99 protein-coding genes, 1 tRNA gene and 1 pseudogene (2 of these 101 running past the window's edge) are annotated in these 115343 nt (G+C 56.0%); 27 read left to right on the top strand and 74 right to left on the bottom strand.

Annotated elements, in window-relative coordinates; genetic code table 11:
- The 12 genes from ACR0DT_RS17370 to ACR0DT_RS17315 all read right to left on the bottom strand — a co-directional run.
- Positions 1-1076 carry the 5' portion of a thiamine pyrophosphate-binding protein gene (locus ACR0DT_RS17370; protein ID WP_480711963.1) on the bottom strand. 706 nt of this gene lie to the left of the window's left edge, so only the first 1076 of its 1782 coding nucleotides appear in the window; it begins with the start codon at positions 1074-1076; its stop codon lies off the left edge, out of view.
- Complete coding sequence (locus tag ACR0DT_RS17365) at positions 1076-2485, bottom strand: aldehyde dehydrogenase family protein (protein WP_480711962.1); 1410 nt, start codon at positions 2483-2485, stop codon at positions 1076-1078. The genes ACR0DT_RS17370 and ACR0DT_RS17365 overlap by 1 nt, the downstream gene beginning before the upstream one ends.
- A complete protein-coding gene (locus ACR0DT_RS17360; RefSeq protein ID WP_480711961.1) occupies positions 2466-3380 on the bottom strand; it encodes a sugar phosphate isomerase/epimerase family protein in 915 nt (304 codons plus the stop codon). Before ACR0DT_RS17360 ends, ACR0DT_RS17365 begins: the two co-directional genes overlap by 20 nt.
- 154 nt (positions 3381-3534) lie before the next feature.
- On the bottom strand, positions 3535-4725 hold the full coding sequence (locus ACR0DT_RS17355) for a Gfo/Idh/MocA family protein (protein WP_480711960.1): 1191 nt from the start codon (positions 4723-4725) through the stop codon (positions 3535-3537).
- Positions 4718-5392 carry a hypothetical protein gene (locus ACR0DT_RS17350; protein ID WP_480711959.1) on the bottom strand — a complete coding sequence of 225 codons (675 nt, stop codon included), beginning with the start codon at positions 5390-5392 and terminating at the stop codon, positions 4718-4720. The genes ACR0DT_RS17355 and ACR0DT_RS17350 overlap by 8 nt, the downstream gene beginning before the upstream one ends.
- Positions 5382-6569, bottom strand: a complete 1188-nt coding sequence (locus ACR0DT_RS17345) for a Gfo/Idh/MocA family protein (RefSeq protein ID WP_480711958.1) — start codon at positions 6567-6569, stop codon at positions 5382-5384. Before ACR0DT_RS17345 ends, ACR0DT_RS17350 begins: the two co-directional genes overlap by 11 nt.
- Positions 6559-7386: a citryl-CoA lyase gene (locus ACR0DT_RS17340; RefSeq protein ID WP_480711957.1), complete on the bottom strand. Its 828-nt coding sequence runs from the start codon at positions 7384-7386 to the stop codon at positions 6559-6561. The genes ACR0DT_RS17345 and ACR0DT_RS17340 overlap by 11 nt, the downstream gene beginning before the upstream one ends.
- The gene (locus ACR0DT_RS17335) at positions 7383-9275 is read right to left on the bottom strand and encodes a bifunctional sugar phosphate isomerase/epimerase/4-hydroxyphenylpyruvate dioxygenase family protein (protein WP_480711956.1); all 1893 of its coding nucleotides are present in this window, start codon (positions 9273-9275) and stop codon (positions 7383-7385) included. Before ACR0DT_RS17335 ends, ACR0DT_RS17340 begins: the two co-directional genes overlap by 4 nt.
- Complete coding sequence (locus ACR0DT_RS17330) at positions 9275-10570, bottom strand: TRAP transporter large permease (RefSeq protein WP_170328647.1); 1296 nt, start codon at positions 10568-10570, stop codon at positions 9275-9277. Before ACR0DT_RS17330 ends, ACR0DT_RS17335 begins: the two co-directional genes overlap by 1 nt.
- Positions 10567-11142 carry a TRAP transporter small permease gene (locus ACR0DT_RS17325; RefSeq protein WP_480711955.1) on the bottom strand — a complete coding sequence of 192 codons (576 nt, stop codon included), beginning with the start codon at positions 11140-11142 and terminating at the stop codon, positions 10567-10569. The genes ACR0DT_RS17330 and ACR0DT_RS17325 overlap by 4 nt, the downstream gene beginning before the upstream one ends.
- 30 nt (positions 11143-11172) lie before the next feature.
- Complete coding sequence (gene dctP / locus ACR0DT_RS17320) at positions 11173-12183, bottom strand: TRAP transporter substrate-binding protein DctP (protein WP_480711954.1); 1011 nt, start codon at positions 12181-12183, stop codon at positions 11173-11175.
- Positions 12184-12271: 88 nt separating this feature from the next.
- Positions 12272-13573, bottom strand: coding sequence for a Gfo/Idh/MocA family protein (locus tag ACR0DT_RS17315; RefSeq protein WP_480711953.1), 1302 nt, complete (start codon positions 13571-13573; stop codon positions 12272-12274).
- Between ACR0DT_RS17315 and ACR0DT_RS17310 the strand changes: the two genes are divergently transcribed.
- Positions 13572-14225: a GntR family transcriptional regulator gene (locus ACR0DT_RS17310; protein WP_170353340.1), complete on the top strand. Its 654-nt coding sequence runs from the start codon at positions 13572-13574 to the stop codon at positions 14223-14225. The two genes, ACR0DT_RS17315 and ACR0DT_RS17310, sit on opposite strands and share 2 nt — an antisense overlap.
- A 248-nt stretch (positions 14226-14473) precedes the next feature.
- Here the strand turns inward: ACR0DT_RS17310 and ACR0DT_RS17305 are convergent, their stop codons facing one another.
- The 3 genes from ACR0DT_RS17305 to ACR0DT_RS17295 all read right to left on the bottom strand — a co-directional run bounded on the left by ACR0DT_RS17305 (position 14474) and on the right by ACR0DT_RS17295 (position 16248).
- Complete coding sequence (locus ACR0DT_RS17305; protein ID WP_480711952.1) at positions 14474-14704, bottom strand: TetR/AcrR family transcriptional regulator; 231 nt, start codon at positions 14702-14704, stop codon at positions 14474-14476.
- A gap of 62 nt (positions 14705-14766) precedes the next feature.
- Positions 14767-15303, bottom strand: a complete 537-nt coding sequence (locus tag ACR0DT_RS17300; protein WP_480711951.1) for a dihydrofolate reductase family protein — start codon at positions 15301-15303, stop codon at positions 14767-14769.
- Between the two features lie 72 nt (positions 15304-15375).
- Positions 15376-16248 carry a LysR substrate-binding domain-containing protein gene (locus ACR0DT_RS17295; protein ID WP_480711950.1) on the bottom strand — a complete coding sequence of 291 codons (873 nt, stop codon included), beginning with the start codon at positions 16246-16248 and terminating at the stop codon, positions 15376-15378.
- Positions 16249-16355: 107 nt separating this feature from the next.
- Between ACR0DT_RS17295 and ACR0DT_RS17290 the strand changes: the two genes are divergently transcribed.
- Positions 16356-17918 (top strand): trimethylamine methyltransferase family protein, encoded by a 1563-nt coding sequence (locus tag ACR0DT_RS17290; RefSeq protein ID WP_480711949.1) that lies wholly within the window; start codon positions 16356-16358, stop codon positions 17916-17918.
- Positions 17919-17930: 12 nt separating this feature from the next.
- Positions 17931-19022 (top strand): aminomethyl transferase family protein, encoded by a 1092-nt coding sequence (locus tag ACR0DT_RS17285; RefSeq protein WP_480711948.1) that lies wholly within the window; start codon positions 17931-17933, stop codon positions 19020-19022.
- Between the two features lie 308 nt (positions 19023-19330).
- On the opposite strand, the gene ACR0DT_RS17280 is transcribed toward ACR0DT_RS17285, so the two are convergent.
- From ACR0DT_RS17280 to ACR0DT_RS17250, 7 genes are all read right to left on the bottom strand, one after another.
- Complete coding sequence (locus tag ACR0DT_RS17280; protein WP_480711947.1) at positions 19331-20383, bottom strand: alpha/beta fold hydrolase; 1053 nt, start codon at positions 20381-20383, stop codon at positions 19331-19333.
- Positions 20380-20760, bottom strand: a complete 381-nt coding sequence (locus ACR0DT_RS17275) for a hypothetical protein (protein WP_480711946.1) — start codon at positions 20758-20760, stop codon at positions 20380-20382. Before ACR0DT_RS17275 ends, ACR0DT_RS17280 begins: the two co-directional genes overlap by 4 nt.
- A 109-nt stretch (positions 20761-20869) precedes the next feature.
- Positions 20870-21751, bottom strand: a complete 882-nt coding sequence (locus ACR0DT_RS17270; protein WP_480711945.1) for a LysR substrate-binding domain-containing protein — start codon at positions 21749-21751, stop codon at positions 20870-20872.
- Between the two features lie 371 nt (positions 21752-22122).
- Complete coding sequence (locus tag ACR0DT_RS17265; protein ID WP_480711944.1) at positions 22123-22920, bottom strand: transporter family protein; 798 nt, start codon at positions 22918-22920, stop codon at positions 22123-22125.
- Between the two features lie 165 nt (positions 22921-23085).
- A complete protein-coding gene (locus ACR0DT_RS17260; protein WP_480711943.1) occupies positions 23086-24066 on the bottom strand; it encodes a CobW family GTP-binding protein in 981 nt (326 codons plus the stop codon).
- A 4-nt stretch (positions 24067-24070) separates the two neighbouring features.
- Positions 24071-25543, bottom strand: coding sequence for a guanitoxin biosynthesis MBL fold metallo-hydrolase GntH (gene gntH, locus ACR0DT_RS17255; RefSeq protein ID WP_480711942.1), 1473 nt, complete (start codon positions 25541-25543; stop codon positions 24071-24073).
- 10 nt (positions 25544-25553) lie between these two features.
- Positions 25554-25787: a hypothetical protein gene (locus ACR0DT_RS17250; RefSeq protein WP_480711941.1), complete on the bottom strand. Its 234-nt coding sequence runs from the start codon at positions 25785-25787 to the stop codon at positions 25554-25556.
- A gap of 99 nt (positions 25788-25886) precedes the next feature.
- Between ACR0DT_RS17250 and ACR0DT_RS17245 the strand changes: the two genes are divergently transcribed.
- Complete coding sequence (locus ACR0DT_RS17245) at positions 25887-27221, top strand: tetratricopeptide repeat protein (protein WP_480711940.1); 1335 nt, start codon at positions 25887-25889, stop codon at positions 27219-27221.
- Between the two features lie 440 nt (positions 27222-27661).
- On the opposite strand, the gene ACR0DT_RS17240 is transcribed toward ACR0DT_RS17245, so the two are convergent.
- On the bottom strand, positions 27662-28294 hold the full coding sequence (locus tag ACR0DT_RS17240; protein ID WP_170774124.1) for a tyrosine-type recombinase/integrase: 633 nt from the start codon (positions 28292-28294) through the stop codon (positions 27662-27664).
- Between the two features lie 251 nt (positions 28295-28545).
- Between ACR0DT_RS17240 and ACR0DT_RS17235 the strand changes: the two genes are divergently transcribed.
- Positions 28546-29013 (top strand): hypothetical protein, encoded by a 468-nt coding sequence (locus ACR0DT_RS17235; protein ID WP_480711939.1) that lies wholly within the window; start codon positions 28546-28548, stop codon positions 29011-29013.
- Positions 29014-29530: 517 nt separating this feature from the next.
- Here ACR0DT_RS17235 and ACR0DT_RS17230 read toward each other — a convergent pair.
- Positions 29531-29606 (bottom strand) — tRNA-Trp (locus ACR0DT_RS17230).
- 144 nt (positions 29607-29750) lie between these two features.
- On the opposite strand from ACR0DT_RS17230, the gene ACR0DT_RS17225 reads away from it, so the two are divergent.
- On the top strand, positions 29751-30458 hold the full coding sequence (locus tag ACR0DT_RS17225) for a lysophospholipid acyltransferase family protein (protein WP_480711938.1): 708 nt from the start codon (positions 29751-29753) through the stop codon (positions 30456-30458).
- On the opposite strand, the gene ACR0DT_RS17220 is transcribed toward ACR0DT_RS17225, so the two are convergent.
- The 5 genes from ACR0DT_RS17220 to ACR0DT_RS17200 all read right to left on the bottom strand — a co-directional run bounded on the left by ACR0DT_RS17220 (position 30455) and on the right by ACR0DT_RS17200 (position 37630).
- The gene (locus tag ACR0DT_RS17220; protein WP_480711937.1) at positions 30455-30700 is read right to left on the bottom strand and encodes a MoaD/ThiS family protein; all 246 of its coding nucleotides are present in this window, start codon (positions 30698-30700) and stop codon (positions 30455-30457) included. The two genes, ACR0DT_RS17225 and ACR0DT_RS17220, sit on opposite strands and share 4 nt — an antisense overlap.
- Positions 30693-32948 carry a xanthine dehydrogenase family protein molybdopterin-binding subunit gene (locus tag ACR0DT_RS17215; RefSeq protein ID WP_480711936.1) on the bottom strand — a complete coding sequence of 752 codons (2256 nt, stop codon included), beginning with the start codon at positions 32946-32948 and terminating at the stop codon, positions 30693-30695. The genes ACR0DT_RS17220 and ACR0DT_RS17215 overlap by 8 nt, the downstream gene beginning before the upstream one ends.
- Positions 32948-33427: a (2Fe-2S)-binding protein gene (locus ACR0DT_RS17210; RefSeq protein ID WP_480711935.1), complete on the bottom strand. Its 480-nt coding sequence runs from the start codon at positions 33425-33427 to the stop codon at positions 32948-32950. The genes ACR0DT_RS17215 and ACR0DT_RS17210 overlap by 1 nt, the downstream gene beginning before the upstream one ends.
- Positions 33424-34290, bottom strand: coding sequence for an FAD binding domain-containing protein (locus ACR0DT_RS17205; RefSeq protein ID WP_480711934.1), 867 nt, complete (start codon positions 34288-34290; stop codon positions 33424-33426). The genes ACR0DT_RS17210 and ACR0DT_RS17205 overlap by 4 nt, the downstream gene beginning before the upstream one ends.
- 127 nt (positions 34291-34417) lie before the next feature.
- Positions 34418-37630: a reductive dehalogenase gene (locus ACR0DT_RS17200; protein WP_480711933.1), complete on the bottom strand. Its 3213-nt coding sequence runs from the start codon at positions 37628-37630 to the stop codon at positions 34418-34420.
- 76 nt (positions 37631-37706) lie between these two features.
- Here ACR0DT_RS17200 and ACR0DT_RS17195 point away from each other — a divergent pair, with 76 nt between their 5' ends.
- Positions 37707-38609 carry a LysR family transcriptional regulator gene (locus tag ACR0DT_RS17195; protein ID WP_480711932.1) on the top strand — a complete coding sequence of 301 codons (903 nt, stop codon included), beginning with the start codon at positions 37707-37709 and terminating at the stop codon, positions 38607-38609.
- A 19-nt stretch (positions 38610-38628) separates the two neighbouring features.
- Here ACR0DT_RS17195 and ACR0DT_RS17190 read toward each other — a convergent pair whose 3' ends face one another.
- From ACR0DT_RS17190 to ACR0DT_RS17180, 3 genes are read right to left on the bottom strand one after another with little or no spacing between them, the layout of a single operon-like run.
- Positions 38629-39900 (bottom strand): NAD(P)/FAD-dependent oxidoreductase, encoded by a 1272-nt coding sequence (locus tag ACR0DT_RS17190; protein ID WP_480711931.1) that lies wholly within the window; start codon positions 39898-39900, stop codon positions 38629-38631.
- 40 nt (positions 39901-39940) lie between these two features.
- Positions 39941-40975: an ACP S-malonyltransferase gene (locus ACR0DT_RS17185; RefSeq protein ID WP_480711930.1), complete on the bottom strand. Its 1035-nt coding sequence runs from the start codon at positions 40973-40975 to the stop codon at positions 39941-39943.
- Positions 40972-43164 (bottom strand): dehydrogenase E1 component subunit alpha/beta, encoded by a 2193-nt coding sequence (locus ACR0DT_RS17180; protein WP_480711929.1) that lies wholly within the window; start codon positions 43162-43164, stop codon positions 40972-40974. The genes ACR0DT_RS17185 and ACR0DT_RS17180 overlap by 4 nt, the downstream gene beginning before the upstream one ends.
- A 238-nt stretch (positions 43165-43402) precedes the next feature.
- Between ACR0DT_RS17180 and ACR0DT_RS17175 the strand changes: the two genes are divergently transcribed.
- Complete coding sequence (locus ACR0DT_RS17175) at positions 43403-44302, top strand: LysR substrate-binding domain-containing protein (protein ID WP_480711928.1); 900 nt, start codon at positions 43403-43405, stop codon at positions 44300-44302.
- Between the two features lie 156 nt (positions 44303-44458).
- Here the strand turns inward: ACR0DT_RS17175 and ACR0DT_RS17170 are convergent, their stop codons facing one another.
- Positions 44459-45616, bottom strand: a complete 1158-nt coding sequence (locus ACR0DT_RS17170; protein ID WP_480711927.1) for an acyl-CoA dehydrogenase family protein — start codon at positions 45614-45616, stop codon at positions 44459-44461.
- Between the two features lie 98 nt (positions 45617-45714).
- Entirely contained in the window at positions 45715-46278 is a 564-nt protein-coding gene (locus tag ACR0DT_RS17165) for a TetR/AcrR family transcriptional regulator (RefSeq protein ID WP_480711926.1), read from the bottom strand.
- Positions 46279-46582: 304 nt separating this feature from the next.
- Here ACR0DT_RS17165 and ACR0DT_RS17160 point away from each other — a divergent pair, with 304 nt between their 5' ends.
- From ACR0DT_RS17160 to ACR0DT_RS17140, 5 genes are all read left to right on the top strand, one after another.
- Complete coding sequence (locus tag ACR0DT_RS17160) at positions 46583-47203, top strand: pyridoxamine 5'-phosphate oxidase family protein (RefSeq protein WP_480711925.1); 621 nt, start codon at positions 46583-46585, stop codon at positions 47201-47203.
- Positions 47204-47323: 120 nt separating this feature from the next.
- Complete coding sequence (locus ACR0DT_RS17155; protein WP_480711924.1) at positions 47324-49801, top strand: heavy metal translocating P-type ATPase; 2478 nt, start codon at positions 47324-47326, stop codon at positions 49799-49801.
- Positions 49798-50187, top strand: a complete 390-nt coding sequence (gene cueR, locus ACR0DT_RS17150) for a Cu(I)-responsive transcriptional regulator (protein ID WP_480711923.1) — start codon at positions 49798-49800, stop codon at positions 50185-50187. Before ACR0DT_RS17155 ends, cueR begins: the two co-directional genes overlap by 4 nt.
- 95 nt (positions 50188-50282) lie before the next feature.
- Entirely contained in the window at positions 50283-51155 is an 873-nt protein-coding gene (locus ACR0DT_RS17145; RefSeq protein ID WP_480711922.1) for an NAD(P)-dependent oxidoreductase, read from the top strand.
- Between the two features lie 81 nt (positions 51156-51236).
- On the top strand, positions 51237-54302 hold the full coding sequence (locus tag ACR0DT_RS17140) for an aminotransferase class III-fold pyridoxal phosphate-dependent enzyme (RefSeq protein WP_480711921.1): 3066 nt from the start codon (positions 51237-51239) through the stop codon (positions 54300-54302).
- Positions 54303-54354: 52 nt separating this feature from the next.
- Here ACR0DT_RS17140 and ACR0DT_RS17135 read toward each other — a convergent pair whose 3' ends face one another.
- Together ACR0DT_RS17135 and hemP are read right to left on the bottom strand one after the other, a co-directional pair.
- Positions 54355-54831, bottom strand: a complete 477-nt coding sequence (locus ACR0DT_RS17135) for a hypothetical protein (RefSeq protein WP_480711920.1) — start codon at positions 54829-54831, stop codon at positions 54355-54357.
- Positions 54828-54995, bottom strand: coding sequence for a hemin uptake protein HemP (gene hemP / locus ACR0DT_RS17130; protein ID WP_082643681.1), 168 nt, complete (start codon positions 54993-54995; stop codon positions 54828-54830). The genes ACR0DT_RS17135 and hemP overlap by 4 nt, the downstream gene beginning before the upstream one ends.
- Positions 54996-55221: 226 nt before the next feature.
- Between hemP and gph the strand changes: the two genes are divergently transcribed.
- Entirely contained in the window at positions 55222-55896 is a 675-nt protein-coding gene (gene gph / locus ACR0DT_RS17125; RefSeq protein ID WP_480711919.1) for a phosphoglycolate phosphatase, read from the top strand.
- 595 nt (positions 55897-56491) lie between these two features.
- On the opposite strand, the gene ACR0DT_RS17120 is transcribed toward gph, so the two are convergent.
- Together ACR0DT_RS17120 and ACR0DT_RS17115 are read right to left on the bottom strand one after the other, a co-directional pair.
- On the bottom strand, positions 56492-57133 hold the full coding sequence (locus ACR0DT_RS17120) for an NAD(P)-dependent oxidoreductase (protein ID WP_480711918.1): 642 nt from the start codon (positions 57131-57133) through the stop codon (positions 56492-56494).
- Positions 57130-58035, bottom strand: a complete 906-nt coding sequence (locus ACR0DT_RS17115; protein ID WP_480711917.1) for an EamA family transporter — start codon at positions 58033-58035, stop codon at positions 57130-57132. The genes ACR0DT_RS17120 and ACR0DT_RS17115 overlap by 4 nt, the downstream gene beginning before the upstream one ends.
- 80 nt (positions 58036-58115) lie before the next feature.
- Here ACR0DT_RS17115 and ACR0DT_RS17110 point away from each other — a divergent pair, with 80 nt between their 5' ends.
- Positions 58116-58598 (top strand): MarR family winged helix-turn-helix transcriptional regulator, encoded by a 483-nt coding sequence (locus ACR0DT_RS17110; protein WP_480711916.1) that lies wholly within the window; start codon positions 58116-58118, stop codon positions 58596-58598.
- Positions 58599-58770: 172 nt separating this feature from the next.
- Here ACR0DT_RS17110 and ACR0DT_RS17105 read toward each other — a convergent pair whose 3' ends face one another.
- Positions 58771-59469, bottom strand: coding sequence for a TetR/AcrR family transcriptional regulator (locus tag ACR0DT_RS17105; RefSeq protein ID WP_480711915.1), 699 nt, complete (start codon positions 59467-59469; stop codon positions 58771-58773).
- A 59-nt stretch (positions 59470-59528) separates the two neighbouring features.
- Here ACR0DT_RS17105 and ACR0DT_RS17100 point away from each other — a divergent pair, with 59 nt between their 5' ends.
- Positions 59529-60923, top strand: a complete 1395-nt coding sequence (locus tag ACR0DT_RS17100) for an aminotransferase (RefSeq protein WP_480711914.1) — start codon at positions 59529-59531, stop codon at positions 60921-60923.
- A 64-nt stretch (positions 60924-60987) separates the two neighbouring features.
- Here ACR0DT_RS17100 and ACR0DT_RS17095 read toward each other — a convergent pair whose 3' ends face one another.
- The 7 genes from ACR0DT_RS17095 to ACR0DT_RS17065 all read right to left on the bottom strand — a co-directional run bounded on the left by ACR0DT_RS17095 (position 60988) and on the right by ACR0DT_RS17065 (position 69793).
- Complete coding sequence (locus tag ACR0DT_RS17095; RefSeq protein WP_480711913.1) at positions 60988-62556, bottom strand: trimethylamine methyltransferase family protein; 1569 nt, start codon at positions 62554-62556, stop codon at positions 60988-60990.
- 25 nt (positions 62557-62581) lie between these two features.
- Entirely contained in the window at positions 62582-63781 is a 1200-nt protein-coding gene (locus tag ACR0DT_RS17090) for an aromatic ring-hydroxylating oxygenase subunit alpha (protein WP_480711912.1), read from the bottom strand.
- Between the two features lie 8 nt (positions 63782-63789).
- On the bottom strand, positions 63790-65856 hold the full coding sequence (locus ACR0DT_RS17085) for an oxidoreductase (protein ID WP_480711911.1): 2067 nt from the start codon (positions 65854-65856) through the stop codon (positions 63790-63792).
- A 94-nt stretch (positions 65857-65950) separates the two neighbouring features.
- Positions 65951-67006 (bottom strand): ABC transporter substrate-binding protein, encoded by a 1056-nt coding sequence (locus ACR0DT_RS17080; RefSeq protein WP_480711910.1) that lies wholly within the window; start codon positions 67004-67006, stop codon positions 65951-65953.
- Positions 67003-68118: an ABC transporter ATP-binding protein gene (locus ACR0DT_RS17075; RefSeq protein ID WP_480711909.1), complete on the bottom strand. Its 1116-nt coding sequence runs from the start codon at positions 68116-68118 to the stop codon at positions 67003-67005. Before ACR0DT_RS17075 ends, ACR0DT_RS17080 begins: the two co-directional genes overlap by 4 nt.
- A 20-nt stretch (positions 68119-68138) precedes the next feature.
- Positions 68139-68933, bottom strand: a complete 795-nt coding sequence (locus ACR0DT_RS17070; protein ID WP_480711908.1) for an ABC transporter permease — start codon at positions 68931-68933, stop codon at positions 68139-68141.
- Complete coding sequence (locus tag ACR0DT_RS17065; RefSeq protein WP_480711907.1) at positions 68930-69793, bottom strand: ABC transporter permease; 864 nt, start codon at positions 69791-69793, stop codon at positions 68930-68932. Before ACR0DT_RS17065 ends, ACR0DT_RS17070 begins: the two co-directional genes overlap by 4 nt.
- A 191-nt stretch (positions 69794-69984) precedes the next feature.
- On the opposite strand from ACR0DT_RS17065, the gene ACR0DT_RS17060 reads away from it, so the two are divergent.
- Positions 69985-70626: a TetR family transcriptional regulator C-terminal domain-containing protein gene (locus ACR0DT_RS17060; RefSeq protein ID WP_480711906.1), complete on the top strand. Its 642-nt coding sequence runs from the start codon at positions 69985-69987 to the stop codon at positions 70624-70626.
- A gap of 259 nt (positions 70627-70885) precedes the next feature.
- Here ACR0DT_RS17060 and ACR0DT_RS17055 read toward each other — a convergent pair whose 3' ends face one another.
- The 8 genes from ACR0DT_RS17055 to ACR0DT_RS17020 form a co-directional block, all read right to left on the bottom strand.
- Positions 70886-71533: a sulfotransferase family 2 domain-containing protein gene (locus ACR0DT_RS17055; RefSeq protein WP_480711905.1), complete on the bottom strand. Its 648-nt coding sequence runs from the start codon at positions 71531-71533 to the stop codon at positions 70886-70888.
- Positions 71534-71698: 165 nt separating this feature from the next.
- On the bottom strand, positions 71699-72304 hold the full coding sequence (locus tag ACR0DT_RS17050; protein ID WP_480711904.1) for an outer membrane beta-barrel protein: 606 nt from the start codon (positions 72302-72304) through the stop codon (positions 71699-71701).
- Positions 72305-72691: 387 nt separating this feature from the next.
- The gene (locus ACR0DT_RS17045) at positions 72692-73678 is read right to left on the bottom strand and encodes a zinc-dependent alcohol dehydrogenase family protein (protein ID WP_480711903.1); all 987 of its coding nucleotides are present in this window, start codon (positions 73676-73678) and stop codon (positions 72692-72694) included.
- Positions 73679-73758: 80 nt separating this feature from the next.
- On the bottom strand, positions 73759-74604 hold the full coding sequence (locus ACR0DT_RS17040; protein WP_480711902.1) for an enoyl-CoA hydratase/isomerase family protein: 846 nt from the start codon (positions 74602-74604) through the stop codon (positions 73759-73761).
- 90 nt (positions 74605-74694) lie between these two features.
- A complete protein-coding gene (locus ACR0DT_RS17035) occupies positions 74695-75483 on the bottom strand; it encodes an SDR family NAD(P)-dependent oxidoreductase (RefSeq protein WP_480711901.1) in 789 nt (262 codons plus the stop codon).
- Positions 75484-75495: 12 nt separating this feature from the next.
- Positions 75496-76461, bottom strand: a complete 966-nt coding sequence (locus tag ACR0DT_RS17030) for a TIGR03571 family LLM class oxidoreductase (RefSeq protein ID WP_480711900.1) — start codon at positions 76459-76461, stop codon at positions 75496-75498.
- Between the two features lie 13 nt (positions 76462-76474).
- A complete protein-coding gene (locus ACR0DT_RS17025) occupies positions 76475-77251 on the bottom strand; it encodes a CmcJ/NvfI family oxidoreductase (RefSeq protein ID WP_480711899.1) in 777 nt (258 codons plus the stop codon).
- Between the two features lie 443 nt (positions 77252-77694).
- Entirely contained in the window at positions 77695-78372 is a 678-nt protein-coding gene (locus ACR0DT_RS17020; protein ID WP_480712009.1) for a M48 family metalloprotease, read from the bottom strand.
- A gap of 150 nt (positions 78373-78522) precedes the next feature.
- Between ACR0DT_RS17020 and ACR0DT_RS17015 the strand changes: the two genes are divergently transcribed.
- The 4 genes from ACR0DT_RS17015 (at position 78523) to ACR0DT_RS17000 (ending at position 85373) form a co-directional block, all read left to right on the top strand.
- Positions 78523-78684 carry a hypothetical protein gene (locus tag ACR0DT_RS17015; RefSeq protein ID WP_480711898.1) on the top strand — a complete coding sequence of 54 codons (162 nt, stop codon included), beginning with the start codon at positions 78523-78525 and terminating at the stop codon, positions 78682-78684.
- A gap of 118 nt (positions 78685-78802) precedes the next feature.
- Complete coding sequence (locus tag ACR0DT_RS17010) at positions 78803-81277, top strand: CoA transferase (protein WP_480711897.1); 2475 nt, start codon at positions 78803-78805, stop codon at positions 81275-81277.
- A gap of 4 nt (positions 81278-81281) precedes the next feature.
- Positions 81282-82916: a N,N-dimethylformamidase beta subunit family domain-containing protein gene (locus tag ACR0DT_RS17005; RefSeq protein ID WP_480711896.1), complete on the top strand. Its 1635-nt coding sequence runs from the start codon at positions 81282-81284 to the stop codon at positions 82914-82916.
- A gap of 531 nt (positions 82917-83447) precedes the next feature.
- Positions 83448-85373, top strand: coding sequence for a DUF3604 domain-containing protein (locus ACR0DT_RS17000; protein ID WP_480711895.1), 1926 nt, complete (start codon positions 83448-83450; stop codon positions 85371-85373).
- A 474-nt stretch (positions 85374-85847) separates the two neighbouring features.
- Here the strand turns inward: ACR0DT_RS17000 and ACR0DT_RS16995 are convergent.
- Both ACR0DT_RS16995 and ACR0DT_RS16990 read right to left on the bottom strand, forming a co-directional pair.
- Positions 85848-86100 (bottom strand): annotated as a pseudogene (locus ACR0DT_RS16995) (DUF6552 family protein).
- Positions 86090-86794 (bottom strand): SDR family oxidoreductase, encoded by a 705-nt coding sequence (locus ACR0DT_RS16990; RefSeq protein ID WP_480711894.1) that lies wholly within the window; start codon positions 86792-86794, stop codon positions 86090-86092. Before ACR0DT_RS16990 ends, ACR0DT_RS16995 begins: the two are co-directional and overlap by 11 nt.
- A gap of 98 nt (positions 86795-86892) precedes the next feature.
- Between ACR0DT_RS16990 and ACR0DT_RS16985 the strand changes: the two genes are divergently transcribed.
- Positions 86893-87786 carry a LysR substrate-binding domain-containing protein gene (locus ACR0DT_RS16985; protein ID WP_480711893.1) on the top strand — a complete coding sequence of 298 codons (894 nt, stop codon included), beginning with the start codon at positions 86893-86895 and terminating at the stop codon, positions 87784-87786.
- Positions 87787-87986: 200 nt separating this feature from the next.
- On the opposite strand, the gene ACR0DT_RS16980 is transcribed toward ACR0DT_RS16985, so the two are convergent.
- The 3 genes from ACR0DT_RS16980 to ACR0DT_RS16970 all read right to left on the bottom strand — a co-directional run bounded on the left by ACR0DT_RS16980 (position 87987) and on the right by ACR0DT_RS16970 (position 90553).
- Positions 87987-88865 carry a peroxiredoxin family protein gene (locus ACR0DT_RS16980; protein WP_480711892.1) on the bottom strand — a complete coding sequence of 293 codons (879 nt, stop codon included), beginning with the start codon at positions 88863-88865 and terminating at the stop codon, positions 87987-87989.
- 114 nt (positions 88866-88979) lie between these two features.
- The gene (locus tag ACR0DT_RS16975; RefSeq protein ID WP_480711891.1) at positions 88980-89642 is read right to left on the bottom strand and encodes a peroxiredoxin-like family protein; all 663 of its coding nucleotides are present in this window, start codon (positions 89640-89642) and stop codon (positions 88980-88982) included.
- Between the two features lie 341 nt (positions 89643-89983).
- Positions 89984-90553: a carboxymuconolactone decarboxylase family protein gene (locus ACR0DT_RS16970; protein ID WP_480711890.1), complete on the bottom strand. Its 570-nt coding sequence runs from the start codon at positions 90551-90553 to the stop codon at positions 89984-89986.
- Between the two features lie 150 nt (positions 90554-90703).
- Between ACR0DT_RS16970 and ACR0DT_RS16965 the strand changes: the two genes are divergently transcribed.
- Together ACR0DT_RS16965 and ACR0DT_RS16960 are read left to right on the top strand one after the other, a co-directional pair.
- Entirely contained in the window at positions 90704-91600 is an 897-nt protein-coding gene (locus ACR0DT_RS16965; RefSeq protein WP_480711889.1) for a LysR family transcriptional regulator, read from the top strand.
- 332 nt (positions 91601-91932) lie between these two features.
- On the top strand, positions 91933-92853 hold the full coding sequence (locus ACR0DT_RS16960; protein WP_480711888.1) for a LysR family transcriptional regulator: 921 nt from the start codon (positions 91933-91935) through the stop codon (positions 92851-92853).
- On the opposite strand, the gene ACR0DT_RS16955 is transcribed toward ACR0DT_RS16960, so the two are convergent.
- From ACR0DT_RS16955 to ACR0DT_RS16915, 9 genes are all read right to left on the bottom strand, one after another.
- On the bottom strand, positions 92850-95267 hold the full coding sequence (locus tag ACR0DT_RS16955; protein ID WP_480711887.1) for a GcvT family protein: 2418 nt from the start codon (positions 95265-95267) through the stop codon (positions 92850-92852). The genes ACR0DT_RS16960 and ACR0DT_RS16955 overlap by 4 nt on opposite strands.
- Complete coding sequence (locus tag ACR0DT_RS16950; protein ID WP_480711886.1) at positions 95268-95972, bottom strand: maleate cis-trans isomerase family protein; 705 nt, start codon at positions 95970-95972, stop codon at positions 95268-95270.
- A complete protein-coding gene (locus ACR0DT_RS16945) occupies positions 95965-96408 on the bottom strand; it encodes an SRPBCC family protein (protein WP_480711885.1) in 444 nt (147 codons plus the stop codon). The genes ACR0DT_RS16950 and ACR0DT_RS16945 overlap by 8 nt, the downstream gene beginning before the upstream one ends.
- 13 nt (positions 96409-96421) lie before the next feature.
- A complete protein-coding gene (locus ACR0DT_RS16940; RefSeq protein WP_480711884.1) occupies positions 96422-97927 on the bottom strand; it encodes a trimethylamine methyltransferase family protein in 1506 nt (501 codons plus the stop codon).
- A 545-nt stretch (positions 97928-98472) separates the two neighbouring features.
- A complete protein-coding gene (locus ACR0DT_RS16935; RefSeq protein WP_480711883.1) occupies positions 98473-99045 on the bottom strand; it encodes a carboxymuconolactone decarboxylase family protein in 573 nt (190 codons plus the stop codon).
- 450 nt (positions 99046-99495) lie between these two features.
- A complete protein-coding gene (locus ACR0DT_RS16930; RefSeq protein WP_480711882.1) occupies positions 99496-100344 on the bottom strand; it encodes an ABC transporter six-transmembrane domain-containing protein in 849 nt (282 codons plus the stop codon).
- Between the two features lie 6 nt (positions 100345-100350).
- Positions 100351-100770 carry a DUF2141 domain-containing protein gene (locus ACR0DT_RS16925; protein ID WP_480711881.1) on the bottom strand — a complete coding sequence of 140 codons (420 nt, stop codon included), beginning with the start codon at positions 100768-100770 and terminating at the stop codon, positions 100351-100353.
- Positions 100767-103895, bottom strand: coding sequence for an efflux RND transporter permease subunit (locus ACR0DT_RS16920; protein WP_480711880.1), 3129 nt, complete (start codon positions 103893-103895; stop codon positions 100767-100769). Before ACR0DT_RS16920 ends, ACR0DT_RS16925 begins: the two co-directional genes overlap by 4 nt.
- A gap of 3 nt (positions 103896-103898) precedes the next feature.
- Complete coding sequence (locus ACR0DT_RS16915; protein WP_480711879.1) at positions 103899-105047, bottom strand: efflux RND transporter periplasmic adaptor subunit; 1149 nt, start codon at positions 105045-105047, stop codon at positions 103899-103901.
- A 101-nt stretch (positions 105048-105148) separates the two neighbouring features.
- On the opposite strand from ACR0DT_RS16915, the gene ACR0DT_RS16910 reads away from it, so the two are divergent.
- Positions 105149-105766, top strand: coding sequence for a TetR/AcrR family transcriptional regulator (locus tag ACR0DT_RS16910; protein ID WP_480711878.1), 618 nt, complete (start codon positions 105149-105151; stop codon positions 105764-105766).
- Between the two features lie 470 nt (positions 105767-106236).
- On the opposite strand, the gene xylA is transcribed toward ACR0DT_RS16910, so the two are convergent.
- From xylA to xylF, 4 genes are all read right to left on the bottom strand, one after another.
- Complete coding sequence (gene xylA / locus ACR0DT_RS16905; RefSeq protein WP_480711877.1) at positions 106237-107544, bottom strand: xylose isomerase; 1308 nt, start codon at positions 107542-107544, stop codon at positions 106237-106239.
- Between the two features lie 9 nt (positions 107545-107553).
- Positions 107554-108357, bottom strand: coding sequence for an ATP-binding cassette domain-containing protein (locus tag ACR0DT_RS16900; RefSeq protein WP_480711876.1), 804 nt, complete (start codon positions 108355-108357; stop codon positions 107554-107556).
- Positions 108357-109655: a sugar ABC transporter permease gene (locus tag ACR0DT_RS16895; RefSeq protein WP_480711875.1), complete on the bottom strand. Its 1299-nt coding sequence runs from the start codon at positions 109653-109655 to the stop codon at positions 108357-108359. The genes ACR0DT_RS16900 and ACR0DT_RS16895 overlap by 1 nt, the downstream gene beginning before the upstream one ends.
- 63 nt (positions 109656-109718) lie before the next feature.
- A complete protein-coding gene (gene xylF, locus ACR0DT_RS16890; protein WP_155150139.1) occupies positions 109719-110738 on the bottom strand; it encodes a D-xylose ABC transporter substrate-binding protein in 1020 nt (339 codons plus the stop codon).
- 151 nt (positions 110739-110889) lie between these two features.
- Here xylF and ACR0DT_RS16885 point away from each other — a divergent pair, with 151 nt between their 5' ends.
- Both ACR0DT_RS16885 and ACR0DT_RS16880 read left to right on the top strand, forming a co-directional pair.
- On the top strand, positions 110890-112107 hold the full coding sequence (locus ACR0DT_RS16885; RefSeq protein WP_480711874.1) for an ROK family protein: 1218 nt from the start codon (positions 110890-110892) through the stop codon (positions 112105-112107).
- Positions 112097-113608, top strand: coding sequence for a CRTAC1 family protein (locus ACR0DT_RS16880; protein ID WP_480711873.1), 1512 nt, complete (start codon positions 112097-112099; stop codon positions 113606-113608). Before ACR0DT_RS16885 ends, ACR0DT_RS16880 begins: the two co-directional genes overlap by 11 nt.
- Here ACR0DT_RS16880 and ACR0DT_RS16875 read toward each other — a convergent pair whose 3' ends face one another.
- Both ACR0DT_RS16875 and ACR0DT_RS16870 read right to left on the bottom strand, forming a co-directional pair.
- The gene (locus ACR0DT_RS16875; RefSeq protein WP_480711872.1) at positions 113609-114910 is read right to left on the bottom strand and encodes a cytochrome-c peroxidase; all 1302 of its coding nucleotides are present in this window, start codon (positions 114908-114910) and stop codon (positions 113609-113611) included. It lies immediately after the preceding gene.
- 1 nt (position 114911) lies between these two features.
- Positions 114912-115343, bottom strand: the end of a protein-coding gene (locus ACR0DT_RS16870) for an aldose epimerase family protein (RefSeq protein ID WP_480711871.1). Its footprint extends 516 nt past the window's final position; 432 of the gene's 948 nt are visible here — the last part of the coding sequence; the start codon falls outside the window, past its right edge; it ends in the stop codon at positions 114912-114914.

Below are 115343 nucleotides of genomic sequence, written 5' to 3'. Positions count from 1 at the left end.
GGGCGCTTGAAGCCGTCCGGATACATCTCGCGGGCGACCCGGTTGAGGACGCACAAAGCGGCCTTGGCGTCAGCAAAGACTCCGATCTCGGTGGGATAGTTCCGACCGATCTCCTGCGGCTCAATGTCGATATGAATGACCTTCGATCCGGGAATGTTGAACGTGTAGCCAGGGTACCAACTTGAACAATCAGCCTCTTTGAACCGAGTGCCCACGGCAAAGATGTAGTCCGCATTCAAGCAGGACTGGTTGACCAATTCGGTGCCCCAAAACCCGGTCATTCCCAGCACAAGCGGATGGTCGTCTCGCAACGCGCCTTTACCCATCAGGGAATGCGCGACTGGAAGGCCCATATGTTCAACAAATTCTCGCAACTCCTCGCTGGCCTGTGCCAGAAGAATACCGCCTCCGACATAAGCGACTGGGCTTTCGGCTTTAGCCAACGCTTCGACAATCTCGCCCGCTGTCTCGTCGTCAATCGACGGTTTCTTGAGAGCGCGCGTGTTGTCGCGAATACGGTCGAAACTGTCCGAGGGGATCACCTCTGAAAAGATGTCCATGGGAACATTGACCAGTACCGGCCCGGGCTGGCCGCTTTCAGCCAGATGGAACGCCTTTTCAAGAATCTCGGCCATTAAATCTGCGCGGTCGACCCGCCAAGCGCGTTTTACGAAGGGTCGATAGATCTCCCACTGGGCGGCGTCGGCATGGAGGTTCACTTCCTGATGTGGATGTTTGCCGTAGTAGTGCGTAGGAATATCGCCCGCGATCACGACCATCGGGATACAGTCCAGTGCGGCGTTGGCGACCCCGGTGGCGCAATTGGTCAGACCCGGGGAGAGATGGGACAACACCACCGATGCCTTGCCCGTCACGCGGGCATAAGCGTCCGCCGCGTGGCTGGCTATTTGTTCGTGCCGTACGGTGACGAAATCGATGGGGCTTTCCGCCAGCGCGGCCAGAACCGCTATATTCGTGTGGCCGCATAGACCGAACACATGTTTGACCTCACGACGCTCAAGGAAATCGACGATGTGCTCAGCAACGGTTTTGCCTTCCAATTTAGCTCCGTCCATCACGCGACCTCCTGTCCGTAGAACTCACCGAACAAGTCCGGCTCCGAGGGGCGATCCTCTGGGATGGGACGGCTGACCCAAGTGTAGTTCATCATGTGTTTCATGGTGACGTTTTCGTTGGTGATGTTGCCGCCCCAGATGCCGCAGCCCAGGCTACTGGTCATAGGCATGCCATTGGTCCAGGCTCCCGCATTGGCCTTGGACTGAGGCTGTCGAACCATCATGCGGCTGACCGGAGCCAGACGCGCCAACCGATCGATGTGATCGTCATTGTGGCTGTAGATGCCGCAGGAATGGCCCTTGCCCCCGGTGTTGTAGATCTGGCTGACCGTTTCCAGCGCGTCATCGAATGTGTCGAAGTGATATAGCGCCATCAACGTGGTCAGTTTTTCCTTGGAGAACTTGTGCTGCGGGCCGATTTGCCCCTGATTTTCAACCATCAGAAACTTGCGATCTTCGGGGATGCTAAAACCGGCGACCTTGGCCGTTTGCTGCGGCGGACAGGCGATGGTCGGAAACGTACGGTTTCCCTTTTCGTCCCACATGGCCGCTTGGAGCATGGCCTTCTCTTCATCCGAACACAGGTAGCCGCCCTCGGCTTGAAGCGCCTTGACCATATCGTCGTAAACTGAGCGCTGGATGATGATGTTGCCGTCGGCCGAGCAGCCCGACCCAAAGTCGGAGGTCTTTGAAATGCGAGTGTTCTGCGCGGCGATGTCCAGATCGGCGGTTTCATCGATGACGATGGACGAATTGCCCGCGCCAACGCCATAGGCCGGGCGCCCAGAACTGTAGGCCGCTTTGACCATCGGCTTGCCACCCGTTGCCAGAGTCAGGTCACAAATCTCCATGAGGTGCTGTGTTAACGGGATCGATGGTTTGCGGATCGACTGGAATAGGTCTTCGGGGGCACCTGCGGCACGGCAGGCTGCGCGCATGACCTCGACCATCTCAAAGGTGGTATGGGCGGTTCGCGGGTGCGGGCTGAAGATGACCGCATTCCGGGCGTTCGCGGCGGACACGCCGGTCACCGGCGGCGTCATCGCTGGGTTAGTCATTGGGATCAGGGATGCGATGACGCCAGCAGGTTTGGCGTATTTCACCAGACCTTTTTCCTCATCAACCTCGACGATCCCGGTCGATGGTGTCCGCAAGACATCACGCAGCACCATGTGAATCTTAAATCGCTTTGCAGGACGCCCTTCGCGATCTCCGATGCCGCTTTCGTCCACGCCTTGCCGGGCCAGACGCGTGAAGGTCTTCTCGTTCCCAGCATACCACGCAATTGCCTGAGACAGTCGGTCCAGCCTGTCCTGATCCCAATCCTCGATCTCGGCCATGGCAGCGCGGGCGCGTGCAAGCATATCGGCCGCCATGTTGCGGTCGTTTTCAGTGAGCTCTTTGCCCATGATGATCCTCTTGGTGTTTTAGAATTGCAGCATCAGGCATACGACGCTGTGATCGCGCCTCGCCAAATGTTCGCTTGGCGTGGCTGAGACAGCGACGCGCGTGTTCTTCATATCCCAACTCGGCAACGCGGCTTTGGTTGGGCAATTCAATGGAATAGTCGACGGGCGGCATCCGTTCGATGATGCCGGTGAAATCGATCCATCCCTCACCGGGATATAACCGCGCATCGCGGGCCAGTTGGATCATGCCCTCTCGCGTATCGGCGATCCCGGGTAGGCAATCGGAGATATGCAGGAAGTGAAACAACTCCGAGGGGACGTGCAGAAGCTCTCCGAGATCAACGCGACTGAGGTGCAAATAAAGCGTATCGACCAGAATACCGCCATTCGGCTGATCAGAAGCGCGGACAATGTCCAGCGCCTCATCCAGCGTGCGCAAGCGAGAGAAGCTTGGAAACTCCAGGTCCACTGTTATCCCATACGGAGCCGCCAGTTCGCAGGTCTCGGAATAGACGTCGATCAGAAAATCACGGTCATCGCGGGTGTTGGTCCACGCGCTCATGATCATGCGTTTGGCGCCCAGTTCTCCGCCGATCTCCAATGATCGCTCAAAACTGCGTGGGTCGACATCTTCGGTGATACGCGCAATCTCAACATCAAGGACATTAAGGCCGGTTGTAGAAAGAGCCGTCTTGGTGGCCTGCACCTGTGCCTTGTCGATTGGAGATTGAGTGAATTCACCGGGCACATGCATCGGAATGAACCGAGGACTGACGGCATCGTAACCGGCCCGCGCGGCGATATAGACCAACTCGGGCGGCGTACAGCCAATCAGCGTCAGATGCGCCAAGGAATAGAGAGAGGGGCTTGCGCCAGCCTCTTCGGGTTTCACCATGAACGACAGCTCCACGTGTCTGCGAATCTCAAATTCATCACACGTAGTAAAAAATATCTGATATTTTTTAAAATATCAACTTTTAATAGCAAGCCGGAAATGAAAACGCCCAGGCAACTGCCCGGGCGTGTTTTACATTTGTGTTGGCAAAGCCTTAGAGAGTGACCCAGTCCCCTCCGGACTGGTGAGAGCGCACTGTGGCATCAATGAATCGGACACCGTCTGCGCCTTGATTGACACTGGGATAGGTCAGCCAATCGGCCGGAATCGCGACGCCATCCCGGCGCGCGGCTACGGCCATGGCAAATTCCGTATAGAGGTTGGCCCAGGCTTCGATAATCCCTTCGGGGAAGCCGCGCGCGGTACGGATCAGACGTTCTGCGCCGGGGCCGATGCCATGCCCGTGACCTCGACTGATGGTACGATCCGGCTCACCGAACCGATTGAACTTCAGCTGTTCCGAATTCTCCAAGTCCCACTCGAGGCCTCCTTCGCTCCCGAATATCCGTAAGCGCAAACCGCCTCGATTTCCGGGGGCAAGGCGTGTCGCCATCAGGGTTCCCGGAACCTCGTTTTGATAGCGGGTGAACATGAATGCTGTGTCTTCCAAAGGCTTTGGCGCGCCGCAGACATGAAACTCGGCCCGTAGGTTGGTCAAGGGCAGGCCCGAGACAAAACTGGCGAGATGCGCGGCATGGGTTCCGATATCGCCGACACAGCTGGTCGGACCAGAAATCTTTGGGTCCAGCCGCCATTTGACATGGGGCGCATCAGCCACATCATCGGGCGTCATCCAGTCTTGCATGAACTCGACGTGGATTTGGTTGATTTTACCGATGCCGCCTTCCGCCACGATTTGTTTGGCCTGACGGATTACTGGAAAACACGACATCGCATAGCCGACAGCAAAGATGTGTCCCGTGCGCGCGGTAATCTCCTCAAGCCCCTCGGCCTCGTCGACTTCGTTGGTCAGGGGCTTGTCGCACATCACGTCAATGCCCGCCTCCAGAAACGCTTTGGCCGCTTCGAAATGAACGTGGTTCGGGGTAGTGATCATTACGGCATCCACACCATCCAGGCGCGCCGCCTCGGTCTTTGCCATCTCGTCGTATGACGCATAGCACCTTTCTGCTGGCAGATACCACTTGGCCCCACGCGCCTTGCTGCGCGCAGCGTCAGAACTGAGCGCGCCTGCGGTGACCTCCCAACGGTCGCTCATCCTCGCTGCCATCGCTTGCGTGACAGAGATACGTCCTCCGCCAACAACGCCCAGCCGCAAACGGCGAGACAACCGGGGGAAAGGGCCGTCAAAGTTCAGGTCGTCGGGTAAAAGTCTCTCAGCCATTCTGAACCTCCATTTCCGGGATCCGTACGCCTTCCGGCAGCATTTCCACAGCCATGAAGATGCTGGGAGTAATCGTCTCGTATTGATGCCAGGGATAGTTGCCTTCAGCGTCATACATCGGCCTGTGCGTCGTGCCGGGGGCCATGAATTCTTCGAGGTAAAGGGTTTCAACGTCCCGTTCGCGGCATTGCTGCATTTTGCCAAAGCCTACGATTTGCGTATGCACTTCGCGAAACCCCGGTACCGGGCAGAAAGGATGATCCTTGTGCAATCCGACATTCAATGGGACCGAACCGGAATGGTACATGGTCAGTCCAACGTTACCCACGAAGACCTTTGGCGACATGTAGTGGCTGACACCGCGCAAACGCTCCTCTTGGCGAACATCAAAAGCAGATGGCCATGTATCTTTCACCCATGCGAACAACTCGTTGTCATCCGCATGGGCGTCGAAATCGTGGACAATGACTGCACGTTCCACGCCGCTAAGCGTGCTGTCTTGCACGATCACAGAGGAAAGCGGTCCAATGGTCTGATCCTCGACAGAGAGATTTCGCCCCCCAAGGTTAAGGACGATGGCGCGACCCTCGATAGAAATTCTGCGCTCGTCAGCCATGTGCTGGACGCGAAAGAATGGCTGAACAAAGTCGAGTGCCTCAATCGGCATGAACCAATTCCTTCCTTTCATCGTTAAGGAAATCGACCGGCAAAAGCTCCGGAGCCGCGCAACGGCTTTCTATCGTCTGATAGGCGCCAAATTTCGGTGCCCGTTCGATCGCGTCCATGACCTCGAAAACGTGGTAGGCAAGCGCTCCACTTGCACGGGGTTGGCGGCCTTCTTGCGCTGCCAGGCCCAGATCCAAAAGGCCGAGCCCGCGGCTGTCTTCATTGAACCCGTGTTTGTTTTCGACCACCTGCCAGTCTTCGCGACCGGTTGGACGAGGCTGATGAGACCAGCGCGAGGTCTCCCGCGTTTTCAGCCAGACATCCCCTTGAAAGATATTGGCACCATGAACCGGGTCAGGATCAGGAATGCTGATGGTGCCGTTTTCACCGTAGATCTCGAACCGCGGAGTTTCGCTGTCCCAGACGTCGAAGCTCATGGTCATCGACCCTATAGCTCCGGATGAGAACTGAAGTAGGCTTAGGGAGTGCGTGTCAACCTCGACATCTATCCATTCGCCGCAGCGAGGGCCGTTTTCGATCATCCTATTGTCGAAAGTGCGCCGAGCCATTCCGGCAACCCGGTCAACGGGACCAAGGCAGCAGATCATGGCGGTCAGGTAGTACGGCCCAAGGTCCAGCAATGGCCCACCACCCGCCTTATAGTAGAAATCCGGGTTGGGATGGTGGCGTTCTGTCCCGTGGGTACCGACATGGGCAAAAACCCCTGTCGGTTTGCCAATGGCACCCTCGTCGATCAAGCGCCGAACGGTCTGCCAGCGACCGCCCAGAAATGTGTCGGGTGCGCAACCGACCAGTAACCCCTTTTCAGAGGCCATGTGCAGGATCGCCTTACCATCCGTTCGGTTCATGACCAGTGGCTTTTCGGAATAGACGTGTTTCCCCGCCTCCAGCGCGCGCAAGCTGATTTCGGCATGCGCCGCCGGAATTGTCAGATTCAGAACGCAGTCAATCGTCGGATCGTCAAACACTTCATCTGGCGTGCAGGCCTGGGCGACACCGTATTGATCCGCTTTGGCGCGGCTTTCCGAAGGATCAAGGCTTGCACAAGCCACGACCTCGACGCTCGAAAATTTGGATAGTGTCTTTAGATAAACATCACTGATACGACCACAGCCAATAAGGCCGACCCGGAAGGATTTCGATGTCTCACGTGTCATCATTCCTGTCTTCGTAGAGGGGTAAGTAATTCGGGGGCATCGGCCCTTTGTTCCGACCCCCTTGGTTCATCTGCTCCCAAGCGTGGGCAAGTATTCCAACCGAGCGGGACAAGCAGAATAGCCCCCGCGACAAGGGCGCAGGAAAGCCAAACTCGCAGAAGATCACAGCTGTCGCGCCATCGATATTCATGGCAATTGGCCGACCGCCTCGTTGACGACCGAGTTCGGCTCGAACCTCTTCTCCGATATCGGCAAACCGGCCAGAAACTGTGCCTTCTGCCGCAGCATCACGAACAAGTTGCATCAATCGTGGTGCGCGTGGGTCCACAGGCCTGTGAAACCTGTGACCAAAGCCCGATACGATCTTGCCGTAGGTCTCGCGCCAACTGTCCAAGCCATCCCGAACAGCGTCATTCAGCGAACCTCCCGCATCCATGCGGACTGCGATATCATAGTACAGCTCTGCACACTGCTCTCCTGCCCCGCCGTGCACGTCGCCCAGCATGTTCACCGCAGTCGCCATCGCATTATTGAGACCTACCCCGCAGGTGGCGGCCATACGCGCAGCCGCGATTGAGGGAGCCTGTGGGCCGTGATCCACACCTGCGACCAAAGCAGCTTCGAACAAGCGCGCTTGTGCGTCGCTGGGCAGATCGCCCCGCACCATCAGCCAGATCATCTGCGGGAAAGATACGTTCCCGATCAGGTCCTCTATAGCGTTGCCGCGAAAAGCGATCTGGCCGGGCTTCATGTCGATGATGGAGGTACGCCACCATTGGCGGATGGCTTTCTCATCACCTGTCAATTGCACAGTCATTGCGTTTGCACCTCTTTTGCCGGCTGGCTTTTGCTTTGCGCAGCGAGGCGAATGGGCGCGTTACGCGCACCGTAACCGGCATAACCCATGCGACGTTCAACAATTTCGAAGAAGAAGCCATTAAAGATGGGGCGGCTGTAGATCTGAAAATACTCAGCACCCGCTGCCCGATCATAAAGGATGTTACCCCGGTGCAGTTGGGCGATCAGATCGTCATCCAATCCGAAAGTCGCTTGCAGATCAGCGTAGTAGTTTTCAGGGATGGACAGGCTGGGAAAGCCGGACTTGAGCAACTGGGCTGAGGTTTCAAAAATATCATCCGACTGGAAAGCGATGTGCTGAACACCTGCGCCAAATCCGTCTTCTAGGAAGGACGCCGCTAGTGTTCGGCGCCCGACGGCCCCGTTCAGGTTCAGGCGTACTTCGCCTTCGGGACTTTCGATAGCCTGACTTTGCACGACGCCCGACGGGTCGGCGACATTCACGATTGGCGACTTGGCCATCTCAAAAGTCGAGATGTAATACAGCAGCCAGCTTTGCATCTCATCATGACGCATCGTCTGTGCCAGATGGTCGATACGGCGCAGACCGGCGGGCTGGGTCGCTTTGGTTTTCGCAACCGGCTCAAACTCGATGTCCCATACCCGATGCAGATCGGATTTCTCATCGATGAAATGAACAACATTGCCGCCAACACCACGAATGGCCGGGATATCCAGTTCCCCGGTCCCCACCGGCTGTGAGAAATTCGGAGCGCCCAACGCGGTCGCCCGCTGAACAGTCTGATCCGCATCTTTGACACGCAACCCCATGTCACAAACGGAGGGGCCGTGGCCCAGGAACGCCGAATGGGCAGAACCTTCCTTCTCGGTATTCACAACGATGTTTATAGCACCCTGCCGCCACAACTCGACGGACTTGCTCACATGCTTTCGCTCCATTCGAAAACACATTGCTGACAGCATGTCTGCCAGCTGCGCGCCACTTGTTTCGTCGGCTGTAAATTCGACAAACTCAAAGCCTGACGCATAGACGCGTTCCGGCAGGTCCGGGATGCCGAAATCGGTTCCCGGCTCGGTCCGGGACACCTCGTCCAAGAGGTTCACCAGCGACCTGTAACTGTCTCGGGCCAGTGTTCGGCCACCGGGTTGAGGAGCTGCTTCGTTGACGCGCGCAATCGACCAAGGCCCCTTGTACCCGGCGCGGGACAACACCCGCACGAAGCCCGCAAGGTTCAGCGACCCAAGCCCCGGCAGAAGCCCAAAGTGCCGTTTGAGCCGACGTATATCCATCTCAAGCCGGGGTGCATCGGACAGTTGCACATGGAACAGCCGCTCTCCAGGAATGTCCCGAAGGCGGGCTGGTTTGGACCCGTCGGCAAGCGAGAAGAAGGAATTCAAGGCCAGCCCCAAATGAGGGCTGTCGATTGCTTCAACGACGCGCAAAGCCTGCTCATCTGAGTGAACAAGATCCAACCATGGCAAGCCCATATAGGCCAGACGCAACCCCATTTCCTTAGCGATCTGGGCCGCTTCGCCAAGATCTGCGATTACCTGTTCTTCGGTCACGGCGACATCGACCTCGAAGGCAGACCCGATAAGCAGCAATTCCGTTCCCAACTCGCTCATCAGGTCGAGTTTGCGTTTCAGTCGATCAAAGGCGCGCTCCCGTCCGGCATCGGGCTGGCCTTCAAGGTTATGGAAGGGTTGTAGCAGGCAAATCTTCAGGCCGAGATCTGATGCAATGTTCCGAATTTGCGATGGCGGTCCGTCAAAAGCGGTCAAATCCGGTTCGTGTAATTCGACACCCCCGAATCCCGCGTCAGCGATGGCGCTCAGTTTTTCGGCCAGATCACCGGGGATCGACGTTGTCGAAACAGAGAGGCTCATTATCCCTGATATCCAAACATGCGGGGCAACCACAGGACCAGATCGGGCATCAGCATCATGATCACGAGGGCGAAGATGAGCACCGCCAAGAAGGCCCAGATTTCCGAGATGATTTCGCGCAGCGGAATGTCCGTCACAGCGTTAATCACAAAGAGTAGAATGCCATAGGGCGGCGTGATCAAACCGATCATCGAGTTCACGACGACCAGCACTCCGAAATGCACCAGATCAATCCCAAGCGCTTCGCAGGTTGGAATGAACAGGGGCACGATCACCAGAATGATCGTGGTTGCGTCCAATACGCATCCCAGCGCAAGGATCAGCAGGTTTACGAGGATCAGGAACACAATCGGGCTGACATCCGAACCCTCCAGCAAGGCCGAAATCGACTGAGGAATTTGCTCCTGAATGACGATGAAGTTCAGAATGAACGCGCCGCCAATGACCACCCCGACGGCGGCGGAAGAGCGCGCGCTATCGACGAACACTTGATAAAGGCCACGGAAGGTCAGTGCGCGGTAGAACAACGCTGCCAGTAGCAGGGCGTAGAATGCAGCCACGGCTGCAGCCTCGGTCGGCGTGGTGACGCCGCCATATATGCCGTACAGCAAGATTGCGGGCATCAGCAGTGCCGGAAACGCGTTGGCGGTTTTAGCCGGCAATTCGCGCAGTGGAACAGGTTCTTCCAATGCAAAGTTCCGCTTTCCGGCCAGATAATAGTTCATCGCCATGAGGACGACGCCCATGATCAGGCCCGGAAGAATACCGGCCAGGAACAGCGACCCGATAGAGGCCTTGGAAACAAGCGCGTACAAAACCATCGGGATCGAGGGCGGAATGATCGGGCCAATCGTCGCCGACGCCGCCGTGATTGCGGCTGCGTAACCTCGGCTGTAGCGGCCATCTTTGGTCATCATTTCAATGATAATCTTGCCGATCCCGGCGGCATCCGCGACAGCCGAACCGGACATACCGGAAAAGATCAGAGACGCTACCACGTTGACGTGCCCGAGACCGCCCTTGAACCGCCCGACCGCAGCGACGCAGAAGTTCAGCAAGCGGTCGGTGATCGACCCCGCGTTCATAATATTTGCGGCGACGATGAACAAAGGTACGGCAAGCAGGATCGTGCTTTTGTAGAAGCCTTGCAGGATCTTCTCGCCCGCGAGGGCGACGTCCAGTCCGGCCGTGCCCAAGTACACTAATGAGGCCAAGAGGATGGAATAGCCGATAGGTGTCCCGATGCCTGCCAGAAGAAAGAGAGCGAGCAGGCAGGAAAGAAGTTCAAAACTCATTTGTTTGCTTCCTCGTCGTCTTCACCGTCGACGCGGGGATGATCGTCAACCACGTTGTACCCAACGACCAGTTCCAGCTCGGTTTTTGGTGGGCCATTGCGCATGACGTCGAAGAACAACCAAGCATACCGCGCAGCCACGACCAGCATAAAAACCGCATAAATTGAAAACACAGTGCGCAGCGGTATCTTCTCACCCGAGAACGGATTGCGCACAGTCGAGGATTTGCGGATTTTCATCCAGTCGATGTAGTCCCACGTTGGCAGGAAACTGTAGAGCATCCCTACCACAATCGCCGCGGCCGCCAGCATCGCAAAGACCTGACGCACGCGCATCGGCACCGAAAGGTAGATGATGTCGAACTTCACGTGATCCCTCTCGCGCACGATGAAGGCGCAGCTAAAAAAGATCACCCAGACCCAGAGGATGCCGATGAGTTCAAGCGTCCAGCCAGCGGGGGTAAAGAAGTACCGCAGAAGAATTTGGAGAAGGAAGATCAGGAAGATTGCCGCCAGCATCCCGCCGGCAATCGCTTCGGTCAGTCGGGAGAACCCCTTTATGAAGCCTTTCATTGCGGTTCTCCCTCCCTTGTGTAGACGAACTTAGTTGCCCAGAGCGTTGATCTGCTCCAGAACGCCGTCCGGCCATGATCCAGCGAATTCGCTTTCTAGATACATTGACTGTACCTGATCGCGGAACGCCGCGAGGTCGGGTTCGTAGACCTCCATGCCCTGTTCTTTGAGGAAGCTGACAAGGTCCTCTTCTTTCTGAAGCTGCTTCTGGCGGCCGGATTCAGCCGCAGCATCCGCAGCTTCTTGAATCTTAGCCTGCTGTTCCGGTGTCAGCCCGTCCCAAACCTCTTTGCCGATGGCAATATAGTTCAAGTCGACCAAATGCGATGTCAGGATGATCTGATTGGTCACTTCGTAGAATTTGGCATCAACCACAGTCGGCAACGGGTTGTCCTGACCGTCAACGGCACCGGTGGACAGAGCTGTGTAAACCTCTGAGAACGCCATTGGTGTCGGGGCGGCACCCAGCGCTTTGCCAAGGAACTGCCACGCATCTGTGCCCGGCATCCGCAGGTTCACACCCTCCAGATCAGCCGGAGTGCTGACGGTCAGTTCATCCTTGGGTTGGCGCAGGTTCACCTGACGACGGCCCAGATACATGACCGACAGCAGTTTGACACCCAGCTCTTCTTCGGCTTTTTGCTTGAAGGCATCCATCAAGGGATCATTGAAGACAGCCACCTGATGCGCGGCGTCCTGGTGGACATAGCCTGCGGTAAAGATCGAAAACTCGGGGAAGAACTGTGCTAGTTCCTGCGCCGAGGTAATCGACATTTCCAGGTTACCCCGGCTTATGGCATCCAGCTCAGTACCCTGAGCGAAAATGGTGCCGTTATAGCTGGGCTCATAACTTGCGAAATCAGCGACCATGGGCGCGAAAACCTCGGCCATAGCGATCGAGCGCTGGTCGGTCTCCGATCCTGATGTGGCGAGGCGAAGTTGCACTTTGTCTTCCGCCAACGCACCGCTTGTTGCGCTAAACAGAACACCGGTTGCAACCAGGGCTGATACAGCAGCCCGGCGGGTAAGTTTGGTAATCACTTTGCTCCTCCCTGAGACATCATGATGCATTATTCCGATTCTGAGTTTTGACCTATTTTGGACATTTTGCAAGATTTTTTACAAAATATCAGATATTTTTCATTACCTGCAATCTCTGCTGCTGCGTTTCCTGAAGGCCTCTTATCCTAACAGTCTCGCCAGCCCTGCAGGAATTCTGAATAGCTTCAATAACTTGAAGCGTTCTAAAACCTTCCCATCCAGACACAATCGGATCTGCTTCGTGCCGAGCTACTTCAACAAAGTGCCTAAGCTGATTGACCAGGGGGTCAGACGCACCCTTCTTCAGCGCGGTTGATGAGATTGGCGTCCACCAGTCCCTTTGCTCACTCTGGTAACTCCACAATCGAAGATCGGGAACGGACAACGAACCATGAGAGCCACCTATCATGTAGCTACTCTCAGTGGTTGAAGGATAGATTGGATATTCCTGAGACGTCATCTCCCAGCTCCATGGAGCAACGATGCTGTCGGACACACTTATGGTCCCTATCGCTCCGCTTTCGAACGTCAACAGAGCACCGGCAACATCTTCGTTGTCGTAGCCCCGCTGCGATGCAGCCGACTGAGCCTGAACGGTCACGACTTCTCCGGCCAAATACCGCAGAAGATCGACGTCGTGGACCAGATTGACTGAGATGGGCCCTGCACCTGGTTTCTTTCGCCAGGGCGCAGCATCAAAATACTCGTCTGGCTTATAGAACCAGCAATTCGCATGGACAGCGCGCACATCGCCAATCTTCCCACCGACAATGGCTTCCTTAGCCGACCGGATCAGAGGATTGTGTCGACGATGATGTCCGACCATCAGTGGCACATTGGCCTTCTCCGCTGCTTGAACAAGCTCAAGTGCAGCGGTGGCTTCCACGGCGATCGGTTTTTCGACAAGAAGGGGACAACCACGTCGAACACACGTGAGGCCTTGTTCAACATGAAGCGTGGTCGGGGTCGCAAGAACAGCTCCGTCCGGCGTCTGATTTGCAAACATTTCCTCGAGGGTTTCGTAACATGCGACCCCATGCTCAACGGCGTAAGCACGACCTTCATCGCTGGGGTCGACCACCGCGACGAGATCAACATGGCGCAACGCTCGTATAGCGTCTGCGTGGCGGCGTCCAACAAGGCCAATGCCGACAATGGCAATGCGAAAGTTCTTAGACACTTTGCTTCCTTCCGGAGGGTCCGGAAAATCCCGAAACCGATGATTGCGATCGGGCTGCTTTGCCCAACTTGGCCACGACCGTATTGCGGTTTTCGCGATTCCGCAATAATGTATGATATTTTTATTTTTACCATACATCAGTTTGGATTGCTGATGTCTCTGAAAAATGCTAATTGAACGAGGAAACTGATAATATCGGGTGAAACGCATGGCGAAACAGCCGTCTACGATAGGTGCAAGCACCTATCAGCGCATCAAGCGGGATATCATCTTCGGGGAGCTGCAACCCGGCTCCAAACTGAAGCTGGACGCCTTAAAGGAACGCTACTCGGCAAGCCTTTCGACACTTCGTGAAACGCTAAACAGGCTCGCCAGCGACGGATTTGTCGAAGCTCCCGAGCAACGGGGTTTCCTGGTCACGCCGGTTTCCCGAGAAGACCTGACCGAGATTTCAGAGCTGCGCGTTCTGTTGGAATGCCACGCGTTGGAATTGTCCATTGCGAATGGCGACACGGACTGGGAAGGCAACCTCGTTGCCGCACACCACAAACTGCACCTGATGGAGCAGCAGCTTCTCAAGGGCGACGAGTCCGAGAAAGAAACCTGGAAACGATATGATTGGGAGTTTCACCAAGCGATGATCGCGGCCTGCAATTCCAAGAACCTTCTGTCTCTGCACTCGATCATCTACGACAAATATCTGCGGTATCAGATGCTCGTGCTGACCTATCGCGGCGAAGAGGCCGTCAAGGAGCACAAGGGCATGTTCGATGCCGCGCTGGCCAGAGACGCCGACACGGCGAAGAGGCTGTTGGAAGATCACATTCGAAATGGCCTCCAGCATACCTTGGAGGCTATGTAGGACATTCCCCTTGCCGCAAAAGCGACGGCCTTCAACGCAGGGCACCGCGGTAAAGGCCAACTTCTATTGATCGAATTCGCCAGTCAGGGTACCGCCACGACAATTTACCTTTAGGCTTACCTCTCGAAGGTCGCGGCACCCGTATTTTACAGAGTGTTAATATGTGGGGTTTGTGTCCAAGACGGACCTCCGCTACCAAACACCCCACTTTAGGTTCTTGGTTCGAGACGAAGGCGCTTACGCGTCCCTTACTCGAAGTAGGCCGCCAGTATGCTGCGGCCCCGTTTGACCGGGGACGTCTCTTCGATGCCGTCCGCGACCCCCCTGAAGGCAAGCTCCACCAGATCGGTCAAAAGCTGTTTCTTGTTGCCGGCGTGATGGGTGACGGCCATTGGGGTGACGCCCAGCTGTTCGGCCAGCACACGAAAAGACAGCCCGTCAACGCCGCCTTTCTGAACGATTGGCAGCACCGTTTTCACTACCGCTTGCTTTGACAATTGTTACGACGCCTTTATCGGTCGTCCAACGGACGCAACCTTGGTCACCGTTTCACCTTGTATTCAAGGTCCACCAGCCCGGACGGGAAGGCGGTCGTGGACACCAGCTCCAGATCGAAGTCCGTATCATTGGCTCCAAAGATGCGAATGCCGTCGCCAAGAAGGATCGGAACAATTGATATTTTCATGTCCTCGATAAGCCCCGCCAGGATAAACGATCGAATTACCGCGCCGCCATCGACATACGCCCGTTTCAACCCGTGTTTCTCCAACAATGTCAGCAGGGATTTGGGCGCAAGTGTCGAAACCTCAACCTTGCCGCGCAGATCCTCCTGAATGTCTTCGTCAGTTATTGTGCGGCTCATCACGATGCAAGGCATAGTGTATGGCCACTCCCCGAATCCCAAAACAGTGCGAAACGATCCCGACCCCATGACGATCACGTCCATCCGGCCCTGAAACTCTGCAAAGCCGTGAAATTCGTTTTGTGTCGCTTGTTTATTCAGCCAGTCAAGCGCGTGGTCGGGTCTTGCAACAATTCCATCGAGGCTCATGGCCATCATGATGTGCCCGGTTGTCATATCGGTGTCTTCGTGATTCTTAATTTAAACGGCGTACAAATATTGAGTCGATGATGTTCGGGCCAAACGTCGTCAGGATTGGTTGGTCAGCCATTCCGAGAATGCGGCCACGGCGTCCGTTGCACCAGTGCCGTTCGGCTGAACCAGAAAGTATCCGTAGTCGGGTAGTTCAATATCAGACAACCGGTAAAGCAGTTGCGCCTCCAGGTCGGCGGACACAAGGTCGTCCATCAAGGCAATCCCCTGCCCGTCGATAACAGCCTGCACTCGAACATTGGGGTCAGGGACGATCAACACATCTTGACGCGTCTGCTGGGGCAGACCTGCGGCGATGAGCCAATCGGACCAGGCATTGCTGTCGTCCCGGTCTCTGAGCAATGTGAGCTGTGATATCGCCACGCCCATTCCCAACGCCTCAACTTTTCGCGCCACAGAAGAGTTCCCGACGGGATAGGGCGGCAATGCCATGAAGGGAGTCACCACGCCTTCCATCCAATCTCCATTCCCCCACCTGATCGCCAGATCAACATGCTGCATTTCTTGCTCAGAAAACTGGATCATCGGCTGAATGCGCAACTGCACATCCGGGTGACGCTGCATAAAGGTCATCAGACGTGGGGACAGCCATCGCGCCGCGAAATAGGTCGACACTCCAACAATCAGGGATCGCGATACGCGCCCCTTCATCTCTAGAATGTCAGCTTCGATTTCCTGATAACGGGTCTGGCAAGCCGCCAGAAGCTTCAACCCTTCATCCGTTAGGGTAACACCGCGTGTCGTGCGGCGGAACAGGGCCATCCCCAGATCAGCTTCAAGCGTCTTGATCTGATAGCTAATCGCACCCTTGGTCATGTTCAGCGCTGCGGCAGCGTCTGAGAAACTGGAATGCCGGGCAATCTCGGCAAACAACCTGAGCAGGTCATGATGATGAAAGTGACTACGCATATCCAAAACGTACAAAAATATTGAACGCATCGGCCAGAAAATTTCGATTTCCAACGGCGTAGCAAAAGCCAATCATTTCAGGGAACAAATGAATCGGAGTTTCGCGTTTGGGTGCTTTGAACGCCACTACAGACACCTCGAAATCGGCAGCGCGCCGCAGACGCTCCCGTCTTGATCGACCGTCATATGTTGACACGGTGTCCGCAGACGCTCCATTCACGACGCGGAAGATACCTACATACGAGTTACTGGCCGATGCAGCACTGGCGCGGATCGAAGATCAGGCGGACTGGATTCTGAGCAAGATCGGGATCGATTTTCGAGGCGACCAAGCAGCGTTAGAGATGTTTGCCGAGTCAGGCGCTCACGTCGAAGGTGAGCGCGTTCGGTTTGACCCGGGGCATGCACGCGACCTTTGCGCAACAGCACCGTCCGAGTTCAAATTGCATAGTCGGGATTCCGCCAGAACCGTGACCCTTGGTGGCGACAATATTGTTCTGATGCCGGGTTACGGGTCTCCCTTTGTTAGCGATCTGAGCAATGGAAGGCGATACGCGACGCTCGAAGACTTCCACAACTTTGTAAAACTTACATACAGTTCCCCTGCCCTGCATCATTCCGGCGGCACGGTGGTCGAACCAACAGATGTGCCCGTGAACAAACGGCATCTGGACATGATTTTTGCCCACCTGACCCTGACCACCAAACCTTTTATGGGGTCCGTCACCGCGCCAGAACGCGCACAGGACAGCATCGACATGGCGCGACTGGTCTTTGGACACGACTTCATGAACCGCAACGCGGTGATGCAGGCCAATATCAACGTCAACTCTCCGCTGGTGTTCGATGACACCATGTCCTCCGCGCTCCGCATCTATGCCAAAGCAAACCAGTGCGTGTGCGTCTCTCCGGCGATTTTCGCTGGGGCCATGGGGCCGCTCTCACCCGCGGCAGTGGCAGCCCAAACGCTGGCCGAAGCCATGGTCGGCATCGCCCTGACACAGCTTGTCCGCCCCGGGTGTCCGGTGGTCATGGGGTCGTTTCATTCCAGCATGAACCTCCGCACGGGTGCGCTGACCTTCGGATCGGCAGAAGCGAACATGGTCACCATGGCGCTGTCGCAACTGGGGCGCAGGCTCCGCGTTCCGGTGCGCTCTGGCGGTGGACAGATCACTGCGTCCAATGCCCCGGACGGACAAGCGATGCAGGACAGTACGGGGGCCATGTGGTCCACCCTTCTGTCCGGCGCGCATCAGGTCTGGCATGCGGCGGGCTGGCTCGAAGGTGGATTGGTCATGTCCTACGAGAAGTTCATCATGGACGTAGATCACTGCGGCGCGATGCTGAAACTGTTGCAGGGTTTTGACACGGACGATGAAGCCTTTGGCCGCGATGCCTATCTCGAAACCGGCCCGGGCGAAAATTTCCTCTCCACCAGCCACACGCTGCGCCACTACAGGACGGCGAATTTTGAACCGCAAATCCCGGATGCCGGCCCTTTCGAGACCTGGACGGAGAACGGCCCGCTCACGTCAGACCAACGCGCCACGACGCGGTGGCGCCAGATGTTGGACGACTATCAACAGCCCGACATGAACCCCAGCACAAAAGCAACGCTTGAAGACTTCGTGTCTGAACGCAAAGCACGGATGCCGGACGAATGGTACTAGAAAGGAAGACCCATGACCGAAGAACTTAGCCGCACATCCGCCCTTGCATCGCGCCACACCGCGCTTGGCTCCGGGTTGGAGGACTGGAACGGCATGGGTACGGCCTGGAACTATAACTCCGATCCCAATGATGAGCACAATGCGGTCCGAGAACGGGCCGGTATGTTCGACATGTCTCCCCTGAAGAAAGTGTTCGTTCGAGGCCTCGATGCCCAGGTGGTGCTGGATCATCTGACCACGCGCGATCTGACCAAAGTCGGACCGGGCAAGGCTGTCTACCTGTGCGTTCTGAACGATGACGGCGGGATCGCCGACGATGCGATCGTGTCGAACAATGGTGGCAACGAATGGATGATCGTGCACGGCTCCGGCGATACCATAGCGCTGCTGGAAGCCTCGGCGGCAGGGCGTGACGTTCAGATCGACTTTACCGACGATCTGCATGACCTTTCAGTGCAGGGGCCTGCTTCTCTGGAGATCCTGAATGCCCACACAGATATCGACCTGACCGAACTGGCTTATTTCGAACACGCGCCTGCGAAACTATTTGGCCATCCCTGCCGCATCTCGCGCACGGGTTACTCCGGCGAACGCGGCTACGAGATTTTCGCGGAAGGGACAGTGATAACGGGTATCTGGGACAAGCTCGTGCAGGAGGACGTCATGCCATGTTCCTTTACTGCTCTGGACAAGGTGCGTATCGAAGCCGGGCTGTTGTTTTACGGCTATGACATGACCGCAGAGAATACCCCACGGGAGGTCGGCCTCGGCTTCACCGCCAGCACAACCAAGGCCGATTATCGCGGAAAAGCGGCCGTCGTGGCGGCAAAAGGGGCCGAAAAAGTAAACAATGTGTGCCTGGATATAAATCACCCCGACATTGTGGCCGGTGGTGAAACGCTGTCACTGGACGGTGAACCTGTCGGCGTAATCAACAGCCCCTGCTACTCACACCGGATGGGTAAATCCCTTGCCCTTGCGCATGTTGTTCCAGGGCTGGCCGTTAGAACGACGCTGGCCGTGTCAGGCGATGGCCTGAACACGCAAGCAACCATCGCAGCTAACCCCATCTACGATCCAAAGAAACTTCGCACCCACGAATAGTGGGGTCGTTGCCAGTTGCTGTAGAGCGCGGCCCAGAGCCGACATTCGCCATCTTCCGGAATTCACTGGTTGGCTTCTCAAGAGCAGCCATTCGAGAAGAGCGCAGCATTTTTTCTATAACTGCTCGGCGCGGCGATGCTGCAATCCTTTGCTTTGCGCCCAATGACCAATTCAGCTCGAAGCTTGAGGGAGTATTCAGCACATTGGACGGTTAAACGGTTTACTCTGTTTTCGCGAAAATCCGCCCCGTCGTTCAATGGCCGTAGTCCGCGGCTACTCAGTCGAAGCGGAGTAACCGCAGATCTCGTTTAACCGATGAAAGACAGCACGTGATCCGTCACTTCACGCGGGGCGTCTTCAGGGCTGTAATGGCCAGCACCCGGCAGGCGCTGAATTTTGCCTTTCGGAAACACCGCCTCGAACAGTGGAAGAAAGTGCTTTGCATGCAGTGTGCGGTCTTCTTCCCCCCAGATCGCGAGTGCTGGTTTCGCACTGATCGCCAGTCGGGCCGCCGCGTCTGGTTCTTCGAACTTATGCGCCCTGGTTGCAAACCCCTTGGCCCATCCAATCGCACCGGCAGCTTCTGCCGGTGTTGGGAATGGCGCCCGATAGGCGTTGAGCCAGGCATCCGTGACGATTGAGGCGTCTTCGAAACCGTTTAGCTTCATTGTGGACAGGATCGTGTAATCAAGCTGGCTCAGAAGCGGTTCCAGAGTACCGTCATTTTGCGCTTTCAGGATCCACTGAAACCAGGGGGCCTCGCCAGCATTCGCAGCCAGCCGGTCAACAAGGTCAACCTGACCGAACGGGGTTGGCCCGTTGACTGAGACGATCCGCTTTATCCGGTCCGGATGGCGGATTGCGAACCCCATACCCACCGGTCCGCCGAAGTCATGCATCACAAGGGTCACGTCGCGCAAGTCGAGGGCAAGAGCGACCGCCTCCAGATTGTCGATATGGTCCTGCAGCCAGTAGGTCCGGTCGCCTGGCGTGGCGCTTTTGCCAAAGCCCATATGGTCAACCGCTACGACCCGATGATGGCGTGACCACGCGGCAATCTGGCGCCGGAAAAGATAGCTCCAGGTGGGTTCGCCATGCAGCAAAAGCAGCGTCTCGGGACCCTCACCGACATCGACATAGTGGGCGGCGTAACCGGCTGCGTCGGTGTACTGTGGAGGAAAAGGCCAAGTGCCGTCAAATGTGGCATTGGCCGGTACTGCAGGTGTCGGGTGGGTCATATTGGGTTCTCCAAAACTCGGGGATGGTCGAAGGCCCGCGCTGAGCGCGCCCACCATGGTCAACTGCAACATGGTGCGGCGTGTGACCTGGCTCTTGTATGCGGATGGATTGCGTATGCTCATAATTGTCCCCCTTTGACGCACATAAGGCATTTGATCTCGGCGTTGAGGCTTCCAGTCCCTTGATCGGCGGTATGCCAGCGACCGTCTAACCGGCGCGCGAATTCTTCGGAGGCCTTGTCAGCGGTTTCTTGGACTGCGCGCTCAATATCGCTCGGCATCAAGCCGATGTCGTGCAAACGAACGCGTTCGAGGCCTTCCAGTGCCTGTCGCGTCTTACGAGTTGTCAGTACGTGAAAGCCGGCAACGACGATACGTTGAAGCAGGCCGAGTTCGACAGGCGCGTCAAACTTGTCTGCCGCAGGCCCGCAATCGACGAGATTTGAAAACAGGTCCTTTTGTCCGTGCGTTGGGCGGTTTTCAGCTCGCGCTTTAGTCATGGGGTCCTCCTTTCAGTTACAAGGAGGAAAGTAATTTGGCGCTTGATTTCTTACCAATTCGAAGAAGGCGTTTTTGTGATCGAATAAATAGATCACTCGGTGGTAAGGCTCAAATTCCGGTTTCCGCGAAAGCCTCGGCGAGCCAGTCAGCAAATAACGACATTGCGCGGGTGAAAGGCCGTCCTTCAGCACTTACCAGCCAATAGCCGAAGTTTTCGTCTACTGCCTCGGGTGTTGCGAGCCAAGTGAGCCTACCTTCACGCACGAGTGTTTCAACAAGTAACTGACGACCGATCGCTACACCTCCGCCATCGATTGCGGCCTGGATCACCACATTATAGTCGCTGAGCTGCATCCGTTTCGCGCCCGCTATATCAATTCCGCGGGGCTCCGCCCAAGACTGCCATTCCTGTTCCTTACGGCTCATGAGTAGCTGTTCGTCAGACAGGTCTGTGAGTGGCAGGGTTCGCTCAGAATGTGCAACGGGGGCAATCTTTTCGACATACAACAGCCGGGCATCCACACCCTTCCACGGACCGGTTCCGAACCTCACGCCCAGATCAGCCTCGTCGCGAGCAAAGCTGACAATCTCGAGTGTCGGGTCCAGTTCAATGTCAATCCCTGGATGCGCATCCGAAAAAGAGGCAAGACGCGACATGAGCCACATTGAGCAGAAGGACGGCAGCGCCGTGACGCGAAGCGTCTCCCGCCCAGCTTCGGCCCGAAGCTCTGCGGTCGCATCCGTGATCGTACGAAATGCGGCATTGATTTCTACGAGATAACGCTCCCCCTCAGGAGTTAGCGAGATGCTGCGGGCATGCCGTGCGAAAAGTGGGGTTCCGAGCATCGTTTCAAGCTGCCGAATGTGATGGCTGACCGTGCTTTGCGAAATCAACAATTCATCCGCGGCCTTTCGAAAACTCAAAAGCCTCGCAACAGCTGAAAAAGCACGAAGCGACAGAAGTGGAGGAAGGTTCGGGCTTGAGCGCAAACAGTTGGCCTCGTATTTCTCGTGGAGAGTACCACAAAGTAGTACAGCGCGTTATGGACAAGTCCGCAAGCCCATGTGAAACTTAGCCGCTATCGCCTACTGCCCATAACGGCCATTCATCTTGTCAGATAGTGGCTTGGTGCAGCTTCACAGAAGCTGCCATTCGCTGCATGGGCGAGATCAAAGCGCTTCCGATGGTAGGTTTTGCGGACTTTGCCACCATTGGCCCGCTTTCACCGGATGACCGCAGACAGCCCAAAGCAGGCTTTCAAATCCCAGCATGGTGACTTCCAATGCGGACAAACTGCCGTTCGCTTCCATCCGCGCAATGCCTGTATCCGACAAGCGATTTTCACTGAGGAAGGGCTCAACTATTTGGGAAACAGCAAGGTAGCTACAAGTCTCATACCCCAACTGTCGGGCCCACTATCGGGGCCGTCTGCCCAATAGCGTACTCCCCCGCCTACGCTGATAAGTTGATCCCCGAGTTGAGTAACTTTGGTGACAACACCGTTGATTGGCACAGACCATTGATCGTTTTCCCAATCGTAGGTGGACTCAGTGTTTAAAGTGAACGTCCACGCGTTCGAATTTGTGTAGGAAATAAATGGCTGTAAGAACGTCTGATTGATGTCTGTATCACCATCAATGTCCCAGATGTGATTTGTCAGGCCACCATATGTCCAAGGACCCTGCTGTTTGAGAGCCACGCCGGTAACTCCAGCACCCCACTCTCCGAGACCTAAGCTGTTATCTGTCGACGTCGGCAGCAGAAAAACGGGTCCAGCCCCCCAGATCCAACCGCCAGCGCTCGGCCTTTTCGGCGAAAGAAAAAGACTTTGGACGGTATCTCCTAGCCCAGTTTCGGATCCGGAACCCGGTAGGCCACGATCTATGGAGGCGATTGGGAGAATTGTTCGGGATATGAGGTTCCAATCGTCCGTAAGATTAAAAGGTACAACCGGCTGTACATTCAATATCCAACGCGAACCGTTTCTGTCGGCACCCAAATTCTGATCATAGTTCAGCTGGAATGGCACACTAATAAGAGCGGCCACTGGGTTAGCAAGTTGCCTTGCTAGTTCTTCTTCCTGGGACTCTGCCCAGGCAGTACAAGAAAGGGCACCAATCCCGGCAATTATGGAGCAGCGTAGCAACCTTACGTTCATAGGCGGTCTCCTTTCAGCCGGCCGTTTTTTCATGGGTGGCTTGCGTTTGAGATCGCCAGGTTGGCAATGACATCAATGGCACACTCAAAGTCCGCCGCCGCCGAACTGTATGAAATTGTCCAGCACGGTTGACTTATAGCCAAAATACTTGGTCGAAACTGGCCTTCAGACTGTCTCCATAAGCGTGTCCGAAAGCACATCCTCGGAGAGCGCCCCCGGTGCGCCTATAGCGACAAGCCTTGTTTCGGGTTTGCGGTCCCCCCAAGCACCATCTCGTGCGATGTCCATACGTTTTCCGACCACCTGAACAAGAATGCGATGATCTGGATCCTCCTCGCTAAAAACAAAACCCTTAAGACGATAAACGTCGCCGGGAAGCTTCCGAATAGCACTCCGGAGGGAAGATAGGCTTACTGGGCGTTCAGCTTTCATCATAGTTGTTGAGAAGCTGTCTGAGTGATCAGTATGATGACAACCACAATCTGGTCCATGTTCATGGTGATCGGGTATTTCCGTTTCGAGTTGTTCGGCGGCAAAGCGACCGACTGAAAGAAGTATGTCCAGAGGGACGTCCGCATTGACAGCTTCGACCAAACGATAGCGACGGAAGCGAGACCCGAGCCAATCGTGCACTTTCTGAACTGTGGCCCTGTCGACAAGATCGACCTTGTTCAGAATTACCATGTCCGAAAATGCAATTTGACGGAGCTTCAGTTCCATTTGTTCCGGCGCGGCAAATAGCTGTTCCGCATCGACAAGACACATGAGGCTGTCTAACCGGATCATGTCCCGGAACCGTTGATCCGTAAACGTCATCGCGATTGACGATGGGTCCGACACGCCACTTGCTTCAAGGACGATGTATTCCGGTTTCTCAGGCCGGGCGAGAACGGCTTCTACCGTTTCGATCAGGTCATCTCGGATCGAGCAGCAAACGCAGCCATTCGCCAGACTCATCACATCATCTTCGAGGCCCACTACGAGATCGGCATCGACGTTGATGGATCCAAAGTCATTCACAAGAACCGCAACCCGCAGCCCGTGATTGCCTGTCAGGATCCGGTTCAGAAGTGTTGTCTTACCGGCTCCGAGAAAGCCGGTAAGGATCGTAACAGGGATTGCGGATGTCGAGCCGAATTCGATCATGTCATCACTCCGCCTTCTTCTTGCGGTTAGGGATGACATCATCGACCTTGATGACGAAATCACTGGGCCATTCTGGATCGGGGGCTCGGAATACATCAGCTGGATAGTATTCCTTGGGGTCGATCTCCATGTCGCGGTACTTCTGGTCCTGCTGTTCGGCACGTGACGACCGCGGCGCAGGCGGCTTGATTTCATCCGGCAACGTGATCTTGCCTTCTGCTTCCATCTTGCCCAATTCGCGGAAGGGGGCGACCGAACCAGATTTTCCGGGAAGCGTCGCCTTACGATACCAGATTGCATCCTTGGTTACGTTGACTACGGCGACGTCCAACCCCCAGGCGAACAGCCCGTCATAATGGGCTCGGATTCCCGCCAGCATTTCGGCATCGATATCTTCGTCTTGCGTATAGTGGGTCACCATTGCAAGCCGTGGGCGCGCCTCAGCCATCATCTTACCAACAGCGTAGTGAGAAGTGTGGTGCGTATCGATTGTGTAGTTGAACAGCTCTTGCGGCAAACCGTATTTGTAGGTCATCAACTGACCGATATCCTGTCCGGACATTTCGGTCACAAACACATCGACGCCTTTGCCGTATTCAAGGCTCAGCTCATCGGGACGACCGTCACCGGTCCAAACAAAGCTCAGGCCGTTCCAGTCCAGCCGATACCCGACGGCACCGTCCTTGGCATGGCTGCGTGGCCAGGAGCGCACTGTGACGCCATCTTCGTCATAAACGATACCGCCTTCCTGACGGAAATCGAATTCATTGACTTCGATCTCGTACCCGTCCCCGATTGGGAAGACGTCGAAAGCTTCGAGATGCCACTTGAGCATCTGTTGCATCCCTTTGACCATTCCGGCTGTGCCAAGCTCGGGGGTCCGACCAGAGGGGCCGTGAATGCGCAGCGGTGTGTACCCACCGGACCAAGCCCGGAATGGATAGATGTAAGGGATGTCGGCGTAGTGATCGACATGTAGATGCGTGATGAAGATGTCGTTGATTAACTGACCCGGGACCTGCATCCCGATAATGTTGCGGACACAGCCTGACCCGAAGTCGAAGAAGAACCGTTTTCCGTTACCCAGTTCGACCATAATACAGGTGCCAGCCTGATCTTCACGGGGAGGAAATGGGGTGGAACCACAGAATGAAATCCGCATTTCGTCGGGCCCGAGGTCCTCGGACAGCGGGAAGTAGTTTGCATTCGAACCTGTCATGTATTTTGTGGGCCGGAAATACTCCGGTAGCGTGATACCGCCCGCGGGCCTGCCGCCGTACGGGTTCTTTAGGCTTTCGCCCAGTGGTCCATCGCCCTGGTGCGCTTGTGCTGCGCCTGTGCCGTAACTAACGGCACCTGTTGCGACCGCGCCCGCTGCAAGTCCTTGCATAACGTGGCGCCGGGAAGGGTTTTCGATTTCGTCAGATTGCTGGTTCGGTTCGTTCTTAAGATCTTTGCCGTTGTCTTCATTTGTCATGGCTATGCCCTCAATTGGAAATGCTGCGAGGATTGCGCTTCACCATCCGGCGAAGCTCGTTCACGAGTTCAGATCTGATGTGGGCCCATTCCGTGCGCTCTGAGGCTGAGATCGATACATCATCCAACAGCTCGGAAACTTTCTTCAGGTCTTCGATAACCTCTTTGAGTAACGCATCCGTTTCGATACGCCCTGACAGCACCTCGGAAAGTTCTGGAATCTCTTCAATCAGGTCCACCGCCACTGGATAAATCCCGGCCCACACTATCTATTCTCACATCGAGATGAGTGAGGTTGACCGCGCCAGCCAAGTGAGTCACCGTGAGTTGGGGGTGAGTTTGCCTTGAACAAAGCCAATGATTTGCCGATAGATCAACAAGTTGGGCAGCCGTCGCCGGATCTTGTCCGAGAAGCACTCGAACGCGTTGTATCGAGCGACGAGTTTCAAGCTTCGCCCCGTCTCCAGCAGTTTCTTACATACGTTGTCGAGGAAGCTATCGCGGGTCGTGGTCCCCAGATTCGAGGTAAAGCTATCGCTGTGGAGGTCTATGGGCGACGCATTGATGGCTCTGGCGGTCAAAATCTCGTTCGCGTCGAAGCCAGGCGGCTACGACGACTGCTACGTGAGTTTTACGAAGTTCAATGGGACGGCGAAGGTGTTCGCATTTTTGTTGATCCCGGCGGATACAAGCCGCGATTTTCATACGAACCTACAATTGGAGACCGCACATCAAGTGCATGGAACCGCGATGGGTCTGAAGGGCGTCGGCGTTCGCTGCAACTGCTGCCAGCTGGATTGGGTGTCCTTGCAGTAATCGCTGTGCTTGGCATCTGGTTGAGTCAGGAAAACAGCAAGGATTTGCCAACGACCCAATCCATCGAACAAGCTGAACGTGCAGCACTTGGTGAGCAATCTTTGACAAGACTCCAGGCGGCCAACCTTGCGGATCAAGCCCGAGGCATGTTTTTTCCCGTTTTTGATGTCAAACGTCAGCAAATAGCACTGGGAATGTTCCAGCATGCGATGGAACTCGACCCGGCTCTGTCTGACGGCTATGCCGGATCAGCGCAGGTCCTGGCGATCCTGGCGGTTTTGTCGCCTGACAAAGCACAAAGGGAAGATCTCTTCCGTCAAGCTTCGGAGATGTCTGGTAAGGCGCTTGAATTGTCCCCTGCCGATGCGTGGGCAAACGGCGCAAATGGTTGGGTGCTGGCTGTCAAAAACCAGTCAAACGAGGCATTGAAATACGCAAGAATGTCAATCGAACTGGCACCGAAGGATGGCCATATTCTCGACCTTGCAGGTATCACTGCCATCATGGCTAACGCCCCGGAACTCGCAGCCGAGGTTAGTGATCCGGAGAGAGCCAGATCAGGATCTGGTAGGTTTGGTGCAAGAAACATCTGGGGTGTTTCGCAACTTATGCTCGGGAACTATGAAAACGTTGTTGAAGCCTTTCAGGGCGCACCAGCTGCCGGCGCGCCTGTTAGTGCTCCTTCGCTATTATTCCAAACCGTTGCGCACGATCAGTTGGGAAATTCAGAAGAAGCACAACGTCTCGTTACTGAAATGAAAAAGACATGGCCCGAGTTTCCGTCCGAGTTTCTCGCTGACAGGATTTTCCACAACGACGTCAATACGCGGAATATAATACTGGAGACGCTGAGTAGATACTGACGAAACGCATCGCGCCTATTGCCTCGAAATGAGCGTCAAAACCTTTTCATATAATTCCGCTTTGAAAGCACACGGGGATGCTAAAATCGGCGGTAGAGCTGGACCACGCCGTCTTTGATTGAGAGTGGGCTTTGTAGATTTTCAAAGTCTGCTTACTGCGCATTGCCGTCGTTGGGGCATCGCGCAGAATCAGAAAAAACGGGCTCGAAGAGGACGTTCGCCGCACTTTACAGGAGTGACTGCTTACTTCGCACAAGCAGTCACATGGGAGTGATGACGCCCCAGCTACTGACCTGAGCCCGGCGATCCGGGCGGGAGATTCAACTCAATCGACAACGATGGTGACGCTCGTCTCGGCTCAGAAGCCCAGTGGATGGTCAACACTCATGCGACAATCGCCAGTCACGAAAAGCGGGCGGCTCTTGCCGCCCGCTCAATCTTCACACGTCGATCTTTTCTGCGATACTCAGCGCGTCTTCTAATTCAACGCCAAGATATCGAACTGTGCTGTCAACCTTGGTGTGGCCAAGCAAAAGCTGCACCGCGCGTAGATTGCCTGTTTTCCGGTAGATCAGTGCCGCTTTTGTGCGTCTCAGCGAATGCGTGCCGTAACCGCTCGGCTCCAAACCAATCGCCGACACCCAATCGAGGACCAGACGCGCGTACTGTCGTGTCGATATATGCGGCCTTTCGTGGAAGCGGCTTGGGAAAAGGAAAGTGCGTCCAAGCATCTCCGGGCGACATATCCAGGTCCAGACGGACTGGCGGGTATTTTCCGAGACCTCGAATTGGACCGGCCGTTTTGTTTTGCTCTGGACAACTGTCACGCGTTCGCGGACACGATCACCAGTAACAAGATCGGCTACGTTCAATCGAACGAGATCGCAGCCTCGCAGCTTGCTATCGATCGCAAGATTGAAGAGTGCCAAATCCCTGAGATTGTCCGAGAGTTCAAGCCGGGCGCGGATGGCCCAGACCTGCTTCGCGAGAAGCGGGCGTTTCTGGCCTATAAGGCGACCTTTGTTCCACGGCGGGCGCTTCGGTGTGATGGCAGGAAGTTGAATAATGGACATCGATTGTCCTCCATCCTTCCCTCCCTCTCCAAGCACCGACACCATGTCGACCAACTGACTCTATCAAGGAGCAAAATGGCAGGTGTCATCAGCTTACCCGACGTTCGTGAGCAGCGCAGCGCATGACCGTTTCGAGCCCAAAGTCACTGATGCTACGATGCGCACGAATGGCAGCTTTCTCGATTGGCATCTGACTCACTGTCTGCAACTGTGCACTTCATGATGCGCTTGTTGATTAGAGAGGTGAGGTTATGCTCTCTCGCTTTGTTCTATTATTGCTTGGCTCGTTGGTCGGCGGCTTAAGCTCGGCTGGTTCAGTGGTGCTTGCACAAAATCAAAATCCAATCAACGCATTCTTCGGTTTTGATTTCGTTTTACAGCCATTGGCCATCAAGTGGGCCTGCGGCGGCACACGGGATCAAGACCTATCCCGAATCGGTACACTTATTGCTGCTTTTCCGGAAGATGCAGAACGAGCAGAACTGGGGCCCACAGTAGCTGTACTAAGTAAAATGGCGTCCGGTCTGGAAAGTTTGCCGCAAGTTCTTGGCGCTGAGTTGAGTGAGCCACGGATCGAGCAACTGTGCGCGGCAGCACTACCGCCGAACATTGAATGGGTAACGCCGGAGCAATTCATCTTGGGCGACGAAAGCGGAATACCTGACGAACAAGAAGCGGCTTGGTCAAATTTTTTCCGTATAGTCGAAGGTTTTCAATAGCTCTGGAACTTGCGACCGAGCAGACATTCAAGTTGCGAACACAAAAATTCGTTTTGTCTGCGAAGCTGCAACGATGTTTGCCATTAAGCTTCTTGCCGGTCCAGCAATGGGCCGGCTGTTTCATTGGGGGCCGTTTTCTAACGAGTTTTAACGGGGAGCGGTAAACCTGACTGATGGGCAGGTTACGTCGGGGCTTCCCAGTATCAAGGAAAGGGCGATTAGCAGATTAGCGGGATTTAGCAGGTGTCCGGCCCGGTAACCGCAAAAGGGTATCCATATTATGGAGGGGGTGTCAGTGCTGACGCTTCCTTTCCGATATCACGGAAAGAAACGGGCTTTCTGCCACTTTCTGCCGGTTGTCGGTAAGGGATAGGGGTTCACCCTCAAGCCGAGGTCGGCGGAGCCAGGAGTGTGGCAAGTTGGCCTGATTCACGCGCTTTTTCAGAAAAACGCACAAAAAATCGCACAAAATTTTGCGCGCCTGCAAGTCGATATCGACATAAGTTATTGATTTTAATGGCAGGGGCAGCAGGGTTCGAACCCGCGACCTACGGTTTTGGAGACCGTCGCTCTACCAACTGAGCTATACCCCTAAGGTGCGCCCCAGATATGCTAGCCGCGCGGCGGACTCAAGAGGGTTTTTTCAGAATCCGCGCGACTAAGGTATCCGACAAACAAGTTGCGTGCAGCGGTGAGTTCTATAAGACACGGTTTGGTCAGTACGAGGGACCCCATCCGTGAGTATCCGTAAAAAGATCGCCGACAGCGAAGCCGTCCTGAATTGGGTTGCACGCCGCATTGCAAGCTATATCCGGTGGGTCAATCGCAACACCACGTGGCAGCGCCTCGGATACGAAGAACTGGACCGACTGGTCGAACAGGGTGAGCCCGTTATCGTGGTTCTGTGGCACCAAAGGCTGGCGCAATCCCCCTATTTCTTTCCGCTGGACAAGGGGCAGATCTGTTCGATCACCTCGGCTGCACGGGCGGGCAGCATGGTGGGTCGGGTACAGAAGCTGTTCGGCATGGACACCATCGCCATGACCAGCAAAAACGCAAATAATATTGCGATATCGCGCCAGGTGATCGGCAAGATCAAGCAGGGTATTTCCATTGGCATCGCCGCTGACGGTCCGCGCGGACCCGAACGGGTACTGTCCACGGTGCCTCTGGTCTGGGCGCGCACCTCGGGTAAGCGGGTGTTCGGCATCACCTTTTCGGCTGAACATGGCCGCGAGGCGGGCACATGGGATCGTCTTTTGATGCCACGCCCCTGGCGCAACAGGGGTGTTTTTCTGTGCCGGGAATGGACTGAAACCGTGCCGCGCAAAGCCTCGGAAGAACAAATCGAGGAATTACGCCAAAGCCTTGAGCAGCACATGAACGACATCACCGCCGAGGCCGACCGCATGGTCGGGCGCGAGCCGTGGTCGCCTACGGGTTAACCGCCCCTTAGGCGTTGCATCAAATAAATTTCGCTGCCTTCGGGGATCGGTTCGGTCAACCCGCTGGCGATGACGCGCCCGTCGATGGCTATGGAGACCCCTGCATCAATCGGGGCCTGCAGTTGCGGGTGAACCCGTACCAGTTCGCGCAACAACTCGCCGGTGGTCTTGGCCTCGACCTCCACCACCTGTCGGCCCCCGGTCAGTGACCGGAGGCCGGACCAGAGGTGGACTTCAACCATTGTCCTTCAGCGCCGCCAGAATGCGCGGCGGTGACATCGGCAGTTGTCGCATCCGCACACCAGCCGCATGGGACACCGCATTTGCGATGGCGGCCAAAGGCGGCACGATACCGGTTTCACCTACGCCACGCACGCCAAACGGGTGGCCTGGGTTGGGCACTTCGACAATCACCGTGTCGATCATCGGCAGGTCACTAGCGACCGGGATTCGGTAATCGAGGAAAATCGAGTTCTGCAGGCGTCCATCCTCGCCGTAGATATACTCCTCGTTCAGCGCCCAGCCGATGCCTTGCGCGGCACCGCCCTGATACTGGCCCTCCACATAGGTCGGGTGGATCGCCTTACCGGCATCCTGAATGACCGTATAACGGGTGACACTTGTCTTGCCGGTTTCCGGGTCGACCTCGGCGTCAACGATATGGGTACCGAACGACACGCCTGCGCCTTCGGGCGTGGCCTCGAAATGGCCCGAAATAGGCCCGCCGGTCTGCCCCATATGGGCGGTGATATCGGCCAGCGGGCGCGGGTCAAAATCACCAGCATTGGGCCCCGAAGGCACCGCGCAGCCGTTTTCCCATTTCACCGCATCCGCCGGGATCCCCCAGCTGGCGGCAGCCCGTTCGCACAGTTTTTCAACCGCGTGTTTTGCTGCCTTAATGGTCGCTAGACCGCTTGCATAGGTCACGCGCGAGCCATGCGAAACGTCGTTATATCCCAGCGTCGCAGTGTCAGCGACGGTCACACGAATATTCTCATACGGGATGCCCAGAACCTCGGCCGCCATTAGCGCCATTGACGCGCGCGAACCACCGATATCGGGCGTGCCGACCATCAACTGCGCCGAACCATCCTCGGACAGCGCCAGCGACACCGAGGTCTCACCGCCGTGGTTGAACCAGAACCCACATGAAATCCCGCGTCCCTGCCCCGGCTTCAGCGGGGCCGAGTAATGTGGATGCGCCTTGGCGGCTTCGAGCGTTTCTACCAGACCGATCCGCTCGTATGTTGGGCCATAGCTGGCCTTGGTGCCTTCGTGGGCGGCGTTTTTCAGGCGCACTTCGATCGGGTCGAGGTCCAGCTTCTTGCACAGCTCATCAATCACCGACTCGACCGCAAAGGCTCCCATCGGCGCGCCCGGCGCGCGGTAGGCCGCCTGTTTCGGGCGGTTCGCCATCACGTCATAGCCGATCTGGCTGACATTGGTCAGGTTATAGGGCGCAAAGGCACACATGGCGGTCATATCGCCCGGCGCGCCCGGAAACGCCCCACCCTGCAAGCGGAACACACCTTGGGCAGCCGAGATGGTGCCGTCTTTCTTCATCCCGATCTTGATATCCATCGACGCAGATGAGGTCGGGCCGGTAGCCCTAAACACTTCCGACCGGGTCATCACGATCTTGACCGGCCGGTTCGCCTTGCGGCTGAGCGCCAGCGCGACCGGTTCGATGAAGACGGTGGTCTTACCGCCGAAACCACCACCAATCTCGGACGCGGTCACGCGCAATTGCGAGGTTTCGATGCCCAGCAGTGCTGCGCATGTTTTCTGCGCAATCCAATGGCCTTGAGTGGTGCACCACAGCTCGCCCTTGCCGTCATTGCCTAACATGCCCAGACAGGCGTGCGGTTCGATATAACCTTGATGGGTCGCCTCGGTGACAAAGCTGTCTTCGATGACCAGATCAGCCTCGGCAAAGCCGGCCTCGACATCGCCGTGCCCGCTTTCGTGGTACCGCACCACATTCGGGTGCATCCCCTCGGGCACGGAATAATCCGCAGCACCCTCGCGAATGACCGGAGCATCCGGGGCCATCGCCTTATCCACGTCGGTGACGTGCGGTAGTATCTCGTATTCAACCTCAATCAGCTTGAGCGCATCGCGTGCCGCCAGGGCCGAGGTCGCCGCAACCGCCGCCACGGCGTGACCGTCATACAGCGCCTTTTCGCCCGCCATGACGTTTTCCAGAACATTCCAAAACTCGCCCTCAAGCCCTGGCTTGAACGGCACGTCGGCGAAATCCGCGCGGGTGACGACGGCTTTGACATCCTTGTGCGCCTCGGCCTGCGAGGTGTCGACCTTCACGATCCGCGCATGGGCGTGGGGCGAGCGTAGGATCGCACCGTGCAGCATACCCGGTGCGGAAATGTCCGCGCCGAACTTGGCGCGGCCTGTCACCTTGTCCAACCCATCGGGCCGGTTCGGACGCGTTCCAACGAAGGTGAATTGTGTCTTACGATCGTCGAGTGCCATTACGAAGCCTCCCGCAGCTCTTCGGCCGTTTCCATCACGGCGCGAATGATCTTGTCATATCCCGTACACCGGCAGAGGTTACCTGCCAGCCAGTACCGGGCCTCTTCTTCGGTCGGGTTGGGGTTCTTTTCCAGCAGCGACTTGGCCGCAACCAGAATGCCCGGCGTGCAGATACCGCATTGCAGAGCAGCATGTTCGATGAACTTTTTCTGCAACGGATGCAGAACGTCGCCATCCGCGATGCCTTCGACGGTTTCGATCTGCTTGCCATCGGCCTCGACCCCCAGCATCAGGCAAGAACAGACCAGACGGCCATCAACAGTGACAGAACATGCGCCGCAATCACCGGTGCCGCAGCCCTCTTTCGCGCCCGTCAGGTTCAACTTGTCGCGCAGACAATCCAGCAAGGTCTCGCGCGGATCGCACAGGTAGTCGACCGTGTCCCCGTTCACGGTGGTGGATACATGGAACTTGTTCATGCTTGCTCTCCCTTGGCGCGGGCATAGGCGATTTTCGCGGCGCGCTTGGCCAGAACGCCAGCGACCTCGGTGCGGAATTCGATGGTGCCGCGTTTGTCGTCAATCGGGTTGCAGGCGGCGGACGCCGCGGCGGCCAGCGCGTCCAGCGCTGCGTCGTCCAAAGTGCTGCCGATGATAGCCTTGGCGCAGTCCTCGACCAGCAGCACGGTCGGCGCGACAGCCCCCAGGCACACGCGCGCCTCGGTGATGGTGTCGCCTTCCAGACGCAGGCTGACGCCGACACCGACCACGGCGATGTCCATCTCAGTCCGGGGGATGAAACGCAAATACGCGTCCCCGCCATTCTCGCCTCGTGCGGGGATGTGGACGGCCGAGATCAACTCGCCCTTCGCCAGTGACGTTCTGCCGGGTCCGGTTGGGATGTCTTCGACCGCAACCTCACGGTCGCCCTCTGGGCCGGTCACCGTAACGGTCACGCCCGCAGCCACCATGGCAGGCACTGAATCCGCTGCTGGAGAGCCATTGCAGAGGTTGCCAGTCAGCGTCGCGCGCCCCTGAACCTGGGTCGATCCGATCAGGTCCATAGCCTCGACCACGCCGGGCCAATCGCGGCCCAAGTCGGGATGTTCGCTCATCTCGGCGCCGGTGGCGGCGACGCCCAGCGTCCAGCTGCCATCTGCATTGCTGTTGATATCGCGCACGCCGTCGATTTTCTTGATGTCGATCAGGGTGTCGGGCGTCACCAGTTCTGATCGTAGCTGCACCAGAACATCTGTGCCGCCTGCCAGAAACCGTGTGATGCCCGTCGCATTTGCGGCCAGTGCCGAGGCTTCGGCAAAGCTGGCGGGGCTGTGATAATCCATGAAATACCTCGTACCTGTTGATCAGGATTCACTGGGTTCAGAGGGGACGTTAGTGCAGCAGCATGGCGGCGTCCATGGCAGGAGCGACCAATTTTTGCGTAACCCGATGTCGTTTCCAGACCAGTTGTCAGAGATCGATCTCGATCACACCGTCCGGCTGCGCCGCGCGACTTTGGCACAGGATCATCGCATCCGCGCGCTGCGTGTTCGACAGCACGAAATCGCGATGTTCAATATCGCCCGAGATCACGCCACATTTGCAGACCCCACAGATCCCGTCCGAGCATTTGACGTCAACGTGAATCCCTGCCTCAGTCAACACCTGTGCTGCGTCCTTATCCGCTGGGACGGACAACTCCCGCCCCGACTTGGCCAGCCGTAGCGTGAACGGATGGTTTTCATAGTCGGGTTGTTCGGGCACCGAGAAATATTCCAGATGCCGCGCTTCTTCGGGGAAGCCCTGCGCCTCGGCGGCTTGTATCACTCCGTCCATGTAGCGATCCGGCCCACAGGTATAAACGTGCCAGCCCGGCTGGTAGCCTGATAAAATCGCATCCAGATCGGCGCGCGTGCCTTCATCCGAGAAATGAAAGTGTACGCAGTCCGCCCAGGGCATCGTGGCCAGATCGTCCAGATACCCGGCACTGGCACGAGTGCTGGCGGAATAATGCAGCGCGAACGGTTTGCCCAGTGCGTGCAGGCGATGGGCAAAAGCAATCATGGGGGTAATGCCGATCCCGCCCCCCATCAGAAAGGTTTTGGAGGCCGTCTCATCCAGTTCGAAATGGTTGATGGGTTTCGAAATAAATACCTTGCGCCCTTCGTTGAAGATGCGGTGCAGCAGAGCCGAACCCCCGCGCCCTTCGTCCTCGCGCAGCACACCGATCTGATAAACAGACCGATCAGACGGATCGCCGGACATGGAATATTGCCGCAAGAATTCCGGCGCGACCAACACGTCCAGATGCGCCCCAGCGGTCCAGTCGGGTAAGGGCGCACCATCGAGGGCGGAAAATTCGTACTTGCTCACATCTGTGGTCATTTTATCGACTTTAGTGAGAGCAACCCGCATCACCGGTGCATCGCCCGCGATGGTGTAGCGGTGGATCACCGACATATCTCCGACTGCCTTGCGGGCCTTGTATTCCTCGGCCGTGACCATCGCCTGATAGGCGGCAATTCCGGCCTCGCGATCCATGGCAAAGGGGTAAGGCCACGGGTGCGGTGCCAGATAGGCGGGGTAAACGGCCAATGTCTGGTCTTCGTATTTCAGATCAAGTTCGGTTTGCAGACCGCGCCGGTTCAACGGGTGGATGGTGGGCCGATAGGCACCATCAAGCTGCAACTCGAGATCCCACCACCATTTCTTGGTGTCGTTCAGACCGCCGTTCCCGACAGTATCATCCAGCTTTGCCAACACGGGCGCAGCTTGCGGCAAGTTCATTGCGGCCCAACGGAAGGGGCGTTCTTTGAAAATCCCTTCGAGGTTCCACGGACAGGTCTTCATACACCGCCCGCACATTGCACCACCGGGTGTTGTGATCCGATAGGTCGCGCATTTCTGACTGTCGGATTTCCATATTTCATAGCCGTTGAACATGAGCTTTGGTCCGGCTGTGATCGCCCCCGAGGGACATTCCCGCGCGCATTTGTTGCAACTTTCGCAAAAGCTCTGCAGTCCGAAATCGATGGGTTTGTCATGGCTGACCGGCATATCCGTTGTCACGACGCCGGATTTCAGGCGCGGACCCAGATAAGGGTTCAAGATCACCTCGCCAATCCGGCTAACCTCCCCCAAACCCGACAACAGCAACAGCGGCGGTTGCAGCACTTCGCCATCCATCACCGTATGCGCCCGCGCCTTGTAGCCAAGGTTGCGAATTTGCTGCGCGATGACTCCGCCCAGCAAGGAAAACCGCAGGTAGGCGCGCATGGATTGGGCGACACTGATCCAATCATCGCCGCTAGCACCCTCCATTGTCTCATAGCCCTGATCGATAATCATGCTGATAGCCTGGTCATGAGGCGGCGTGATCTCTTCACCCGTCGCATCATGAGAATACCATGCCCAGTTCGGGCACCGGCTAAGCCCGACCGCGTCGACACCCAGAAAGTAGCTCGCTGCCTTAATACTTGCAGCGTTGCGCGTCGCATCAGTTGGAAGCACAGAAGCCGCACTTTCGCCATCCTGCAGCAACACAAACGCGCCCAGAGCGCGGCGTTGCGCAGAGCTGGGGGCGGCTTTGCGCACATAGTGGCCACCCTTGGCCCCATCCTGCAATGGCTTGCCCATGTCACCAAACTGCGCCCGCGCAAACATGTCCGCGCGCTTGGGGACACGGGCGACGTTTTCTTCATCAATGTAGGTGGTCGGGTTCTCGACCCGTTTGAGCTTTTCAAACGGATGTGCCCCGTCCACATAGCGCCGTTTGGCATAAGGATCTCGGTTCAAAGCATTCTTGGCAAATCCAGCGCCCAACCACCAGGCCGGACCCTGGGTGCGGAACCATGGCTGCTGCACCTTGGGCTGCAGCGGCTGGTCATGCGCGATCTGCAGCTCAGTCGTCACAGCGGCCAGACCGAACCGTTTGCCCAACCATGGGGCCACAATGTCGCCACCCTCAACCGATGCCAGACCCGCAGCTACCGCCAATTTACCCAGATCAACTTCAGACGACATCGCCGTATGCGCCCGCGCGTCGAAGCCCAGCAGGCGGATATAGTTAGCGACTACCACCGCATTCTCGGTCGCCAGCAGACAGGCCCGGTGATCCTGCGCGTCGAGAATCCACTCGGCTCCCGGCTCATCCGGGTCCGGGTCCCGGTTGTGTTCGTACAGAAAGACGATGGCATGGCGATGCGTGTCCATCGGCTTGGGCGCGGCCTCCATACTTTCTTTCAGGTCCGCCATGATCAGGTCGATTCCCGAGGCCAGCGTTTTGGTCTGTCGTGTTTTCAGCGCATGGGCCAAACGGTCGATATCGGGATTGCGTCGGGGTTCAGACAACAGCGCCTCGGACAGCAAAGGACCGCAGCCCATCATTGAGGCATCATTGAAATACCCAAACGCCTTAAGGTGATTGGCTCGCTCGGACGGGTCCGCCGGAATCTCTGATCTCACCGGGTTCACGAATCCATCGCGGATGGCGTCCATCATCGCCTGGAACTCACCCATCGCGTTGACGATGCTTTCAGGCTGGCCCGGTCGGTGAAAGCTCAGCTTTGACATCGAGGGCGCCGTGGACAGGTCCGGCGTCCCGGCCTGCCGCGCCAACCGCTCTAGCGGATACCGGCCCATATGAACCGGTCTGTTCTTATCCGAGAAAAAGCGGATTCCCATTACGCGCCTCCTATAGTCTGATTGTCACCTAATGCGCCGTGGACAGCAAATCCATTCATGAATAATCATAGATGGTATGAGCAAAACTGATTTTACTGATCTGGACGGCAAGGTCCTACGCACCTTCCTGACGATCCTCGAGGAAAGCTCGGTCTCGAAAGCGGCTGACCGGCTGGGTGTGACGCAATCGGCGATAAGTCACACGTTGGCCAAGTTGCGTCAGGTGCTAGGCGATCCGTTGTTCGTGCGCTCGGGTCAGGGCCTGACCCCGACCGAGCGCGCCCTGTCGCTGAAAGAGCCGGTGCAGCAGGTGCTGGACGGCATGCGGGCACTGACGGACGAGCGCCCCTTTGATGCGCTGGCCGAAGAGATCTGCATCCAAATCGCTGCCAACGACATGCCACGCGATTTGATCTTTCCGCCACTGTTACGCGCGCTTCGAACCGAAGGCGTGCGTCTGCGGCTGGGGTTCATCCCATCAGGCGTCCCTGACCCGGACTTATTGCGCAGTGACCGGTGCCAGTTGATGCTGACCCCGCTACCGCCCGATGGGCCGGATATTTTTCAAAAACGTCTGCTGATCAGCCCGCTGATGATTTTCTACGATGCCGATCAACGCGGCCCACCGGACAGTTGGCAGGCCTATTGCCAGTCCGAACATATCGAGGTGCGATTTGCCGATGGGCGTAATTCTCGCGCGGTGATGCGAGGCGTGGATCAAAGCCAGATCCGACCACCCACCGTCACCCTGCCGCATTTCCACGCAATTCCATCCTTTGTGAAAGGCAGCGATCTGATTTCCACAGACACGGCATTGATGAAACATGGGCCGCTGGCTGCGCTGGACTGCGCACCATTGCCGTTCGAGTGCGCACCGGTTTCGATCTATATGGTCTGGCATCAACGTTCTGCGAATGACCCGGCCCATCGTTGGTTGCGCGCGCGGATCGAGACCATTGCCACGGCGCTGCAAGATTGATCGCCGGGGTGGTCGCGGATCAGAACCGCGCCTTGATGAAATGCATCAACGTCGCGCCGGATTCAAAATAGGCGCGGCGCAGGCCGGTCCAGCTTTCACGATATTCAGAAACCGCAGGTACAGGTAGTAAATCCGGATCGTCCTGCAACAGGCTTTCGGCCATCAAGCGACCAAAAACAGTGCCCGGGCCAATGCCCCGCCCGGAATACCCATGCACTGACAGGGCGCTGGGGCCGATCTGCGTGATCTTGGGGATGTGATCCGAGGTCATTGCGATGCGCCCATGCCATCCCTCAATCAACGGTTGATCGGCAAGTTGCGGAAACAGCTCGGCCAACTTGCGCCTGCACCATGCCTCATGAACCGCACGGCCCGCCTGCCCCAGATCACCCATGCCCCCGATGATCAGCCGCTCTTCGGCATCCATGCGGAAAGAGGTCATGATCAACCCCGTATCCCAGCACCCCTCCCCCCCCGGCAGGATACTGGCCCGCAGATTGTCTGAAAGCGGGGCCGTGAAGAACTGAAAATAATAGACCGGTACATAATCCGGGGTCGAGGCCTCAAGACCCTGATGATAGGCATTGGTGGCCTGGATCACCGATTTCGCGCGCACTATGCCCTGTAGAGTTTGCAGCACCCATTGACCGTCGCTGTGTTGAATCGACTGCACCGGGCATTGGGTGACAATCTGCGCCCCGGCCTCAGCGGCGACACGGGCCAGACCGCGCACATAGCCCAGCGGCTGGATCGTTCCCGCGCGGGGATCAAACAGCGCACCATGAAACGCCGCGCTGCCGGTCCGTTGCGCTGCCTGATCGGCGGGCAGTAATTCAACCGGTGCACCGGTGGCGCTCAACTGATCGTGACGCTTCTGCAAGTCCCGCAGGCCCGACGCGGAATGCGCGCAGTGCAACGTTCCGTTGCGCACCGGATCACAGTCGATGCCATTCTGTTCGATTAGATCAAACACATCCGATGGCGCAGCGGCCAAAAGGGTAATCAACCGATCTCCGGCGGCTTTACCCAAATGCGCGCGGATATCCTCTGGGGGCAACCAAAGACCGGCATTCGCCAAACCAACATTGCGGCCTGAACCGCCGTGCCCGATTTCTTGCGCCTCTAGCAAGCAGACCGACGCCCCGGCCCGTGCAGCCGTCAGCGCGGCGGAACAGCCGGTATAGCCCCCGCCGATCACGGCCAGATCAACCGTCAAATCACTGCCCAATGGACGGCTATCCACGTTCTCACGGCAGGTTTTCAACCAAAGGGATTGGTTGTGACTACTCACGCTCGGCTCCGAATTTTTTGCGCGGATCATTGCGGTTGGATCAACCGGTTGCAAGCGCCCTTTGATCATCGCGGCCCATGGCAATCAAAAATGGCTCGGCCTGTTGCAGCGCCTGAAACGCCGACTTGTCCGACATGCCCTTCCAATCGGCCAGAACCAGTGACTGAGCCACAGCACCACCCAAGGTCGCACCCGGGCCAGTGACAATGAACAGGTCCGGGGCGAACTCACGCGCGGCGGTCTGAATGGCGCGGGTGAAGTCATAGGCTTCGGTCACCTGATGACCTAAAGTATAATCCCACAGCGCTTGCGTATCAGTCGCGCCCGGCCACCAGATTTTGCCGCGTCCGTCGATCAGCGGGCGATCGGGCTGCGCAAACAGATCCGGTGCCAGTCGCGCGCGCCCTTCGGCAGCAACCGGCGCCTGTAAGGGCGTATGAAACGCTGCATGGTTCGCCAGCCGCATCGGAAAGCGTTCCTGTACGACGGGCTGAGAAGCTTCGAACGCCTTCAAGCCCGCTTCGTTCCCGGCCAGCACCAACATCCCGCCCAGATCAATCGACAGTGCCAGATCGCACCCGTCGGTTGCGTTAATCCGCGCGATGTCCGCCAGCAATTCGGCCTTGAGCGCCGGAGCGTCACGCCAATCATCACCGGTGTACGGATAGACAAGTTGCCCGCCGATCAGCTGCTCTTGCATCAGCGTGCCCATCGTGTTCACCACCCGAAAGCCATTCTGCGGCGACAGTGCACCTCCGACGGCAAGGGCGGTATACCAGCCCATCGAATTGCCAGTGACCGCGACGACCTCGATATCGTCTGCCAAAACCTGCGCGTCGGCCACGGAGGCCGCGTAGATCAAGGGCGAGGCCACATCCCCTCGCGAATATTTGGACATCGTGTAGCGGGCTGCACCATCCAAGGCGGTCACCGCGTCCTGCCCCTTCTCGGCGCGGATGGCGTCAAAGCTTTGGAATAGGTCCATCCGCTGCGCGTGATGGCGGTGCAGGTAGCCCAGCTCGGGCTTGTTATAGGTGCCCCGACCGGGACAGATGACAACGGCTGTGTGGGTCATTGGTGGCCTCCGGTCAGTTTCAACGCGGCGGCAACGATACCGTCCTTGGATGGCAGTGGTGCAGCATAAGCCGGACCGGTGGCGATAAAGCAATCCTCAGCCGCGACACGCGCGGTTGGTGTTTGGGGACTTTCTTCGGCGAAGAACGTCATCAGCGCCTCGGACTGGCTGCCGGTGCGGCGGCATTCATCTACGACCAGAACATGTGCGCAGGACTTGGCCGCCTCGCGCAGAGCATCGACTGGCAAAGGCGCCAGCCAGCGCATGTCTATAATGCGGGTCTTTATCCCGGCTGCGTCCAGTTCGGGCAGCGCCTGTTGCGAAAGGTAATGTCCGTTACCATAGGTCACGATGGCCAGGTCGGTGCCATCCCCGTGCACGCCGACCTCGCCCAGTGAGATACGTTGGTCCGGCGACGGATAGTTGGTCATCCATCCGCCATCTTGCGCGCCATGCAAATCACGCATCGGATAGAGCGCGATGGGTTCCAGAAACACCACCACCCGCTGTTCTTCACGCGCCAGCCGCACGCATTCGCGCAGCATCTGCGCCGCATCCGCGCCTGAGGATGGGCAGGCAATGATCACCCCCGGGATGTCACGCAGAACCGCCAGGGAATTGTCGTTGTGGAAATGCCCGCCGAAGCCTTTCTGATACCCCAGCCCCGCAATCCGCAGCACCATCGGGTTCGTGAACTGCCCGTTCGAAAAGAACGGCAGCGTCGCTGCCTCCCCCCTGATCTGATCCTCGGCGTTGTGCAGATAGGCCAGGAACTGAATCTCCGGTATCGGAATGAATCCGTTATGCCCCATACCAATCGCCAGCCCCAGAATGGATTGTTCGTCCAACAGCGTGTCGATCACCCGATCCGGGCCAAACCGCTGCTGCAGTTTCTGCGTAACCCCATAGACGCCTCCTTTGCGGCCCACGTCTTCGCCCATACAGACGAGCTCACCATGTTTCAGCATCAGATCGGTTAGCGCCCAGTTGATCAGACGGCTCATTGGCTGAGGGTCATTCATTGCCCGCAGATCGCCGCCAAAGGCGTTTGCGCGGGCCTCGACATCCGGGCCGTTGGTGTATTTGCAGGAGCGTTTCGGCGGGATCAGGCTGGCCACTACCTCGACGGCGTTGGACAAATGCGGACGGGTGGCAGCCTCGGCTGCGACACGGTCCGTGCGCGCGCAGGTGTCATTGTATATCTTCAACGCCTGATCCGGCTGTAGCGCGCCGGCTTGGTCCAGCAGACGCACAGTGTGCAACAGCGGATCGTTGGCCTCATCGGCCTCAACTTCGGCTTTTGACAGGTAGGTGGTCGGCACATCCGCCCCGGCGTGACCGTAGAGGCGCACGGTTTTCAGATGCAAGAAGGCGGGTTTGCGGCGGGTGCGCACATAATCGGCGGCTTCTTTCGCCACGGCGTAGGTCTCATAGACATCCAGCCCGTTGGCCTGGAAATATTTGATGCCCGGGCGATGCTCCATCGACGACTGAACCCAACCTTTCGGCGACTTCACCGAAATACCGATCCCGTTATCCTCGCAGACGAACAACAACGGCAACGGCGTCGATTGCACACTAGTCCATCCGGCGGTGTTGAACGCCCCCTGCGCAGTGGAGTGGTTGGCCGAGGCATCCCCAAATGAGCAAACCGCGATTCCGTCCATGGGCAACTCGCGATGTTCCGGATCATGCCGCCTCGCCGCGCCAAGGCTATAGGCCGCGCCCACTGCTTTGGGCAGATGGCTGGCGATAGTCGAGGTCTGCGGCGGGATCGTCAGTGCCTTTGATCCCAGCACCTTATGCCGGCCGCCCGACGTCGGGTCGTCTTTCGAACATGCAAAGCTGAGCAGCATGTCCCAGGCGATCTGCTGGCCCGGCACCTGCTCGGCCCGGGCAATCTGAAACGCCGCATCGCGGTAGTGCAGAAAGGCAATGTCGGTCGGGCGCAGCGCATGGGCGACGGCCGCCATCCCTTCGTGCCCCGACGAGCCTATCGTATAGAATCCCCGCCCCGCCTTCTGCATAGCACGGCTGGTGCGGTCCAGCGCGCGGCTGAGAACCTGCGACCGAAACAGCGACACCGCCTCGGGGTTGCCCAGACCCGGTCGGGGGGCGGCCCCTTCGGGCAAATCGCGCCGCGCGACTCGGGTCAGGAAATTCTCGTGAACGATCTGAGCGCGATCCATGGCCTGCTTCCTGATCCTCTCTGACTACAACTTGGGGCGATGCTCCAGCAGCACCCTCCTTTTCTTGCAGGCATTCGAGCGGAGAGGCAAAAGAAAGCCGCAAACTTCCCAGAAAAAACATCCGGTCCGACGCACAGGCTTGCAGACGCATACCCCCAAGAAATACCTGCATTTGTATCGGGCTGGCGCGCGGCAAAAGCCAGTGATATTCCTTCCGAAAGGTATGAGGATTTGTCATATGATCGCCCCGCGTCGCTTTCTGCCATCGATCCCGTCTTTGTTAGCGCTCGAAGCCGTCGACCGCCTTGGCAGCGCCTCTGCCGCCGCCGAAGAGCTGTCGCTGACCCAAAGCGCGATCAGCCGTCAGCTCAAATCGATGGAGGAGCAACTGGGCGTTGCCCTGATCCAGCGCAACCAGATGCGGCTGCATCTGACGCCTGCAGCAAAGGAATACGTGCAGGTCGCTCGTACGGCGTTAAACCAACTGGCGCAGGCGTCGCTGAAGCTCAAGGCCAACCCGACCGGCGGGTCGCTGAACCTGTCGATCCTGCCCGCCTTTGGCATGCATTGGCTAGCGCCCCGATTGCAGGATTTCGCCCGGCGCCACCCAGAGGTCACGGTAAACCTGAATACACGACTGCGACCTTTCGACTTTGACACCGAGCAATTCGACGCCGCGATTCACTTTGGCCAGCGTGACTGGGCAGGTATGAACTACCTACCTATCATGCGCGAGGATGTGGTGCCGGTATGCGCACCCGAATTGTTGCCCGATAACAGCGATGACATCGAATGGCTGACCAAAGCTCCCCTGCTGCATCTCGAGACACGCCCCGAAGCCTGGGAGAAATGGTTCGCCACCCAAGGTCATGAGGTATCCGGGACACAGGGAATGCTGTTCGATCAGTTCTCGACCATGGGGCAGGCAACCATTCATGGGCTGGGTGTGGCATTGCTCCCAAGCTATCTGATCGAGGCCGATCTGGCTGCCGGGCGGCTCTTCCCAGCGTGGCATGGCCCGGGGGTCAGCCTTGGGGATTTCTACCTTGTCTGGCCGCAGTCCCGGGCGGAATCTGAACCGCTCAGATCATTCCGGGATTGGCTACAAGACCAGATTGATCAGACCCCGGATACCTAGAACAGAGTTGCAAGGTGGCCCTGAGCGGCCTTTGGCCTTGCGTACTGCGGACGGCAGGGGGCCAGGCAAGCGCGGGCTGTGCCCGCGCTTGCCTGGCCCAACGGGAGGAGACGTTTCATCAGAAACATTGACGACGGGCGGGAGCGCCCGATCCAGTCAGGTATCCAGGGATCGGGCGATGAGTTCCTTCATGATCTCATTGGTGCCGCCATAGATCATCTGAACACGCGCATCCGCGTAAAGACGGGCAATCGGGTATTCCATCATAAAACCATACCCACCGAACAGCTGCAGGCATTCGTGCATGATTTCGTTCTGCACTTCCGACCCCCAGTATTTCACCATCGAGGCGGTTGCCGCATCCAGCGTGCCGGCCTCAAGCCGCGCGATACAATCATTGACGAAGCTGCGCAGAATCTCGGCCTTGGTCTTGCATTCGGCCAGTTTGAAGCGCGTGTTCTGGAAATCCATCACCCGTTGCCCAAAGGCCTTACGCTCTTGCGTGTATTTCACCGTCTCGGCGATGGCGAAATCTATTGCGCCCAGCGCCCCGATGCCAATCGTCAGGCGTTCCCATGGCAATTGGTTCATCATCTGATAGAAACCTTGCCCCTCTTCCGCGCCTAGAAGGTTGGTCATGGGCACCTTGACATCTTCAAAGAACAGCTCGGCCGTGTCATTGGCCTTCATTCCCAGTTTCTTGAGGTTGCGCCCTTTTCGGAACCCCTCGGCACTGTCGGTCTCAACTCCGATCAGGGAAACACCTTTTGAGCCCAACGCCTTGTCCGTCTTGCACGCAACAAGGATCAGGTCTGCCGACTGCCCGTTGGTTATGAAAATCTTGGACCCGTTCAGACGGTAAGAGTTCCCATCCTTGTCCGCAGTCGTACGAATGGCCTGCACATCCGACCCAGTTCCGGGTTCGGTCATGGCGAGGGCGCCAACCATCTCGCCCGAGGCCAGTTTTGGCAGCCAGTTCTGCTTTTGATCTTCGCTGCCATAGGCGTTGATGTAGTGGATGACGATAGATTGGATCGCATAGCCCCACCCGGAATCTCCGTGAGAGGATTGCGCGTACATCGTAACCGCATCAAATCCGACACCACCGCCCACACCGCCGTAACCCTCGGGGATTGCGCCCGCCATCAGACCCATGTTCCCGGCCTTACGCCACATGTCCCGGTCCACGACGCCATTTTCGATCCATTGGTCGATATTGGGAACCAGTTCATCCTCCATGAACCGATCCGCCATTTCGGCAAACATCCGGTGTTCTTCGGTTACCCAACTTGCGGTCGTAGTAAAAAGCGACATGCGGCGTTCTCCCCAATTCTGCCCTCGAACAAGGTAGCTTTGGTGTCAGCGCAATCCAATCCGCACAACGCGTTGCAACGTAACGTTCTTTTGAAAGATCACGCCAGCGCGGCGTCCAGCAGCACCTGAGCGACATCCTTTGCCTCTTGCGCAGGCTCGCAGGATTTCATGAACACAGCCGTAACAATCGCACCTTCCTGCAACAGCTGTATCCGACAGGCCAAATGTTCCGGATCGCGAGCTCCGGCTTTGCGTGCCAGATCGGTCAAATAATCCAATATGATCTGCTTGTGTTCAGCCGACTGCTTGTGGATCGGGTGATCACTCTCTTGATATTCCGCCCCGGCCTTAATGAACAGGCAACCGCGATACTGGTCCTCTTGGAACCATTCGCGCAGCACGTCAAAACTGGCCAGCAACTGACCGGCAGGGGTATCCGCAAGCTCCTGAATGCGGCGCAGGAAGTCCTCGCGAAAGGTTTCGTCCCGCAATCGCAGGGCAGCCAGAATCAATTCCTCTTTGGTGCGAAAATGTTTGTACATCGAGGTCTTGGACACACCCGTTTCCACCACCAGCTTATCCATTCCAGTGGCGTGAAACCCGTCACGATAAAAGACCTGTAAGGACTTGCGGACCAGTTCATCACGTTTGTTTGGGCGCATATTGCGGACTCCTGCGTGTACAGATCAGTACATAATGCCCCATAGCGCCTCCGACAACCATCCAGAGATTTTCCGAACATGCTGAAAAATTGCTTGCGAAAGCTTACTGATCGGTACACATTAGGCAAAAGATGTACCGATCAGTAAACCCGGAGCGATCAGATGAAACGCCATGTCAGCTTTTTCTCGCCGCAATACGTCCCCGTTCTGTTGACGCTGGCTATGATTGCAGCTGCCCTGACATAAAATCAGGCCACAACGAATACCCCAGTCCGTCTGCCTTAGGACTGTGAAAGGACACCACATGCCGCGCGCTTTCTCGGAACTGACATTTACCCCCACTGTCCTTGCGCATCAGGAACGGATGGGCTCGGCACGGGCCTACGCAAAATTCATTGAAGGCGGCCCGGTACAAGGTCATCAGATCGGCCCGGCCGAAAAGGCGTTTATCGAGGCACGCGACGGGTTCTATCAATCCACCGTTTCTGAAACCGGCTGGCCCTACGTCCAATATCGCGGCGGGCCAATTGGGTTTCTGAAGGTACTGGACTCGCAAACCATCGGATATGCCGATTTCACAGGCAACAAACAGTATATCTCGCGCGGGAACCTGGATGGAAACGACCGGATCGCCCTAATCCTGATGGATTATGCCAACCAGCGGCGCCTCAAGGTTCTGGGCCGCGCGGAATTCACCGAAGGCGCGGCCGCTGCGGCCGACCTCTATCCCAAAGGCGCCGAAGCCCCGGCCGAACGTGCCGCTATTATCCGGGTTGAGGCACTGGACTGGAATTGCCCGCAAAATATCACGCCCCGCTTCACCGAAGCCGAGTTACGCCCGCATTTGAATGCGCTTGGCCAACAATTGGCACAGTTGCAGGCCGAAAACGAACAGTTGAAGCAACAGCTGTCTCGACGGTCTTGACCCATTCCTGCCCGAAGCCATTTATGTGCCCAGATTTTTTGGAAATCTGACATGACCCCTTGACCTTCCCGTGACTGGAACCCTCATCTGGGGGGTGAAAGTCACGATAGGATGAGTCGGATGGCTGCACCGCAGACAATTCAGTTGAAAATTTCGGGCATGGGATGTGCCTCTTGTGTCGGTCGGGTGGAAACCGCGCTGCGGGATGTACCGGGCGTGTCTGACGCCTCGGTCAATTTTGCCACCGAAACCGCGCAGGTGACATATGACGGTCAGGTCAGCGGTTTGATCAACGCCCTGTCGAATACAGGATATCCCGCCGCAACGCGACAAACGACGCTGAAAATCGCTGGTATGAGCTGTGCCTCATGCGTGTCCCGGATAGAAAATACGCTGGAAGCTGATCCGGCAGTGGTCGACGCTCAGGTCAATCTGGCCACGGAAAGCGCGCAAGTCACTTATGTCGACGGCGCGACCGATCCTCAGATGCTGGCCAAACGCTGTGAAGAGGTCGGGTATCCTGCGCGCGTGGCAGACACAGCCGAACCCCAGACCGATCAGGGCAAAGCAGAAGAGGCTCACGCGCTGACCCGCGCCACCGTGTTGGCCGCCATCTTGGCCCTGCCCGTGTTCGTGTTGGAGATGGGCGGCCATATGATCCCGGCCTTTCATCACTGGGTGCAGGCCAGCATTGGCCCGCAAAACAGCCATCTGATCCAGTTCGCGCTGACCTCGGTGCTGTTGCTGGGGCCGGGACGTGTTTTCTACGTCAAAGGAATCCCTTCGCTGCTGCGTGGATCGCCGGATATGAATGCACTTGTGGCTTTAGGCACGGGGGCGGCTTACCTGTTCTCGGTCACGGCCACTTTTGCGCCGCGGATCTTGCCGCAGGGCAGCGCCAATGTGTATTTCGAAGCAGCTTCGGTCATCGTGGTCCTCATCCTGCTAGGCCGGGTGATGGAGGCCCGTGCCAAAGGCAGGACAGGTGCTGCGATCCGCAAACTGGTGGGGTTGCAGCCCAAAACCGCGCGGGTCGAGATGGATGGCACGTTCGTCGACCGCCCGATCACCGATATTACTGTTGGGAGTATTCTTCAGATCCGCCCGGGTGAGCGGGTTCCGGTAGATGGGGAAGTGCTTGAGGGCACCTCATACGTGGATGAAAGCATGATCACAGGTGAACCGGTTCCAGTGGGCAAATCCCCAGCCGATCAGGTCGTTGGAGGCACGGTCAATGGCACTGGTGCATTGCGAATTCGCGCTAAGCGGGTTGGGGCCGATACAGTGCTGGCGCAGGTCATTCGGATGGTCGAACAGGCGCAAGGCGCCAAGCTGCCGATTCAGGGGCTGGTCGACCGTATCACCGCGTGGTTCGTACCGGTAGTCATCACGGTCGCGCTGCTGACGATATTGGTCTGGCTGATCTTTGGCCCCACGCCTGCACTGCCGATGGCGTTGGTCACTGGGGTCTCGGTCCTGATCATTGCCTGCCCCTGCGCGATGGGGTTGGCGACGCCGACCTCGATCATGGTGGGAACCGGGCGCGCGGCTGAGCTGGGCGTATTGTTCCGCAAAGGCGATGCATTGCAGCAACTGCAGCAAGCCAGGGTCATCGCACTGGACAAGACCGGAACCCTGACCCTGGGGCGACCCGAGTTGGAGAGCGTCACCACAGTGAACGGCTTTGATCGCGACGCCGTTCTGCGGATGGCCGCTGCGGTTGAGGCGCAGTCAGAACACCCCATCGCCACCGCAATTACCCGCGCAGGTCCCACGGATCTGCCCGCAATATCGACGTTTGAATCCCTCACCGGGCTGGGCGTTCGTGCGAAGGTCGAAGGACACGATCTGTTGATCGGCTCCCCTCGTTTGATGGCGCAGAATGGGGTGGATCTAAGCACGCTGACGGCAGAGGCCGACCAACGCGCCAGTGAAGGTGCCACACCTCTGTTCGTCGCTGTTGACGGCCAGGCCGCAGCACTGCTTACGGTGTCAGATCCGGTGAAGCCCGGCACGCAGGACGCGTTGGAAAGATTGCACGCGATGGGTCTGAAACTGGCGATGGTGACCGGTGACAACGCTCGCACCGCGCAAGCGCTGGCCGACCGGCTGGGCATTGACCATGTCACGGCCGAGGTCATGCCCGACGGCAAACTGGCCGCCATAACCGCGCTGCGCGAACAATTCGGAACGCTGGCTTTTGTTGGAGATGGCATCAATGATGCTCCGGCCCTGGCTGCAGCCGATATCGGCGTGGCAATCGGCACCGGTACCGATGTGGCGATTGAAACCGCGGACGTGGTGCTGATGTCCGGTGATCTGCGCGGTGTGGCTAATGCGGTCGAGATCAGCCGGCGCACCATGCGCAACATCCGCCAGAACCTCGGCTGGGCCTTTGGTTACAACATCCTGCTGATCCCTGTGGCCGCCGGGATGCTGTACCCGTTCAGCGGGCATCTATTATCCCCCGCCCTCGCCGCTGGAGCGATGGCGTTATCCAGCGTCTTCGTGGTATCGAACGCGCTGCGCTTGCGGCGTGTCCGGGCCGCACTGCCCGAAACACCTCAAGATCATAATTCCCATACGGTGACCCCATGAATATCGGAGACGTTGCATCCCAAACCGGCCTGCCTGCCAAGACGATCCGGTATTACGAGGATATCGGCCTGATCAAACCCGTGCGTGACGACAACGGCTATCGCCGGTTCCGCGAACAAGATGTGCACAAGCTAAACTTTCTGGGCCGTGCCCGCGCGCTGGGGTTCACGATCGAGGATTGCCGCACGCTGATGGCGCTCTATGAGGACGAAACCCGCGCCAGCGCCGATGTCAAAAAGGTTGCACGCGCGCACCTGGTGCAGATCGAAACCAAGATCGCCGATCTCAACGCGATGCGCGACACGCTGGGCCATTTGATCGACGCCTGCGCCGGGGATGACCGGCCCGATTGTCCGATCCTGCAGGATTTGGGCGGTAAGCCCTGACACGGGGTTGCTCTTTGGGCGCGGCTTTGCTTTGTCTCTGCCTGACAATCCGGCCTGCCGAATGAATTGAGCCGGACAACAGAAAGGATCACCATATGGCAAAAGTTGCGTTTCTGGGTCTGGGCGTCATGGGCTATCCAATGGCCGGTCACTTGCAAGCGGCGGGTCATGAGGTGACCGTATACAATCGCACTGCGGCAAAGGCAGAAGCCTGGGTTGCCCAACACGGCGGCGCGATGGCAACCACTCCAAAAGAGGCCGCACAAGGCGCGGAATTCGTCATGGCCTGCGTCGGCAATGATGATGATCTGCGGATGATTTGCACGGACGAAGATGGCGCCTTTCACGGCATGGCTAAAGGTGCGATTTTCGTCGATCACACAACCGTTTCCGCCACAGTGACTCGTGAGCTTTATGCGGCTGGCCAAGGCAAGGGTATCGCGTTTGTGGACGCCCCGATCTCGGGCGGTCAGGCGGGGGCCGAGAATGGTGTCTTGTCAATCATGTGCGGCGGTGATCAGGCGGCTTATGATGCGGCCGAACCGATCATGCAGGTCTATTCCAAAATCTGCCGCCGGATCGGCGACAGCGGCGCCGGTCAGTTGACCAAGATGTGCAACCAGATTGCCATTGCCGGTCTGGTTCAGGGCCTGAGCGAAGCGCTGCATTTCGCCGAGAAAGCCGGGCTGGACGGACGGTCCGTTGTCGAAGTGATCAGTCAGGGCGCCGCAGGAAGCTGGCAGATGGCAAACCGCTTTGAAACCATGCTGGACGATCATTTCGAGCATGGTTTCGCGGTTGACTGGATGCGCAAGGATCTGGGGATTTGCCTTGAGACGGCAGACGACACCGGGGCGTCTCTGCCGGTGACGGCGCTGGTCGATCAATTCTACAAGGATGTGCAAAAGCTGGGTGGTGGACGGTGGGATACGTCCTCGCTGTTCAAGCGGCTGCGCGCGCTGGACTGACGACATTGGGGGCTTTCCGCCCCCTTTTGACCCGTTGGGCCACATGAAAGGTATTCCGGTGAAAATTGGACAGGGAAGCGTATGAGCGACTTGACTGCATTCTGGGCGAATGCCCTGCGCGCCCATTGGGGGCTGGACGCCAAGCTGACGCGGCTGGATGGCGAATATGATCTGAACTTTTTGGTTCGGGCCACCAATGGTCAGGATTTTGTGCTGAAAGTCATGCGCCCCGGGTGCGAGGCCGAGTTCGTTGATCTGCAAATCAAGGCTTTAGCCCATATCGCGGGTGAGGCGCCGGGGCTGCCGTTCCCTCAGATGTATCCGGACCTGAATGGAGCGATGCTGCCAGAGATTGCCGATCAGCAGGGTCAGATGCGGCTGGTCTGGTTGCTCGAATGTTTGCCCGGGCAATGTTACGCCAAGGCCGCACCTAAATCTGAGGCTTTGATCCTGAAACTAGGCCGTGTTTTGGGAGCGACCGACAAGGCGTTGGAGCGCTTTGCCCATGACGGGCTGCATCGCGCTGATTTCAAATGGGACTTGACGCAGGCTGGTTGGGTCGCTGACCGACTGGATGTAATCCCCGATCCTACACGCCGAGCGTTGCTGTCTGGGATTTGCGATAAGTTCGCGGCGATCTCGGGTGCGTTGGCGGGGTTGCCGAAACAGGCCATCCACAACGACGCCAACGACTATAACATTCTGGTCGAAGGTGAATTGGGTCAACGGCAGAGTATCTCGGGCCTGATAGATCTGGGCGATATGTGCGCCGCGCCGCGCATCTGTGATCTGGCGATTGCGGGGGCCTATATCGCTCTGGATCACCCCAAACCGGAACGCGCGCTTGCCGCCCTTGTGCGGGGCTACCACGCGGCCAATCGACTGCGTCCTGATGAGATTGATCTGATCTGGCCCTTGCTGCGGATGCGGCTTGCGGTGTCCGTCGTGAACTCGACCCTGATGGCGGCCGAGAACCCGGACGATCCTTATGTGACTATCAGTCAGACCCCCGCCTGGCGGTTCCTTGAAAATGCAGCCGTGAATGGCGACCTGATGGCGGCCCGTCTGCGAACGGCCTGTGGTTTGCCAGTCACCGGCGGGGCCGAGCGCATTCATGCCTATCTGTCCGAACATCGCGGGCAGTTCGCGCAGATGTTCGACCACGACCTGAGCAATGTACCCATGGGGTCGCTGTCGGTTGAAAACTCGACATGGCCACAAAACCCTTTCCATATGCCGCTGGAAGAAGCCGCACGGGTGGGTGAGGAATTCGGCGAAGGCCTGTGGCTGGGCTATTACAACGAACCCCGCCTGATCTATGCCGAACCCGGGTTCCGCAAGGGGCCGTGGAAGGCCTCGGACCGGCGCACCGTGCATCTGGCGGTGGATGTGTTTGCACCGGCGGGCACCGTGTTACATTCGCCGATGAGTGGCCGGGTCGAAGCGGTCGAGATTCGCGACGCCCATCTGGATTATGGTGGCGTGGTGATCCTGCATCATGAAACGCCCGAAGGTGATCCGTTCTATACACTCTACGGTCATCTGGACCCCGAGGTCTGCGACCGGTTGAAACCGGGCGATCCGGTCGCGCAAGGCGCGGCATTTGCCCGGTTGGGGGACGCCAGCCAGAATGGTGGTTGGGCCCCGCATGTGCATTTCCAGCTGGCCTTGACCACAGACGGAATGCAGACCGACTGGCCCGGTGTCGGCGACCCGGATGAGATGGAGCTTTGGCACGCCGTCTGCCCCAACCCTGCGGCGCTGCTGAACCTGCCGGACGAGAAAGTGTTCTATCGCCCCACCGACAAACAGGCGATCCTGCAGGGGCGGAACGATCATTTCGGTGGCAACCTCAGCCTGACCTATGATGATCCGGTCATGCTGGTACGCGGCTGGAAGCATCACCTGTTCGACGAATGGGGGCGGCCCTATCTGGACGCCTATAACAACGTGCCCCATGTAGGCCACGCGCATCCGCGAATTCAGGCTGTGGCGGCGGATCAACTCAAGCGGATGAATTCAAACACCCGCTATCTGCACCCGGCGCAAACGGCCTTTGCCGACAAGGTGCTGTCGAAACTGCCGGATCATTTCGAGGTCTGCTTCTTCGTCAATTCAGGCACCGAAGCCAACGAATTGGCCCTGCGTCTGGCCCGCGCCCATACCGGCGCCAAGGGGATCGTAACGCCCGATCACGGCTATCACGGCAACACCAACGCCGCTGTTGCGATCTCGGCCTATAAGTTCAACAAACCCGGCGGTGTCGGTCAGGCCGATTGGGTCGAGGTGGTCGAGGTGGCCGACGACTATCGCGGATCGTTCAAACGCAATGATCCAGACCGCGCTCAGAAATACGCGGATTTAGTTGATCCGGCGATTGCAGCCCTACAGGGCAAGGGGCAAGGTGTGGCAGGTTTCATCGCCGAGACCTTCCCCTCGGTCGGTGGACAGATCATTCCGCCCCAAGGCTATCTGCCAGCGGTTTATGAAAAAATCCGCGCGGCGGGAGGCGTTTGTATCGCGGATGAGGTTCAGACCGGGCTTGGGCGACTTGGTGATTACTATTTCGGCTTTGAACATCAGGGCGCGCTGCCGGACATCGTTGTCATGGGCAAACCCATCGGCAACGGCCATCCGCTGGGCGTGCTGGTTACGACCAAGGAAATCGCCCAAAGCTTTGACAATGGGATCGAATTCTTCTCGACCTTTGGTGGCTCGACCCTGTCCTGCCGGATTGGCAAAGAGGTGCTGGACATCGTCGATGACGAGGGTTTGCAGGAGAACGCCCGCGAGATGGGTGCACGCCTGATGGACGGGCTGCGAAAGCTCGAAACCGATTTCGGATGCGTTGGCGATGTGCGCGGGATGGGTTTGTTCCTTGGGGTTGAACTGATCAACCCGGATGGGTCAGAAGGCACCGATATCTGCAAATACGTCAAGAACCGGATGCGCGATCATCGCATTCTGATCGGCAGCGAAGGGCCCAAGGACAATATCCTGAAAATCCGTCCACCACTGACGATCGAGGCCGAGGATGTTGACATGATCCTCTGGGCGCTGCGGGATGTTCTGACCGAGGTAGGCGACTTTGCCCCCGTCCCTGCCATCGATCACCATGACCATCATGCCGGATGCGGATGTTGCTGAAATAAATAAACCCCGGCACGAGGGTGGCCGGGGTTTCGCGCTTGGCTGCTGCTTAATGCAGCAGGGCGGCGGGGGGTTGGTGCCCGGTCGTGGGCAGCGAAACTGACGCGGTCATGCGACGCAACGCCAGTCCCAGTTCTTCGGACAGTGAGGCCAGAGCGGGAGCAAAGTCCGGCCGTACAAGCAGGGACGCCATCATCATCGCGTCTTCGCGGGATCCTTCCGAGGCCGCGGCGATCATCTGAGCAAAGCAATTTTCGTCAGCGCCCAGACAGGAGCACCCTAACCCGTGTCGGATAAGCGGGCGGCGCCCGTGATGGGCGCACAGCGCACACAGACGGTCAAGTGACACCATCGCGGCGCGCCCACATTCTGAGCCCAAGGCGATTTCGAAATCACTGGCGGCGTCCGCGCGGCCCTGTGCCCCGTCACCCCAAAGTCGTAGGTACATCACGGCACCGGCTTCAACAGGGCTCAGGTCTGAAAGACGGCCAACGGTCGCCCCGCCCCGAGAGGAAGGAGCGCTCATTTCGTCAGGATCAACTTGCCGGCGCGGGTAATGCGCAGCGTGTACAGCTGGTCGCCCAATTCGATATGGGCCAGGTTGCCGCCTTTGGTCAGTTCTTCGGCCTTGTGGGATGGCAGCATGGAGACAGCATAGGATTGGCTGGGATTCGGGGTCTGCATATTCATCAGGACAACTCCAGAAGGGGGCTCAGGCGAAATGCCTTAATCTGTTCGCGTTTCACTTAATCTGGCTGACCCTGACAGGGGTTGGCTGTGGTCTTGAACTATAATCTGATTAAATTAGTCAGGTATGTCAAGTCCCGTTCTGGTAAATTCTCCAAACCTCCGCGATTGCGCCGAAAATTCAGGCAGGGTACGACTTTCGCGAGAACTCAAGCTACGGGGGCAGCCAATGGCCGCGACAATCATGTTCGACTTGGACGGAACGCTGGTGGACAGCCTTCCTGATCTAGCCGCAGCCGCAAACAAAATGTTGCGTGACACCGGCGTCGCGCCCCTGCCGCAGGACCAGATCAAACAGTTTGTGGGCAACGGCCTTCCAAAACTGGTCGAACGTGTGATTCTGCATTGCGATCTGTCGATGGACCAACATGCAGACCTGACCCGGCTGACGCTCGCGCATTACAACGCCGCCTCCAGCGATAAAACCGTTGTCTACCCCGGCGTTAAGCAGGCGTTGGAACAACTGCGTGACATGGGCTGCGTTCTGGGGGTCTGCACCAACAAACCCGAAGCCCCTGCGCGCCATGTGCTCGAGGCGATGGGGCTTGCATCTCATTTCGATGCCGTCCTAGGCGGTGACAGTTTGAACACCCGCAAGCCCGACCCCGCCCATCTTGAGGCCAGCTTTGCTGCCGTCACTATGGCCGGGCCGCAGCTGTTCGTCGGCGACAGCGAGGTAGATGCCGAAACTGCCCAGCGCGCGCAGGTGCCGTTTTTGCTGTTCACGGAAGGTTACCGAAAATCACCGGTCGCTGACATTCCGCACACCGCCAGCTATGGCCAATCGTCCGAATTGCCCACGCTGGTCTCGCAAGTGCTGCAATCGCAGGAACAACGCGCCTGAGAGTGATTAAACGAGGGAGGATTGAAACGGGTCGTGGCCGGTAACTGAGGGGCCGGCCGAGGGGGTAAGTAGCCAGCCCCTCACAGGGGAAAAGTGGTATCGTCCGAATGACCCGTTCGATACAGAACAATTAACGAATCGGCCTGAGTTTCGAAATAGGGGGTTTCCCGTAGCGCCCCGGACAGCGTTGAAATCACAGTTAATTTTTTCTCGTTTTTTGGGCACCCAGCATCCTATCGCTGCAACTGCAAATTCAAGTGTTGCCTGTCTGCGGATAATTCATGTGGACAGGCGTGTTTGACGACCATTTTCCACTTCAGCAAAGCCCAACCCGAATGCACCCCTGCCAGTCTCAAAGAAATTAAGTCACGATGTGAGAAATCTCTCTGCCCGACAAGTGTTTATCTAAGATGTTCCAGCGCCGAATCTTAGGCGCGTGCAATGTCAGCATAACCTGGCCCGTTCGCTAGTGATTGGGCTGATCCGGGGAAGGTTATTCCATGGGTCAGACCGCAATCACCTTTCGCCAGGTTGCACCCGGTCTCATGCAAGAATGACCGGGCGCGCAAACATCGAAGAGAATCGGATGGGCGCTTCAGTACCCCGCCGTAAAAAAGGACTGTTTGAATTTCGCGTTCTGTGCTTCGTCCAGCAAGGCCACCGCAAAATCCTCCATCGAGATTTCCGACCGACCGTTTTTGTCGATCAGAAGGGTATCGGTACCAACTCTGTACTTACCGAGACGTTCGCCAGGACGTAATAGCGCTGAGGGGCTTGCATAAGTCCAATCTGCGTCGACATTGCCATGGCACAATTCAGCTTGCGCGAACGAAGCGCGCGCGGTCGGGACAATGCTGTCGGGCAGAAAATCTGGATCGGAAAGGACGGTGTGTGGGCTTCCGTTTGGCAAACGCAAACGCGCCGCACCACCCACGATAATGACCCGAATGCCAGCAAGTGAAGCACCATCAACAATCGACTTTGTGAGGGCAACAACCTCGCCCTCTCGACCGCTCGGCGTTCGAAGAGAGCTTATCGCGACATCATGACCTGACATCACGGCAACAACGGCTGATGGATCGGTGAGGTTGACAACATGGCCGAATACGTCGCCGGGAAGTTTTTCGAGAGCTGCTTGATTTCTGACAACCGCAGAGACTTCGTGACCCCGTTCGATAGCTTCGGTGACAATGCGTGAACCGACAGCGCCTGTAGCGCCAAAAATAATTAGTTTCATTGCGTTACCTTTTGGTTTGGGTGTTGAGTTACGTCACTTGAAAGGGTGCGGCGAAACGATCTGGGAGTCGTTTGTCCGAGGCAAATCGCCGAAAGAACTATGCCCGCTCCGATGATTTGCCAGAATGTGAGGCTCTGCCCCAAAAGGGTCCACCCGATCAGGACAGCAGACAACGGGCTAAGGAAACCAAGCGTTGATACCGCCGCAGGGTCGATGCGAGCAATACCCCGGAACCACAAGATGTAAGATAGCGAAGCTCCTAACAAACCCAGATAGCTAATCCCAGCGAGGTTCCGAGCAGTCAGAGTTGGCAAAGGCGGCTCAAACATGAGTGCAAGCGGCACGAGTAGCACGCCCCCTACTGTAAGCTGCCAGGCAGTAAACGTCAGCAATGGGACTGGCGGTTGCCACTTGCGGGTCAGTACCGTGCCCGCACCCATCGAAACCGCACCGGCAACCCCTGCGACCAACCCGACCGGGTCTAGCGTCCCACCGGCCCCCATAACCAGCAGACCGACTCCGGCAATACCCAGCAACGCAGCAACGATTGAGGACATTCCAATTTTGGTTCCCAGCAGTATCGACGCTAGAAAAATCACGATAAGAGGCTGAATTGCGCCAACAGTCGCGGCGACACCACCCGGAAGCCGGTAAGCCGCCACAAAGAGAAATGCCCAAAACAGGGTAAAGTTGAGCGCGCCGAGCACAAAGATACGAACCCACCATACCCCGTGAGGCAATCGACGGGACAGCAGAAGCAGCAATAGACCGGCCGGCAAAGCGCGCAGCGCGGCCATTGTGATAGGATACCCGTCCGGCAGGAATTCAGTCGTTACAAAGTATGTACTGCCCCAAATAAGGGGCGCCAGGGCGGTCAAGACGATGTCAAAACGATGTCTCATAACGATTCCTTATTTATCTTGACGTCAAGATATAAGCATAAATCTTGACGTCAAGATAAAATTGGACTACCTGTGTCGCCATGGATCACGTGGACCTCATCATCAAGCAATGGAACACCGCACGGCCCGACCTTGATGTCGGGCCCATGGAAACCATTGGTCGCCTGTCCCGCATCGCATTTGAATTGCGAAAAGGGATGGAAAAAACTTGGAAATTGCATGGTCTTAACGCCGCCAGCTTTGACGTGCTAGCGACGCTGAGAAGATCAGGAAAACCGGAAGGGTTGTCTCCAGGAGAGCTTCTTGATTTGACGATGGTTACGTCCGGGACGATGACCAATCGCGTGGATCAGCTTATCAAATCAGGTTTGGTGGAACGTGTATCAAACCCGGACGATGGGCGGGGCTTTCTTATTCGTCTTACCGAAAGAGGACTTTCGACGATTGATGCCGCAGTCAGTGATCACGTCAAGACACAGCACCGTCTGATGGGTGGTTTGCCTGACGAAAAAAGAACCGAGCTAAACTGTCTCCTGAAAACTCTTGCAGCAGCATTGAAGTAGCTACTAATCGGACAGTTAGCCAAGTGTTCATTTAGCCGATTGCGGACCAAGGTGGCACAGGCTGCCAACGTACGTTTCTCGAATTTTGGTGCACGGATTTCGCGATCTATGGCCTCACCCTTCGTTCCCGGTAACAGAGAGAATCCGCACTCATTTTTCAAAAGGCTTTCAGTTATGGCGTGAACTGATTGGGAAAAATGGACCGCAGCACATAATGGCAGACTTTTAAGGCATCGCCAACTTCAAACGAATCTGAATGCAAGTGGAAATCGGTCCAAAGCCCCTCAAGCAAAGCAATAAGCGCGTCAGTAGCAAGCTGCGGATCACTGTCCTCGCTACCGGTTTCATCCCTGATACGCGTGCATAGCTCAAGGATAGTTTCTCGAAAGCCCTGCTCTCTCGAATCAATAAACGGGTAGATGTCTGGATTGGACAGCGCCTCTGCCCTGAAAGCGAACCAAATCGCTACATCGCGCGCATTCAGAACAAAAGGATCGAAATCCGCCTCGATTATTCGAAGCAGCTTTTCCGTTGAGCTCAGCTTTGGGTCTTCCGCAATCGTTTTCCACTGTCCTGCATAGCGCGCCGACAACTCCTCGGCCACGGCAAGAAGCAGCTTTTCCTTGGAGCCAAAGTGCAGGTTCACCATTCCCCGCGACAATCCCGATAATTCCTGGATTCTTGCCGAAGTGATTCCTCGAATTCCGAATTTATGAATGGCGTCTGCAGCTGCCTGAAGCAGTTGCTGCCGGTTCTGCAACTTGCTCAGATCTCGGGCGTTAGATGGGGTTTGGTGTTCGGCGGTAATTTTATTTTCCTTCGCTTGGCGTTTGTTTCTTGTCTTCTCGCATCTAGGCCAACGGAAGTTCAAGGATTGACACTGAATGAACAATCATTCATTTTGTGATAAATGTTACACAAAGGTGCTACATGACCCTTTTGAATTCTAATTTTCAGTCCATACGCGACTGGGACAACGAACACTTCCTGCACCCGTGGGAGGGGATGTCATGCCTGGGTCAAAATGAACGGACCTTTGCCGAAAGTGGCTGTGGCATTCACGTTGTGACAGAGGACGGAAAACGCCTGATAGACGGGCCTGCCGGCATGTGGTGCGTTCAATTAGGCTATGGAAATACCGAGATTGCTGATGCGATGGCCCAACAGGCGAAGGAGATGGCTTATTTTTCGCCCTTCAACAACGCCAACTCAACTCCGGCCCGTTTGGCGCATGAAATCGCAAAACGAACGCCCGGTGACCTGAACCATGTGTTCTTTACAACCGGTGGTTCCACGGCCGTTGATAGTGCGCTGCGTTTTGTACAATTCCGCAACAACCTGCTGGGCAAACCGGAAAAGAAGATCGTGATCTCTCGGCAGAAGGCCTATCACGGATCGACTTATCTGGCGGCCTCTGTATCTGGCAAAGAACGCGACAAAGGATGGCTGGACCAAGCCTCTCACCTGACGCGTTTCCTGCCGAATGTGAACCCGTATACACGTCGCCCCGGTCAGACGGTTGACGATTTTCTAAACGAAAAAATCACTGATCTGGAGAACATGATCCTACAGACCGGAGCCGGCAAGGTCGCTGCTTTTATTGCCGAACCGATCCTGTGCTCTGGTGGGGTCATCGTACCCCCGCCGGGGTATCATCAGCGCTGCCTGGATATCTGCCGGAAATATGATGTCCTGTATATTTCGGATGAGGTTGTAACCGGGTTCGGGCGGCTCGGACATTGGTTTGCATCCGAAGACGTCTTTGGGATTCAACCTGATATTATCACCTGTGCCAAAGGCATGACGTCTGGGTATGTACCCATGGGGGCCTGCATCATCTCGGACCGGTTGATTGCGGATATAGCTGGTGAAAACGCGCAGAACGCGACCTTTTCAAATGGTTTTACTTATTCAGGCCACCCGGTAAGCGCAGCGGCTGGACTGAAGACAATTGAAATCATGGAACGCGACGGAGTTCTGGAACATGTCCGCGCGATCACACCTTTGTTCGAAGAGCGGCTACAGGCTCTGGCAGAGTTGCCCCTAGTGGGTGACGCCCGCGGCATGGGGCTGGTCGGATGCGTCGAATGTGTGGCCGATGCTAATGCCGAAGACCTGTTGGACCTTGATAAATCTGTCGGTGCCTTGATTGATCATCATTGTCAGGAGAACGGGCTGATCTTGCGACCAATCATCAACATGTGCGTGTTTTCACCACCATTGATTATCGCGGAGGGCGAATTGAATCAGATGTTCGATATCCTTGAAAGAGGTATCCGGTTGGCGACCGGCGATCTGATACGCCAAGGAGCGTTTAGAACTTAGACGATGCATCGGTACAGCATCGCAACCTTGCTCATTGCGATGCTTTTGTCGTGTTCTGCCGATTTCAACCAGCACGCATCGCTTCAGGCGGCAACTTGATCGGGAATTTGGACCGCACCTCTTCATCGGCCTTGCTACCAAAGTAGTTCGGGTAGTGACTAGACAGAATATCGTCCACGACCGACCTGCTGCGCTCGAACATGTCCTGGCGGCCTGCCTTCTCCCAGGTGTCGGTTAGCTCCCGATCCAATAGGGTCGGATAGACATATTCGGTCTCCATGTATTGCAAGGTCTGCGCGTTGCCGAGGAAATGACCGGGGTCAATCGCGCATTCATGGATGACATCAACCGAAAGTGTGTCATCGCTCACCTCAATCCCGCGAAGCGTTCGCGAGATCATGCCCGCAGCTTCGTTGTCGATGACCATTGACTCAAAGCTACAGCCCATAAGGCTGCCAAGCATCCCGCCAAATTCGCAAAGTCTATTGGCCCCGGCATGGGCCGCCAAAGCGAAGGTGAGTGCTTTTTCCAACCCGTACTGCGCATCAGGGATTTTGGAATCCGTCATACCGCATCCAACGCTGGTTGGTAGGTTGTAGAAATTACCCATCTGGATAGCTGCGGCCGAAATCAACGCTTGTTCACCGCTTCCCCCTGTAAAGGATCCTGTGCGTAGATCAGTGATGAAGGGCCAGGCTGCAAAAACCACCGGTGTGCCCGGATTGATTAGGTTAGCGATGGCGACACATGACAGGGTTTCGGCCACCGCCTGCGCCAGCGTACCAGCCAACGGCGCAGGTGACGTCGCCCCAGCCTGTGGGGGAACGGCCAGATCGCAGACAAGCCCCATCTTGGCAGTATCGATCAGGATTTCCAGATTTTCCCGCCCGAACCTGAGAGGGGATACTATGGGACACCCACCAAAAATGACCGAAGGCTTTTCAAGGAATTTGCCCTCTCCGCCCGATGCCAGATCGAACAGATGTATCGCGTCCTGAATGTGTTCGCGGGTTCTGAATGTCAGGCAGGATGGTTTTTCGCTGCCTGCCAGAATGGCGTAGAGCATGCTCATGTCATGCTCGTAATCTTGCGGTACATCCGTCGCCAGAACCGTATCGCCGGTCATGTGAATATTATCGAGCCGGTCAACCAAACGGGTGAAGTCGTAAATATCCTTGAGCGTTGACGGTCTGTAGCTGCGCGTTTCTGCGTCGAAAGTAGTCACCGCCGTACCCGAGTTTGCGTAATACACCTTGTCCTTGGTGCAGTGCATATCGTCTTTGCCAGCCCGCGATCCACGTGCATGGACATAGAACTCACTGGCTGCATTGGCCAACAGGTCTTCCATCAAGGCACGAGGAAAACACAGCCTGCCATGCGCGTTCACGGTCGCCCCTTTAGGCAGCACGAGATCAAGGACTTCGCGCGTAGGATCCCCTACCCCAGTGCGCTCCAGAATGCTGAGGGCAGCCTCGTGAATGCGCACCATGTCTGCGTCTGACAGTGGCTTGTATCGTCCCCCCGAAATGCCCGGCCAAATAGCCTGCGAGGCGGCGTTGCTGGTCCGCACGGCCGCGCGCGCTTCGCGTCCACCCCCACGCCGTCGTGATCTGCGCTGCGTTAGTTCTGTCATGTTCTTTCTCCGAATTTTGCGCGTCTCAGATCATGCTGAAGTAGTTGCGATAGAAGCCGGGGATACTCCACTCCATCTCGGACAGCGGTCCCGGAACGAAATGGTGCGAGTTCACGCCTTCCTGATTGTGCCGGATGATCCGTTCATCATCGAGCGACGTGACATGCCACAGCCACGTCAGGGCATCCTTATCGTAATCGCGCCCCTCTTCCGCGTCGCTACGCACATACCAGACGATCTGAATATCCGTTTCCTGAAGGGCGCGCGGCACGAACCTGTAACCGACCACGTGATCCGCGTAGACGAGGAAGTAGTTCAGTGTTCCAATCCCCAAATCAGTGGCACCGCCGTCGTGACATTTTAGCTCTCCCAGAGGTGGAGCCAACGGCGCACCATCCTTGCTGCCCGTCAAATAACCGGGGAATAGCGGGTAACGCCGCCAATACACATCTGCCCCCGGAGCGACCGCGTTTTCGCCAGTCAGGTCCAGCTCCTCAGTCGGAACTCCGGCTTCTTCCATCCGCTCATGAAGTGCCCCGCTGAATTCCAGAACCTGAGCGGGATCTTTCAGCGAATGGCTGCGAGAATAATCCTGGTGCGATGGCGCGCAGTGATAGCATTCCAGATAGTTCTCTAAGGCTAGCTTCCAATTCGCCGGAACAGGGTATGAGGCCTCGTGGGCGACCTTCAGGTTTTCAAAATCGAACGGCTTTGAAAGCGGGGCCAACCTGTCCAAAGCTGCCTCGAGCGGTGGCGGGTTATCAGCCGCGCCGACGAAAATCAGACCCTGAAAAATCTTCACGTGAACCGGGAACAGACCGTACTGGCCCGGGTCAAAATCCGGCCCCATTGACCGCCCGTTTCGTAGCTTGCCGTTCAGATCAAAGGTCCACGCGTGATAGGGACAGATAAAATTGCGCGCCTTGCCTTTCTGTTCAATGCAAACGCGTGATCCGCGGTGCCGACAAACGTTCTGATGCGCGCGTACCTCGCCCTCACGATCTCGCACAATGATCACAGACTCAGGCCCGTAATCGAACAGGAAGTAGTCCCCTGGTTCAGCGACTTGGCTGACATGGCCGACCCAGATCCAGTTGCGGCTCCAGAACGTACTGATGTCGTTCTCGTATACTGCCTGAGACGTATAGAAATGACGCGGCAAAGCGAACCCTTCCCGCTGCGCTTCCATCAAGTCGCGCATTACTTGCAAGTCATCTTTTGGCATAGCGCACCTCATACAGTTTCAAGGGAAACAATTTCCCGACGAAAAAATTCGCGGTCGACATCGCCCGCATCGCGTTCGAAATTCCGGGCAGCCATGTGACCCGAATATACAGCGTCAGCGATCAAACCCGGGTTTGCGGCGTCACCGATCAATTCCAAAGTAGTCAGCGGGCTATTGGCAAGGCTGCGCAGTTCATCAAAAAGGGCCGTCTCTCGCACGCGTTGTGTCACCAACACGACAGAGCCGCATTCAATGGTTTGTTCACGCCCCGTATAGGCGCATCGCACATTAGCCTGACCGGGCACGATGCTAGCCAAGGTCTGAGACAGTGCCAATCGAACACCCTTCTCCAAAAGACTGCGTTGCACTTTGGTCTGTTCCAACGTCAATTCCGTGAAAGGCGAGACCATCGCGGCCGGGGTTACAAAGACAACCTCTTGGCAGGTCTGGGCCAAATGATCTGCCATCACTCCACCGAGATAGGCCTGGTCATCATCATAGATCAAAACCGGACCTTCCCCCGGCATTTCCCCTGACATGATGTCATCTGGAGTGAAAACCTGTGCGCCAGAGCCTATTGGGATGCCCTGAAATGCAGTTTTCCCGCGACCATCCCGCCGCCATGATGCTCCGGTGGCCAGAAAGACGTTTGGAATGCCCAACTCGACCACTTCGCTTGCTGACAAACGGCTGTCGGTGAACAATTGAACATTCCCGCGTTGTTGCAGGTCATAGATTCTGTGATCTGTCACGCGTTTCCAGGCGGCCAGCCCGGCAAGACTGGATTCTTGCAACACACGGCCGCCCAGTTCGTGCTTGGCTTCGGCCAGGGTGACTTCGTAGCCCCTACGCGCCAGCTGCATGGCGCATTCCAGTCCGGCGGGACCGCTGCCAACAACAAGCGCGGCCTCCTCTTTTCCCCTGCACTCTATGATTTCAGGATGCCATTTCCGCCGCCATTCTTCGCCCATCGTCGGATTTTGCGTACACCGGATAGGAACACCCAACGCATCGGAAGACACGCAGATATTGCAGCCGATACACTCGCGTATTTCTTCGATGCGACCTTCCTTGATTTTGTTGGGTAGAAACGGATCGGCAATGGATGGCCGTGCCGCGCCGATAAAATCAAGGATTCCCTTCCTGACCAGCGACACCATCAAGTCCGGAGAGGTAAGGCGCCCGACGCCCACAACAGGCTTTGAAGTCACCTGTTTGACGAACTCGGTATACGAAGTTTGAAATCCATCGCGGGGTTCAAAGCGGGTCGTGGCAGAGTCGTTGCTCCAATCCGCGACATTTACGTCCCAAAGATCCGGCAACTCGGCCAGCAATTCAACGACGGCGCGACCTTCTTCCTGCGCCTGCATGCCGTCTGATCCCAACATTTCATCAACGGCAAACCGCAGGGCGATGGCGCAGCCATCCCCAACCTCTTCTCTGGTTTCTTCCAAAAGCTCTCGGGTCAGGCGCACTCGGTTTTCTAACGAGCCGCCGTATTCGTCGGTCCGGTCATTGAACTGCGGCAGCAGAAAATGGTGCGGCAGGGTCATGTGATGACCGGCATAGACATACACAATGTCAAATCCTGCCTCGCGCGAACGCCGTGCCGCCGCACGGTGCCACTTGCGGAACTCGCGAATGTCAGACTTGTCCATTGCCCGGGCCTGCTTGGGATAGGCCGTCTGTAGGGCGAGTTCTGACGGGGCTAGCAAAGGCGCCCGGCTCAGATGGTTTTGTGCATGGTGACCGTTATGTGCCAGTTCAATCGCCGCCAGAGACCCTTTCTCGTGCACCGCATCGGTCATCAGGCGCAGCGCCGGAATATCCCGCTCATCCCAAAGACGGTTTTCGGCAAAGGGGGAAAGATCTGAAGTCGGGTGAATTTCAGTCTCTTGGTTGGATACAACAGCCCAACCACCCTCGGCCTTCATCGCCCGCATGGCAGCTTCGGCCTGTGGTCGCAGATGCCCCATGCCGTTGCAATGGGGCACCTGATAGAACCGGTTTCGGGCCGTCACTGGCCCGATTTGAACCGGCTCGAAGAGTACAGAGTATCCGTCAGCGCCTGACATAGCCGCGCGTCCTCCAGAAAAAACGGAAATAGTTTCTTGGGAATGGAAGGGTTTCTAAGTTCCCACCATTCCCGGTTGTGTCAATAAGGTGCTTTTAGAAGCCTGCCTTGATGCGTTCGAACTCTTTCAACATCTTGGCTTCCAGCTCGGGGTTGACCGCATCGAAGAACAGGCTGCCGTCAAAGAAGCTGTCCACGTCCGAGAACCCATAGGTTTCAATCAGCTCCGGATCAGCCTGCGCGAAAGCGTCCTCGTTTGCATGGGCATAACCCCAGCTTTCGATGATGTATTTGCCGCTGGCGGCAGAGCTGAGCGCGTTGAGCATGTCATACACTTGTTCATCCGACTGCTTGGCGGATTTCAGATGCACATAGCCGCAGACCCAGGTGGCAATGCCTTTGTCTACATCGCGCATCATAACCGCCGGGGTTTCGTTCCAGATCAGGTTCAGTTCCGATTGGTTCCAGCCCCAACCCAACGTAACCTCACCACTGGCAATCGCCTGGTCCAGCTGACCCGCGTCAGACCAGTAGAAACGCACATTCGGGTGAATAGCACGCAGGTAGTCCGCCGCCTTCTGGAATTCCTCGTCGCTCATATCGGTATAGCTGGAGGCGCCGGTTGCCAAAGCGGCCATGGCAAACGCACTGGATGCAGCGTCCGGAACGGCAACCTTGCCCTGATAAGCCGGATCCGCCAGCAGTTGCAGCGAGACATCGTCCGCCGAAATCATATCGGTGCGGTAGATCAGGCCAGTGTTGCCCCATTCGAACGGCACCATATAGGTCTGCCCGTCGATCGTGATGCCATCGACCTCTTTGATCTTGGGCATCAGTTTGTCCCAGTTCTCCAGCTTGCTGGTATCGATCGGTTTAATCATGTCCGCCGCGACCCATTTCCTTAGCGCATCAGTGCAAGGATGGGCCAGATCAGCCTCAAACCCGGATTGAAGCTTGGTAAACGCCTCTTCCACGCTGCCGAAATAGGTGTAGCTGGGCGGCCCGCCGTATTTTTCGACGTAGTCACCAAAGAACCCCTGATCCTCATACCCGGACCAATCGAATACGGTCAGGTCGGCCGCATTGGCCAGCGCTTGGCTTGCTGTGAAGGCGGCAACTACTGCTGCCGTAAGTGATGCTGTTTTATTCATTTCTCTCCTCCCAAAGATTCACGTTTGCCCAGGTCGATCACCGAGGCATTCTGCACACCCAACCAAACGATATCCCCGCGGCTGTGATCGACTGTGTGAAAGTGGTTTGGCACTGCGACGGCAATTCTTTCGGCCAGCCCGTCAATGCGGACATAGTAATGGACGCTCTCACCATAGAAGGCGACATCCGTCACCTCACCTTGCGCATAGCCGTCGTAATCGTTCGGTTTTTCGGTGGCGATTTCCAACTGCTCGGGCCGTATGCCGACCAGTAACTCTTTGTCATGCCCTTGCACGTTGGGGTTCACGCCAATCGTCATTTGCCCAAACCCCTGAACGTCGACCTCCAGAGACCCGCCGTTTTCAGCCGTTACGTCGGCGTCCAGAAAGTTCATTCCGCCGATGAATGAGGCCACTTCGCGGTTGCAGGGTTGGGAATACAGAACCTCAGGCTTATCGACCTGCTTGAGTTGTCCGGCAAACATCACACCGATACGGTCAGACATGGTCATGGCCTCGTACTGGTCATGCGTGACCATCACGAACGTAATCCCCAGCTTCTGTTGCAGGCGGCGCATTTCCAGCTGCATCGCTTCGCGTAAGTTTTTATCGAGCGCTGACAGAGGTTCATCCAGAAGCAGCACCTTCGGCCGCATGACCAGCGCGCGGGCAAGCGCCACGCGCTGCCGCTGACCGCCAGACAACTCATTGGCCTTGCGGTCCTGCAAACCGCCGAGCTCAACCATCTCAAGCGCTTCGGCGACCCGTTCCTTGATTTCCTGCCGAGAAAGCTTTGTCTTCCGCAAACCAAACCCGACATTATCGCCCACATTCAAATGCGGAAAAATCGCATAGCTTTGGAACACCATATTGGTGGGTCGTTTGTTGGCTGGCACCTCTCCCATCGTCCGACCGTCAATCCGGATCTCACCCTCTTCGTGGTCCTGAAATCCGGCGATGATGCGAAGAGCCGTTGTCTTTCCGCAACCGGATGGGCCAAGCAGCGAAAAGAACTCACCCTCTTTCAGTGTGAGGTTCAGATCGGACACGGCCACAAAGGAACCAAAGCGTTTTTCGACGCCCTGAATCTCGATGATGTTCTGTTCGCTCATCTTGTGTGTTTCCTTTGGCTTCAATCCGAGGATTGGGTGGAACGGCGACGGAAATATTCGGCTATCAGCAACAGCATCACGGACGACAGCAAAAGCAACGACCCCAGCGCCAATGTATTGGGCAGTTTTGCGGGGAAGCGGATTTGGCTCCAGATATAGACCGGCAGGGTTGGGCTGTTTCCGGACAGAAAGAAGGCCAGAACGAACTCGTCAAATGACACGGTGAACGTGACCAGCAGGCTGGCGATGATCCCCGGGGCAACAATTGGCAGAGTGACACGCCGAAAGGTGCCCACGACGCTTTCGCCCAGATCAAACGCTGCTTCCTCAAGCGACTGATCGAAATCGTCGAATGCGGATTTCATGATGGACACGGCGAAAGGCAGCGCCACGAACACATGACCCAATATCACAGTTGTCAGCGATGGTTTCAGCCCGACACTGATGAACAGAACCAGCATCGAACTGGCAACGATGATACCGGGCACGACTAGCGGGAGCATGACTAGACCTTCGGAAAACTCCCGCCCTTTAAAACGGTACCGGACATAGGCGCGTGCTGCGAACAACCCCAAGGACGTCGCCATCAGTGCCGTTACACTGCCGACGATCAGTGAATTCACCATGGCCTGAAGCAAAGTGTCCTGCTGACCCAACTGCGCGTACCATTTCAGAGTAAAGCCCTTTAGCGGGAAGGCCACGATGGTTCCATCATTGAACGAAAACAGCGGCAAAAGCAGAACCGGCAGGTAGAGAAACACCAGATAGGCGATCGCGTAAACAAGCAACCATGGGATACGAATAACCTTGGTCATCTGATCCTCCGCCCCAGTGCGGTGACAATCACCACGAACAGGATTGCAACACAGCCGACCGAAAGCATGGCAAGCAGGGACAACGTTGCACCCAACGGCCAGTTGTTAGCGGCGCCAAACTGCACCTGGATCAAATTGGCCACCATTTTACCCTGAGACCCACCAACCAGAGCCGGAGTGACGTAATCTCCGACCGTAGGGATAAAGATGATCAGACAGGCAGCAATGATCCCCGGCACAGTCAAGGGCAGAGTAACGCGGACAAACCTTTCCAGTTTGCTGCACCCTAGATCCGTCGCGGCTTCTAATAGACTGCGGTCGATCTTTTGCAGCGACACATAGATCGGCAGTATCGCAAACGGTGCCCAGGCATGTGCAAGCGTAAGAACAACCGCGAATTCGTTGTAGAGCAGGAATGTCAGCGGTTCCTGTATCAGCCCCAGCGAAATCAAAGCCGAATTCATCACCCCATTAAAGCCAAGGATCAGCTTCCAGCTGAACACCCGCAGCAGGTAGCTGCTCCAAAAGGGAATGGTGATCAGCAAGAGCCAGAGAGTCTTTTTCTGTGTCCGAAATGCGATGAAGTAGGCGATCGGATAAGCCAGGCAGACCGTTGCCAGTGTCACAGCGCCCGCAATCGCAACCGACCGGATCATTAGGTGCCGAACTAGCGGATCGGTGAACGCCTCTTGGTAATTCGCCCATGTCAGCGTGCGATCAATCTCGACATACGTCTGGGTCCAAAAGCTGTAGGCAACAAGAATGCAGAGAGGCACGGCCACAAGCAGGCCAACATAGAGCGTCGCAGGCGCGCTCAATGCCAGGCCCTTGCCCGTTTCACTTCGTATGACTCCGGTCATGCTTCCCTGCTGAACTTTGCTTTCGGTGGCGTAACGACATTCATCACAAAATGGACAATCGTCCATTTAAATCTGGAATTTTCAGGCTAGCTGTGTCAACTGATATTTTCACAACCCGGACTGGCCAATTTCAAATGAGCCGTTAGAAGGCATCGTAAAAGGCTGGAAAACAAACAGAATTGCCTAATCATATGACTGGAAGACGACAAGAAATAAGAGAACGAAACCGCCTATCCCTAATCGAGGCGGTACTCGACTCGGTTGCAGAAAAGGGAATTTCTGAAACGTCGGTCAGTGAAATCATTCAGCGCGCCGAGTTGTCCCGCGGCATGATTCACCTTCATTTTGGCGGCAAAGACAACCTGGTGGACGAGGCGGCCCGCTACTCGTCTGAGCAATACTACAATGGCATCCATGCCATGCTGGAAACGACCGGACAAACCGGCCAGGAGCATGTTGAGATGATTGTCAGAGGTGACTTGAGTGAAGCCATCCTTAACAAGAAGAACGTTTCAATTTGGTATGCATTTCGAGGTGAAGCCAGAAACAGAGAGGCAATCGCTGCCTTTTCAGATACACGCGACGCAAAGCTTCGGAACCTGGTATTCAATGCGTTCGTTCGAATTGCGAAGGAAGCTCAAATTGAACACCCCAATGTGGTCGCACGCGACGCAACCCACGGTACGCTCGCCATGTTGGAGGGTATGTGGACCGATTTCCTTCTCCACCCGGATTCATTTGATCGCACCGAAGCAATAAGAATTGTCTTTCGCTTTTTAAGTTCAATGTTTCCCAAACATTTCAACCTTGGTGGTGCCCTGTCATCAAAATGATTTGTGGCGAGCGGGGCATATAGGCTTGCTCTTGAAGAGTGTGATGTGCACTCGCATCCACGTTCGCCACTTGGAAAATCACCAGTTACAAGCCCTGCAGTGTCTGATCTACAAATCAGCCCTGAACTTCCCAACAGAACATTAAGAGCAATTAAATCTGATGAGGTGCAGGATAATTCAGTTTAGTCTACAGCACTTGGGCAGATTTAAAGTTTGATTAAAAACAATTCCGTGCTTTGTTTGAAGGCACCACCAGGGTCTACAGTTTTCGGAGCGAGAAACTTTTCTTGCGCATTATGCCGTCATTGAATTCATATCCGAAATTTTCAACGTCGCGGATGTATACCTCACCCACGGCTTTACTGCTTTCAGCCGAGTAGTATTCCCGGTAATCTTGCCGCTTTGATTTTTTTCGATGCTGGAAGAACCTACGTCTGCAGCCAATTTCCCGAAGCACGACGCTGAGGTCTTTCTCGAGTGTCTCAAAGCGACCCAAGAAATCCAGGGGCATTTCTCCGCTGTCATTGACGAGAAAACTAGATTGCGGTCGGAAATATAGAATTCGGAGGTACGGTGAAGGCTCTTCTAGGAAAGAAGCCAGAAAGCTCTCGAATGTGTCGTGATTTGCTACCAATTCCAGTGTTTTGCGCCGCGCGATGATATAGTGATAGGCGGAAACCAAACGATCCCAAGGATTCCGAACGAAACTGAATTTGAAATAGTCTCCCGCCTCCGGACCTAGTGAGTCGAGATGCGTAAATACTGACGAGTGTTTTTCGATCGCGGGAGAAGGATCATGTTTGGTCAGACTTCCGAAACTTGGACGGCGCAAGACTGAAGAGACCGTTGATCCCCCAGTTTTCGGTATATGAACAAAGACGGTTTTTAGCGTGGGGTAGATTGGCACTGATGTACTACTCCTCCTTACTGGCAACGCGTAGGGCGCAAGTGCACGAAGGAGACGCGCGACATGCGCTAGAAAGATGGTACACTCCATTGGAACGCAAGAAAAGCGCATCGGCATGAAGTAGTTACATTGGCAACAACCAACTCAAAGGTTGTTAACGCCAAATCAGAACCTGTAATTCAACGACAAAGCAAACGTGGTCAATTCCAGGTCTCCGAATTCACGCTCAAAATCTGTGAATTTAGAATAAACCACCTCTGCCCCAAGCGTAGTCTTCTCCCGTATGAAACGCTCATAACCCAGGCCAACGAAGTATCCATTGCCTTCGCCAGGGTTTGAATCGCCGGTAACGTGAGTGTCGAGTTCGGCATAGCCGAAGCTGGCGTAGTAGATGTTCAATCCGCTGTCGATACCGCCACGCACACCAAGACGAACGGAATCAACAAGCTCAAAACCATCATCGTTGTCGAATTCCAACCGAGTGTAATGCAGGATAGGGCCGATTATGTAATTCCCGAAATCGTAGTCCCAGGCCAGTTTCGCGCCATAGATGGGGCTGCTAGAGCCGTCCATATCAGAAGCATAGCCAAGCTCTAATCCAATAGAGAAACCCGTCCAATCGACACCTGACGCAGGCAGTGCAGCCGGTGTTTTGAACGGTGCAAAGGTGCCGGAACTCTCAGTATTGTCCGCCAATGAGGCTGCCGGGTTCATTCCAGCAACGACGATGGCGACGGCGTACATGCGCATTGTCATATTGATCAATTCCATAACAAATTCAATTAAACCTATCTTATCTCAGTTGCCTCGCTTTGTTCTAGGTAAAGACTCCGAAACCGCTGAAATTTGGTAATCGTTGTGTCAAGGCGGCAATCGTTGTGAAATCTTGAAGGAAAATGGCGCTGCAACCTACATCTAGGGCAACTAAGTGCTGAACAAACAATGCCGTTAGGGTTTGGGGCATTGGAACGCCAACGTGAGGGCAGTTCCCAAATGCAATGAGTTCCTCATCTCAGTTTCGAGGACGCCGAAATTCAGGGAACGCTAAGATAGACCGACCCTATGTGCGAATACACCAGTGACGGAGAACCGTTTTAGGTAGATGTTGGGGTTGGTGCGCAAAATTTCTTTTTGCGCACCAACCCTGTCTGGATCACATCACAGCTCTACAACGATTTTCCCGACGGCAGCTCCATTCGCCAGGTGCGCATAAGCTGCCCCGACATCAGCCCAACCAAACTTTTGCTCGTCAACAATTGGTTTGAGCCCGCCAGAATCCGCCAGATCCGCTAGTGTCCTAAGAATGTCGCCATGGGCTTGCCGCCCGACATCGTGCATCATTGGAATCAGCATGAAAACGACGTGCAGAGACAGGCCTTTGAAATGTGCAGGCGTCAAATCAATCTCGACCATCGCGACCGTTGAGGCGACATGGCCATTAAGCTTGGTCGCTTCGAACGAGTTTGTCATGTTCGCGCCACCGACGCTGTCAAACACCACATCGAAGCCGACGCCATCTGTATGCGCAGCCACGTAGTCCTCGACTTTTTGCGTTGTGAAATCAAGTGGACGCGCACCGAGACCCTCGATCAGAGCCATCTGATCTGCACCGCGACCTGTTGCGGACACTGTCGCGCCAAGGTGGCGGGCGATTTGAACGGCGACGTGACCAACGCCACCTGCGCCGCCATGAACCAACACAGTCTGCCCATTGCCAACACCGGCCCGGGTCAACCCTTCATAGGCGGTGATGCCGACAAGGGGCAGCGCTGCGGCTTCCCTCATGCTCAGCGTCTTAGGTTTGTGGGCAATCAGGCGAGCATCTGCGTTGATGTACTCTGCCAGAGAGCCCGGCAGGTCCATCAAACCACCCGCGCAACCGTACACCTCATCGCCTATTGCAAAACCTGTTACGCCTTCGCCAATCGCGGTGACCGTGCCAGCAAAATCCATGCCAAGTACCGCAGGCAACTTGGGGGACAAAGGCAGGTCCGCGCCCATGCTTCGGATCATTGTGTCGACGGTGTTGACGCTGACTGCGGCCACTTTGACGACCACATGTCCAGATGTCGCGACCGGGTCGGGCATTTCAGCAAGCTCGAATTGCGCGTCGGGTCCGTAAGAGTTGAGAACCATTGCTTTCATTGAGAAGTTCCTTTTGTGAGGAAGTGTCAGGCCCACGTAGCAACCACGCACGCCTGACGAGATCATTGTGTTGGGGGGGGTCAGTTGATGTCCTGCACCTGCATCACCAGATCGCCCCATTTACGCTGGTTTTCGATGTCGTGTTCCAGACCTTGCTCATCCGCGATGGTGAAACGTTTGACCGCCGGGGTCTTGCTGGTGGCCTGATAAAGCCAATAGGCTTCAGCCTTCAGCGCCTCATCAATGGGTTTGTCGATGGATTCATAGACCATCTGTTTGCATACATTGATCGACTCTGCTGGGAATTTTGCAATCCGTTCCGCCAGCGCGGTCACATATGGACCAATCTCATCCGGCTCCAAAGCCTTGTTGATGGTACCCAGGCGCTCTGCATCATCCGCATCATAGTCTTGCGCGCTCAAGATGATCTCAAGCGCTTTGCCAAGGCCGGTCTGACGCGCCATGCGCGAAGCACCGCCGCCGCAGGGCAGGATGCCCATGCCAACCTCCATCTGCATGAACTTGTACTTTCCACGCGCGGCAAAACGCATGTCGAGAGCCAACGCCAATTCGTGCCCGCCGCCCCGTGCAAACCCTTCCAGCTTTGCGATAGTGGCCTGTGGCACCTTGCTGATCCGCTCACAAACTGATTGCAGATCCAATAGCTGTGCATCCTCGCGGGATACCGTCTCAGTCGACATATCCTTGAGCAAGTCGGTGTCGTAATGGCAGACCCAGATTTCCGGATTGGCGGATTGGAAGATCACGACCTTGGTGTCCCGGTCACGCTCAAGCCGCATGGCCAGACTGTTGAGGTCGGCCAGCATTTCCTGGCCCTGCACGTTTACGGTGCCAAAGTTAAATGTGACCGTGGCGATGCCGTTTTCGACGGCTACGTCAAAAGTTTGAAAGTTCTCGTATTTCATCAGGCAGTCCTTTCTTGGGCCTCGACGCGGCACGCGTGAGGGGCGGTAGGTATTAAAGATGGATTGTTTGGCGCTGCTGCGCCGCTTGCGTCAGGCCGTCAGGCTGATCAAGCCTCTGATGGCATTCATGACCTCGGCAGCATGATCTTTGTTGAGTGCTGCTGCATGCGGATCAGAGAAAGCCCCTATATCATTGTCAAAATAGGCCCCTGAAGCGTCAGAAAACCGCTCACCTAGGGCCGCATCCATCAGGATTTCAGCGCCGATATTCATGTCGTTCCCGGCCAAGCCAAAGCCTTCCTTTACCATCTTTGAGGCCAATAGTGATCCGGGATTTACAGCGACCATCACCGGCCCATCGGAAAGCGATTTGGCCCATTCCCGGGTCCAAATGGTGATAGCCAGCTTGCTTTGAGCATAGGCGTCCATGTCGGCCAAAGGCACATTGCCCCGCATGGCCTTGATGTCCACCGGGGCCTGTGCCGCTGATGACAAATTCACAACGCGCCCGCCGTTGGGGATGATTGGTAGCAGCAATTCGGTCAGCAGATAAGGTGCAAGCGCATTCACGACAAAACGGATGTCCTGCCCATTCTCAAGCACGGTTTGCGGGGCTTTCAGCACTCCTGCGTTGTTAATCAACACATCCAATTGGCCGTGTTTGGCCCGAACGTTTTCGGCCAGTTCTCGAACCGCAGACAGTTCGCTCAGATCAGCGGCATAGGTTTCGACATCGCCGCCGACTTCGGCTGCGGCGCGCTCCAATTTAGACGCACTACGTCCGTGCAAGAGCACTTGGTGCCCATCGGCTGCCAGTTTCTTTGCCGTGAGTAAGCCAATGCCGTCGGTTGAACCTGTAATGAGAATAGTCTTGGTCATCGGTCTGATCCTTTAGGAAAAGTCAGGCAGCAATGTGTCCGCCAAATGTTCGAGGGTTTTATCGATAGGTGCTTGATTGAACCTCAGGTTCAGTGCGACGTGATTGACCCCGAGCGTTTCAATCTCGCGCAGGTAGCTGCACAGGAAATCGGTTCCAGACTGGAACCCAAGGTGGATCGGGCGCGGAAGAGCAGCAGGATCGGCAAGGACATCGACATAGAGCGATTGCATGACAGGCTTATCCGGTTGGCCTGCCGCCTTCACGCGTCGCCGGTAATCGGCGATAACCTGTCCCTGAGCCGCCGCGTTGCGTGGATAGGTCATCCAGCCGTCTCCGTTCTGTGCCACCCAGTCGGGTGTTTGCTGGCTACCACCGGTAATGAGCATCGGCAGGTGCGTCCCATGCGGCTTTGGCAATAGGTCGATCCCACCAGACAGTGTACCCTGCCCGCTTTCATGCGTCGGATAATCCGATCCTACCGCCCGGATGTAATCAACGCTGTCGCGGAAACGTGCCCCGCGGTCGTCATAACCCTGGTTCATCGCCGGATACTCTTCGGGCCGGTCACCGGAAGCAACACCCAACAGCAATCGCCCGCCCGAGAGTACATCTGCCGTCGCCGCGGCCTTGGCCACATGAGCAGGGTGACGCAATGGCAGGATGACACTGGATGTTCCAAGCGCAATCCGGTTCGTCGCCGTTGCAAGCGCACCCAGATAGACAAATGGATCAAAAACCTGTCCGGCATCTCCAAAGCTTGGAACATTGAAGGGCACGTCGCGCAGCCAAAGTGCTGCAAACCCAAGATCCTCTGCCCTCTGTGCCGCTTCTAGATGGCCCCGCAGCGTCGGATCGGCGCCGACGGCATAGGCTTCGAGCGGCAACACAAGGCCAATGCTCAGCCGGCCCGGACGAAACACCCGGTTGTAGGCCACATTTATCCGGGCAAACTCTGCGGTATGACTGTTATCCAACATGTCTGACCCTCCTTTAATAACGCACCAAAGTGCGGCTCTCGATGCTTTTCCGAACGGTGGTGACGTTTGGATCTTCGACCATTTCAAGTGCGCTGTGTGCAATCGACGGCAGTCCTTGATTGTCGTAGATGTTGAAGACGACCACCTCGTCCGGCATCATTTTTGATTGATAGACCCATTCGTGTTCAGGGTTTCCCACCAGCCCCATGATTTGTCCTTTGCGATCGGGATAGATCAGATCCAGCAGAATCCAGTCAGAGGGGTCAACTGATGACGGGCGAACAAAACCAAGGGGCGCTGAATTGATAGGATGCTCCAAAGGACGCCAGACATTGACGAAGGCATAGTGACCTTGCGCCCATTCAACTGCGGCCACGGCGCCCAACAGATCAACAAGGCGCTGCTCGGCTCCATCTTTGCTGTAGTCACTGTGGACATTTCGCGCGGGTTTGCGCGTTGCATGGGGATCGTCCACCCGAACGGTGTGATCAAAAACCACGACCTCGCGTGCGCCCAGCCTGTCCAATAGCATCGCTGTCAGCTCAGCGTCGTATGCCGTTTTCCAGGCGTCGCCAGTAAAGTCTTTCACCTGCGTTTTAAGCGGTGTGAATTCAACGGCATCAGACGCAAATGTAACTGACGTGGTCGTCGCACGGTTATCTGCCAGCGCAATGGATGTCGGCGCCAATTCTGGGGAAATCAAATTTCCTGTAATCCCGCCTGCATCGAGTTCAAAGACCTGCCGATATGGCTTGTGAACATGGTAGTTGACTGTGGCCGTCCGTGTCATTTGCGTCTCCTGCCAAAGCTCCGTTGCGTCTGCAAAAAAGATTTAGCATCGAGAAAATTACAGATAAATTGCCTACTTGCGGATTTATAATTCGGATTTTGAAGATAATAGAATTGGGTGCCGAACTTTTGCATTGCGCGGCACGCTAAGTGTCGCTTTCAATCGAATGCGCTGATTTCCAGCCCTTCGCCCAAGAGATCATCGCACAGCAAGAGGCGGTACTTTATGTGTGAAATCGACCTATTTATTCCACCGCCAACTCAGCATCGGATCTTTTAATCGCTAACGATTGGGGCATAGCACAACTCGCACCCCGCCCTTTGCTGCCGTTGAACCGGGAAAACCGGGGCATGGAGAAACCGATCACTCGCTGCAGGCGCAAAATTCAAGGCTTTCTGGAGTTCACGCTTCGCGGTTCTGTGCATCCCCGAGATTAGAATTAGTCAACCACCAATCTGTGCCATAGTCGCTTGAACCGCATAATATCTTTGCGCGTTGGGAGGATGCGTCCCTAGAAAGCGATCGCCGGGGTCAGGAACGCGTGCGAAGTACAGCGCACCTTTGAGCGGATCATAACCCGCTTTGTAAGCAATGACCGTGCCTAGCCGATCTGCTTCCAACTCAAAGTCCTTTGAATAGCTGCGCCCACCTACAAAGGCTCCAATATCTTGCGCTGCGGCGATGTCGTTCGCCCCGCTCCCGGCGATTGTTGCCAGACCGACCAAAATCATCGCACCGGCTGCCGCGTTCTGAGCGCGGCGTGCCAAGTGCCCTTGTATGTGGTGAGCGGCTTCATGAGACATAACAAATGCAAGTTCGTCGGTATTGTTGACATCTCGTATCAGAGCTTGGGTCATTGTGATAACCGGACGCCCCGACTTGCTTAAACTCTGGTAGGCGTTTGAGGGAGCTTGTTTGTTTGGATCAATGCGGATCAAATAGTCGCAATTCACGCCAGAACTGAGGCGGCGGCATTCTCGCTCTGCCACGGGCTCAATTCGAGAGGCGACCTGGCGGAATCTAATTTGCGCCTGCTGAGGACTGACCGGTGCGCTTGCGCGGCTAGAGTTTGGGATGGGTGCCGAAGGAGGAGTGGCAATCGTTGCACATCCCGCCAGCATCAGAGCAGTAAATACCGATACAGCTCGCTTTAAAAACACACCCTTCAACCTTTCCAATGAATTCTAATTTTGCTCGTGCTTGTCGTTAAACTAAAGCCAATATCTCAGATCTGTAAACTGGACGTGCCTCCCAAAGAGAGGAAACACGATATGCTGAAGTTGGCCCAAAGCGGTCACTCGATGGGTATTGTTTTATTGCGTATCCAGCCCGCATTGCCGGTACTCGCTGCAGGTGTAAGAGACTCACGCTTACGTAATGCCGCAACGCGTGACGAAACTGCCATTGCAGACAACAAGATAGAGGCGGCCTAGTCGGTCTCTCACCAAAAACCGCACAAACTATGTCGGGATTGGCGCAGTATTGGTGACCCCCAAGCTCCTAAACTCGTTCCAAACAGGGAGAATTGCCCCCACAATTGGAGAGATCTAAATGACCACTCGCCCTCTGGAACACATCCGGGTGCTCGATTTTGGCCAGTATCTGGCCGGTCCCCTCGTCGGCCTGATGCTGGCCGATATGGGGGCCGAGGTAATCCGCATTGATCCGCCTGGCGGGCCGCGTCTGAAAGAGCCCGCGACCGATATGCTTTCGCGTGGGAAAACGGCGATGACACTCGACCTCAAGTCGCCACAAGACCTTGCCACCGCACGCGATCTCATTGCGCGTTCGGACGTCGTGATAGAGAACTTTCGTCCCGGAGTTATGGAGCGGCTGGGGTTAGGGCCGAAGAACTTATTTGCGATCAATCCACGAATAGTTTCGCTGTCATTACCGGGCTTCGCATCTGGAGATCCAGCGCTGGCCGACCTACCCGCGTGGGAAGCAATCATCGCCGCCCGTACAGGGCAGTTTACCGATATGGGGTTGAACCGCCGTCTGATGGGGATCAACCCCTCGTTTACTCCTTTGACCTTGGCTTCAGCCTATGGAGCGGCATTTGGAGCGATGGCAGTTCAATTCGCTTTGCTTGCGCGTGATGACAATGGCGGTGAGCATATCGAGGTACCCCTGGCCTCTGCTTTACTCGAGGGGCTCGTCTACAATTGCGAACAGATTGAGGATTATCCAGAACGCTACAAATCTCCCCGCGAGGTAGAACTGGACCGTCGCGCCGCTGAAGGGTTGCCGACCGACCTAAGCTTTGCCGAGCTAGAGGAATTCCTCGATCCATTTTATCGCACCTATACCTGCGCTGACGGGCGCGGGTTCTACGTCGTGGCTGGCAGCGTGAAGACTCACCCCCGCAGGGTGCTGGAGACCCTAGGATTGGAACAGTTGGCCGACGAACTGCCCGACTTCGACGCTTATCTGGACAAGGCGGATTGGCCAGATGAATGGGCGCTTCGCAATTACCCTGTGGGGGAACAGGATCGCGAACGGGTGTCATCTGCTATGAAGGCGGCTTTTCTGACGCGACCGTCGCATGAGTGGGAAGAGCTGTTTGGCGCGGCCAAGGCACCTGCAACCGCACAGCGTTTTGGCCACGAGTGGTTGGCCGATCCACATGCATTGACGTCGGGATTGATAATCGAAGTGGATGACCCTCGCCACGGTAAGATGCGGCAGATGGGCAATGTGGCCTGGCTGGCGGACGACACAGGCGCTTTGAACAAACGTCCGGGGCCCGAGCCAGACAGCACACCTGTTGCCAAAATTCTCGCTGAGGCGAGACGATCAGGCCAATTCGGCACAGCAACCAATGGCTGGCTTGACGGCTTGAAGGTGCTGGATCTGACCAATGTGATCGCGGGGCCGACCATCGGCTCGACCCTTGCCCGGTTCGGTGCCAAAGTGACGTCCGTTCAGCCGGTCGAACCCTCGGTTGATCCTTGGAACACGGTGGTGTTTGGACTGCACGCCCACCGAGGGAAGGACAGCGTTCTGTTGAACCTGCGCACTAAGGATGGACAGGACGCTCTGCGCCGTCTGGTTGCCGACAGCGATGTCGTCACCATGAACGGCACAGATGAACAACGCGATGCGCTTGGGCTGGGCGAGGCAAAACTGGCCGCGATCAACCCGCGCCTAATCCTGGTGCAACTGGATGCCTTTGGCGGCCCTGCGTGGAGTCCGAAATCCGACCACCTAGGTTATGACGATCTTGCGCAAGCCGCGACCGGCGTAATGGTTCGGTTTGGAGGCGGCATGCAAACACCCGAGGAACACGCCCATTTCGGCACAATTGACGTTTTGACAGGCTATTGCGCCTGCGTTGCTTTGGGGGCCGCCCTGCTGCGTTTGCAAAAAACCGGCAAAGGTGGCATCGCCCGCGCCGCATTGGCTGCTGCCGGGAACCTGATCCAGGCGCAGCTGATGTACGATTTTGACGGGCGCGCACCCTTTGACGAACCTTCCGGCAGAGAGGCGCTGGGCTGGGGTCCATTCTATCACTGCTATCGGGCCTCGGATGTCTGGATGTTCTTCGCTGCCCCAACTGAGCGGCAGAACGCATTGCGTGCGGTCAACGGCTTGGCGGATTTGGCAGCAATCCCCGAGGATCAATTGACCACGGCTCTGATGGAACGTTTCGCTACACATCCCGCTTCATTCTGGGCCAAGGCGTTCGAAGAGACGTCGTCCACCGTCATGCCGTTGGGCTCTTTGCACGAAACACGCGACGCAGCGCTGCAGTCGGAAAGCGCAGGCGAAGTTGACCTAACCCTAAATACGTTCAGCACCATTCGCCATGACCTGCATCCAATGGGCCGCTGGTGCGATCTGGTCGCACCCAATGCGGTGCGCCCGTCACGGGCAAAGATCACCATTCCAGACCCAATGCCGACATATGGTGCGGACACGCGTCGCATACTTTTGAATTTGGGCTTTTCCGAAGGCCAAATTGAAACCATGATCGCGTCCGGCGCGGCCAGCGAAAGCTGGTCTGCAAAATACCTACCGGAATAGGCAAATGACATCTTCAGAAGGGCCATCTCCAGCCACCACCCCCCGATCTCGCGCCAAGGCGCGACACATCCTCGACAACTACTACATCGGACCGGCTCGAGACGAAGCTGTTCTGGAAATCTGGGGCTACACTCCCCGCATGAGCTATGCGCCCGGCGACACAGTCGCGCTGCATGTTTCGACGACTGCTGAGACATGGGATATGGAAGTCGGTCGGGACGGATCTGTCTATGAGCCCGTTTTGCGCAAAGAGGGTTTGATTGGCAGCCATCAGGAGACACCTCTCGATTGCTCGGTCACAGGATGCAATTGGCAGGCAAGCCACGAATTCACCATCCCGACGGAATGGCGCCCGGGCGGTTATCTGATTACGCTTAGTGCCGAACGGGACGGTGACCGGGTTGAGGAACATCACCTGATCCTCGTGCGCAGTGCAGCGGATTCCGATAGACCACGTATAGTTTTGGTCTGCGCGACCGGCACGTGGCTTGCCTATAACTGTTGGGGCGGGTCGAACCATTACGAGGGGATCACAGGACCGAAGCGCAATGCCTTTTCCCCTAGGGTATCAACCCAGCGACCATGGAGCAGAGGTTTTTGCAAGCTTCCCGCTGGTGCCCCTCGCGCCGTCCCTGAAACTCCTCACAAGCCTGGGACAATAGTTCGTTACCCTTATATGGAGTGGGCTTATTCCTATGGCTACTCCAAGAAATATGCGTCAGCAGGTTGGGCCAGCTACGAACGCCATTTTGCCCACTGGCTCGAGGCCGAAGGATTCGAATTCGATATCGCCACGCAACATGATCTTGAGGAACAGCCTGATCTTCTGAATCACTACAGATGTACAATCTTCGTTGGGCATGACGAATATTGGTCTGCCAACATGAGACACTCGGTGGACCGGTATGTTGAAAACGGTGGCAAAGTAGCTCGGTTTGCCGGGAACTTCCTTTGGCAGACACGCATCGAAGATAAAGGCCGCATTCAGGTCTGCTTTAAATATAGGGCCGATGAGGACCCGCTCTTAGGCACCGATCAAGAACGACTTGTGACCACCGCCTGGGAGGTTTCACCGGTCAATTGGCCCGGTGCACAAACCTTCGGGGTGAACGGTCTCAAGGGAATCTACGCTGGGCTGGGGCGCTGCGTGGGGCATGGTAGCGGCGGCTTTACCGTCTACCGACCCGATCACTGGGTGATGGCAGGCACAGAGCTCGGGTATGGTGACCAACTGGGGGCCAAGTCGCGCGTATTCGGCTATGAGGTCGACGGCGTGGACTATCAAGTGCAGGACGGTCTGCCCTATGCCACGGGAAAGGACGGCGCAGACCCGGGCATGGAAATCTTGGCAATGGGACTGGCGACGAATATCGAACCCGATCACAGGATATGGGGTGAGACTGCTTACATCGGTGACGGTGACGCGAAGTTCAAAGCAAAAGCCCAATTCAGAGCGGTTTCGGACGAAACACTGGATCGCAGCAAGCGCGGAAATGGTGTCATCGTGCATTGGCGGCGCGGCAAAGGGGAAGTCTTCACTGCCGGCACATGCGAATGGGTCATGGGACTTATCTGCAAGGATCAACAGGTGGAACGTATAACCCGCAACGTGCTGATAAAGTTCATAGCCGCTGAGTGACAGCCGGAAAGTTTTTTGATCCCGAGTTCAGAATTGATCATCGACCCTGACCGGACATTAATCACACGGGCAATACTAAAGCGTCGGCGAACTCACAGAATGCACGACAGAGCAGCCCTGCGTTCTCTTTCGAACAAGGTCTGCTTTATTTCCTCAATCGGGTCTACCCTTGATCTGCTGCTCAGCCGCAAGCTCTGAGATTTGCAGATACTCGATAGTAGGTCGTGTCCAATTACTGTTCAAGTTGGCTCAAAACAATTGGATCGATTATTGGAAGTAAATAGAGGGCAATGGCGAACTCAAGCGAACTTGGTAGACATCCAGCAACCAACCGAGATGCTGAAGGCTCAGTCCGCTTTGCCGCATCCGCGAGATCGGGGTATGTCGGACTCGCAAGTCGAGCAACTAAGCGGAAACTAAAAGACACGGCTAAGGCGAAACTGTATCATTGGTTCGAAAAGTGTAGTTTTGAATATCAACTCTTTTGCCAATACCGCGGTTTTTTTCGCAGCAAGTTCTTGGAGGTCTTTTATGTGTAAGTGCCTAAATACCGCTGTCTTCTCTGCCATGTGTCTTTTTGCAGGCGCGGCCCACGCACAGTTCGTACCCTCTGAAGAGTCCATTCAAAACCTTTATCCCGGCAAAGCCTATTCACCCAACGCGCAGCGCAGCTTTCCATCGCAGGTATATTGGGGGGACACCCATATTCACACCGGTCTCTCGATGGACGCAGGCCTCTTCGGCAATACGACCGGCCTTGAGACAATGTTGCGCTTTGCGCGCGGTGAAGAGGTCGTCTCGGCGTCGGGGCAGCCCGTCAAACTGGCGCGACCGCTGGACTGGATCGTGACCACCGAGCATTCCGACGGTATGGGTATGATTACCGATCTGGCGAAAGGCGCACCGAATATCATGGACTCTGAACAGGGAGCGCGCTGGTCGCGAGCCCTTCAAGAAGGCGGCGAAGCCTCTGCCGCAGCAGCATTGGACCTGATTACGACTTTCTCACAAGGAAACATGGACCCGGACTTAGTCAAAGATTACTCACCAGGTTCACCGATCTATGCCTCTGTCTGGGAAAACATGATCGATACCGTTGAAACCTTCAATGACCCAGGAGATTTCACTGCATTCCACGGCTTTGAATGGACGTCGTTAATCCGCGGCAACAACATGCACCGCAATGTCATTTTTCGCGACAATGCCGACAGGGTCAAACAGGTGCAGCCAATGGTCACGCAACCGCCTGTCGGCTCGACTGACCCATTGGACCTATATAAGTGGTTGGAGAACTATGAAGCCAGCACCGGCGGGCAGGCCTTTGCTTTGTCCCACAACGGCAACCTTTCGAACGGCATCATGTTTCCGTCCGAGACACGCTACAACGGCGAACCGGTGGATGAAGCCTATGCGATGGCGCGCATCAAATGGGAACCGCTGTATGAAATTACCCAGATCAAGGGCGATGGTGAGGCTCACCCCGCACTCAGCCCGGATGACGAGTTCGCTAATTACGAGACATGGGACGCAGGCAACCTCGATCTGACGGAAGCGAAAACTCCAGACATGCTTGCCGGCGAATACGCCCGCGAGGCGTTAAAGCAGGGCTTTGCTATTGAGGCCCGCACAGGCGTGAACCCCTACAAATTCGGGTTCTCCGGCGCGACGGACAGTCATACGTCGCTCACGACTGCGGACAGTGATAACTATTTTGGTAAAGCAACCAATGCCGAGCCGTCACTGACCCGAGCGGCACATCCGTTCACAGAAACCGAGAACGGAATTTTCCCTGGCTGGTCGCTGGTCGCTTCGGGTTACACCGGTGTTTGGGCCGAAGAAAACACCCGCGCCAGCCTGTGGGACGCAATGGTGCGCCGAGAGGTCTACGCAACGACCGGTCCGCGTATGGCAGTGCGGTTCTTTGGCGGTTGGGAGTTCAACGACGACGACCTGCGGTCGCGCGCACCTGCCTTTGTGGGCTACGAAAAAGGCGTACCGATGGGAGCTGATCTGCGCCCTGCCACAACGGATGCTCCTACCTTTATGGTTTATGCACTGCGCGACCCTGTCGGAGCAAACCTCGACCGCATCCAGATTGTAAAAGGCTGGATGGATAGCGACGGAAACCTGTCCGAAAAGGTCTATGACGTGGTGTGGTCGGGTGACCGTGAACCGCAAGCAGATGGGAAACTGCCAGCAATAGGCAACACGGTTGATCTGGAAGCAGCAAACTACGTGAACACTATCGGAGCTCCAGAACTGGCTGCGATCTGGACAGACCCGGATTTCGATGCCTCCGAACACGCTTTCTACTACGCTCGTGTCATTGAAATCCCGACGCCACGTTGGGTTGTCTACGATAAAGTACGCCTTGGCGCTGACATACCCGAAGAAGCGACATTGATCGGGCAGGAGCGCGCCTATACTTCGCCAATCTGGTACTCACCAGAAGGCTGATAGAGCGCCTGTCATTCTTGATCCATTTCGTGTGCGCTTGTGGCTCATTGCCGTACTCTGCGCGCACGCAATCGTAGCCTATAATAGCGTTTTAGCATTCCACACATTTTCGGGTCCATAGATGGAACAGCAGCTCCTGAAGGGCGACGAGTCAGAGAAAGAAACTTGAAAAAGATATGATTGAGAGTTTCACCAAGCGATGATCGCGGCCTGCAACTTCAAAAACCTTCTTTCTCTGCACTCGATCATCTACGACAAATACCTACGCTAAACCACGGCCTAACATCCTGCGAACACCGCTGTACTGGTGTTATCTGAATCGACCTTTGGTTGAATGATCAGCTCATCTGCGGATCCAACGCACCATCACTTCAGGCCGCCCGATAGCAACCATTGGTCTTGCGTGCAGAGAAGGTTTGCGATGAGCCCAAGGTACCTAATGCCGCGAACAACTCGAATGGCTGCTTTCGCTTGTCAGTTATTCGTCATACCGGCAATCATGGCTCCAAGTGCAACCAGATGGACAAGCATCAAGGCCTTGTCATTCCATAATGCGCCTACGGTAAACCAGCCCACAACACCGACAAGAAATAGGTAGAGGTTCCACGGCGTCCAACCGAACCCCGTCGCTGTGTATCCCATGATCTGGATGGCGGACGCCCCCCCATTTGACTGCAAACACAACGCGCTCGCGAGATGATCCAAGGGAAACGGTGTCAGACGGCACGGGTCAAACCTCCATCAACGCGCAGGTTTTGACCCGTCATGTACCCACCATTTTCAGACGCGAGCCATGAAATTAGTGATGAGACTTCTGATGCATAGCCGTAGCGACCCATGGGAATACGCGCCTTGCGGTCTGCGGTTTCGGGCAGGCTGTCGATGAAACCAGGAAGGACGTTGTTCATGCGGATGTTGTCTGATGCATATTTGTCTGAGTAGAGCTTCGTGAATGCGGCAAGTCCGGCCCTGAATACGCCGGAAGTCGGAAATAGAGGGTCAGGTTCGAATGTCGCAAACGTTGAGATATTGATAATCACACCGCCGCCTTGCGCTTGCATCATGGGTGTGACCAGCCTGGTCGGGCGGACGACATTCATTAAGTAGACTTCCATGCCTTGATGCCAGTCCTCGTCGCTGATCTCGAGGACCGGACCTTTTGGCCCGTGGCCAGCAGAGTTCACCAGGACATCAACGCGGTCCCAGCGAGCCCTCGCACCCTCGACCAATGCAGTCAGAGCTTCACCATCAAGATTAGAACCTGTAACGCCAAAGCCACCCAGTTCAACGCCAAGTGCCTCACCCTTGCCGGACGACGACAGGATGCCGACCTTGAACCCGTCTGCAGCCAATTTGCGGGCTGCATCCGCGCCCATACCGCTGCCGCCTGCCGTGATCAGCGCTACTTTATCTACTGTCATAACTGGAGTCCTTCTATGGTCGAGCCTATTATCATTGTTGCTTTCGTGAAATTCGATTGAGAATTGATGTTATATGCCAATAGAAATACTATTGCAGTATGGCAGAACTTCCCCCTCTCAACAGCTTGCGTGCTTTTGATGCAGCAGGTCGTCGCCTCAGTTTTCGCGCAGCCGCTGATGAATTAGGTGTCACTCAAGGGGCCGTCGCTCAGCAGGTGCGCCAGCTCGAAGCGCATCTGGATGTGGTCTTGTTTGAGCGAGTGCCAAAGGGCCTGGCGTTTACATCTGCCGGGCGCAGCTTTCACGGCCGGGTCGCTGCAGTGTTCGCAGACCTTCGATCTGCAACTGCCGAGTTGAAGCCAGAGCCGAACAAGGTCCTTATCAGTGTTACTCCGACTTTTGCCGCGAAATGGCTGATTCCCAATCTGCCGAACTTCACAGCAACTCACCCAGATATAGATTTGCGGATTATGGCCACAGAAAAGGTATCCAGCTTTCATAGTGACGGGATCGACCTTTCAGTGCGCCAGGGATCACCGCCGTTTGGTGCCTCGCTGGAAGCGACGTTGCTGTTCAGGCAAACACTGATCGCAGTTGCCGCGCCGTCGCTAATTAGCGACGACCGGTATCCGCTTGAGCCGGAAACGTTGTCCAAGCTGCCCAAGATCCATGACACCCACGACCTTTGGCCGCGTTACCTTACGCATTTGGGTGCTCAGGACCAAGCGCCTAGAGGCCTTCGCCTGAGCCAGACGTCACTCGCAGTCGATGCAGCCATTGCCGGTCAAGGTGTTGCTTTGGTGAGCCGCTTTCTGGTGGCTCATGATCTTGATTCCGGTCGCTTGGTTGAGGTGGGCAAGACGTGGGATGCTGGCGGGAACGACTTCTACGTCCTAATGCCTCGCGCCGCAAAAACCAATAAGCCCGTGGTGGAAGTCATGACGTGGCTCATAACGAGTTCTGTCGCTGATCCCAGGCTGCCTCGGATTTAAGGCAGTCACTCGGATCGTCAGAACGAATGGCCGCAAAGTTCCGCATCTTAGAGTTTGCGGCTATTCTAAAGGTCGGCGTAGCGGCGACCAGTCGCTGGCGCATGTTGCAGAGAACATCACCATTGAGCCTTGGGTGGAGCGTCAACGCTTAAAGTACCGCGCAAGACCGCGCGGCACTAGGATTTGGTTGGTCAGAGTTTTTAAGCTGCTGAGAATGCCCGGACGCTGCCACGCGACTCGAAGACCTGTAAGAACGTGTCGGGATGAGGGCGGATGCGGTAGTTGTCCGTCTCATCGCCAAAGATCACCTTGCCGTCTTCATCCAGAGCAATGACAGTCGCTTTGACGGTATCGTTAGGATAACCGGGCATCCCAGAAGGAGCGCCACCCAAATCTTCGATACCCAAAGCCTTGGCAGCCGCCAGATCGTTGTCCTGAAAGATCTCGAAATGCGCAGGAAGGTCGAAGTCCTTTGCAAGCTTTTTCGAGTTCTTGATGCCTTGGTTAGAGATGAATTTCACCTGCACGCCCACCTTCGCCAGTTGATCCGCCTTTGCTTTCACTTCCTTGAGTTGGTTCATACAAAAGGGGCACCAGTTGGCGCGGAAAAACACAAGCAAGGTCTTTTCGCCCGCGAAGGACGCCGAGGTTGTGCTGGTTTCGTTCAGACGTTGCAGCTGCAATTCAGGCAGCGCTTTGCCCTTTACGATAGCCGTGCTTGGCTTGCGGCCATAGTTCGAGAAGATGTGGATGTACCATTGCATGGTGATCGCGCCAAACAACGCCAGTCCCACGGCCACGTATTCGCTGGTGGCAGTGAAACCGCCGCGCGCGGAAACTTGATAGATCACCCATGCCAAGGCAGTCAGGTTAATAAGTTGGATCACCGGCAAGTTCTTCGAGGTCCGGGCGATGCCCAATGCGCCGGCCAGCACCATCAGGAAGAACGGCATCGTGAACGTCGCAAAGAATGTGCCGATCCAGATTGGATCATAGCCCGACATCCAGAACATGACGGCCGAACCAACACCAGACAGCATGTTCAGCATGATATAGGGAAGAATAAGTTTGCCTTTCATTTCGAAAGTCCTTTCGAGGTCTAGTCGGGTTGCCCGCAGTGGCTCATCGGTCACGAAAATGCAGGGTTTAAGGAATGAGTGGCTGCGCCTCGCCTTGCGAGGCGCGTAGCCGAGTTAAGCGGTGGCTGCAGCCGCCAGGGTGTCGAGAACAGGGAACAAGTCCGAAGGTTCAGGACGGCGGGTATAGTCGGGGTTCACCTCGGCGTAGGCGATGGTGCCATCGGTATCGACGATGTAACGTGCAGGCATCGGTAGGTTCCATTGACTATCGCCATGGATGCGCGGCAAGTGAACGCCAAACCCATCGTGGATCGGAATGACGTAATCTTGCAACGTCCAGCGGATACCAAGCTTTTCCGCCAGCTCGCCGTTCTTGTCGGTCAGGATCGGGAAGCTCAACTCGTTGTCCTTCTGCGACTTTCGGCTGTCCGCCGCGCCCTGCATCGAGATTGCGACAAGCGTCGCACCACGTGAGCGGATGTCCTCGGCAACCTCCTCAAGCGCTTTCAGCTCGATGTTGCAGTAGGGGCACCAAACACCACGGTAGAACGTCATAACAACCGGCCCGTTGGCCAACAGATCTTTCAGCGCGACGGGGTTGCGATCAGAATCCGTCAGCACGAAGTCAGGCACAGCGTCACCCGCTTTCAGTGCGCGATCGGCCTGGCCGCTGTCGATCAGCTCTTGTGTTGAACGGGCGAAGGTTTCGAAAGCACCTTCGGGAGCCATGGTTTTGAATTGGGCTTTGAAGCCGTCGAGTTGATCTTGGAGGGTCATGTCTTTTCCACTTCTTAAATTGCGTTCTCTGGCGGGGTCAGGGATCTTTTGTGCCGCCTGTGCTGATAATTGGTCAGTCGGGAAAACGGTGGTAGTTAGCGAATTTGTGTAACGGTTATTCGGAAAACGAATGACCCGATTTGCGACTTACACTTGGGACAGGCGCATTCTGAAACAAAGACAGCGCCGTGCTAAAAGCACGACGCTCGTTTGCTGGAATTCCTGATTGCGGGCGGCCCAATGCGAATTCAATCTCGTGAGGCCTCTTCTATTGGGCGGTGGTCACTCCCCCTAACGAACCAGGAATTTCGAGACGCCAAAGAAGTGGAGAGTATCTCTGATCATTCTACCTTTGCAGCGGTTTCGGGGGCCCATGCCATTGGCTCAAAAGCCTTGTCGAGCGGCGGGTTCACGATGTGGGTCGTGTAGTTCGAGAATACCTTGAGAGCAGTCCCGGCGATGACCTCTAGAACAGTCTGCTTTGAATACCCGGCTTCGATCAATGCATCGACCTGTTCATCGCTGGCCCATCCGCGCGTTTCGTTGATGGTTTCAGCGAATGTGCGCAGCGCCTCAAGTTTGGCGTCCGCAATTGGCGTGCCTGTGCGCAGTGCCTTTATCACACTGTCATCCACACCGGCCATCTTCGAAACGGCTGTGTGTGCAGCCATGCAATAAGTACAGCCGTTCAGACGGTTGTTCGTCATCAGAATGATCTCGCGTTCGGTTGGCGTCAGATCAGTCTTCTCGAAGATGCCCATCATGGTCATGTAGCTTTCGACCAGAACAGGGGACTCAGCCATTGTCGCCATCAGGTTTGGCACAAAGCCCATTTTGCCTTTGATTGCTGAAAGAACCGGTTTGGAACCTTCAGGAGCCGTGTCGACAGTGTGCTGAATGTACGTTGCCATTTGATATTCCCTTTCAGAAAGCGTTTGCACTGAAGTTTTCAAAATTTGGCGGGCCCGAGTTATTGATCGCCTGCCATCGCGTTCAATAGTTGCTCATAAGGAGTTTGGAGGGTAGGCTTCAAATGGGCCTAATGGTTATTCGAAATATGAATGTCAGATAACTTCTCCACGCTACGTTTGTTTTCGCGGGTCGCGCGCACCGGCAGCTTTACTGCGGCGGGAAAAGAAACCGGAAAGTCTCAGCCGTCGGTTTCCCGGATCATTTCCAACCTTGAGAAAGAGCTGGGCGTTCAGCTGTTTGTACGCTCAACGCATGCTGTTCGGCTGACAGAAGCCGGGGAAGAATATCTGACGCGCATCGAGCCGATCCTCTCTGATATCGAGGAAGCAAACCACTTTGTCAGGGGTACTGGCGAACTGCGCGGTCGTTTACGAGTCGGGGCAGCGGCAAGTTTTGCACAACGGGAGATCATACCCGCTCTGCCGCCGTTTCTAGAACAACATCCCAAGCTGAAAGTGGATCTTGTTCTGACCGACTCGATGCAGGATTTGATTGATGAGGCTATCGACGTTGCCATCCGATTTGGACCGTTGGAAGATTCTACGATGGTCGCGCGTAAATTGGGCTCGACACCCAGGGTCGTTGTTGCCGCCCCTTCTTATCTGGAAAAAACTGGCACCCCGAAGCAGCCCTCTGATTTGGTAGATCACCAGATTATCCTTGGTCCATCAAGCATCGGAAAGGTGGGATGGAGCTTTGAAAAGGGCGGTAAGGTCCAATCCATTCGTGTCGAAAGCCAACTGATGATTTCCGTCAATGAAACTACAACCACCGCTGCAGTCGCCGGGTTAGGCATTGTCAGCACGTCCTATTGGAGTTGCAGGAACGAGTTGGAAGCAGGAAGTCTTGTGCAATTGCTGCCTGATTGGACAATCGGAAACGTCGAAGTGAATGCGCTACTTGCGGGTGGTCGCCACACGAAGCCGTCTGCCCGCGTCTTCACAAAGCACTTGCAAGAGGTCTTGGCTAAGAGAACGAGCATTTGAATGACATGGTCGAATGCCAGCTTCGTTGCGCTTCTTAGGAATTGCAAAGTCGAGTTGGGAATGTCCGGTCTGGGCTGACATTGCTTGTCTAAGTTCACAAGGCACCTTTCATCCCAAACGAGCGGTCCGTGATCTGTCTTCAAGACAAAATCCGGTTCAAAGTTGCCATACTCATCAGCACGCAACACGTTGCGCGCCCGCGCTCGCCACTCTTGACGGTTTGACTTTGTCATCGCGCTTTCTGTCGTTTGGCGCGATCAAAGTTTCCACTTGACCTGCGATGAATCACAATAAAGAAAGCCCCTGTTTTTGTGAATTCCTCTCAGGTTAGCATGGCAGACGGTCCCTTTCTTGATTTGCGTCATCTAAAGATGATCCGTGCGATTGCCGAGCATGGACGTGTCAATGATGCGGCCGAGGCTTTGGGCGTCACCTCGTCAGCTCTGTCACATCGCATCAAAGAAGCCGAGCGACGTTTGGATATAGTTCTGTTTACGCGCATACACAAACGTCTGCGCATGACCCCAGCGGCGGAATACCTTGCTGAGGTTGCGGATCGCGTTCTATCGGAAATGGACCGCGCCGAACGCGATGTCCGGCGGATGGATCGTGGTGTTGAACATGTCGTGCGCATCGCAGTCGAAGCCTACAGCGCCTACCATTGGTTGCCCGAGTTTATCCGCTATCTGCAAACCCATTTGCCTGGAATCGAGCTGCAGGTCATGGCGAGCGAGACGCGTGAACCTGTCGGCGCGCTTTCCAACAGGCGTGCCGACATTGTGGTGACGTCCGGAGAGGCAACGCCGGTCGGGACGCATCGAATCCCGCTGTTCCGGGACGAGTTGCTGTTCATTTTCGCGCCGGATCATCCCCTTGCAGCAAAGACCTATGTCGAAGGCAGCGACATTGAAGGGGAAGAATTCATCACCTACACATTGACGCCCGAGCCGGATCGCGAATTTGCCCGGTTGTTCCGACCCTCTGGAAGGTACCCACGCTGGACCACAACGGTAGAGATGCCTGCAGCCATCGTCGAATTGGTAGCCGCCGACCAAGGTAGCAGCGTGCTTGCTGGTTGGGCTGTGCGCCCGGCTATCAAAGCAGGACGCATTGTCGGAGTGCGCGTTGGCAAGAACGGGATAGACGTGCCCTGGGTTGCTTTGATCCGTTCCGAGGACAAAGGTGCAGGCCCCATCCTGAAAGTTGCCCAAGCCCTCGCGCAGTGGTCTTCAGAGAACGGCGGGTTCGGCTAGGACCTTAGTCTTTCGTTCTTCGGATCGTATACATGATGGGAATGGCGTATCGCCGCGCGCATCTCTCCGAAGGCCTGTACTGAACAGATTTCTCCTATTCCAAGTGCGCCGTTTTCCACATAACCAAGCGCCAACAACTTACCCGTTCGATATCCCATCGAAACCGATGTCAAATATCCGATCACCCGGTCTCCTCGAAGGATCGGGTCAGACGGCAAAGGTTCTGGCCCGGCATCGGTGACCTCCAGTCCGATAAAGGTCCATGCAGCTTCTTTTTCGGCCTGTTCCTCAACAGCTTTTCGACCGAAGAATGTTGTCTTGGACATATTCGCGAATTTGGAAAGACCAGCATCGAACAGCGTATATTCAACGCCAAAATCCGTGCCCCAACCATGATACCCTTTCTCGATGCGCATCGCATTGAGCGCGTATGAACCGAATTCGCAGATGCCATGCGGAGAGCCGGCGGTCCAGATTGCCTCGTACAGAGCGATCAGGTCTGAGGTCGCGACATGAAGCTCCCACCCTAGTTCCCCGACATAACTGACCCGCATTGCGGTGACCGGAATACCAGCGATTTCGATCTCGGCCAGGCTCATCCAAGGGGCACTGGCCGCGCTCAGGTCGGCAGTGGTAAGGCCTTGCAAAAGATCGCGGGATTTTGGCCCCATCACCAAAAGTGCGCCATCCCGAGCGTATCCCTTGGTCAACTGTACATCGGCATCGCCACAGGCGGCAGTCAGCCAGTCGAAGTCTCGATCGACAGCCAGGGTTGGACCACACAGCAAAAATCTGTCTTCTGCCAGACGGGCAATCGTTGCCTCGGACCAGATACGCCCTTTGGGTGTAAGCATATAGGAGAGACGCACGCGACCGACGGGCGATAAAGTTCCGCAGATCACTTTGTCGAGCAATTTGGCCGCGTCACACCCTTCAAGGACAAATTTGGTAAAGCCGCCATGGTCCATGATCCCGACACAGTCACGAACTGTTTCGCATTCGACTCGCACTGCATCATGCCAGGGCTCGTGACCGAAACTCAGCGCGTCTGGATCGTTTGCCTGGTCGTGATCGAACCAGAACGCTCGTTCCCAACCGCCGATCTGCCCCATGATCGCACCACACTCGACGAGATGCCCATATAGTGGCGTTTGGTTGAGCGGGCGCCCGGACTCCAAGAGCCGGTGAGGAAATGGGATCGCATATTGCAGGTCATAGTGTTCGGATGCGCGGGCTGTGGCATAGTCTTGCGTGGCCCATGACCCAAACCTGCGGGGATCCCAAGCGGACAGATCCCATTCGGTTTCGCCTGTCGTAAGCCATTCGGCCATGGCTTTTCCGATGGCTGCCGAGTGCGTGATGCCAATTTGTACGCCTGTCGCATGATAGAAATTTCGAGCGCCTCCGTCAGGCCCAACAAGCGGAAGTGCGTCGGGCGAGTAAGGGATCGGGCCGTTCACGAAACGCTGGGCACCCGCTTCGGCAAGCAGAGGCACATGAGAAGAAGCCGCCTCGAACACGGCCATCATCCCGTCGATGTCATCCGGGAAAAGCTGGTGATCAAAATCCTGAGGCACCCCATCTTGCCAGACCGGGCGTCCTTCGTGGGCGTACGACCCAAGTAACAAGGCGTTCCGCTCACGCCTGAGATAAAAGCGGATGTCGGGGTCACGGATCAATGGAAATGTGGCGGTGTCCTTTTCCAGAGCTGCCAATGGCGAGGTCACCATGTATTGGTGCTCAAGCGTGACGACCGGCACATGCAGCCCTGCCATTGCCGCGATCCGTCCGCCGCTAGAACCGGCTGCATTGATTACGCTTTCAGCAACAACAATCCCGGTTGGTGTTTCAACTTCCCACTCCCCGGACGCGCGCTGACGCAAACCTGATACGGGCGTGAAACGGCGAACCTCTGCGCCTAAGTCGCGGGCGTGTTTCGCCAACGCTTGGGTCAACTGACTGGGGTCGATGTCGCCTTCGTAAGGATCAAGAATTCCGCCAAGGACGGTGTCATCCGCTTTCCAATAGGGATGCAACTGTTCGATCTCGGACGGTGTCAGCATCGACAGCTCAAACCCAGCTGATCGAGACACACCACACAGATGCTGGAATAACTGCATACGTTCGGGTGTGTGTGCAGGCCAAATGGCTGACGTGTGGCGATATGTAATCGGCGCGGACGGGTCTTTGGCCAGCTCTTTGTAGAGCTGCCAGGCATAGTTTCCAGCGCGCATGCCCAACCACGAGTTTGCGTAGGTGGGAATATTGCCGGCAGCGTGCCATGTCGACCCTGCAGTCAGTTCGTTCTTTTCCAGAAGAACGGTTTCGGTGATGCCCGCCTTGGCCAGATGGTAAAGAATGGCGGCACCGACCGCGCCGCCACCAATGACGACAACCTGCGCATGGCTTTGCATTCAGTGCGACTCCAACAGTTTTCCGAAGCCCTTGATCGGATCATTGATCCCGATCGCGCGCAGCGTTCGCCAGTAGACGGCCGCATTACAGGCCACGATTGGCTTACCGTGGGCTTCTTCCAATTCGCCAATTATTTCCACCACGGGCAATGCAGTGCCGACTTGAAGAATGACGTCGCAATCAGAGGCTGCGACTTCGGCAAAAACGGCCCGGATGTCGTCCAATGGGGTTTCACAAATTGCAGGGAGCGATGGCGCTTTGGTGCCTTTGATCGCGACCACCTCGAATCCTGCACTTTGCGTATTTGCTTTTACAATGGCGTCGATGTCGGCGTTGAAGGGTGTGACAATACCCACGCGCATTGCCCCCAAACTACGCAAAGCCTCATAGTTTGCCTGCGAGGCGCCTATCACCGGCACACCAACCTGTTTTTCTATTTCTTCGCAACGTGCCTTCAGCTTTTCCGGTCCGCTAGGCCCGGCATCAGTTGTCAGGCCAATGGCAATTGCCGAAGGCGCACAGTCCATCAACTTGGCCGCCTCGTCGGGCAAGTCATCCGACACCGCATCACCCCCCAAGAGAAAACGCTGCATCTGATTGGTCACACCGGGTGGTCGCAGCAACTCCAACTCAGGCTGGACGACGGTGTTCATGGCGGGTGTCATGACACCGATTACGGCGCGAGGGGCAAGGGTGTCAGACATTTTCAGTCTCCTTCATGAATTGGTTCAGCCCGTTCATACCGTCGATATAGATCGCGTCACCGACGATCTTTTTCATTTCAACGGCGTCGCATGACGCACATTCAAAGCGGCTTTCCCAAATACCTAAGGTTTGGTGTGTATGGGTGATCGGTATGAAACGGTGCGTCGACACGTATCCGGTTACGGGCAGCGGACTTTCGAGGATGTCATAGGTATAGAAATGATCGGAATCCGAATGCGCCAACAAGGTTTCCCGGAATACCGTGCCATCTGCGATGTCCAGTTTTCGGATAGTGCCGGTGGCGGTGGGTGATCCGTTTTCCAGGCTGGCCCCCACCACGCCCGGGTTCCAATGCACCACGCCATCGAAGGCGCGAACCGCCGCCCAGACTTTGCTGATGTCAGCGTCAATGATCATACTTCTGAAAACATGCATGTCGGTTCCTTTTTTACGGCTGAAGGCGGATCGGATAGCTGGCGCGAATACGCGCTTCAGCCTCGGCACCAAGATGTGTCGAAGGCGGTGCGGCCAGAATTTCCTTTACGCGGGCCCGCGCTTGATCCCAGATTGTAAGACGGCCGGCCGAAACCCAGTCATCAACACTCTGGCGATCGGCAAGCGCAGGATAATAGTAATCAGATTTCATACGCCTAAGCGTTTCCCCTTCGCCCAGATAGTGCCCATCCTGGGTAACCACACGCTCTACAGCGTCCAAATCGAGCGTTTCATCGTTCACTTCAATCCCCCTGATGCTCCGCAGAATTGCGCCGCACATGTCGTCGTCAATCACCATCGCCTCGGGGCTGGCCACCATGATGGAGCCAAGCATTCCCACTGAAAGGTTGATCATGTCAGCGCCGCCATGGCCGGCCAAAGCGACAGTGTAGCCTTTTTCATAGCCGGCTTGGGCATCGGCAACCTTGGAGTCCGTCATGCCCGCCGAAACAGTGGACGGCAGGCCGATATGGGCCAGTAGTTGAGCGGCGGCGGCATTCGCGATCGCGGCTTCACCGCCGCCACCGCTCATTGCTCCGGTGCGCAGGTCGGAAATGAAGGGCATCAGCGCATAGATGCAGGGGCTACCCCTTTGGATTCCGTCAACCACGACCAAGCCAGCAAGGCATTCCGCAAGGCCCTGAGCCAGCGCACCGGCCAACGTAACCGGACTGGTCGCGCCCGCCTGCCCCGCCGAACAAATCTGCGGGATCACGCCAGCCCTCACAGCCTTCTCAAGCATCAATATTCCTTCGGCGGCGTAGGTCAGCGGCGGGACTACATGGACGATGACCGCCATGCAAAATGGTCTTTCCCGGAAGGAATGTGTGGGACCAAGCGCCAAATCGAACATCTCGACAATCGGATCGATATGATCTGGGTGGCAAAAACTGATACCAATGGGTTTCGACGTGGCCTTGAGGCAGGCAAATGCGGTGTTGATGTCCAACTCGAACGGGTCTGGCATATCCCTGGCAACAACGGGTCGCACGCCGTAATGGATGTTCGGTGATACGTCCAACACGCGCATCAGATTGTAGAGATCGAAGAGCGAGCTATCCCTGTAGGTGCCGGTTGCGGCATCCAGCATCTGAACTGCCGCTCCGCCGGTACCGATGTGGACCCGGCGTCCACCGATCCTCAGATCCCTGTCCTGCGTGAACCCCGGCAGGGTGATCTCGCGCGGTGCGCGTGACAGCGCGGACTTTATTGTCTCGACTGAAAAGCACAACCTGCCATCCGGGCGATGCCACGCCCCCGCATCAACCGCTCGTTTGGTCGCCTCTTTCGGCAAGCCGGACATGCCCACGGTCGCAAGAATGTCATATGCGTGCACCTCGATCGCCGCCAGTTCAGACCGCGATAGTGGCTGCAAAGCGCCGCCAATTTGAAATGCAGGTGACGCGCCCCGATCCAAGCCGCTTTCTGTCGTTTCTCGTCTTCGCGCCCGTCTGACCATTTGCCCCCCTCAACGACACCAATAGAGCGCAAATTTTTGACATTGAGAATTCAATAAACCGGCTCAGATGATGAAAGAAATTCACGAACAATCTAGAGCGTTGTTTGGCCTTCACATCGCTACAGTTCGAGGTCTCTCAATCCAGTAAACGTATTTATTCTGAAGATATTCCCCAACATGGTTAGCGTACGCGAATTTCCGAATGGCGGGCTGCAAACGCAGAAAATCGATGCATAGCTGAGTGACCGTATTGGGCCAATGATCGGGCGCAATAAACCACAACTCTTCCGGCGGGAAATCTGATGTTCTGCGTGAGTTTAAAGCTCAGAAGCGACAATGGAACCCATCAATCGCGAGAACGTCACACGGCACAGTTTACCTGCGTACGGGCTGCTTCAATGGCGGCCTAAACTTGGCAGCCAACGCATGTTTTGTTCAGTGTTAGGTAGAGAAGGACGTTTCTTCAATTTAATGGACCATTTCGTCGTCATCGCTCAACAGGTGGCATAATACGTTCGGATCAAATGTTCTGGCTTAGCGTCAATTCAAGAGATGTCGAGGCCATTCTCCCGTCCAAAATCGATATAAAAGGTGTCGCTGCGGCATCGCTTCAAAGTGGCTTCATCGGCTTGTCTTGGATCGTTGCCAGGGTTTTGGACACCTGTTCCTTCTATGAAGCGATTCACAAGATTGAACACGCCGCAAACTTGGATCGCATCAAACAATGCACTCTCCGACCAGCCGGCCGCATAGACTGCTTGTGCGTCCGCTTCCGTCATTCGTGTTGGAGAGACAGTGAGCTTTTCAACATATGCCAATAACGGCTTGAGTTGGTCCCCGACTGGCGCCGTATCGCGGTCCTCCATCAGAGCCTCGATTGTCTCGACCTCTATGCCGTAGGCTTTGGCGAAAACGATATGGGCGCCATGGCAATACGCGCAAGCATTCAAACCCGAGACATAGGCCGCTATTAGTTCACGCTCGGCGACTGATAAGTCGCTGTCGCCCCTCATAACGAGGCTTTCGTACGCACACAGAGGAGCAAGTTTTTCTGGAAAGGCTTGATAGACACTTCCGAGTGTTGCGTTTGCCGGAAGAGATGGGAACAGTCGTTTCATCCAATTCTCTTTCACTATTCTCGGGGTAAACTTAGTCTCAAAGTGAAGAAGACAGGTTGTTTACGCAACCTCAAAGCGGCTCTTGATCCCGTATAACGATACTTTTGCGCACACTTAAAACGGAAGGTTCGTCTGGCCGTGCCGCAGCATTTTGGTCGATGGGTTAAGTGCAGTTTTGGAGTGCAGTTCGCTTTCTGAGCATATGCTACAGGCAGAGTTTTGGCGCCAGCAATGGAAACTACAGCATAGGAATTGGCGCTACCTTATACCGTTTATCCAATCACCAGTGGTACTCTTTAACAGGGTCGAACGCTCGTGTTTTTACGCGCGTTGCGAACGGCGGGTTCGACGGGCCGCAGCAATGGGTAGTGCAGATTTATGTCTGGATTAGCGCCGTTTAATACTTGATTACAGTACCCGTTCCACGCAACTAAAAGTTTGCAAATCTGATCAACTGCTCTGCAATCGGACTGTGATTTCGGACAGCCGTGACCAGGATTGCAACGTCACCGGCAAGGTCAGCGCCGCTTCGGCGAACTCCCACGAATAGCTAACGATGGAAAATATCGTTCCCGGTGTTGCACCTAGGTTTTGCGTTGCGAACCACAGGTTGAACAGGATCAGACCAATCAGCAGAACAAAGATCACGCCGTACAGAATGGCCTCGGTATCCGAGAGCTTTACTTCGAACCGACGCAGTTTTTTCAGGTGGACTAGTAGGGGGCGGTCGCGGCGCTGTTCCAGAAGGCTGACTTGATGCTCCATTTGCTCATTCAGGGCACGGTTCCATTGCCAAAACGTCGAATGAAACAGGGCGTAGACGGATATCATTCCGACAAGAACCCCGCAGGCTGACAAGGCCAGAGCCGGTGAGAAGTAAAATAGCAATACCGCTGATACGACGAATTGTACGACCCCTGAGATTGCCGACGGCAGGATCTCTTCCAAAAAGTCCGCCAGTTCACGCCCCATTCCGATCCGGGCGTTCAGCGATGAAATTGGCAGGTTCGAAAACCGTGCGGCAATCGCTTTTCCCAGTTCGACACGGATCGTTCCGTACACACGCGTATCATAAATTCGCCGGATCACGCCGATCAGAGTGAGGGCGACCATGAGCGAGCCCAAATGCACAAAGGGCTGAAACTCTCCGCTCAGCAATCCATCTATGGCGAAACCGATGAACAGCGGGATCAACACAGTTAATGCCGTCTCCGACAGGATCAGTAACCACGTGAGGATGACGCGCCAGCGAAACACTTTCAAAAGCGTTCCGATTTTCAGGTTTTGATCCCTCAACATAGGGCGCTACTGATCATAGTGGATGCGAACGCGGACATCGCCCGGCCAGACCGAGGCGGCCTTGAAATCAGGCTCATCGTCAGGGTTTGGGGCGCCTGTGGCCCCCAGCCCCTCCAACAGTTTCGTCGCAGTCATGTTCAGGTCTTCGTCCTTGTTTTCATCGTGAAACAACAGAACTGCATATGGGCCTGCGTTCAGGTCAGAAAACTCATGGCTGACACTGCCTTTGCGGGACGGAATCTGGGCGTAGTCAACAGCGCTCCAGACATCCAGACTGCCAAAGGCGCGAGCGTCATCAAACACGAGGATCACTATATTTCCCTTGGCATTGCGAATGCCGTCCACGGTCACATTCAGACCATCAGCTGCGGCTGGCGTCGTCAGCGCCATCAGGGCGAATGCGGGTGCCAGAAGGCTCCGATTCATAGCTTTGTCCTTTCTTCAGAAGGCAGCGGTTGGGGTGGTTTAAAAACGGCGAGGACATCCTCGGCGATGGCGATCAACACCGGCACCAACAGCAGCATCAGCGCGGTGCCGAACAGTTCCCCAAATGCCAGAGAGATTGCCGCCGGGATCAGATATTGCGCTTGCTCAGAGGTTTCGGTCAGCAATGGCATCAGGCCGATCACCGTTGTTGCGGTGGTCAGAAAGATCGCCTTGAAACGTCCGATGCCTGCACTTTTTAGGGCCTGATTCACAGGCTGGCTTTCCCCGCGCGCCTGATTGTATCGGGTGATCATGACCAGACTGTCGTTAACGATCACACCGGTCAGAGCCAGCATGCCGAAAAACGAAAACAGCGACAGCGAGACATCCATGATCAGGTGTCCGACGGCGGCTGCGATAAAGCCAAAGGGGACAATGGCCAGAATAACGAAGGGTTGCCAATAACTCTTCAGCGGCACGGCCATCAGCACATAGATCAGAACAGCCGCCAGCAACAGCGCACGTTTCAGGCCGTCGCTGATATCGGACATCTCTTCCAGTTCACCGGCAGCCAGAACTGTCACGCTCGGGTACTTGTCGCGGAGTTTCGGGACCAACTGTTCGAACACCGCCTGACCAACCTCTTCGGGGGCGACACGGTCGCGATCGATTGACGCGGCCACGATATTCATACGCTTTCCGTCACGACGATCGACCGTGCCAGAAGTGTAGGCGCCTTCGATTTCGGCAACCGTCTCAAGCGGCACCCAAGCGCCGGATGCGCTGCGCAACTGGGTCTGCATCAGATCGGCCAGCGTATCGCGGTTTTCCCGCGCGTTCTGCACGACCACGCGGACTTCGGCCCCATCGCGCCTGACCTTCGTTACCTCAGCCCCGCCAAACCCATAGCCAATCTGTCTGGCCAAGGCCTCGGCATTGAAACCAAGGTGCCGTGCGTCCGGGCGCAGGCGGAGTTTCAGTTCGGGCTGGCCGCCCGCCAGCCCATCCCGCACATTCGCCACACCCTCGATGTTAGACAGGAAGTCTTTCATCTCGGTGCTGGCCTGTCGCAGCAGGTCTTCGTCTTTTGACGCCAACCGTATACGGAACCCTCCGGCGAGCGTTTCCGATCCGGTGAACTCCAACTCGGTTGCGCCTTCGACCGCACCAACCCGGTCGCGCCATTCACGAACCACAGGCAGGATCGGAACGTCCGGGCGCTGAGCCACAGGGATCATCTCGGCGTATATTTGTGCGCTGCCCGCGCTGTTGATGATAGTAAAAACAGTCTGAACGGGCGGTGTGGCCATACCTGCTTCGTAGGCAAACTCGGCGTTCAGATCGTTCAACTCGGCTTCGATCCGATCCATGTTCGCGCGGGTCAGCGCAAAGGGCGCAAGGGAGTCCATTTCCAGGTTCATCGTGATGATCTGACCGGGCACCTCGGGAAAGAACACCGTCCTGACCTTGCCCTTGTACATTAGGCCAAGCCCCAGCGTTGCAGCGGCAATGAACAGGATCAGCACGGCGTAACGCTGTCGCACCGCCGCGACGAGTAGCGGCTGGTAGAGGCAGTCCCGAACCCAGATCAACCCGCCCTGCGCTGTATCCTGTACCCGACCCCAGAGGCGGGTCAGCAGGTACCGACGCTCTTGCCCCATCGAAACCTGCGCCAGATGGGCGGGCAGGATGAATTTACTTTCGATCAGCGAGAAGATCAGCGTTAGGATCACGATCCCCGCAAACCCGGCCAACACCTTGCCCAGCGGGTTATCGATCAACAGCATCGGAAAGAACGCCGCGATGGTCGTCAGAACGCCGAAGACAGTGGCAACGGCTACGCGATGGACGCCGCGTTCCGTGTCCTTGATCGGGTCTTTGCCCTTGCGGCGTTCCTCAAAAACGCTTTCACCGACCACAACGGCGTCATCGACCAGAATACCTAAAGCGATGATCAAGCCAAAAGTCGTGACATCATTCAGCGAATAGTCCACCCATTTAGAGCCAGAGACCGCTATTGCCCCCATGACCGAAACCGGAATGCCCATGGCGACCCAGAAGGCCAAGCGCACGTTCAGGAAGATCGACAGCATCAAGGTGACAAGGATCAAACCCTGCACCCCGTTTGAGCGCAGCAGCGCCAGACGGTCTGCGATATAGCCAGCACTATCGCCCCAAACCTCAACCTGAACCTGCGATGGCAGCTGGCGGCTGAATTCATCAACGGTGCTGCGCACGACATCGCTGATCTCCAGTAGATTCTCCCTCTGCCCGACCAGAACCTCCATCCCCACGGTTGGTTTGCCGTTCAGGCGGAACAGGTACTCGCCGTCCCGAAAGCCATCTTCGATCTTGGCAATATCGCCCAATGGTACAAAGGACCCGTCGTCACGCTCTATGATTGGCAGGGCCGCGTATTCGGGAGTGTATTTCGCCCGATCATCGGCCCGCAGGAAAATCGTACCGCCCTCGGTCCGCAGACGGCCTGCCTGAAAGGACAAGGAATTTTTCTCAATGGCCCGGGTCACATCCGAAACGGTCAGCCCATAATGGCGCAACAGTGCCGGGTCGATTTCGATGCGCAATTCTCGCGGGATCAGCCCCCAGATTTGCAGCCGGGACAATTCCGGTTGCGCCAGCAGTTCTTCTTTCAGGCGTTGCGCAAGGCTCTGCAATGTGGCTGGGTCTGTTTCACCGTACAGGTTCAGATACAGCGCCGGGAAATCGAAACCCGACGCCTCGATAACAGGGCGGCGCGCGGTATCGGGCAGATCGGTCAGCCCGTCGATCCGAATACGGACCCGGTCCAGAACAGCTTGCAGTTTCTGACCACCTGCGCGGCGGACGGTGACCACGCTGAGGTCATTCTGAGATTGTGAGGTTACACTGCGCACGCCCTCCAACCCTTCAAGCGCCTGCTCGACATTCTGGGTCACCAATTCATCGACCTGTTCTGCCGTGGCGTTAGGAAACTCGATTGCGATAGTGACGCTTTCCGGCGGAATACGCGGGAAGCCTTCGATCCGGATGTTCAGCAGCGTCTGCACCCCGAGGAAGAGGATCAGTGCCATCATCAGATTGGCAGCGACCGGATTGCGGATAAACCAGGATGTCAGCGCGTGCATAGCTCAGCCCTCATCCGATTGCGGTGTCACGTGCTGACCCGGCAGAAACGAAGCCAGAGGTGTTCTGGCCACGCGCCACGGACCGGTTCCATCGGGGGCTAAGATTGTAACTGTACCTTCGCTGCGGAACAGAATGTTCGGGCTGAGCCTTTGCAAATGCTCCTCATCATCCACCAACCAAATGTACCCCGCACGGGTCAGGGCGCTTTCCGGCAGGGTTACGGTGTCTGCAATTCGGCGGCCGGGAATATGAACTTGTAGGAAATCTCCGGCAAGAATGCCTTCATCGGGATTTGTGACGTCCAAAAAGACGCGCACCTGCCGGGTGTTTCGATCCAGAAACCCGCCTCCACGCCGCACTTGTGCCTGCCCCAAGGCGCCACCCGAGCGCTGTGTCAGGTCAGCGGTGGCGCCAGAGATCGGGTGATCCAAAAGCGCCCTATCCGCCTGGCTGAATTCAGCAACCAGTTCGAATTGCCGGTCGTCCGAAAGGTGTATCAGGGCATCGCCCGGGTTGACCGTCTGGCCAAGGCTGGCAAAGCGATGGGTGACAAAGCCCGAAAACGGAGCAACAACTTCCGCGTCTTTCAGCTCATTTCGCGCCGCGTTCAGGCGTGCCTGCGCCGCCGCGACGGTTTTTTCGGCAATGCGCAATTGCGGCAGGTTCACAGCCAATTCATTTGGCGGTTCTTTTTCGTCCCGCTCAAACTGTCGCTGCGCCACGGTGACGTTGTTTTGAGCACGCAGCAATTCCAGCTCAGCCTGCTCAAGCTCCAGTTCAGCCGCGGAAACGGCACTTAGGTAAGGCGCATTTTCGATTGAAAACAAGGGGTCGCCCCTTTCCACCTGTGCCCCGGCCAAAGCGGCGGGGTGCACTGCGGTAATGCGCCCGGACACGGCCGATCGCAGCTCGGCATCCCACCGGGGGCGAACTTCGGCAAAGGCCGAAACCCGCGCCTGCACTGTTTCTGAAGCAACAGTTACAACAGATACGGTCGGCGGCAGGGGCGAGGTCCTTGTCGCCTGAACATCGATTGTATCTACTGCGCCAAACAACAGGATGACGATGGCGACAAAAAGCGCCAGCGATAGTCCGATCCACAGCCATCGCCGGGTTGGTCTTTGCTGCGTTTCCAAGGTTTTGTCCGTCATTTTCCTGTTTTTCCTGATCCGCCGAATCCATTGCGCCTTGTGGTGTGCGGTAAAATCTCATATAATATGAACGATCGTTCGTTCAATAAAAAATGCGAAAAATGACCAAAGACGCCCAAAAGCCGGGTTCAATCCGGGAAAAGACAACAGCCAAGCGGCGCAACCAGATTTTGGAGGCCGCAGTTATATGTTTTCTTGAGCGTGGCTATCATCAAACAGGTGTCCGCGATATTGCAGCGCGGGCGGGCGTCAGCCTTGGAAACCTCTACAACCATTTTCGCGGCAAACATGATGTACTTGTGGAAATCGCAATGCTCGAGCGCCGCGAGATGGAGCCGTTCCTGAAAATATTGAACGCAAATGCGCCCGCGCCCAAAGCGTTGAAAAAGTTCATCAAGGCTTATGCCAAATACCTAGCTGCACCGGAAAACGTAATTCTCACGTTGGAGATTTCGAGCGAAGCCGTTCGTCAACCGGACATCGCGCAACTGTTCGTCGAAAACCGAGCAAGACTAACCGAGGCGCTTGAACAAGTTGTGAAGCGTGGAGTAGATGCAGGAGACCTGCGCGATGTTCCGGATCCTCTGCAGGCTTCGCAATTGGTGATAGAGGTTCTGGAAGGCAGTGCGTATCGCAGCGTTTTGTCAGAATTGCCCATGAACAAAATCATCGGAAGCTTGGAAGATTTTATTCTGAGCTCACTGCTGGCCCGTCAATAGTACTTGTGTTGCTGTCGACTTAGAACTCATAGAAGTCTGCTAAGCCCACCAACTGATGACATGGTCCGGCCATGAATCGCTAGAAGAAGCTGAGAGATGCACTAAGGAAGCCGACAAAAAACGTATGCTGTCCGTGGACGTTTCGGGAACACAAATGCTCGGGTCGCAAATGCCTGCACAAAAAAACTCGGTAAACCGTTGTTTTTATGTAAAGTTTTAACTGTGAAACGTCACTGATATTTGACTCAACCGACAGCCAAAACTTCAATAAATCGGTCATTTACGTCACTCATTTGCGACCCAAACGTCAAGCATTTGTGACCCAAAACGAATTGCGGCCATTCGACCATAATAAGGAGGGGTTTTGCCTATATGGACGGGTTATGAACAAAACCTCCATTCGTGCCTTCAGAACCAAAGACGGCTTGGCATGACTTTTGACAGCAGTGGAAAACACCCAAGTTTGGCAGTTAGACAAATCTGTTCACATAATTCTCTAGTATTTCCTGGCGTCCAGATTGCGGCTCTGGGTTTATTCCTTCACTTAGAACGCGAGCGGAAATTTCATCCAGGCTACTGCCTAACATGGACTCCGCTTTGGGAGACTTCCAACCGGAGTAGCGTTGCGAAAGCGCGTTTTCCAAACCTCCATCTTCAATCATTGCCGCCGCTGCTTTCAAACCACGTGCGCATATGTCCATTCCGCCGATATGAGCCGCCGCCAGATCGACAGCGTCAATCGATTGCCGGCGAATTTTGGCGTCGAAATTTGTGCCGCCGGTGGTAAAACCACCAGCTTTCAGGATGTAATAGTAAGCTAGGGCAACTTCCGGTGTATTGTTCGGGAACTGGTCTGTATCCCATCCGGATTGGTAGTCGTTGCGGTTCATATCAATCGAACCCAGCATCCCTTCAGCAGCCGCAACCGCAATTTCATGCTCAAAGCTATGCCCGGCAAGGATCGCGTGGCCCTGCTCGAGATTTAGTTTCACTTCGTTCTCCAACCCATACTTCCTGAGAAAACCGATGCAAGTAGCTGCGTCATAGTCGTATTGGTGCTTGGAAGGCTCCTGAGGTTTCGGCTCCACAAGAATGGTGCCTTTGAACCCGATCTTATGTTTGTACTCTACGACCATGTTCAGAAAACGGCCCATGTGGTCCAATTCAGTTTTCAGGTCCGTGTTCAGAAGGGTTTCGTAGCCCTCACGACCACCCCACAGAACATAGTTTTCACCGCCTAGTTTGTGAGTTGCATCCATACAGGATTTCACTGTCGCTGCAGCGAACGCAAAAACGTCGGGATCAGGATTGGTACTGGCGCCAGACATCCAGCGACGATGACTGAACATATTGGCCGTACCCCAAAGCAGTTTGGTGCCAGAAACTTGCATCTTTTCACCGATATAATCGGTGATTTCTTCCAATGTGCGCAGGTTATCGGCAAAATTTCCCTGTTCAGGCCGGATATCAGCGTCGTGCCAGCAAAAGAATGGCTGCCCCAAAAGCTCAAACAATTCGAATGCAATATCTGCCTTCTGGCGGGCCCGACCCATATCGTCCTGAGGATACCATGGGCGTTCGAACGTAGGTCCACCAAAGGGGTCTCCGCCCTCCCACGCGAATGAATGCCACCAGGCCACAGCAAACCGCAGATGGTCCTCCATACGCTTGCCCATGATGATTTCATCCGGGTCGTAGTGACGAAAGGCCAACGGATTCTTGCTATCCACGCCTTCAAACTGGACCTTCTCGATCCCTTCAAAAAATCCACTTGGCATTTCTGCCCCCTACTCTGCTTTTTGTGCTGGCTGCTTGCCGAGAATGATCATCGACAAAAGATCGTCATCAGTTACGTCTTCGATATCGACCGTCCCAACCAGTTTTCCGTTCTTCATGACCGAGGCGCGGTCGCACAGTTCCATGACGGCATGCACGTCGTGATCGATCAGAAATATCCCGATGCCTTGCGCCTTCAGCTGGTGGATCAGATCGGCCACCATCTGAGTTTCATGCGGCCCGAGCGCTGCTGTCGGCTCATCCATGATCAGAATACGTGCGTTGAAGTAGACAGCCCGAGCGATCGCCACAGACTGTCTTTGCCCCCCGGACAAGGCAGAGACCGGGTCATTGAACTTCTGAAAGTTCGGGTTGAGCTGAGCCATGATCTTTCGGCACTCGGCCTCCATGGCTGCGTCGTTGACCAAACCAAAAGGCGTCGTCATCTCGCGCCCTAGGAACAGGTTCGATGTCGCGTCTAGATTGTCGGCCAAGGCGAGCGTCTGATATATCGTTTCGATGTTATTCGCCCGGGCGTCACGGGGATTGCCAATCTCGACTGGCTTGCCATCAATCAGGATCTCACCGTGATCCATCTGATAGGCGCCGGACAAAACCTTGATCAACGTGGATTTTCCGGCCCCGTTGTGGCCAAGCAGGCCAACGACTTCACCTGGATAAAGATCGACCGACACATGGTCAACGGCCTTGATCCCACCGAAGGAAATCGAGATGTCGCGCATCTCGACCAATGGCGGCGCGCCTGAACCGCGCCCAGTGCCAGAAGGTTTTTTCTGAGTATCCTGAGCTTGCATCACTTGGCCCCCAGTCGCTTGCGGTAAACGATGTCGATATAGACGGCCAACACGAGGACGCTGCCGACGACGATGTTCTGAAACGGCGCGTCTACGCCAACCATTGCCATGCCCGATTGCAGCGCCTGCATGATCAATGCACCAAGGATCGCGCCATAAATTGTTCCGATACCCCCGGACAACGCGGTCCCACCGATAACAGCGGCGGCAATAACCCGTAGTTCGTCCAGCGTGCCAATGTCGTTCGAATGGTTTGCCAGGCGGGCCGAGGCGACCACCGCGGACACGGCGCACAAGAAACCCATCAAAGCAAAGATTTTCACGGTCAGCAGCCGAGTGTTGATACCCGAAAGCTCTGCCGCATCCGGGTTGCCGCCAGTGGCAAAGATGTATCGGCCGAACTTGGTTTTCCGCGCCACGATTGTCAGCGTGACCGCCACGATGATCAGAATGAGGACAGAAATCGGTATCCCGTATCCGACGACCAGCCCCTCTGGCATTGTCTCTCCGCGCGCTTCGAACATGCGTTGCAGCCGGCGCGTCGGAATTGCGTAACTGTTTACGATGTAAACGTACCCAAGGATGGCAATTGCGATTATCCCGGCCAGAGTGGCCTCGGCCCAAACAGGTTTCACAGGGAAGCCATGTGCCGCTTTTGCGCGTCGGCTACTCCACAAAGCCCAGATGGCAATCGCAGTCGCGAACAATCCAAACAGCCAGCTTGTCGTCGTTCCCAATGTCCCGTTGGTCCCGCCAAACATCAGGAATGTACTATCCAGAGGACCAATCGTCTGGCCGCTGGTCAAATACCACGCCACGTTTCGCCAAACCAGAAATCCACCAAGGGTGACGATGAAGGCTGGTATCGTCAGATAACCGACCATCCAGCCGTGAAATGCACCAATCAGCGTGCCGGCAAACAGCCCAACGACAATGGTGATCGCCCAAGTTGCAGGATTGTTCAAACCCATCCCAAGCACCTGCGGCAAAAGCTCGGTTTGCGTCATTGCCATCACAGCCGAGGTTGTTGCCAATAGTGCGCCAACCGACAAGTCGATGTGCCGCGTGACGATAATGAACACCATCCCACATGCCATGATGGCAACCGAAACTGTCTGGATGGACAGGTTAAATAGATTGCGCGGCGTCAGGAACCTTCCATCTGTGAAGATGTTGAATCCGATGCACAGGATGACAAACGCGCCGATCATTCCCAAAAGCCGCATATCCAGTTCCAGTTGCTGGAACAGGTTGGGTTTTGCTTTTTCAGGTACCGGCTGAGACGAAGTTTCGGTCATTTCCGATCTTTCATATTCAGCATTTGCCCCAGGCCCAGACTAAGAGGCCCAGGGCTGAGTGGTTTAGTTACAAGGGGCAGGTCCGTTTTCAACGCCTTGGCAAAGATCTTCCAACGGGATCCATCCGGCATCAACAACCACGGACAAGTTGTCCTTAGTGATTGGAACAGGCGCGAGGAAAACCGAGTTCATCTCGGTTCCACCCGGTGACGTCCAGCTCACAGCGCCTTCGACATCAGCAGGGCTTGTTCCACCGCTCAACGCAACAGCGATTTCGCCAGCGGCCTTTCCAAGTTCGCGAGCATCCTTCCAAACCGAAACTGTCTGCGTTCCCAGTGCAACTCGGTTCAACGCTGCGTGGTCGCCGTCCTGACCGGAAACCGGAATGCCTTCCATGCCCTGTGCCGTCAGCGCAGCAACAACACCACCTGCAGTACCGTCATTCGACGCAACGACTGCATCCACGTTGTTCTCGTTCGCGGTTAGGATTTGTTCCATGTTCCGCTGCGCGTTCGCGGGTAGCCAACCATCCGTATAGGCTTCGCCAACGATTACGATGTCACCGCTGTCGACGGCTGCTCCGATAATCTCTTGCTGACCACCCCGCAAAAAATCAGCGTTCGGATCAGTAGGAGAGCCTTTGATCATCACGTAATTACCTTTAGGCATGGCCTCAAAAACAGCCCGGGCCTGCATTCTGCCAACTTCCACGTTGTCGAAGGTCAGATAGAACGCACGGTCGTCCTCAATCAGGCGGTCATAGGCAATCACAGGGATACCTTCGTCCGCCGCGGCCTGAACCGCTGGCCCGATGGCCTGCGCGTCCTGCGCCAGAATGATAAGCGCGTCTACGCCCTGGGCGATCAGGCTTTCAATGTCCGATAGCTGCTTTGCGGAGGACGATTGCGCGTCTGCCGAAATGTACTCGGCACCGCCTGCTTCAAGCGCCGATTTAATTGCCGCCTCATCCGTTTTCCAACGCTCTTCCTGAAAGTTCGACCAGCTTACGCCGACCACTGGCTCTGCGAATGCGGTCGAAGCCAACAAAGTGGCCACAGCCGAAAAGCTGAGAATTCTCTTCATGATTTCCTCCCATTTGCCGAGCCATCGCATTTCGATTCGCGGCTCTCACAGATTTGAATACCATATTTATTTCAGTGGGTAAAATATTTACTCTACAAGAGGCACTCAAATTCAAATAGATTGGGCCAACAGCAAGATTCGCGAGGACAAGATGCTGAAAAGCAAAGCCTCTCCGGTTTCTTTGGAACAAAGAAATACGACCCGCCTGCGGGTATTGGAGCACATCAGAGCAAAGGGATCCGTTTCGCGGATCGATATTGCATCCGCCTTGCAAACCAGTCCTGCGACCGTCACCGCAGCCACGGCTGATCTCATCTCAGCCGGGCTAGTGAAGGAGACTGAAAGCCAGGCACAGTCCAAGTCGGGGAAGAGAGGCAGACCCAGAGTATTGCTGCAATTGGACGGCCAGATGCACCTTGTGGCCGGTCTAAAAGTGGCTCGGCAAGTAATCTCAGTTATCTTGGTCGACTTTGAAGGTAACGAAGTCGCATCCCATAAATATGCGCTGGATCACGCCAGAATGCCGCCGCAAGAATTTGTATCGGCGATCCGCGAAGCTCTTGAAGAAACCTGCAAACAGATCGATCGTTCTGTCGCTCATTTGGCAGGTGTTTCTATCGGGGTGGCTGGACTGGTCGATGCAAACAAGAATTTTGTCCACTGGTCATCCTCGATTACTGAGAGAAATATTGATTTCAGCGACTTTCTTTCAAATGAGCTGCCCTGCCCCGCATTCGTCGATAACGACGCCAATCTTGTCGCCAAGGCCGAACAGCTTTTTGGCTTGGGTAAGGGTTTAAAGAACTTCCTCGTTGTTACGATCGAACACGGTGTTGGCCTTGGCATCGTATTGGATGGCAAATTATACCGTGGAGAACGAGGCTGCGGCGCTGAGTTTGGGCACACCAAAGTTCAACTTGACGGAGCCCTTTGCCAATGCGGTCAACGCGGATGTCTAGAAGCCTATGTGGGCGACTATGCTTTGATCCGCGAGATGACAGTCACCGGTCATACCAACGACATGGAATCCGTTTCCGACATACATGACCGCGCCAACTCAGGTGACGACAGAGCTTCATCTGTGCTTGCCCGCGCAGGTCAGATGTTTGGCCTCGGGATTTCCAACCTGATCAACTTGTATGACCCAGAGTGCATTATCGTCTCGGGGGCACAAATGAGCTTTGAGCATTTGTGTTCCAACGAAGTTATGACCCGCATTCAAAACGGCGTTGTGAATGTCGATGCACCTTTGCCCCAGATCAAAGTTCATCACTGGGGTGACATGATGTGGGCCAAGGGGGCGGCAGCCTATGGAATTGAACAAATCTCAATTCTCAAGGTCAAGGAGCTAACGTCGAATGCGTCTTGAGTTTGCGATATTTGCGACTTTGGCCACAGTTGCGAATGCGGACACTGTTATTCCCCAGTTTACAAATGTGGATGTACCAAAACATGTCTATGATGGCGGGTGGGAGCATTTTGTCGGCGGCGGTGTGGCCGTTTTCGATTGCAATGGGGACTCGCTGCCAGAACTCTTTTTGGCTGGCGGATCCAACCGGTCTCAATTGTTAATAAATCACTCAAAGGAACAGATAGCATTTCAGGCAAAGACGCCTGAAGATCTTTCGCTGGCCAGTGTGACCGGGGCCTACCCTCTCGACGTTGATAGCGACGGCATATTGGATCTGGCGATTTTGCGTGTTGGCCCAGACCTGCTTCTTCGGGGCAATACCGACTGCCAATTCAGCCCTTTCACTGACCTCGGGTTTCAGTCCGAGGATCACTGGACCACAGGTTTCTCGGCAACATGGGAAAGCGGGCAAGCTCTACCGACCTTAGCGTTTGGCACCTATGTTGACCGGTTTGATCCCGAAGGTCCTTTTGAATCCTGCGGACCAACCCTTTTGTACCGCCCAGAAGGCGACTTGTATCACGAGCCACTGCATCTTGAGCCCGGCTACTGCTCGCTTTCTATTTTGTTTTCGGACTGGGCCCGAACTGGCCGCGCTGATCTTCGCGTCAGTAACGACCGTCACTACTATGTTCGCGGCGGTCACGAGCAGTTATGGGCGATGGAGCCCGAGCCTTGGCAATACTCAGAAGGCGAAGGCTGGCTTCCATTTTCAATCTGGGGAATGGGGATCGCCTCTCGCGACCTTACAGGAGATGGATTTCCCGAAGTTTATCTGACCTCGATGGGTGACCAGAAACTCCAGATTTTTGACCCAGTGACAAACGGCCCGACCTGGCGCGATGCAACTTACGAAAAGGGTACGACCGCTCATAGACCGCATATCGGTGGAGACGGAAGGCCATCCACCGGGTGGCACGCACAGTTTGGCGATGTCAACAACGACGGCCGGGACGATATATTCGTGGCCAAGGGAAACGTAGAACAGATGCCCGATGCGGCTCTGAACGACCCCAATAACCTACTACTACAGAACTCCGACGGTCAGTTTATTGAAGCTGCAGCAGACGCCGGCGTTGCTTCGATGGCTAAATCACGCGGCGCTGCCCTTGCCGACCTAAACAATGACGGTCAGCTGGATCTTGTTGTCGTCAACCGAGGTTCTGAGCTCGAAGTCAGCCAGAACTCTTCTCAGGGTGGCAACTGGCTATTGATTGATGTCACTCAAGATCAATCCAATCAATCAGCAATTGGTGGATTTATTGAAGTCAAAACCTCGCTGGGTGTTCAGACCCGCGAGCTCACAATCGGCGGCGGTCACGCTGCCGGTATCGCTGGGTTTCAGCATTTTGGGCTTGGGAGTGAGGACCAGGTGCAGGTTCGTATGATCTGGCCGGATGGATCGAAAGGCGAGTGGTTAGACTATCAGCCCAACCAAATCATACGTCTTTACCGCTGATTACTTGTCGACCGGTAACCCGCTTGGAACTTGGTCGGGCACACCTAGCCGCTCTGCCGGGTCTTCAAGGCTTGCCAGAAATCTGAGAAGAGCGTCGATTTCCTGATCCGTCAGGCTTATTTTCGACAAGCCGTTGCTTTGGGCAATCGCACCCAGGTGCTGATAATCCGACATTGCCTTTTCGTCGTCAGAGCCGGGGAAGTCCGGCAAGGTGGCCATCTCGATCGAGTAGTTCCGCAAGGACGCCACCGGGTCCAGATGATGGCGTAGTATATCCTCAAGTTCAGCATAGGCTCCGTTGTGTCCGTATGGCGCAGTCAGGGTAACGTTGCGCAGTGATGGCGTACGAAAAGCAAACCCGTCTTCGACGTCGCCGGTCACGCGAAGGCGCCCATCGTCCCTGACATGGTTTTCAAATCGCGCCGCCTTTCCCGGACCGATCTGCGGCAGTGCAATCGAATGAAACTTGTGATCGGTCTGGAACCAGCCTGAATGGCAGTTGCTGCAGCCAGCTTTTCCGTAGAACAGGCCCATGCCAATTTCGGCCTCTTCTGGCAATTCAGCCTCACCTCGCATCGCGCGATCGAAGAGGCTGTTATCCGCGCGCCACTCGAACGCGATAAAGTCCGCGATTACGTTGGCAATTGCCGTGAACGTAACTCCATCATCCGGTGCTAAGTCCTCAAACCTCTGCTCGTACTCTGGAATGGCCGCAACACGTTCTGCAATCAGATCCCACGCACCGCCTTGCTGTGTCAGAAATCCGAGACGAACCGCTTTGCTCACGTCATTCTCAGAATAGTGACCCGCCATTTCGTCAGGCGACAAAACCGGGAACATGGCCTGTGCGGCCAGCGCTGAATTGAAACCAGAACGCATATGAGTACCCAACGGGGTTCTGATACCATCAGGTTGCGTTGGGTCTGCCTCTAGTCGCCCATCGTGGAAAAACGTCGTGAACTCAGTGGCTCCGAGGTTCCAAAGCCCTGGTGAGTTTCGAGGAATACGTTGCTCCGGGGTATTCTCTGGGCCCAATTTCCGCTCTGGCCCCAACCCAATTCCCCCTTCCCCTATACCAAGGGAAACACCGTCGGACGTGCCTAGCCTGGGATGATGACAAGTCGCGCAGCTGATATTCTTGTTGCCAGACAAGATCGGGTCATAGAAAAGTAAACGCCCCAGCTCAGCGCTTGCAAAGTCAGGATCGAGGAACTCCGGCAAAGGACCAAGCGATTGGGCACGCACGCCGTCCTCCACTGAGATCACCAACCCAAAAGCCAAAAATAGCGAAAATGCTCTCATGTCATTCCTCAGAAACTTCTAGAATAAGTTCCTGCCGATACGGCTTCTCCGGAGTATAGATGATTGAGGGAAATGACGAGATATTCGGTGCGTTTGGATAACCCGATGGCTCAGTGCACACACCACGCGAAGCGCGACGCGGTTTTGTCAGCTTATAGCCCGAATAAACCTGCGCTCCGGGTTGGTCAGAGTAGACTGTCAACGCAATCCCAGAGGGTGAAGTGAGTTCCGCCACCGGAGCTTTTGGGTCGCGATCATGATCAAAGCAAAAAAAGTGATCGATCCCTTCGGAAGCACTTCCAATCGTAGTGGGCGTTGAAAAATCTAGCCCGTTTTCGTTGGTCGCAAGCACTCTGCCCGACGGAACACCCTGATCGTCGATTTCCAGATACCAATTTGAAGCGAGTTTCAGTTTATGCTCATCTACGCCTTC

It is taken from the genome of Ruegeria sp. BI11, assembly GCF_056538005.1.
The sequence above is the reverse complement of the archived record's forward strand: the minus strand, read 5'-3'. Positions and strand labels throughout refer to the sequence as shown.

Coding starts and splice junctions, on each gene's coding strand:
- ACR0DT_RS17365 (WP_480711962.1), bottom strand. CDS start 2,485: ATGGGCAAAGAGCTCACTGAAAACGACCGCAACATGGCGGCCGATATG.
- ACR0DT_RS17360 (WP_480711961.1), bottom strand. CDS start 3,380: ATGGTGAAACCCGAAGAGGCTGGCGCAAGCCCCTCTCTCTATTCCTTG.
- ACR0DT_RS17355 (WP_480711960.1), bottom strand. CDS start 4,725: ATGGCTGAGAGACTTTTACCCGACGACCTGAACTTTGACGGCCCTTTC.
- ACR0DT_RS17350 (WP_480711959.1), bottom strand. CDS start 5,392: ATGCCGATTGAGGCACTCGACTTTGTTCAGCCATTCTTTCGCGTCCAG.
- ACR0DT_RS17345 (WP_480711958.1), bottom strand. CDS start 6,569: ATGACACGTGAGACATCGAAATCCTTCCGGGTCGGCCTTATTGGCTGT.
- ACR0DT_RS17340 (WP_480711957.1), bottom strand. CDS start 7,386: ATGACTGTGCAATTGACAGGTGATGAGAAAGCCATCCGCCAATGGTGG.
- ACR0DT_RS17335 (WP_480711956.1), bottom strand. CDS start 9,275: ATGAGCCTCTCTGTTTCGACAACGTCGATCCCCGGTGATCTGGCCGAA.
- ACR0DT_RS17330 (WP_170328647.1), bottom strand. CDS start 10,570: ATGAGTTTTGAACTTCTTTCCTGCCTGCTCGCTCTCTTTCTTCTGGCA.
- ACR0DT_RS17325 (WP_480711955.1), bottom strand. CDS start 11,142: ATGAAAGGCTTCATAAAGGGGTTCTCCCGACTGACCGAAGCGATTGCC.
- ACR0DT_RS17310 (WP_170353340.1), top strand. CDS start 13,572: ATGGCGAAACAGCCGTCTACGATAGGTGCAAGCACCTATCAGCGCATC.
- ACR0DT_RS17315 (WP_480711953.1), bottom strand. CDS start 13,573: ATGCGTTTCACCCGATATTATCAGTTTCCTCGTTCAATTAGCATTTTT.
- ACR0DT_RS17300 (WP_480711951.1), bottom strand. CDS start 15,303: ATGACAACCGGGCACATCATGATGGCCATGAGCCTCGATGGAATTGTT.
- ACR0DT_RS17295 (WP_480711950.1), bottom strand. CDS start 16,248: ATGCGTAGTCACTTTCATCATCATGACCTGCTCAGGTTGTTTGCCGAG.
- ACR0DT_RS17285 (WP_480711948.1), top strand. CDS start 17,931: ATGACCGAAGAACTTAGCCGCACATCCGCCCTTGCATCGCGCCACACC.
- ACR0DT_RS17280 (WP_480711947.1), bottom strand. CDS start 20,383: ATGAGCATACGCAATCCATCCGCATACAAGAGCCAGGTCACACGCCGC.
- ACR0DT_RS17275 (WP_480711946.1), bottom strand. CDS start 20,760: ATGACTAAAGCGCGAGCTGAAAACCGCCCAACGCACGGACAAAAGGAC.
- ACR0DT_RS17265 (WP_480711944.1), bottom strand. CDS start 22,920: ATGAACGTAAGGTTGCTACGCTGCTCCATAATTGCCGGGATTGGTGCC.
- ACR0DT_RS17260 (WP_480711943.1), bottom strand. CDS start 24,066: ATGATCGAATTCGGCTCGACATCCGCAATCCCTGTTACGATCCTTACC.
- gntH (WP_480711942.1), bottom strand. CDS start 25,543: ATGACAAATGAAGACAACGGCAAAGATCTTAAGAACGAACCGAACCAG.
- ACR0DT_RS17240 (WP_170774124.1), bottom strand. CDS start 28,294: ATGTCCATTATTCAACTTCCTGCCATCACACCGAAGCGCCCGCCGTGG.
- ACR0DT_RS17235 (WP_480711939.1), top strand. CDS start 28,546: ATGCTCTCTCGCTTTGTTCTATTATTGCTTGGCTCGTTGGTCGGCGGC.
- ACR0DT_RS17220 (WP_480711937.1), bottom strand. CDS start 30,700: ATGGTTGAAGTCCACCTCTGGTCCGGCCTCCGGTCACTGACCGGGGGC.
- ACR0DT_RS17215 (WP_480711936.1), bottom strand. CDS start 32,948: ATGGCACTCGACGATCGTAAGACACAATTCACCTTCGTTGGAACGCGT.
- ACR0DT_RS17210 (WP_480711935.1), bottom strand. CDS start 33,427: ATGAACAAGTTCCATGTATCCACCACCGTGAACGGGGACACGGTCGAC.
- ACR0DT_RS17205 (WP_480711934.1), bottom strand. CDS start 34,290: ATGGATTATCACAGCCCCGCCAGCTTTGCCGAAGCCTCGGCACTGGCC.
- ACR0DT_RS17200 (WP_480711933.1), bottom strand. CDS start 37,630: ATGGGAATCCGCTTTTTCTCGGATAAGAACAGACCGGTTCATATGGGC.
- ACR0DT_RS17195 (WP_480711932.1), top strand. CDS start 37,707: ATGAGCAAAACTGATTTTACTGATCTGGACGGCAAGGTCCTACGCACC.
- ACR0DT_RS17185 (WP_480711930.1), bottom strand. CDS start 40,975: ATGACCCACACAGCCGTTGTCATCTGTCCCGGTCGGGGCACCTATAAC.
- ACR0DT_RS17180 (WP_480711929.1), bottom strand. CDS start 43,164: ATGGATCGCGCTCAGATCGTTCACGAGAATTTCCTGACCCGAGTCGCG.
- ACR0DT_RS17175 (WP_480711928.1), top strand. CDS start 43,403: ATGATCGCCCCGCGTCGCTTTCTGCCATCGATCCCGTCTTTGTTAGCG.
- ACR0DT_RS17170 (WP_480711927.1), bottom strand. CDS start 45,616: ATGTCGCTTTTTACTACGACCGCAAGTTGGGTAACCGAAGAACACCGG.
- ACR0DT_RS17165 (WP_480711926.1), bottom strand. CDS start 46,278: ATGCGCCCAAACAAACGTGATGAACTGGTCCGCAAGTCCTTACAGGTC.
- ACR0DT_RS17160 (WP_480711925.1), top strand. CDS start 46,583: ATGCCGCGCGCTTTCTCGGAACTGACATTTACCCCCACTGTCCTTGCG.
- ACR0DT_RS17155 (WP_480711924.1), top strand. CDS start 47,324: ATGGCTGCACCGCAGACAATTCAGTTGAAAATTTCGGGCATGGGATGT.
- cueR (WP_480711923.1), top strand. CDS start 49,798: ATGAATATCGGAGACGTTGCATCCCAAACCGGCCTGCCTGCCAAGACG.
- ACR0DT_RS17145 (WP_480711922.1), top strand. CDS start 50,283: ATGGCAAAAGTTGCGTTTCTGGGTCTGGGCGTCATGGGCTATCCAATG.
- ACR0DT_RS17140 (WP_480711921.1), top strand. CDS start 51,237: ATGAGCGACTTGACTGCATTCTGGGCGAATGCCCTGCGCGCCCATTGG.
- ACR0DT_RS17135 (WP_480711920.1), bottom strand. CDS start 54,831: ATGAGCGCTCCTTCCTCTCGGGGCGGGGCGACCGTTGGCCGTCTTTCA.
- hemP (WP_082643681.1), bottom strand. CDS start 54,995: ATGAATATGCAGACCCCGAATCCCAGCCAATCCTATGCTGTCTCCATG.
- gph (WP_480711919.1), top strand. CDS start 55,222: ATGGCCGCGACAATCATGTTCGACTTGGACGGAACGCTGGTGGACAGC.
- ACR0DT_RS17120 (WP_480711918.1), bottom strand. CDS start 57,133: ATGAAACTAATTATTTTTGGCGCTACAGGCGCTGTCGGTTCACGCATT.
- ACR0DT_RS17115 (WP_480711917.1), bottom strand. CDS start 58,035: ATGAGACATCGTTTTGACATCGTCTTGACCGCCCTGGCGCCCCTTATT.
- ACR0DT_RS17110 (WP_480711916.1), top strand. CDS start 58,116: ATGGATCACGTGGACCTCATCATCAAGCAATGGAACACCGCACGGCCC.
- ACR0DT_RS17100 (WP_480711914.1), top strand. CDS start 59,529: ATGACCCTTTTGAATTCTAATTTTCAGTCCATACGCGACTGGGACAAC.
- ACR0DT_RS17095 (WP_480711913.1), bottom strand. CDS start 62,556: ATGACAGAACTAACGCAGCGCAGATCACGACGGCGTGGGGGTGGACGC.
- ACR0DT_RS17090 (WP_480711912.1), bottom strand. CDS start 63,781: ATGCCAAAAGATGACTTGCAAGTAATGCGCGACTTGATGGAAGCGCAG.
- ACR0DT_RS17085 (WP_480711911.1), bottom strand. CDS start 65,856: ATGTCAGGCGCTGACGGATACTCTGTACTCTTCGAGCCGGTTCAAATC.
- ACR0DT_RS17080 (WP_480711910.1), bottom strand. CDS start 67,006: ATGAATAAAACAGCATCACTTACGGCAGCAGTAGTTGCCGCCTTCACA.
- ACR0DT_RS17075 (WP_480711909.1), bottom strand. CDS start 68,118: ATGAGCGAACAGAACATCATCGAGATTCAGGGCGTCGAAAAACGCTTT.
- ACR0DT_RS17070 (WP_480711908.1), bottom strand. CDS start 68,933: ATGACCAAGGTTATTCGTATCCCATGGTTGCTTGTTTACGCGATCGCC.
- ACR0DT_RS17065 (WP_480711907.1), bottom strand. CDS start 69,793: ATGACCGGAGTCATACGAAGTGAAACGGGCAAGGGCCTGGCATTGAGC.
- ACR0DT_RS17060 (WP_480711906.1), top strand. CDS start 69,985: ATGACTGGAAGACGACAAGAAATAAGAGAACGAAACCGCCTATCCCTA.
- ACR0DT_RS17050 (WP_480711904.1), bottom strand. CDS start 72,304: ATGGAATTGATCAATATGACAATGCGCATGTACGCCGTCGCCATCGTC.
- ACR0DT_RS17045 (WP_480711903.1), bottom strand. CDS start 73,678: ATGAAAGCAATGGTTCTCAACTCTTACGGACCCGACGCGCAATTCGAG.
- ACR0DT_RS17040 (WP_480711902.1), bottom strand. CDS start 74,604: ATGAAATACGAGAACTTTCAAACTTTTGACGTAGCCGTCGAAAACGGC.
- ACR0DT_RS17035 (WP_480711901.1), bottom strand. CDS start 75,483: ATGACCAAGACTATTCTCATTACAGGTTCAACCGACGGCATTGGCTTA.
- ACR0DT_RS17030 (WP_480711900.1), bottom strand. CDS start 76,461: ATGTTGGATAACAGTCATACCGCAGAGTTTGCCCGGATAAATGTGGCC.
- ACR0DT_RS17025 (WP_480711899.1), bottom strand. CDS start 77,251: ATGACACGGACGGCCACAGTCAACTACCATGTTCACAAGCCATATCGG.
- ACR0DT_RS17020 (WP_480712009.1), bottom strand. CDS start 78,372: ATGCTGGCGGGATGTGCAACGATTGCCACTCCTCCTTCGGCACCCATC.
- ACR0DT_RS17015 (WP_480711898.1), top strand. CDS start 78,523: ATGCTGAAGTTGGCCCAAAGCGGTCACTCGATGGGTATTGTTTTATTG.
- ACR0DT_RS17010 (WP_480711897.1), top strand. CDS start 78,803: ATGACCACTCGCCCTCTGGAACACATCCGGGTGCTCGATTTTGGCCAG.
- ACR0DT_RS17005 (WP_480711896.1), top strand. CDS start 81,282: ATGACATCTTCAGAAGGGCCATCTCCAGCCACCACCCCCCGATCTCGC.
- ACR0DT_RS17000 (WP_480711895.1), top strand. CDS start 83,448: ATGTGTAAGTGCCTAAATACCGCTGTCTTCTCTGCCATGTGTCTTTTT.
- ACR0DT_RS16990 (WP_480711894.1), bottom strand. CDS start 86,794: ATGACAGTAGATAAAGTAGCGCTGATCACGGCAGGCGGCAGCGGTATG.
- ACR0DT_RS16985 (WP_480711893.1), top strand. CDS start 86,893: ATGGCAGAACTTCCCCCTCTCAACAGCTTGCGTGCTTTTGATGCAGCA.
- ACR0DT_RS16980 (WP_480711892.1), bottom strand. CDS start 88,865: ATGAAAGGCAAACTTATTCTTCCCTATATCATGCTGAACATGCTGTCT.
- ACR0DT_RS16975 (WP_480711891.1), bottom strand. CDS start 89,642: ATGACCCTCCAAGATCAACTCGACGGCTTCAAAGCCCAATTCAAAACC.
- ACR0DT_RS16970 (WP_480711890.1), bottom strand. CDS start 90,553: ATGGCAACGTACATTCAGCACACTGTCGACACGGCTCCTGAAGGTTCC.
- ACR0DT_RS16965 (WP_480711889.1), top strand. CDS start 90,704: ATGTCAGATAACTTCTCCACGCTACGTTTGTTTTCGCGGGTCGCGCGC.
- ACR0DT_RS16960 (WP_480711888.1), top strand. CDS start 91,933: ATGGCAGACGGTCCCTTTCTTGATTTGCGTCATCTAAAGATGATCCGT.
- ACR0DT_RS16955 (WP_480711887.1), bottom strand. CDS start 95,267: ATGCAAAGCCATGCGCAGGTTGTCGTCATTGGTGGCGGCGCGGTCGGT.
- ACR0DT_RS16950 (WP_480711886.1), bottom strand. CDS start 95,972: ATGTCTGACACCCTTGCCCCTCGCGCCGTAATCGGTGTCATGACACCC.
- ACR0DT_RS16945 (WP_480711885.1), bottom strand. CDS start 96,408: ATGCATGTTTTCAGAAGTATGATCATTGACGCTGACATCAGCAAAGTC.
- ACR0DT_RS16940 (WP_480711884.1), bottom strand. CDS start 97,927: ATGGTCAGACGGGCGCGAAGACGAGAAACGACAGAAAGCGGCTTGGAT.
- ACR0DT_RS16935 (WP_480711883.1), bottom strand. CDS start 99,045: ATGAAACGACTGTTCCCATCTCTTCCGGCAAACGCAACACTCGGAAGT.
- ACR0DT_RS16930 (WP_480711882.1), bottom strand. CDS start 100,344: ATGTTGAGGGATCAAAACCTGAAAATCGGAACGCTTTTGAAAGTGTTT.
- ACR0DT_RS16925 (WP_480711881.1), bottom strand. CDS start 100,770: ATGAATCGGAGCCTTCTGGCACCCGCATTCGCCCTGATGGCGCTGACG.
- ACR0DT_RS16920 (WP_480711880.1), bottom strand. CDS start 103,895: ATGCACGCGCTGACATCCTGGTTTATCCGCAATCCGGTCGCTGCCAAT.
- ACR0DT_RS16915 (WP_480711879.1), bottom strand. CDS start 105,047: ATGACGGACAAAACCTTGGAAACGCAGCAAAGACCAACCCGGCGATGG.
- ACR0DT_RS16910 (WP_480711878.1), top strand. CDS start 105,149: ATGACCAAAGACGCCCAAAAGCCGGGTTCAATCCGGGAAAAGACAACA.
- xylA (WP_480711877.1), bottom strand. CDS start 107,544: ATGCCAAGTGGATTTTTTGAAGGGATCGAGAAGGTCCAGTTTGAAGGC.
- ACR0DT_RS16900 (WP_480711876.1), bottom strand. CDS start 108,357: ATGCAAGCTCAGGATACTCAGAAAAAACCTTCTGGCACTGGGCGCGGT.
- ACR0DT_RS16895 (WP_480711875.1), bottom strand. CDS start 109,655: ATGACCGAAACTTCGTCTCAGCCGGTACCTGAAAAAGCAAAACCCAAC.
- xylF (WP_155150139.1), bottom strand. CDS start 110,738: ATGAAGAGAATTCTCAGCTTTTCGGCTGTGGCCACTTTGTTGGCTTCG.
- ACR0DT_RS16885 (WP_480711874.1), top strand. CDS start 110,890: ATGCTGAAAAGCAAAGCCTCTCCGGTTTCTTTGGAACAAAGAAATACG.
- ACR0DT_RS16880 (WP_480711873.1), top strand. CDS start 112,097: ATGCGTCTTGAGTTTGCGATATTTGCGACTTTGGCCACAGTTGCGAAT.
- ACR0DT_RS16875 (WP_480711872.1), bottom strand. CDS start 114,910: ATGAGAGCATTTTCGCTATTTTTGGCTTTTGGGTTGGTGATCTCAGTG.